Raw genomic sequence first — 115,343 nt, forward strand, 5'->3', positions numbered from 1 at the left:
GAAATGTCTCAAAGATATATTTCAGACCGTTTTTTACCGGATAAAGCCATTGACCTTATTGATGAAGCTTCTGCAAAACTGAGAATGGAAATCAATTCCAAACCGGAAGAGCTGGATGTTCTCGACAGAAAATTGATGCAGCTGGAAATTGAGCTGGCAGCCATTTCAAGAGAAGGCAACCAGACCAAAATTGATCATTTGAAGGAAGATATTGCAAAAATTTCGGAACAGAGAAATGAGATCAATGCCAAATGGCTGAAAGAAAAACAGAAAAGTGAAGATCTTACCCAGATCAAAAAAGATATTGAATCTCTGAAACATGAAGCAGAAAGAGCTTCCAGAGCAGGAGATTATGCAAAAGTAGCGGAAATTCAGTACGGAAAACTTCGTGAAAAAGAGGAAGAGCTCACCAAGATGGAGCTTGAAATGCAGAATCATCAGAATGAGCTGATCAAAGAAGAGGTTACCGCAGAAAATATCTCTGAAGTGATTGCTAAATGGACAGGTATTCCTGTCACCAAATTACTGCAGTCTGAAAGAGAGAAATTACTTAATCTGGAATCTGAACTACACCATCGTGTGGTAGGACAGGATGAAGCAATACAAGCGGTTGCTGATGCGATCAGAAGAAACAGAGCAGGTCTGAGTGATGACAAAAAGCCTATTGGTTCTTTCCTATTCCTGGGAACAACCGGAGTGGGTAAAACGGAATTGGCAAAGGCATTAGCTGAGTTCTTATTCGACGACGAAAACAATATGACCAGAATTGATATGAGTGAATATCAGGAACGTCACAGTGTTTCAAGATTGGTAGGGGCGCCTCCGGGATATGTAGGATATGATGAAGGCGGACAGCTGACTGAAGCGGTAAGAAGAAGACCTTATTCTGTGGTGCTGTTGGATGAGATTGAAAAAGCACACCCGGATGTTTTCAATACTTTACTTCAGGTTTTGGATGATGGACGTCTGACTGATAATAAAGGACGACTTGTTAATTTCAAAAACTCCATCATCATTATGACCTCTAACTTAGGCTCTCATTTGATTCAGGAGAATTTTGAAAATCTTACTGAGGAAAATCAGGATGAAATTGTGGATAAAACTAAAGAAGAAGTTTTTGATCTTTTGAAACAAACCTTACGTCCGGAATTCCTGAACAGAATTGATGAGATTGTACTGTTCCAACCTTTAAGAAAAAAAGAAATCGGAAAAATCGTTCAGTTTCAGTTGAGAGGATTCAATGAGATGCTATCTAAACGAAACATCATTATGACCTTCACTCAGGATGCGGTAGATTATCTGATGAATAAAGGATACGATCCTGCCTTCGGAGCAAGACCATTAAAAAGAGTGATCCAGCAAGAAGTATTAAACAAACTGTCTAAAGAGATTCTTGCAGGAAGTGTAAATGATGGAGACAGAATCACTCTGGATTATTTTGTAGAAACAGGTTTGGTTTTCAGACCTACTGAACAATAAAATAGTTTTTTTCATATATTATTTTTGTGAATAAGTGCTGTAGAGAAATCTGCAGCACTTATTTTTCATTTATTTTATCCTATTATGGTGAAATAATATTATATTTACGTTACAAATCAATAACTAAAACAAAATCACTATGAAAAAGCTAAAAAGACAAGATTTAAAGAAAATCGATGGTGGAATTGAGCCACCCACTATACAGTGTGGTGATGACTGGAGCTGTCCTCCCGGTCTTTGCTGTACAGTGGGATATGTCTGCATGGATTGGAGAAAATATCCTTGTATTTAAAGAACAGGCGGAGAAATATACTTTCTCCGTTTTTTTATAGAGTAAATCTGCGTTTGCTTTCTCTCTCAATTGTTATCCTTTACATACAATCCGTAAAAACACGGTAAAAATAACAGTATAATTCCCTATTTACGAATACATTTTCTAGCATATTTTTTACGAGATTTGCATATTAATTGAGTTTTACCGTAAAACATAAGCTATGAATACAGAATCAAACAAACCACTAGAACCGGGAATCATGTCAAACAGTCTTATCCAGGCTCTGATCGACAATTACCGTCAAAATCACCTAAGCGCTATCAACACTGCTTTAGGAATTCAGGATGCACATTCCATTTGGTTTGATCTTCCGAAATTAAAACAGTTTATTGCAAAAATCGAAGAAGAAGCTGCCAAAGTGAATCCTGCAACTTCAGAGGCGAACCTAGGAATCAGATTTTACTATGCAACTTATCCTAAGCAGGAAGACTGGTCTATGATGGACTCTCACCCTGTTCCTGTTCAGTATGCAGGAAAGCATACATTAGTGATGATCCCAACCTTGAAAAAAGCCAGTGATGCAGGAGAGCTTATTGATTTTGATTTTAACCCTTTCCAGGCTAATGGAGAGAATTCAAATTTAGCATTAAATGCACGTAATATTACTCCATCTGGCAATGGTGGTGATAATGGTAATGGTGGCGGCGGACCTCTTGGTGATGATACTGGTCTTGGAGAAAATAATGGAATACTTATACCACCATATACATCGTCGGGTGAATCTTTTTAATTATAATCAATATCCCTAATACACAATATGACAGAATTCCAGGAATTTGCACAAAAATGCATTCTTTGGTCTGAAGGACTTGCTGCGGCCATCGCAATTTTCCATTATAATCGTTTAAAAGAACGACATTGGAAATTTTTTGTGTTCTATCTGGTATTCATTTTCCTAGGGGAAGCCTATGGTAAATGGGGAAGTTTTATTCATTTTACTAAAGCCCAATACTATAACTATCTTTTGATGCCGATCCAGTTTATATTTTTTTACTGGTTATATGCTGTGAAATCCCTAGGTAGGACTAAATTATTTTGGATATTATCTATTTTATATTTGCTAACATTTATTCCGAATGAATTATATTTTTCAAAAAGTAAAATAGTGTTTGCCTTTAATTATACATTTGGATGTCTTATCTTAATGCTATTGGTAATAATGGAGTATTATAAACAAATTAATTCTCACAATATTCTCAATTTTAATAAAAACAAAATGTTTTATATTAATCTCGGAATTACATTATCATACATAGGAACATTACCTTTTATGGCATTTTTATCATTACTGGTAAACTATAAGGAGATCTGGAATATTTATTTCAATTATTTTCTAATGTCAGTTATTGTGATGTATATTTTATTTGCAAGTTCATTTATATGGGGAAAACAGAGCTCTTAATTGTCATTATTCTATTCAATATACTTTTTGTAATGTTTGTAACGGCGGTATTAATCTATATCAGAAGTTACAAACAACGCAAGAAGGAGCATGTTAATGAAATTGAAAGAAAAAATGAGCTTCATCAAAGGGAGATCCTTTCTACCCAACTGGAAATCCAGCAGGCCACCATGCAGCAGATCGGCCGGGAACTTCATGATAACATTGGTCAGAAACTTACTCTTGTGAGCCTTTATGTACAGCAGATGCTTTATGAAAATAGGGCACCGGAGGCCAATGATAGAATTGATCAGGTTTCTCAGATCATCAACCAATCTCTGCAGGATCTTCGAAGCCTGTCAAAAACATTAACCGATGACAATATCAACCAAAAGGAAATTGTAACTTTGATACAGGAAGAAGTAGACAACACCAATTCCTTTAAAAGGTGTAAAGTAAGCTTTGAGCACAATTTTAAACAGCTGGATTTAGGTTTTGTTCATAAAAATGTTCTGCTCAGAATCACTCAGGAGTTTATTCAGAATAGCATAAAACATTCCGGCTGTAAAAATATTTTCATCAGCCTGAATACTTCTGAAGACATTCTTTGGGAACTTGATATTCGTGATGATGGAACCGGGTTTGACACTTCCCAGATAAAATCCAACGGAATAGGCCTCACCAACATGAAAAACAGAGCGGAAATCATAGGAGCCCGCTTTCACATGGAAAGCCAGGAAAATGCAGGAACCCACCTTAATATTATCTTAAAAAAACAGTCATGAAAAAATCAATTGTAATTGTTGACGATCATATACTTATAGCCAAGGCTCTGGAAGGAATTATTGGTAATTTCAATGAATTTGAAGTCATCTATGTGTGTGAAAATGGGAAGGACCTTATTCAGAAACTTGAGGAGGGCAACGCAATTCCGGATATTATTCTTTTAGATATCAGTATGCCGATTATGGACGGATTTGAAACAGCAGCCTGGCTTACAAAAAACCATCCAGACATCAAGGTCATGGCCCTCAGCATGCAGGGAGACGACAACAGTGTGATCAAGATGATTAAAAGCGGAGCAAAAGGCTATCTCTTAAAAAACACCCATCCAAGAGATTTGGAAACAGCCCTTACCCGATTGAATAGTGATGGCTTCTTTTATCCGGACTGGGCTTCAAAAATTATTTTCTCCAACCTTAATAAAGAAACGGAATCTGAAATTGCCATAAGAATTTCCGATAGGGAAAAAGAATTCCTGAAATATACGGTCACTGAGCTCAGCTATAAGGAAATTGCAGACAGAATGTGCTGCAGTCCAAGGACCGTAGAAAGCTACCGTGATCAGCTTTGTGAAAAACTTGATTTGAAAACCCGTGTAGGACTTGCAGTTTTTGCCATTAAAAATGGTTTTGCAAATTAATCTTGGCTATAAAAAATTAATTTAAAAGCTGGTTTAAACGAAACATATTCGTTAAAAACAAATTATAAACAAAACACATCACTATATTTATAAAAATTGATTAAAATTCAAAACAAATTAAAAAATACTGAATTAAAATCAATGAAAAATCAAAATCAATAGTAATTCCGTAATTATTTTACGGAATTACTTGCATATTAATTTCAAATAATATAATTTCACATCCTCAACCAAATTATAACGATATGAAAAAACTATTATTCGGAGCTCTTATGCTCGGGTTAATGACAGCTTGTAACAATGACACCATTTCTAACCAAAACGAAACACAAGCTGAACCGGAAACTTCTTCACTAGCCTCCAAAAGAATTTGTCCATCTGAGGAAATGAGACAAGAGGCATTACAAAAAGATCCTGCATTGAGACAAAAAGTAGAAGAAATTGAGGCCAATGCAAAAAAATTCTCCAACAATCTTGCTTTAGGAAAAGTTCTTGCGGATGGAACTGTTGAAATTCCAGTTGTTGTTAATGTAATCTATAAAACCGCGGCACAAAACGTGTCTGATGCGAGAATTGCAGAGCAAATTGCGATTTTGAACGCTGACTATGGAGGTACAAACAGTGATGTTTCACAAATCCCTACAGAATTCCAGGGAGTAAAAGCAGGTGACGTAAAAGTAAAATTCAAACTGGCAAACACCATAAGAAAAACGACCACCAAAACATCATGGAGCAAAACAGATAGAACAAATAATACTATGAAAAAAGCCTCTACAGGAGGAATTGATGCTACTAATCCTACAAATTATTTTAATATCTGGATCGTTGGAAGTATGCCGGATACTCAAGGAAGTATCCTTGGATATGCAACTTTCCCTGAAGATGCAGGCACATGGAAAGATGGTGTAGTAATTGCCTCTCCTTATTTTGGAAAAACAGGAGCTTCTGCTCCATTTAATCTGGGAAGAACTGCCACTCATGAAGTGGGTCATTATTTAGGTCTTAGACATATCTGGGGAGATACCAATTGCGGTGATGATTTAATTGCTGATACACCTACCCAAACAACAGCTAATACAGGAACTCCATCTTACCCTCTTTACAACACTTGTTATGGCGTGAAAAGATCTGTAATGTTTATGAATTATATGGATTATTCTGATGATAATTCACTCTATATGTTTACAGCAGGGCAAAAAACAAAAATGCAGTCTGTAACTGCTTCTTCTGGAGCAAGATCCGGACTAAGAGTTTTATAAAAATACATTTTTTAAAATAGTTGAAACCTATCTCAAATGTTGAGATAGGTTTTTTTTACTATTATTACCCTAGTTACCCTGTAAGTTTATGAAAACTTTTGAAAAAACATGAGCGTATTTTATCGTAAAAATATTCTACAAATAATAAAAAATATAAAATTATTTACATTAAAAACACACTTAAAAGTGAAATAAAAAACAAAATGTAATAATTTGATGAAAATTCAAAACAAAACCAATAACTTTAAATTAAAAACATATAAATATATTAAAGCGTATTAATTTCGTAAATATTTTACAAATTGTTTGCGTATTAATTTAGAATGATATAATTTCACATCCTCAACCAAATTATATTATACGATATGAAAAAATTCTTATTTGGAGCCCTCGTTCTGGGCTTTATGTCGGCATGTAACACCGACAGCTTAAACAATCAAAACGAAACACCTTTGAATCAGGAGCCTCCTGTTGAAAGTGCTCTTAAAAGAAGCTGTCCTTCTGAAGAATTGAGAGCTGAAATGTTACAAAAAAATCCTTCATTAAGGCTAAAAGCAGACGAAATTGAAGCCCGTACTCAAAACTTTGCTGAGAATCTTAAATTGGGAAAAGTTCTCGCAGATGGAACTGTTGAAATCCCTGTTGTTTTTAACGTAATTTATAACACCTCTGCTCAGAATGTTTCTGATGCAAGAATTGCAGAACAAATCGCTGTACTGAATGCTGATTATGGTGCTACCAATTCTGATATTACTAAAATTCCTTCCGCATTTCAGCCTTCTGCAGCAGGTGATGTAAAAATTCGTTTCAAATTAATCGCTACCAACCGCAAGCAAAATACAAAAACAGGCTGGAAGTCTAACCTGGAAGAGATGAAAAAAGCAAGCACTGGAGGTATTGACGCTACTGATGTAAATAAAAATATGAATATATGGGTTGTTAATTCAATCCTTGACCAAAATGGACAGGCGGGAACGCTAGGTTATGCCTATTATCCTGAAAATGCAGGACAATGGTATGATGGCCTTGTAATTGGGTATCAGTACATCGGAAAAACTGGTGCTTCTGCTCCGTTCAACCTAGGAAGAACGGTAACTCACGAAGTAGGACACTACCTAAACCTTCCACACCTTTGGGGATCATCTGATGCTGGCTGTCAGACAGATTACTCTAATGATACTCCTACATCTCCTGGCCCTAACTACGGAAATCCTACCTATCCTCTAAACAGAGTTTGTGGAGGTGTAAGCCGTTCTCAAATGTTCATGAATTATATGGATTATGTAGATGACAAATCTATGGTTATGTTCTCTGCCAACCAAAAAACAAGAATGCAGGCTGTAGTAGCTGCATCCGGACCAAGATCTGGATTAAGATAATCAACAATGCAAGTTGTAATATTATAAAAACATTAAAATAGTCTATCTCAATCTTTGGGATAGATTTTTTTAATACTTTTACATGATTTAATTTCGCACCACTACTAAGATGAAAAAATTAGCACTAGCATCAGGAATACTATTGCACTTATACTGTATTAAAGCACAGGATACGATCCAAATTAAGACACAGGATACGGTCCAAGTCAGAAGTCTTAAAGAAGATCTCGCATTAATTAACTCCGGCTACAGCATTCAGGAGAAAACCCCTTTTTTCAAAAAAGAATGGGTAAAAAAATCAGTGGCTCCTGCCCTGCTTTTTGCTGCTGCTGCTGCAACATGGGGAGAAAAAGAGAATATCCGTGAGGTAAGAAACCGATATCTTCCCAACTTTAAAGTCAAATATGATGATTATCTTCAATATGCTCCTGCAGCTGCCGTTTACGGATTAAAACTGGCAGGTGTAAAAGGTAGAAACAATCTCGGTCGGGCCACTTTATCCTACGGTACCAGCTTAGTCATCATGGCTATTTTAGTCAATTCTATTAAGTATACAGCGAAAGTGGAACGTCCGGATGGATCCAAAAACAATTCTTTTCCATCAGGACATGCTGCTATGGCTTTTACCAACGCCAGCTTTCTACACAAGGAATATGGTATGGTAAACCCAGCCTATAGTATTGCAGGGTATGGTTCTGCCGCTATTACGGGACTTGGACGGAATTTAAATAACAGACACTGGGTTCCGGATATTCTTGCCGGTGCTGGAATTGGGATTATCTCAACAGAGCTTGGGTATTTCTTTATTGATAAAATTTATAAGAACAAGGGAGATAATTTAAGTCTCTTATCCAGAATACAAGGAAACGATTATCCATCTTTTCTTGCCTTAAAGTCGGGGGTAGCATTAGGAACAACCAACTTCCTGAAAGAATCTGAACTGGATGACAAAAAGCAAACAGGTTTTGAGGGCGGATTGGAAGGCGCTTATTTCTTTTCAAAAAAATGGGGTGTGGGTGCAGATATCACCTTCAGCAGCTTCCCGATTAAATCTCAAAGAATAAACTTTGATGACGGGCAGGATTTTGGTAACCATGAACTAAAAACGCAATCCATGGGCTTCCTGGCTGCAGGTATTGGTCCTTATTTTTCTCATGAATTCTCAGATAAATGGCAGCTTACCTTAAAGTTAACCGGAGGATATGCCGCCACAGCAAGTGGAAAAGTATTTGTAAAAGGAGATGATATAGACGCTCCTAACCACGAACTTCAAATAGCCCGATACAAGCCTAAACCAGCCTTCCGCTGGAATACAGGAGCTGCTATGACCTACAAATTCAATCCGGGGTTAGGTCTTACTTTCTATACAGATTACAACCAGATCAACTCTACGATCCGTTATCACTTCAGTGATGAGATTAAAGAAAGTGCCGAGCTGGATGAGGAACTTAACAATATGATTGCTAAAGAAAAAATCAATTATATTACATTAGGCTTAAGATTAACTGCCTATTTTTAAAATAAAAAAGCCTTCAGATTCTGAAGGCTTTTACTTTTATAAATTTTTGCGGTTATTATCCGGAGTATAATCCATAAACAGATCTCCATCCAGCTGTACCGATTTTATTTTTTTCTTAATAGGAATCACCAGATCGGTTAGTTTCTGATCTTTTTCCCAAACAGAAGGGGAGAAATGCAGTTTCTCTGTAGTGCCATCTTCATATGCCAATATTGCATCAAATGGAATGGCAAATCCACCTACATTCGCCACGTTTACCGTAAGCATATCATTCATCTGGGATGCTCCCGTTACTTTTAAATCAATATAATTATTGGTATAAAACCAATTCTGGAAGAACCAATTCAGATTTTTCCCTGAACCGGTATTCATAGAGTTGAAATAATCCCATGGCACCGGATGTTTTCCATTCCAGTTGTCCATATAATGGTGTAATGCTTTTTTGAACAGTTCATCTCCTAAATAATCTTTCAGCGCCAGATAAGATAAAGAGGCTTTCACATAGGAATTGTTTCCATATCCTGCTCCACTTACCTGCGTACTCATCGTAATTACAGGCTGATCCTGTTCTGCAGACGGATCATTGATCCATTTTTTAACACGGAAGTTTTTATAAAATTCTTTAGCGGCAGCTTCTCCGTTCTCATCAATACCTATAAGATATTCCAGGGTGGTAGCCCAGCCTTCATCCATAAATGCATATCTCGTTTCGTTGATTCCCATATAAAAAGGGAAATACGTATGGGCAATTTCATGATCTGCTGTCAGTCTTGCATCCTGAAAATCATCAGGAATACTGGTATCATTGATCATCATTGGATATTCCATATCTGCATATCCTTGAATAGCGGTCATTACATTATAGGGATATTCTACTCCTGGCCAGTTTTTAGAAAACCAGTCTAGGTTATAGCGCATCCAGTCTACATAGTGTTCAAAATCTTTTGCTCCGTTTTTATATCCGGATTGAACGCTTGCTCGTTTTGTTTTTAACTGAACACTTGCTGCATCCCACACATAATGATTACTCAGTGCAAAACAGAAATCTGTAATGTGGCTGGCTTTAAACTTCCATACATTCCATTTGTTCTGCTGCGTAACTTTCCCCGACCTCATTTCCTGCTCCGTAGCAATATGCATTACTTTATCGCTTTTTAATGAAGCTTTATATCTTTTTAAATAATCCGGCTGAAGGACAGCTTCCGGGTTCATAAAATCTCCGGTTGCCCAGACTACATAATTTTTGGGTGCAGTAATGGCAAAGCTATAGTCATTGAAATCGTTATAAAATTCCTGTCTGTCTGAATGCTGAAGCATATCCCATCCGTTGTAATCGTCATACACAGATATTCTTGGAAAAGAATAGGCTACGTAAAAAGTTTCAGAATCTATCTGACCCTCTCTTCCACTCTGTACAGAAAGCGGATACTCCCACTCTATTTTAACTTCGGATTTTGATTTTGGTTTTAAAGCTGTTTTTAATTTTACTTTTTCAACGGTGCTCCAATCGTCACTATTGATGTCATATTTCTCACCGTTCACGATGAAAGATTTAATCTTAAGCCCTGAAGACAGAAAATCCTTAGAGACCACTCCAGATCTTGGCGACTGTGGCTTGTGAAGATTATTTACAAATCGTATAGCCAGTTCATTCAGATTATCCGGGCTGTTGTTTGTGTAGACAATCGTTTCTTTTCCGGAAACCACTTTTGTGCTGGCATCCACTTTCACCTCTACATTATACGCTCCTTTATTCTGCCAGTAGCTTTTACCTGGTGCCCCGGAGATATCACGTGTTCCTTTTTCATATGCTTTTTTGATATTCCTCGGCATATATAGTTCCTGTGCAGACAGTTGCAGTAAAGAAACTGCTATCAGCAATCCGGAAAAAATTTTCTTCATATCGATCTTTTTAAAGATAGGTATCAAAAATAGCGAAAATGTGACAGCGGGTGATGATTTCTTTTATAATAATATTTTATTGTAACTGGTTTTATATTAATTTCTTCTACAATCTTTCCTGTTCCGTAGTTTTCTTTATTGTTTTTGCGTTTTTCACAGACTGGTTTCCAAAGTTGAATTTCAACGATAATGTGACTCCCTGCGCATCGGTATAATCAAGGAAATAATTATCCTGGTTTGCATATTTCGTACTCACTTTCTGACCTGTACTTCTGAAAATATCGCTGACCACAAAACTCGCTTCCAGTTTTTTATTAAAGAACTTTCTGTTCATAACAAAATAGGCTGACCAGACAGAAGAAATCCTGAATGTCCCCTGTATTCCCGGAGAATAATAGCGATGTCCCATTTCCATTTTCCAATCGCTGCTTTTATCAAGCGTAAAGCTGGTGGAAATATTGGAAACCCAGTTCAGGACTTTGTTTTTATACAACATTCCGTCTGTTCCCTTGAAATAGTTTTCGTTATGTTCAAGATTTTCGGACACGATGATGTTCCACCATGGTTTCACCTGGAAATTTTTGTAAAGACTAGCCCCAAAAGCTTCTCCTTTTTCAATATTGGTAAAATAATAAATCAGGCTGTTGGTGCTTGGCTCCTGATAGGATATTTCCATAGACGGATAAATTTCTTTTCGGTAATACAGATCCAGGTTCCATTCTTTCCATGAATAGGTAAGATTGAGGTTATGTGTAATTGTTGCCTTCAGCTTCGGATCTCCCTGGTAGTATGAAAACAGGTTGTAGTAAGATTTGGCAGGATTCAACCATGAATAGGAAGGCCTGCTGATCCTTTTTCCATAAGAAAACCCGAATTCCTGCTTATTTTCTGTAGTATACTGTGCATAGAAAGTCGGAAAGAACTTCCAGTAGTTGCTTTTATTCAGTTCATAAGGTTCAGAAACGATGCCTTCAATATCTGTCATTTCAGCACGAAGCCCTCCCTTGAAGTTCCATTTTCCAATATTGTAGGCAAGTGAAGAATACAGGGCAAAATTATGTTCTTTATAATCAAAAACACTGCTCTTTTCGGGACGGTATTGTAAAACGCCATTCTCGTTGTCTGAGAAATCAAGCGTACTGTTTGTCTTTACAAAACTATATTTCGCACCGGATTCCAGCTCCAGCTTTTCACCTTTCCACTGATAATCCAATTGAGTAGAATACAACTGGACATCTGCTTGATTCTGTGTAATGAAGTTATCTTCTTTAGGAGACTGGCCCGCAAAGTTCAGATAGGTAATCACATTCTGATATTTATCGCTATTATTTCCGGTAAAGTAATTGATCCAGGAAAGACTGCTTTTTTTATTCAGTTTACGGTCTATCTGAAAACTCACAGAATTATTGATAGACCTCGATCGGTGATCATTAATTGTTGTGTAATTGGATTCCACAATATCGTGAGCATTATAGATCAGCGTAGGAACATGGTAGGTCCCGAAAGATTTTGGAGAGAAAAACCCTGAATAGTTGAGGCTTAAGCTGGTCAAGCTGTCCAGCTCATATTCCGCATTAAAATTCAGGGTATTTTGGTTAGTGTTTTTATCCTTCCTGTTCATCGTACTCACCCATCGGGTTTGGCTTTCCGGGTAATTCACATAGTCTGTTCCTTCCCGATAATACGTCCCCATCCCTCTATAATAGCTTCCCATAACGGAAAGCTTATCTTTTTTATAATATTGAGAAAGTCCGACAACGCCTTTCGCATACTGTGTCTGTATATATTTGGATGAAATGATCCCTCGGTAGCCTTCAATCTTATTTTTCTTCAGAACGATATTCAGGACTGCACTTCCCGAAGCTTCATATTTTGCTGGCGGATTGGTGATCACCTCTATAGACTTCACATCATCTCCCTGTGTATTTTCAAGAAGATTTTTGAGCTCATCTCCTGTTAGCATTACTTTTTTATCATTAATGGTCACCAGAATTCCTGTACCTCCTTTTACACTCAGTGTACTATTATTTACAGTGACACTTGGTGTATTTTTTAAAATTTCCCAGGCATTGAGTGATGAAATATTGCTGTTTTCAACATTGAATTCCAAACGGTCAACTTTTCTTTTCACCAACGGTTTACGCTTCGTCATTACCACACCCTCGATTTCCTGAGTTTCTTTTTTAAGGGTAATATGTAAAGGTTCTGGCTGCTTCAGATCAATCTTTTTCTCAAATAGAGAATATCCCTGATTTTTGACAACGAGTTTCACATTCTCTTCTGTAATATCCTCCAGCACAAAATTTCCATTATCGTCTGTTTTTAATTCTTTGATTAATTTATTTTGAGAATTATACAGCTCCATCTTTACAGATGAAAGTTTTTCATTATCCGTGTTTACAACAGTTCCTCCAAGTTTTTGTTTCTGGGCAAGAACCAGGAGTGGCAGACACAGAAAAAAAAGAATTTTATACATGACTTATTTTTTTAATCCTATCAAACAAAACAACGGTTCTGTTCTAAGGGTACAAAATTCCATATTGAAAGGGAGAATCTCGGTTAACGGTGGGTTAATGATAGGTTAATGTCTTTTCTTTAAAATAACAAAGCCTGAATTCGGAAATTCAGGCTTCAAAATCAATAGAGAATATGTTTATGGATAAGGAATTACTTTATCCAGTTCTATAGGATTATAATATTTTTGATGTCCATCTGCCTTTGTTTGGTCAAACCTGCAAACCCTTCTTTACTTTTTATTTGTTGTCCATTTCAAAAACATAATAATAGGGCATCATCATGATCTGAACAAAATTTTTATTTTTATTGGAATTTCTTTTTCATTAAATAGTCTTTTAATTTTATAAAAACACCAACAACAGCACTAATCATCAGGTTAATAAAAGGTTAATGATAAAAATACTATTTCAGTAGAATGTTAAAGCTTTATCTTTGTTTCAATGATATCCAAGAGTAAAATTCTTATCTCCGTTTTTGCTGCCCTGTTCCTTCTTTTACTAGGAATACAGGTTTATTTTATGTACAAAACCTATCAGGTCAAAGAAAGAGATATCTACAGATCCGTGAATGACGGGCTTACCAACTACACCGATAATCTGGAAGATATCCACGAAGTCAAAGAAACAAAAGATGATTCTCTTCAGCAAATCATCATCAGGTATCATAATAAAGAGATCAACAGAAAGGATTTTTAAATTATTTCATAGAAAACAGAAAGATAGCCAGAGAAAGACTGATGCACTATATCGACAGTCGCTACCAGAAAGACGGCTATGAAATTTCTGCAAGAATCCGGTATCTCTCCATTGTTCATCTTCCGGACAGTGCTAAAGTGATTAGCGAGCCTATTATAATTTTTGAGACAAAGGACAGGATTAAAAATCCCCATATTGCCAGCAACGGAAGCTGGGAAACCTCAACGACCAAAACAGATGATTCGGATAAAGGTCAGGTTGAAAAAAGAAATACTTTTCTGGTGAAAACCCAGACCGATTTTGAGATTAAAAATATAAAGAGTATTGTTTTCAAAGAGCTTACTTTATTGATCATTTGTTGTATTATACTTCTTTCCGGTGTTCTTCTGCTTTATATTTTCACGATTAGAAATCTGATCCAGCAGCAGAAGCAGGTAGAAGTTCTCCACACGATTGTGGATAACATTTCACATGAGTTTAAAACGCCTATTGCTACGTTAAAAATAGCTTCAAAAGCATTAAAAAAAGAATGGAATCCGGAAACACTTCCTCTTATTGACCGTCAGATTTCCCGGCTTGAAAGTCTGATGCTGCAGCTTCATAAGGATGAAATGCCGGAGGAAATGATTGCAGTACAACCGGAGGATTGGAACTTTTTTATTCAGGATCTTGCCGTTACTTATCCCGACAAGGATTTTAACCTTGACAATACGATCTCACAAAAGCTTCCTTTTGATAAGAATCTAATGGAGACCGTTATTAAAAATCTTTGTGAAAACAGTGTAAAATATGGCGCATCTGTTGTTGACATAACGATCAGAACTGCCTCCCAGCAGCTGGAGATTGAAGTCGCTGACAACGGCCAGGGGATGGAGACCAAAGAGTTAAATACTATTTTTGAAAAATTCTACAGAATACAGAACAATAATATTCATAACAGTAAAGGGCTTGGACTTGGGCTTTATTTCGTGAAGAAAATCATTACAAATTATAGTGGCAAAATAAACGTTTCCAGCCAGCTTACTAAAGGCAGTACTTTTAAAATATCAATTCCTTATGAAAACTAAAATCCTTCTGGCAGAAGACGATCCGGATTTCGGAATGATCCTGAAACAGTATCTTGAATTGGAAGATTTTGAAGTCAGCTGGTTTCAGAATCCTGAAGAGGTTGTACCGTTGCTTCATGCTGATTTTCCTTTTCAAATAGGAATTCTGGACGTGATGATGCCTAATCTTGACGGCTTTTCTCTGGCTAAAATGATCATCAAGGAAAAAAAGGATTTTCCATTGCTGTTTTTAACTGCCAAAAACCAAAAAATAGACCGCCTGACGGGATTGAAAATAGGTGCCGATGACTATATTGCTAAACCTTGTGATCCTGAAGAACTTGTTTTACGAATTAAAAATATCCTGAAGAGAACACTTCCCGCTGTTACGGAAAACGAGATCAAGATCGGACAGTTTTCTCTGGATACAGCCAAACTTCTGCTGTCACATCCCAATGGCAATTCAAGATTAACCATCCGGGAGCAACAGCTTCTTTTGTATCTTCTGAAACACAACCGCTCTATCATTACAAGAGATAATATTCTGGATAACCTATGGGAAACCAATGATTATTTTACGGGTCGCAGTCTTGATGTATTCATCAGCAGGCTCCGCAAGTATTTCATTAGTGATCCCGAAATAAAAATCCAATCCCTGAGAGGAATTGGATTTGAAGTCGATTTTCCAACCAACTGATATTTTTATAGGGAAAGATTCACAATAACCGGGAAATGATCAGATGGATAAAGTAAATTTTCTCTTCTGTCATTGATGTGTCTGTGAGATTTTATTTTAAAACCATTTGTAAAAATATAATCAATCCTGTCTTTCGGAACTTCGTTTACGTTGAAACCTGTGAAAGTTCCTACCGGGCCATAATGCTTAGTTTCTGAGTGATAAAAAGTATCTTTCATATTCTGGGAAAGAATTTTAATGGGCTCCGAATCATCTGTCAGGTTAAAATCTCCACTCAGGGCTACCGGAAGGTTTTTAGGATTTAACTCTTTGATCTTTTTCAGAATCAGCTCAGAAGATTTTACTCTTGCAACATTTCCTACATGATCGAAATGAAGGTTCATCGCCAGAAATTGCTTTTTTGATTTTTTATCTTTAAATACAGCATAGGTACAGATTCTGTTCAATGCAGCATCCCAGCCTTTGGAGGGTTTCTCCGGAGTTTCGGACAACCAGAACGTTCCTGATTTTACGACTTCAAGTTTGTCTGTATCATAAAAAATAGCAGAAAACTCCCCTTTTTCTTTGCCGTCATCCCTTCCTACTCCTATATAGTTGTAGTTCTTCAATCCGTTTTTAATATCCTTCATCTGCTCCGGAAGCGCTTCCTGCACTCCGAAATAATCCGGATGATAATACGTTAGTAAATCAGCAACGTCCTGTTTCCTATTGGGCCATGCATTCTCTTTATCGGATTCAACATTCAGTCTGATATTGAAACTCATCACGGTAAGGTCCTGTGAAAATCCTAATGCAAAAAGCATCAGAAACATCATTGAAAATCTGAAATTCATATGGTATTTTATCAGTAAGAGACAAAAATAAAACTTCTCTGCGACAGAAAAGCTTTATTGATATGATTATATTGTTAAATTATCTTTTTCTTCTTCTATAGATATAAAACAGTCCTGAAATTCGGTCTCCGAAATCGGAAGCTGACTTTCAAGTTTCACAACCCCTATCGTTTTGTAATGAGCTACAAGCTTGATTCCTTTACTTTTCAGAAGCACATCAAGCTTTTTTATATTTATATCTTTCTTTAAAACAGCGAGATAAGTATTCATAAGTAGACCTGTATTAAACCATTTCCTATATCTCTGTATTTTATGCCTTCAATAGGTCTGGCTTTGTTTTCAATAAGTTCCCAGATCTCTTTTGCAGATTTATTGGGAAACTGTTCCATGTACAATGCTGCAAGTCCGGAAACATGTGGCGCTGCCATACTGGTGCCACTCATGGTATAGTAAAAATTATTTTTGTTCTTTGCATTTTTAGGATAGGCGCTTATAATATCCACTCCGGGAGCACAAACATTGATATTCCCTCCTGTAGACGGATTGATTCCCGCATTTGAAAACTTCGCGATATTCATTTGAACATCAATGGCTCCAACCGCCATGATAGATTTTGAATTGGCCGGCATTGAAACCGGTTGTGGAATCTGCGGTCTGCTGCTGTCGTTTCCTGCAGCCGCTATAATAAGACAGTTATTTTCCAGTGCTCTTTCTCCTATTGTTTCAAAAAGGACAGAAGGCTGATCATCCAGCTTCACCGGAGATGCCAGCGAAAGAGACAGTATTCTGAATTTTTTCGTAATCGCCCAGTCTATCGCATCAATAACGCTGCTGGTAGTACCTCTTCCGTTATCTGCAAGCACTTTTGCTATTTTCAGATTACAGTCTCTGGCAATTCCATAGCGTCGTCCGGTATCGCGTCTGGTATTTCCTGTGGCAACTCCCGCACAGTGGGTTCCATGTCCGTTGGGATCTCTGTTCCAATCTTCTCCATCTATAAAAGACTTCGCTTCAATTTCTTCAGAGGAGAAATCGGGATGGGAGGTTTCAAGCCCGGTATCCAGAATACAGATATCAATCCCCTTTCCTGTAAAATGGGTATTTTCTAAGCCAATCGCTTTCAGCCCCCATTCCATTTCAATGAATGATTGTTGAGGTAAAGGCTTACTGGTGATATATTTTTCAAGTTCTGAAATCTTTTCTGCAAGTCCGGCTGACTGTTTTTTAAGCTCATTAATCAACTGTAATTCATCAGCAGGAAAAAATTCTCTTTCTTTTTCGTAATAAACAATAGAATTCGATTCATTTTCCACCGCACTTTTCAATTGCTCTTCATCCACATTATCTACTACAAGAATCCCTAGATTTTTGTAAAGCACCCCGTTATCCTGATCAATAATTTCATAAGAACGGTTTTCTTTGGAAAGAAATTCTGAGGAAGTAATATTCACTTCCAGTTCTTTCTCTATTTTTTTGAGTGCGGTTGTCTGCTGATCTTTTAGCAGAACGATATATCTTCCGGTTTCCATAATGATCTTTTTTTAAATTAATTTCAGAAATACTTTTTCCAGGATAAGAAAAATATCTTCCGGAATAACGGTCAGTCTGAGTTTCTTATTAATTCCAGATATCGCTGTATTCTGTGCAGCCAGTGAAGTCCAGAAGCTTTCAATTTTAGGAATAGAATCCATTTCTTTCAGTTTTTCATCATCCAAAATTCCATTCTGGTATAACGAAACAATAATCCCTGAAATAAGTTCTTCTGCATCCTCTAGTTTTTTGTTTTCCTTAGCCCAAATCTCCATCAGAATATCATAAATACTTTCTATTCCGTTGAATGAAAATCCTCCGAGAAGTTCTCGCCTTCCCGTTGTTATTTTCTCCATTTTTATGGGATTAAAACCTCTTTTGACTGTTGCAATCATATTCATAATTTTCAAAACTTCAGATTCATTACTGGTATTTCCTTTTGTACGGAAATACTCCAGAACTTCGTTAAGAAATACATCAAACTGGGCATCAAAGTCAAATGATTTTGACAGATATAAAGCCTGAACTTCATTGAAATGCTCCAGAAGCTCCTTAATTTTCTGTACTGTGTAGTGAATAAGTTCCTGCATTACTCAAAAGTTATCTGTTCAATTTCGTTGCCGTCTTTATCTTTGTATGACACAATCCTGATTCCTTCTTCCTCCATTTCCACATGAAGGTTGATGAATAGCTTATCTTTATCTTCTGCCGCACTTGTATTGGGATCTATGTAGATGTTGTTCAGCTTTGCATTGACCAGCGTATATTTATTCAGTAAAACCTTTGAAAAAATTTCTTTCAGTTCATCAGTCTCTTCTTCCGTGGTCCCGTCCTGAGGTCTGAAGATTCCGGAATCAAGAATTTTGATTTTATTTCGGAGATCCAGTTTTAGCACTTCATTGGCAGGAAGCTTACCGAATTTCTGATCATTTTTTTCCAGTTTACTGAACAGGGTCTTGAATTCTTCAGTCTGAATCTGTCTTTTTGAAATTTCACGAATATTCAGTTTTTTCTCTTTATTCACCAGGCGGATTCTCTCATTCATTTCTGAAACGAACTGGTCCTGATTCAGTTTAAAATTATATTTAGGAGCTGAATCTATATCCGTGATCTTGATCGGGATATCCATCTTTACACTGGGCAGAGCATATCGTGGAACCTTAAAATATTTAAGGTATTCATGACGGGCGTATTCTTTTGCAATAAGAACCGCGTTTTCGTCTGCTTTTTTACGAGCCTGAATTATCTCATTGTTGAGATAATCCAGGTAATCTGATAGTTTTATCATTTTTCGTAAAATATATTATTGTGAAAGAAGTCCAAGAACTTTTTCAAGCCCAGCAGGCATTTCATCATTGGTCGCCCGTACTTTTACGCCAAGAGAATATTCTTTTTCCACTTTGATTCCCGTACTGGAAGATCTTTTGTAAGACACATCCACTTTGAATTTTACAGGTCCCCATCCACCGGATGCTCCTGCATCGATTTTAAATTCATCACTTACATCTTTGGTAAATGTTGAATTCAGTTTAACATTAAAATCGACTTCACAAGATTCGATTCTGAAACTGGGAACATTCAGCAATGCTATAAAAGGAACATTCAGGTCTACTGTTTCAGGTTTTGTTTTCCAATTGGTTGTATCTTCAGTTTTCGTAGGGTCAAAATTAGGGTTGGAAATAATTTTGTTGTATTTAAATGCTGCCATTCTTAATTTTTTCCCACTATTCGGGTTGTTAGGATCTATAAGCTCGAAACCTACTTCATTAATAAAACTAACAGTGGCAATAGAGGCATTAGACTGCGCTTTTACACAGGCATCCAAAGGTCCGCCAATGATGGTGGCAAAATCAATACTTCCCAATTCTGCTGCAAAATCTGCACTGGCAGCGTCTGAAGTTTTGAAGATCTCTTCATCGGCAGCCATTTTACCGGCAATCAGCTTCATGATTTCTGAAGAGGCTCCGGAAAACGATTTTTCCCACTTTTCATCATAATTCTTTTTGAAATCTTCTACGATACCTAGCAGTTCTTTATTGGTCAATGCACTCAATTCTGAAGTTTCAATTCCTGATACTTTTTCATAGACTGCCGGGGTAAGAACTTTTTCTACTCCTGATAAAAGGTCGATTAACTCATTTTTTGTTTTCTTGGCGTGGCTTGTTTCAAGCACTGATTTTAATGTTTCCATGTTGTTTTGTTTTTAAATTAATATTGTATGACAAAATTATATTGCCGACCACCAAAACATTGCAGGAGAACCCCTTCACTTGACCCGGAAAAACACCCTAAAATAAAAAGCCTGAACTTATGATGGTAAGTTCAGGCTCTTGTAATTTATAATGCAGATATTTATTTTGTATAAACGCAAAGATCATATAGATTCTTCTTATTCTAAAGTAAGCTAAGAAAGCAACAAGTTGTTGATGAAGCCATATAATTAGCGTTCGCTTAGAAAGAATCAATGAAATTGATTCCATCTTTGCCGTCTTAAAAATTCAATATCAAATATTAAATCTTTGCGTTAAATATAAATGGATCTAGCATTTCTATGCCGGAGTTTTGCTATTGTTTTCGATATTGATATCGGGAACGACCGAATTCGGATCCAATTTCACCTCATCTATTTCTTTTTTAGAATCTACTTTGAATGTCCATTCTGTATTTCTCTTCCATACTTCAACAGGGATTTTCATTGTTTGTACCGTTCCGTCTTTGAATTTGATCTGTACGGTTGTAGGCATTGGCAGCTGACCTATATTTTCAATGGTAATCTGAACTCCGTTTTTAAAATCTCCATTGATATATTTTACGTTTTTAACCGCCTGGTCAATTTTCCATTTATTAAAGAACCATCCTCTCCAGAACCAGCTCAGTTCTTCTCCGGAAACATTTTCCATGGTATGGAAGAAATCCCATGGTGTAGGATGTTTGAAAGCCCAGCGGTCTATATACATTCTGAATGCTTTATCAAATTTTTCAGGTCCGAGAACGGTCTCTCTTAAAACAGCTAATCCGGTTGCTGGTTTATAGTAAGCCAAAGCTCCGATATTTCTTTCTCTCATATTATCCGGTCCTACCATAACAGGCTCCAGGCTATCCGTCATCAGATAACTTCCTGAACGCGCAAGATTCGGTTTAGTATAATATTCTCCTTTATTGAAAGCTTCGGTTGAAAGTCCGTTAATGAACGTATTAAACCCTTCATCCATCCAGGCAAATAATCTTTCATTAGATCCAACAATCATCGGAAACCAATTGTGCCCAAACTCATGGTCTGTAACGCCCCAAAGATCTTCTCCTTTAGAATCCATATGACAGAAAACAATTCCCGGATATTCCATTCCACCTTCATTTCCTGCTACATTGGTCGCAGCCGGATAAGTGTATTCATACCATTTTTTTGAATAATGCTCTATGGCAGCTTTTGTATATTCTGTAGATCTTCCCCATGCTTTTTCTCCGGCACTTTCTGCAGGATAAGCTGAAATAGCCAAAGATTTCTTTCCACTAGGCAAATCAATTTTTGCCGCATCTAAAATAAATCCGGCAGATGACGCCCATGCAAAATCTCTTGTCTGCTTTATTTTAAACTTCCATGTTTTTGTCCCTGAAGTTTTATTTTTGCCTATTTCAGATTCAGGGTGAATCATTACTGTTTTATCGCTGTTTCTCGCCTGATTCCATCTGTTGATTTCTTCTTTGCTGTAGACTTCTTTTTCGTTCAGAAGTTCTCCGGATGCTACTACATAATGATTAGCCGGAACCGTGATATTGGCTGTAATATCTCCGTATTCTAAATAAAACTCCGAAGCTCCAAGATAGGGTAAGGTATTCCATCCCAATACATCATCATACACACACATTCTCGGATACCACTGTGCCATGGTAAAGATTTTACCGTTTTTAGTGTCCTGTATTCCCATTCTGTCTGAACCATAATCAGGAGAAACAAAAGAATATTCAATTTCTATTTTGGCAACGCCTCCATTGGCTTTCAGCTCTTTTGGAAGGTCAATCTGCATTCTTGTATCGGTAATGGTATAGCTTACTTCTCTTTTTCCGTCAAGTCTGATTGATTTAATCTTGTATCCGCCATTAAATTCTTCGCCATGCGCTCCATTTCTGCTTCCTGAAAGCGGAACTACCCCATTTCCTCTGGAATCTTTCGCAAACAGGTTTTGATCCAGCTGCAGCCAAAGAAAACCTAGTTTATCCGGGCTGTTGTTGGTATAGGTAATTTCCGCAGTACCGGTAATTTCTTTTTTATCTTCATTCAGGCTGACATTCAAATGATAATCTGCTGAATTCTGCCAATAAGCATGTCCCGGCTGTCCGCTTGCAGAACGGGTTGCTGTACCTGTCTGCGGATAGAAAAACGGCTTAAATGCTTCTACATAATCATATTTCGGGGTTTGCTGCGCATATACAGTCCCTGAAAATAATACAACTGCAACAGTCGAAACAAGGGTTGGAAGTTTAAAATTCATTTGAAAATTATTATTTACTACATAGGTAAAAAAACTCCCGGAATTGTTACACATCCGGGAGCTTTTTTTAATATAACTTTAACTAGTTTGATTTTTTAGACTTGATCATTGCTTCCAAAGCATCCCACATTTCACTTGGGATTGCTTCAAGCATATTAAATTCTCCTGCCCCCTGAAGCCATTCTCCTCCATCTATCGTAACCACTTCACCATTCATATAAGCTGAGTAATCAGAAACCAGATATGCAGCAAGGTTGGCAAGCTCCTGATGTTCCCCTACTCTTCTCAACGGGACTTTCTTTTTCATATCGAATTTCTCCTGAAGATCTCCCGGAAGAAGTCTGTCCCAAGCTCCTTTTGTAGGGAAAGGTCCCGGAGCAATGGCATTGAAACGGATTCCGTATTTCGCCCATTCTACAGCCAAAGATCTTGTCATCGCCAAGACTCCTGCTTTTGCACAGGCTGATGGCACTACATAGGCAGAACCTGTCCATGCGTATGTTGTTACAATATTCAATACAGTTCCCGGAGTTTTAGAATCTATCCAATGTTTTCCTACTGAAAGGGTACAGTTTTTTGTTCCTTTTAAAACGATATCCAGAATAGAATCAAAAGCGGAATGAGTCAGTTTTTCTGTTGGAGAGATAAAGTTTCCGGCAGCATTATTCAATAGAATATCAATCTTTCCGAATTCTTTTAAAGTAGCTTCTTTCATAGCCTCTACTTCCTCCCAGTTTCTTACGTCACAAGCTACACAAAGAACTTTACCGCCTGTTTCATCTTCCAGTTCCTTAGCTGTTGTTTGCAACTTTTCCAGGTTTCTGGAAGTAATCACCACTTTGGCACCCAGTTCAAGAAAGTATTTGGTCATCGCTTTTCCAAGACCGCTTCCACCTCCTGTAACAATCGCTACTTTATCTTTTAGTGCACCTTCGCGCAGCATAGGTTGTGTATATAGATTCATAAAATATTTTTTCTTAAAAATAGCAAATATTGAAATGCAATCCTTTAAAATAGGTTGATAAATAATGCTACAAATAACTATTCTTTATATTATTTGAAAAAAAAATCAAATATTAGAAAACAAAATAGCCTGATAACAGGTACCAGGCTATTTTTTATTTTTTTTAAATGATATACTAAGAAGCAACTACTCCTTTGAATGAAAGCGCTTTAGGCGTTTTACTATCACTTGTTGTAACGTTCACTGTTTTCATAAACGGACCTGTTGCTGCTGCATTAAAACTAGCTTCTACAAAACCTTTTTTTCCTGGCTGGATAGGAGTTTTTGTATAATCCGCTGTAGTACATCCGCATGAAGGTGCTACATTTTGTATAATGATTGGTTTTGAACTTGTGTTGGTAAATTCAAATCTGATCAATTTTGGTTTTCCCTGAGGAATATTTCCTACATCTATAGATTCTGATTTCCATTTAATAGCATCTGCAACCATTTTTACGATTGAAGGTGCATCTGAAGTAAGTACATTCGCATAAAACGGAGAGAATGCTAAAACAGCCAAAAGAGCTGTGATTTTTAATTTTTTCATGAGTATAAATTTTAATATGTTAGAAAAGGATTATCTTCTTTCGATGTAACAAATGTAAAACAGACTATGGTTACAACTTGTTAACCGCTGTCAAACATTTGTTAACGAGTTGTTAATGATAAAAGATAAATAGATATTTTTGGATAATATTGTTTCAGGAAATGAAAATAAAAAAACTCAATATTATAATAACACTGGGATTCGTAGCTATTATCGGGATTTTAATAGCTCAGCTGATGTGGACGCGCCAGGCTTATAATCTTGAAGATAAAAAGTTTAATCAAAAGGTAAATATAGCCTTAATGGAAGTCGCGGAGAAATTATCCGGAGGCAAAACTTCTTATACAGAAAACCCTGTACAAAATATTGCGAATGACTATTATGTAGTTAATATCAACAATGAATTTCATCCCATCGTTCTTGAATATTATCTAAAAACAGAATTTACACGTTTTCAGATCAATACAGATTATGTATATGCATTATACAACTGCCACAGTGATAAAATGGTGTATGGAAAGTATATGACTTCCCATCAGGAAAGCCCAAGCAATAAGGTGATTAATTTTCCTAAGCACAAAAATCTGATCTATTATTTCTCCATCCGTTTCCCTGACAAAACAACGTATCTGATCAGTTCATTGAGGTTCTGGTACCTTCTTACATTTGCTCTTATTATCATTCTTCTGGTGTATGTTTATTCTATCTATACCATTATTCAGCAAAAGAAGTTTTCAGAGCTGCAGCGTGATTTTATCAACAATATGACCCATGAGTTTAAAACGCCGCTGTCATCAATACTTTTGGCTTCAGAAGCGCTCAATAAGCAGGAAATGGTACAGGAAAATTCTAAACTGCAAACCTACACATCCATTATCATCAATCAAAGCCACAAGCTCAATAACCATATTGAGAAAATATTGAATATTGCAAAGAATGATGCTTCCGGATTGTCTTTAAAACCTCAAAAAATCATTCTACTTCCCTTTATTCAGGAGATTGCAGACACTATACAGCACAAAAATACAGACCTCAACATCGAAATAGATATTGAAAACACCACCTCCATAATGGCTGATGAATTTCACTTTACCAATATCATTTACAATATTTTAGATAACTCCATCAAGTATTGTGAGACAAAACCTGTTATTAAAATTTCATCCTATAAAGATTCAAAAGGTTTATATTTAAAGTTTAAAGACAACGGAATGGGTATCCCGGCTAAAAATATTCCTCAAATTTTTGAAAAATTTTACAGGGTACATACCAAAAGAAGCGAGGAAGTGAATGGTTTTGGACTGGGATTATTTTATGTAAAGAAAGTAGTACAGCAGCATCACTGGAAAATTTCTGTGGAGAATAATGAAGACAAAGGAATTACCACCACTCTTTTTTTTCCGTTTTCAATTTAATCATGGGTAAGTATGGAGAAATCTAAAATTTTATATGCCGAAGATGACAAAACAATAGCATTCCTGGTTGAAGACAGTCTGGAAAGTTATTATGACATCAGCTGCTATTCGGATGGTGAATCTGCACTGGAAGCATTTAACGGTCAACATTTCGACATTTGTCTGCTGGACATTATGATGCCTGGTATGAACGGATTTGAGGTAGCAGAGCAGATTCGCAGTAAAAACTCAGACATTCCGATTATTTTTATTTCTGCAAAAGCTTTAAAAGAAGACAGGATCAAAGGCTTGAAAATAGGCGCTGATGATTATCTGGTAAAACCATTCAGTATTGAAGAACTAATTCTGAAAATTGAAGTTTTCCTGAAGCGTACAAAAAAAACAGATACTTCTCCTCTGAAATATAAAGTCGGACAATATGATTTTGATCCAAAAAATTACACGCTTCAAGGTTTAGAAAACAGTATTACTCTTACCCAAAGAGAATCTGATCTGCTTTTATATTTCATCCGCCATAAAAACATTGTTGTGAAAAGACAGGATATTCTGAAAGCCATTTGGGGAGACGATGATTATTTCATGGGACGAAGCCTTGACGTATTCATTTCCCGACTGCGAAAAGTATTGGCTGAAGAAAAGGATGTTTTAATCGAGAACCTGCACGGAATAGGTTTCCGTTTTTCCGAAAAAAAATAAATAATGAACGAATTCACGTAAAATAAAACTACAAATGGTGATTTTAATTAATTTTAAACTTTGAAAATTTGTCATTAATGAAAAATCACAGACCCATTGTTTTTCTGTTTCTATTATTTTTAAGTGTACATCTTAAAGCTCAAAAATTTGAAAAATTAGTACAATATGTCAATCCGCTGATCGGTACCGAAAAGATGGGGCATACTTATCCGGGAGCTACCACTCCTTTTGGAGCCGTACAGTTAAGTCCTGAAACGGATACAATCTCTTATGAACTTAATGGAAAATACAATGGTGATGTTTACAAATACTGCGCCGGCTACCGTTATGAAGATAAAACCATCGTAGGTTTCAGCTCTACCCACTTCAGCGGAACGGGACATTCTGATCTTGGCGATTTTCTGATCATGCCTACCGTAGGAAAACTTCAGCTGAATCCCGGCACAGCTTCTCATCCTGAAAGTGGTTACAGAAGTAGGTTTTCACATCAAAACGAAACCGCAGAGGCCGGATATTATAAAGTAAAACTGGATGACCACAATATATTGGCAGAGCTGACCGCAACTCCAAGGGTGGGAATTCACCGCTATACTTTCCCAAAATCTGACCAGTCACACATTATTCTGGATCTGATGGCGGGTATTTACAATTATGACGGGAAAAATGTATGGACTTACGTTCGCGTAGAAAATGGAAATACAATCACAGGCTATCGCCAGACCAATGGCTGGGCGAGAACCAGAACCGTTTATTTTGCCATGACATTTTCAAAACCTTTTAAATCATATGGTCAGAAAAACTATGATGAAAAACAAGTATACAAAGGATTTTGGAGAAAATTTGATCAGAATCAGAATTTCCCGGAGATCGCAGGTAAGAATCTGAAAATGTATTTTGATTTTGATACCAATGAAAATGAAGCGATTGAAGTTAAGCTGGCTATTTCTCCCGTAAGTCAATCCAACGCTTTGGAAAATCTGGAAAAAGAGGCTGGAAATATGAATTTCGATCAGGTTAAAACTCAAGCCCAGAACAACTGGAATAAAGAATTAAATAAAATTGTCATCAAAGGTTCTGATACGGAAAAGACGAATTTTTATACTGCAATGTATCATACTTTTATCAATCCTACCATTTATATGGACGTTAATGGAGAATATAAAGGATTGGATCAGAATATTCATCAGGCGGAAGGTTTCACTAATTATACTACCTTCTCTTTATGGGACACCTACCGTACCCTTCACCCTTTCTTTAATATTATCCAGCCCAAACGAAACAGTGATATGGTAAAGTCTATGATGGCTCATTACTATCAGTTTTCTATGAAAATGCTGCCTATATGGTCACATTACGCCAATGATAATTGGTGTATGAGTGGATATCACAGTGTAAGCGTGGTTGCTGATGCCATTATTAAAGGAAATTATGAGGGTGATCCTGAAGAGGCGTTAAAAGCATGCATAGAAACTGCTAACAAAAGAAATTACGAAGGCATCGGACAATATATTGATCTTGGGTATATTCCGGCTGAGAAAAGTGGAACTTCAGTCTCTAATACTCTGGAATATGCCTATGACGACTGGGCTATCGCTCAACTGGCCAAGCATTTAAACAAAACTGAAATTTACAATCAGTTTATCAAGCGATCTGAAAACTGGAAAAATAATTTTGACAAGACCATTGGATTCATGCGTCCACGTCTGGCAGATGGAAGTTTTAAAAAAGACTTTGATGTATTGAGTACTCATGGACAAGGCTTTATTGAAGGAAATTCATGGAACTACAGTTTCTTTGTTCCCCAAAATCCGGATGAGCTGATCACGATGATGGGTGGAAAGAAAAAATTTGCATCCAAACTAGACGAACTTTTCACCATGCATTTACCCGATGAATTCTTTGCTGATACTGAAGATATTACCCGGGAAGGAATTATTGGTGGGTATGTTCATGGGAACGAACCTGCTCATCATGTTGCTTATTTCTATAACTGGGCAGGACAGCCATGGAAAACACAGGCACAGATCCGCCGTATTCTGGAAATGCAGTATAAAGCTACACCAGACGGACTGGGAGGAAATGATGATGCCGGACAAATGAGTGCATGGTATATTTTAAGTTCATTAGGATTTTATCCTGTCGCTCCCGGATCAGAAGATTATTCTATCGGAAGCCCTGCGGTTGATAATGCTGTTTTGAATTTGGAAAACGGAAAGACTTTTGAAATTGAAGCGGTCAATCAAGGTCCAAAAAATGTATATGTTCAGAAAGTTCTTTTGAATGGAAAGGAGATCAGGAATTTCACTTTGAAACATTCTGAGATTATGAATGGTGGGAAGCTTACCTTTTATATGGGGAATAAAATGAAAAAGTAAAATATTCTCGCAGATTTTGCGGATTTAGCAGATTATTGAGTTTTAAAATTTGTGTAATCTCCCAGATCTGCGAGAGCTAAGAATAAGTTTTGGCTAAAGCCAATGGATGATCAACAATAAAGAGAGCGGGCTAAAGCCCGCTCCTATTGAATTATCATAATAATCTCCTAATCCGAGACTACATGCTGCGATGTCTCTTTATTAATCTCTTGCTTCAAAAAGCAATCTTTCTCCAAATTTCTCCTCCGCAATTTTACCATTATCATACACCAGATGTCCATTGACAAAAGTGTGAGTAACTTTAGAATGGAAGTTCATTCCTTCTAATGGACTCCAACCGCATTTGTACAATAAATTATCTTTGGCAACTGTCCAGTCTTCATTTAGATCAACTAAAACAAGATCCGCTTTATAACCTTCTCTCACAAAACCTCTTTTTTCAACCTTGAAAAGGATTGCCGGATTATGACACATCTTTTCAACGATTTTCTCAAGGGAGATTTTACCGTTTTTATAGTTTTCAAGCATTACAACCAGTGAATGTTGCACTAACGGAGCTCCTGAAGGACATTTCGTATATACATTGTTCTTTTCTTCTGCAGTATGCGGAGCGTGATCTGTAGCAATCACATCAATTCTATCGTCTAACAATGCTTCCCAAAGGGCATCTTTATCCTTTTGCGTTTTTACAGCAGGGTTCCATTTGATAAGATTCCCTCTTGTTTCGTAATCTTCATTGGTAAAAGTAAGGTGGTGAACACATACCTCAGCAGTGATTTTTTTATCTTTTAAAGGAATATCATTTCGGAAAAGTTCCATTTCCTTTGCAGTTGAAAGATGGAAAACGTGAAGTCTCGCACCCGTTTTTTTAGCAAGCTCGATAGCTTTGGATGAAGATTTATAACATGCTTCCTCGCTTCTGATCAGGTGATGGAATTTTACAGGAATATCATCCCCATATTCATCCATATATTTTTGAGTATTAGCTCTGATTGTAGCTTCATCTTCACAGTGAACAGCGATTAGCATTTTGGTATTGCTGAAAATATTTTCAAGCGTTTCCGGATTATCCACCAGCATATTTCCTGTAGATGAACCGAGGAATAATTTGATTCCCGGAACATTTCTAGGATTTGTTTTCAAAACTTCCTCCAGATTATCATTGGTTCCGCCCATCATAAAACCATAATTGGCATACGCTTTTTGGGCACCAATCTCATATTTATCGGCTAACAATTCCTGAGTGACAGCATTCGGAACTGTATTAGGCTGATCAATAAAACTTGTTATTCCTCCTGCAATCGCAGATCTTGATTCACTTTCAATATCTCCTTTATGAGTAAGCCCCGGATCACGGAAGTGTACCTGATCGTCGATCACTCCGGGAAAAAGAAATTTCCCGGAACCATCAATGGTTTGGTCTGCATCTTCAGAAATACCGACAGCTATTTTAGAGATTAAATCATTTTCTATTAAGATATCGCTTTCAAAGACTTGTCCTTCGTTGACGATATTTACGTTTTTTATAAGAACTTTCATTTCAATTTATTTCCACACAAAATTAAGATTTTAAGTTTTAATTCACTCCAAAATCACAAAACGAATGCTTAAAGTTTTACATTTGTAAAAAATTTCGACTTTGTACAAAAAACTATTAGGGCAGACAATCATCTATGGAGCGGGGGCTATAGCACCCAGAATTATTTTGTTCATCCTGAATCCACTGTTGATCTATAAAATCCCCAATGAAGGTTTTGCGATTTTCACCCAGCTTTACGCGTGGATTTCGTTTGTTAATATTATCCTTTCTTTTGGTTTTGAAACAGCCTATTTCCGGTTTTCAGCTGAAGAGGGTAATGAAAAAAGAACTTTCAACACTTCATTCTGGTTCTTGTTTTCAACCTCCACTATTTTCCTTGCATTGTGTTATTTATTCAACCAGCCTATTGCTGACTATGCAGGATACCATGATAACCCGGAGTACATCAAATGGTTTGCTTTAATTGCCTTTTTTGACAATTTACTGGTGATCCCTTTTGCATGGCTTCGTTTTCATAACAAACCTATCAAATACTCTGCAGTAAGGGTCGTTCAGGCTATATTTCAGGCCGTTTTTACAGCTGCACTATTCTTCTGGATCCCGGAGAACATATCAAAAAGTTTTGGGTTGGACCAAAATGTAGATTACCCGTTCTTCAGTAATTTGGCAGGAAGTGCGTTGGGAGTTTTGCTGCTATTTCCTATTATATTAAAGGTAAGATTCCAGTTTGTAGCATCTTTGTTTGGCCGGATGATCAAATATTCCTTCCCGCTCATGCTGGCAGGACTTGCTTTCATGGTCAATGAAAACTTTGATAAATCTATTCAGAGAAACCATATTTCAGATGAAGAAGCGGGTGCCTATGGTGGTTGTTATAAACTGGCAGTACTCATGACATTATTTGTTACCGCTTACCGAATGGGTATAGAGCCTTTCTTTTTTAAACAAATGGATAAAGGCGATGCCAAAAAAACGTATGCTAAAGTAGCAGAATATTTTGCCTTTTTTGCCTGTGCTGTTGCTTTAGGGATTATTGCCAATATATCCTGGCTGAAAGAAGTTTTTATTCCTAATAAATCTTACTGGATTGCTATAGATATCATCCCGATTATTGTTATTGCCAATCTTTGCTTCGGGATCTACTACAACTTTTCTACCTGGTACAAAGTAACCGATAGAACCAGTGTAGGAACTGTTATTTCATGGCTTGGGGCAGGTATCAATATTGCTCTCAATCTTTTAGCATTAAATTATTATCACAGCATGATCGGCTCTGCATGGGCTACTTTCAGTGCCTATGTTATTATGATGATCGTATCCTATCTGCTGGGACAAAAATATTACCCTATTCCTTACAGAATGAAGAAAATGGCTTTCTTCCTGATATTATTGAGTATCTTTAGTTTTGTCATTGTAAAATATCTCAACTACAATGTCATAACAAGTAATTTACTATTTTTAATCTTCACCGGAATTTTGATTTATTCTGAAAAAAACCTGATTTTATCGAGAATCAGAAAGAATTAAACTTTGGTCTTTATTTTGATTGTCAACAAACTATTGTTATTGTAAACAAATATTTAAAAAGATATAAATCATGCCCCACCAAAGGTTTTAATTATTATCTTTAACCGTATATAAAACAACTAATAAAAACATCTTTTATATAATTTATGAAAATTATTGTTCCTATGGCTGGACGTGGTTCCAGATTACGCCCTCATACACTGACTGTTCCAAAACCTCTTATTCCTATTGCAGGAAAGCCTATCGTACAGAGATTGGTGGAAGATATTGCTAAAGTTGCAGGAGAAAATATTGAAGAGGTAGCTTTTATCATCGGAGATTTTGGTGCTGAGATCGAGAGATCCCTTATTCAGATTGCTGAAAAGCTGGGAGCAAAAGGAAGTATATATTACCAGAACGATCCTCTTGGAACCGCTCATGCTATAAAATGTGCTGAAGAATCTATGCAGGGAGATGTCGTTATTGCTTTTGCAGATACCCTTTTCCGTGCAGACTTCCAGTTGGATAAAAATTCTGATGGTGTTATCTGGGTGAAAAGTGTTGAAGATCCATCTGCTTTCGGAGTTGTAAAATTGGATAACTACGGATTCATCACAGATTTTGTTGAAAAACCGCAGACTTTCGTTTCAGATCTTGCCATCATCGGTATCTATTACTTCAACAGTGCTGAAAAACTGATGAATGAGATCAACTATATCATGGATAATGATATTAAAAACGGAGGTGAATATCAATTGACAACAGCCCTTGAAAACCTTAGAGCAAAAGGAGCTAAGTTTACTCTAGGAAAGGTAAATGACTGGATGGATTGTGGAAACAAAAATGCTACCGTAGAAACCAACAGCAAAATCCTAGAATACGAAAGAGAGGAAATGAAGAACTTTCCTGCTTCTGCTGTGATTGAAAACTCGTTGATCATTCAGCCTTGCTTTATTGGTGAAAATGTAAAAATTTCCAATTCAAAAATAGGTCCGGGAGTTTCATTAGGAAATAATACAGCGATTGTCAACTCTAATATCGAGAACTCTCTCATTCAGGAAAACACAAGAATCAATCATGGAAATCTTTCCAATTCTATGATCGGTAATTCTGCACAGTATTTCGGGGTTGCCAGAGAAATTTCTTTAGGTGACTATTCCGTATTAGATTTTCTGTCTAAATAACAATAGAAAAATTTTAACTTAATCAAGATATCATCAGACCACACAATAGATTTTGTGTGGTTTGGCGTTAATATTGCAACGTATTTTTAATTTAAAGATAAATACATGAAAAATTGGATCCCGTTTCTTTTATTGCTTCTTGCCCTATCGTCCTGTAAGACCCGTACCGCAGCTCAAAACGATACAGATCACACGCGGGATAGCATTAATACTACAAAAGATAATGGAAATCCAAAAGATGTAAACGAACCGGTGAGAGAGAAACTCACTTTTTTCGAACATGTATTAATTGCACCAAAATTTGAACAGATAAAAATTGACAGTAAAGTACGGGTAGAAACAGGAAGTTTTGTTCCTACGCTGGATGCTACCATCTATATTGAGAATGATAAAAAAGTATGGATGAATCTTAGGGCTTTATTCATCAATGCTGCCAGAGGGATTGCAACTCCTGAAGGAATAAAAGGACAGGATAAGATCAATAAAACTTACATAGACTCCGACTTCGATTATCTTAATAACTTACTGAATGTCAATTTCATTGATTACAAATCATTGGAAAGAATCTTATTAGGGAGAACTTTTGTAAAGATCAATGACAGACAATTTGACCTGACTCAAAATGCCCAGGGTTTCAAAATGGTTTCTAATATCAATCAGAAAATTGTGACGGATGAAAAAAACAGGGAATATAAAATTGCCCTGCAGTACGATACTAATTACGATCTACTATCTGTCAATTTAAAAGATATTTTATCTTCAGATGAGCTGGATGTTTCTTACAGCGACTGGAATGAATATGAAGGAATCCGCCTTCCGAAATATGTTAAAATAATTATAAAAGGCTCAAAATCTAGTCAGATTTTAATTGAAAATACGAAATTTGACTTTTCGAGGATGGAAACACCTTATTCTGTACCATCTAGTTATAAGAAAATTGAGATTAAATGATTAAAAAATTTAGCTTTTTAATAGGCGTTTTGATGTTTGGACTGCACCAGGGACAGCAGAACAAAGAACAGCTGCAGAAGCAGAATGCCGAACTTAAAAAACAAATTGCACAAATAAATTCCGATTTAGCCAAAACCAGAAGTGAGTCTAAGCTTTCTGTAGCCTATCTTTCTAATGTCAATCAAAAATTGGTATTGAGAGAAAAGGTATATAATAATACCCAAAAAGAAAAAAGATTCATTGAGGATGACATCTATCTACGTCAGCTGGAAATCAACCGTCAGAATAAAGAACTGGCTGTGTTGAGAAAAAACTATGCTGAGGTTTTGGTAAACGCTTATAAAAACAAAGGGGTCCAAAACAAAGTAACTTTTATTCTTTCTGCCAAAAATATGGGAGAAGGGATACGAAGAGTACAGTATCTGAAACAATACTCCGATTATCAGGATAAAAAAGCGGCTGAAATTACAAATGCTGCCAATCTGATCAAGAAAACCATTTCACAAAAACAGAACTCAGTAAAAGCGAAAGAAAACCTTCTGGTAAACCAACAGAAGGATTTGGCGACGATCAATACTGAAAGAGCACAAAAAGAGCAGCTGGTAACTGAATTTAAGAAAAATGAGACTAAACTGACTGCTGAACTTAAGCAAAAACAGGTTCAGTCTAAAGCATTAGAAGGACAGATCAGAGCTATCATTGCAGAAGAGATCAGAATTGCCAAAGCTGAAGAAGAAGCAAGAAGAAAAGCGGAAGCAGAAAAAATACGTTTAGCAAAAATAGCTGCTGAAAGAGAAAAAGCAAGAATTGAAGCTGAAGCTAAAGCAAGAGCAGAAGCTTTGGAAAGAGAAAGAAAACTTGCAGAAGCAGAAGCTAAAAGAGCAGCTGACCTGGCTGCAAAAAGAGCAGAAGAAGAAAGAAAGCGTAGTGAAGAAGCTGCAAGGGCAGAAGCCGGCGCAAGAGATGAAGCCAGAAAAATTGCTGCTAAAAAAGCTTCAGAAGAAGCTAATGCAAGAGCTAAAGAAGCTGCTGATAAATTAACTGCCGCAAGAGCCGCAGAAACCGCCCTTACAAAGAGAAAAGAAGAAGATAAAAAAGCTGCTGAAACGAAAGCCATGACAAGCTATGGAGTTTCCACTGCCAGCGGAAATAGCTTTGCAGACAACAGAGGAAGACTTGGTTATCCTGCAGACAGAGCCGGACAGATCACTCACCGTTTCGGAAGACAGCCACACCCGGTTTTCAAAAATATTTCTGAAGACAATACGGGTATTAAAATCGCTGTTCCGTCCGGCACACGTGCTAAATCTGTATTTCCTGGAACTGTATCTTCGGTTGTAGCCAGCAGTGACGGAACAAAGACCGTTATCATTAAACACGGAAGCTACTTTACCATTTATTCCAACTTAGGAAATGTAAGTGTTTCCAAAGGACAGCAGGTTTCATCAGGAACTCCGGTAGGTACAATAGCTCAGGATTTTGACGGTGCTTATACCCTTGATTTCCAAGTATGGAGCGGAAGTACACCAGTTGATCCATTAGGTTGGATTTCATATTAAAAAAAGTGTAACTTTACAAAAATTTTAAGAGATGAATACACTAACTATACTTGCCTTATCTTGGCAGCATATCCTTATCGTAGCGATACTTTTAGTATTGCTGTTTGGAGGAAAGAAAATTCCTGAATTAATGAGAGGAGTTGGTTCCGGAATCAAAGAATTTAAAGATGCGGTGAAAGAAGAAGACAAACCAGGTGCTGAGAAAAAGCCGTCTTCCGATAATAATAATTCTCCAAGCAACTAAAATTACTTAGAATTAATGAAATTTACTGAGACTGCATGGAAAGTCTTCAATCAAGCTATTGAAGACTATCACGTGTCTGATGACGTTAACGCTCTAGTTAGTAACCCGTTCGAAAAAGATAGTTTGGAACGGATTTTGTATGCAAAGAACTGGATTGATACCGTTCAATGGCATCTGGAAGATATAATTAGAGATGAAAATATTGATCCGGCTGAAGCTCTTCAACTCAAGAGAACAATAGACGCCTCCAATCAGAAAAGAACTGATTTGGTAGAGTATATTGACGGCTGGTTCCTTAATAAGTTTGAAAATATAACTCCTAAATCTGAAGCAAAAATAAATACAGAAACTCCCGCTTGGGCAGTAGACAGATTATCAATTCTTGCATTAAAGGTTTATCATATGTCGTTAGAAGCTAATAGAGAATCTGCTTCTGAAGAACACAGAAACAACTGCCAGGCTAAACTGGATGTTCTGCTTACTCAGAAAGAAGATCTATCAACTTCTATAAATCAGTTGCTTGCTGATATTGAGAACGGTAACGTTAAGATGAAAGTATACAAACAAATGAAAATGTATAACGATGAAAGTCTTAACCCAATCCTTTATCAAAAAGGGCAACAGAAATGAAACGATTAATTTTTCTTGGAGTACTTATCATATTAACATCTTCCTGCGCAACGGAAAAGCTTAACCTTTCTCCGCTGTCAAATAATTTTTATAGTGATACCAAAGGTTCTGATTCTGACAGAGGCTCAAAGAAGAATTTTAATATCAATATTAAAGAGAATGTAAATGCTTCTGAAATTTCAAATATGATCTCCACTTTTCCTAAGTTTAAAAACAACGGATTGAATGACGAGATCACCAGCTTGAAATACAGCCTTCAGAATTATTTATATGCTATTGATGCCAACAATTCTACAGGAAAGAGCAGAGCCCTTAAAAGCTTCGAAAAATCTTACAAAAAAATTCAAAAGCTAAGGCAAAATCTTGACAGAGATGACGATGAGGTTCTCAACAGATATCTGGTTCGTTTAAAAACCAATATTTCTGTTATTGAAGATGCTTTACCAGGAAGTTAAAAACTAATTGAACAATCAATGATTAAAATTCAAGCGGAAGCCAATGTTCCTACAGAACACGGTACTTTCCGAATGATTGCTTTCTCCGAAAACGTAAACGACTGGATGCCTCATATGGCGATTGTTGCAGAAAATACAGATTTCTCAAAACCAGTTAATGTTCGTTTCCACTCAGAATGTATTACCGGAGAAGTTTTCCATTCAAAAAAATGTGAATGCGGCCAACAATTAGATGCTGCAATGAAATATATCCATGAAAACGGTGGGATCATCATCTACCTTCGCCAGGAAGGAAGAAACATCGGGATCATCAACAAGCTGAAGGCATACTCCCTACAGGAAAAAGGTTTGGATACTGTACAGGCCAATCTTCAACTGGGACTTCCCGCAGATGATAGAAATTTCAGCGTAGCGATTGAAATCCTTAATCTATTGGATGTAAAAGATATCAATCTTTTGACCAATAATCCTGAAAAGGTAAAATATGTGGTAGATAGCAACATTCACCTTAATTCAAGAGTACCGCTACAGATTCCTGCCAACGAAATAAGCAAAGGATATCTGCAAACAAAAAAAGACTTCTTTGGACATCTTCTTGATGACAATGATAACTAAATAAAATAAAAGCTTCAGAATATTCTGAAGCTTTTTATTTTTCTGATCTCTCTTTTATCTGGCCATTTGTTTCTGCATCTAAAATATCTTAATCAAATTCTCTCACAATAGATACGTTTAAATTAAATAGCTTGGTCTATTCTTATATATAAATCAAAAGCCCCAAGATTACTCTCGGGACTTTTTTAATTATAAAAAACTGAAAAGATATTTCTTAGTATTTAGTCTTGATTTTAGACTCGTCAATATTGTAATATTTAATTACACTCTTATAATCGTTATAATCTACTGCATTACCTTTAGCCGCTTTTGCTCCACCTGTTCCCGTTCCATTAGCCGGAAGAATAAGAACTCTGAAATTTTTATTCTGATAGTAAGATGGATTAGCTGTTAAACTAAATGTATTTGTTGAGTTAATATTAATAGTAACACCAGTCTTACTGAATTCATTAATGTAATCTACAGCATCATTATTAACATTACCTACATAATAAGTATATGGTAAGAGCCTCCAGACAGGAGAACCTCCATTAGTGTCCACCTGCATATAAACAAGTACCATATCTGATTGTACTAATGGGCTCTTAAAACTATCACTCCATCTGTAAAGATTATCACTAACCTTTGTAAAACTAGGACTAATATCAAATGATTGATTGATAGTATCATAGTCTGTACCTTGTACTACAACATCATCTTTGTTGTCACAGCTATAAGCAGTAAAGCCTACAGCACCAAGGAATAAAAACAGAAGTATTTTTTTCATTTCTTATTAAAGTTTAGTTATTATTTATATTGCTTATTCAAATCATATACCAAAAATTGCAAAAACTTTGTTTTCATCATTTTTTTAATTGTATTTTTGTTCTTATTCAAAAAGTCATGAAGAAATTATTATATACTTCACTCTTTATTGTAGCATTGATAAGTCCTAAAGTTAATGCCCAGTACCAGCCTAAAAATGCTTCTAAGGAAGATTTGAAAAAGGCTCAGCAATGGGTTGAAAAGACATACAAAAATCTTTCTCAGGACGAAAAGTTAGGACAGCTTTTTATTGTTGCACTTTATACCAATAAAGGAGAAGACTATATCAGCCAGGTAAGAAATATTGTTGCGAATGATAAAATAGGAGGTTTGATTTTAATGCAGGATGATGCAGCAAGAGAAATCAATCTGGTAAATGAGTTTCAGCAAAAATCTAAAATCCCTTTGATGATCGGTATGGATGCGGAATGGGGACTATACCAGAGAATTGCAACCGCTCATAAATTTCCATGGGCCATGACATTGGGTGCCATTCAGGATAAAAATCTTGTCTACCAGATGGCAGCAAAAATTGCTGAAGATTGTCACAGAATGGGTATCAATTGGGATTTTGCTCCTGTAGTGGATGTTAATACCAATCCAAATAACCCTATCATTGGAAACAGAAGTTTTGGTTCTGAAGTGAATAATGTCATCAGCTCTGCCCTATCCTATTCTAACGGGCTTCAGGATAACAATATATTAGCAGCCATTAAACATTTTCCAGGTCACGGAGATACCAGCACAGACTCACACCTTGATCTTCCGGTAGTTTCCCACAATATAGACAGACTTAATACTATAGAACTGGCACCTTTCAAAGCGTTGATGAATAAAGGAATCGGCGGAGTAATGGTTGCCCATTTATACGTTCCAAGCTTAGAATCAGGGAAAGGAATTCCGGCATCTGTTTCTAAAAATATCATTACTGGATTACTTAAAGATAAATTAGGCTATAAAGGGTTAATCATTACAGACGCGCTCAATATGGGTGCTGTTGCCAATAAATACAAACCGGGTGAACTGGATGCTATGGCGTTCAAAGCAGGAAATGATATTATGCTTTTCTCACAAGGTGTTTCTGAAGGTAAAAAACTGATCCAGAAAGCCATTGATAAAGGAGAAATTCCTCAATCCAGAGTAGAGGAAAGTGTAAAAAAGATCTTATTAACCAAATATTTTCTTGGATTGACTCAATACACTCCAAAAAATCCTGAAAATATCAATACAGACCTGAATAATAATTCTCATACTCAATTAGTACAGAATCTTTATTCCAATGCATTGACATTATTAAAGGATGAAAAGAAATTACTGCCTCTTACAGGAAAACAGATTTATTATGTTCCTCTGGAAGAAGCGCCTTATCAGACTTTTACCAACCGACTAGGAAACAATGCCATCATTAAAAAAGCTGGCGAAATTAATACTATTCCGGCAGGTTCTACAGTAATCGTAGGTTTCCATAAGGATAACTCAACAGCTTACAAGCCTTACAAAATATCAGAAGAATCAAAAAAAGTGCTTTCTGATCTTACCAAAAATCAAAATGTAATACTGAATGTATTCGGAAGTGCTTATGCATTAAAGGATATTGATATTTCAAAAGTTTCAACCGTTCTTGTTTCTTATGAAAACAATGATGATTCAATGAACGCTGCTGCAGATGCCTTAAACGGAAAAACAAAAATATGGGGGAAACTTCCTGTACTTGTCAATGACCAGTTGAAACCAGGAATGGGTATAGAGCTTAATTCAGCTACCTCAGCAAACCCTAATAACACAACATCAAAACAACAATAATCTAATGAAAATAGGCATACTTTGCTATCCCACATATGGAGGAAGCGGAATTGTAGCAACAGAATTAGGAATGTCCCTTGCCAATAAAGGATATGAAGTACATTTCATCAGTTCTGCACTTCCTGCAAGATTAGACATCACCAACCCGAATATTTTCTTTCACAGGGTAAATGTTCAGACCTATCCGCTTTTCCAGTATCAGCCTTATGATATTGCGCTAAGCTCGATGATCTACAGGGTTGTCAATCTTTATAAACTGGATCTTCTTCATGCACATTATGCCATTCCTTATGCATATGCAGCTTTTACAGCCAAACAGATGCTTCAGGAAGACAATAATGATATTCCACTGGTGACTACATTGCACGGTACAGATATTACCCTTGTAGGTCAGCACCCAAGTTATAAACATGCTGTAGAATTTTCAATCAATCAGTCTGATGCGATTACTTCGGTTTCTCAAAGTCTGAAAAAAGATACGCTTCAGTTTTTCAACATCAAAAAAGAAATTCAGGTAATTACCAATTTTATTGACAATTCTGAATTTGATGACTGCTCTGAGTGCCAGAGAACACAATTTGCGAATCCTGATGAAAAAATTCTGATCCACGTATCCAATCTTCGTCCTGTAAAACGTGTAGATGAAGTATTACAGATCTTTAAAAATGTAGAGAAGAAGGTAAAATCTAAACTTATCATCATTGGGGAAGGTCCTGATATGGAAAAGGTTAATCAGTTTCTGGAAGAAAATCCGGAGCTTATTTCAAAAATCCGTCTTCTTGGAAAAGTGAATGATCTTTATAAGATCTTACAGCTTTCCGATGTATTTCTTCTTCCTTCGGAGCAGGAAAGTTTCGGTTTGGCAGCTTTGGAAGCAATGGCAGCTTATACCCCGGTTATCAGTTCCAATGCGGGAGGAATTCCTGAAGTAAACATTCAGGGAGAGACCGGATATCTTGCAGAAATCGGAAATGTAGAAGCCATGAGCAACTACACCATCAAATTGTTGAGTAATGACGAACTTTTAGCCAAAATGAAGCAAAATGCGAAAGATCAGGCTATAAAATTCGATTTGAAAAACATTCTTCCTATCTATGAGAAAATGTATAGAACAACTATAGAAAATTTTAATAAGGAGCTGACGAAAGCATAATATTTCTATTATATTTATCGTCATACTTATGACGGAAAAATTACTTCAATATCTTTGGAACTATAAGGTTTTCAAACATTTTGACTTCAAGGATATTGAAGGTAATTCCGTTGAGATCATCCATTTTGGAAAATGGAATACAAATGCAGGCCCTGATTTTCTGGACGCCAAAATCAGAATCAACGGCTTACTTCTCGCAGGAAATATAGAACTCCACGTCCGTTCCTCAGACTGGATTTTCCACAACCACTCCCTGGATCCCAATTATCAAAATATCATCTTGCATGTCGTTTTTCTACACGATATAGACATTCATGAACTTACCGGAAAGAATGTTCCTACTTTGGAATTGAAGGATTATATTGATGAAAATATAGTCTGGAAATATGAAAAGTTTGTTGACAAAGAAGAATTTATTACTTGCGAAAATATATTTGATACAGAAAAAATCCCGGTCCATTTTCATGAAGAGAATATTCTGAAAAAACTGAATGAGAAATCTTCAGAACTTGAGCAGAGTTTAATTCAATACAAAAATAATTTTGAAGCCGTTTTATTTCACAGCTTTGCTTATTCGTTTGGATTAAAAGTTAATGCTCATCTTTTTCGGCAGATTGCAGAAAGTGTGGATTACAGTATTATTAATAAAATTCGTCAGAATCCTCTTCAGCTTGAAGCTTTATTGTTTGGAATCTCAGGATGGCTTGATCATCCGGATGACGAACAGATGAAAATCTGGAAGAGAGAATTTCAATTCATCAAAGCAAAGTTTTCTATTTCAGATCTTAAGTTTCATCCTAAATTTTTAAGATTAAGACCTCCTAATTTCCCCACAATCCGCCTCTCTCAATTGGCAGACCTGTACAAACATCAGAATTTATTCTCAAAGATCATGGAGACCAGAAATACAGATCAGCTGTATAGCATTTTCAATTCTATAAAAGCTTCTGAATATTGGGATTCCCGTTTCAATTTCGGAAATATCTCAAAAGTACATCCTAAAACGCTGAGTAAAGATTTTTATTGATATTCTGATTTTAAACACAGTTCTTCCTTTAAAGTATTCTTACCACAGATATCATCGGGAAGAGATTACAGATGAAATTATTGAAATGTATAAAGATATTTCTGCTGAGAAAAACACCGTCATAACAGGATGGAAAAAACTGGGGCTTAAAATCACCAATGCTCTCGAAAGCCAAAGTTTGATTTACCATCATACAACCAATTGTGAAACAAAAAACTGTTTAGCCTGCAGTATCGGATTTAAACTTTTAAAAGAATAATTATCCCCGAACAGATCCCATCATTCAAAACCTTTATCAAAAAAAATGCTTACCTTGCAGTATTAGGATTCAACTTTTAAATAACAATCTGGAAATGCTGAGTAATATCCGTCATAAAATGGAAAGAGAATGGTTTGGTGTACTGACAAGAATGGGTGCCAAGCTGGGAATTCCTGTATCTAAATTGAGAATTTTCTTCATTTATTCTACTTTTGCTACAGCCGGTTTTTTCTTTCTGATCTACTTGGGATTGGCATTTACACTTTGGATTAAAGATATTTTTATCACCAGAAGACCCAGTGTCTTTGATTTATAAATTATGGAATTTTTACCGATTACTTCTGCTGAAGATCATAGAGTTCAGGAAATCTATACTTCTTATACGACCACTTTTCCTGTAGACGAACAAAGAGATAAAGAACAATTTGTGGGGTTATTTTCAAATCCGCGGGTAAAATTCATGTCTGCTGTTCATGAATCAGAAGCTATAGGCTACCTCATTCTTTGGGAACTGAGTTCTTTTGTTTTTGTAGAACATTTCGAAGTGTTTGAGACCTTCAGAAGTAAAAAGCTGGGATCTCATATCATGAATCACTTATCAGAAAGTTATCCGAATATTATCTTAGAAATTGAGCCTGCAGAATTGAGTGAAGATGCCTCAAGACGGTATTCTTTCTATCAGAGAAATAATTTTAGTCTGATTGATACCACTCATATCCAACCAAGCTATGGTGAAGGAAAAAAATCCTTGAATTTATGGCTGTTAGCCAATTATACTCCTGAAAATGTAGAGGAGCTTAAAAATGAAATATGTAATACTGTTTACGCTTAAAATATAAAACGCCGGAATTATTTTTCCGGCGTTTTCATTTATTTTTTTAACCACAAAAGGGCCAAAGGTTTTAAAATGAATGCTTTTGCAGTTTTGTAAAGTTTATTAGACAACTTTTCTGTTAATTTACTTCGTACTCCAACTTTATTGTAATACTAGCTTCTTTTTCTTTGGAAGAAGTATTGAAAGTTCCACCGTATGAATAATCTTCATTGGAATTGGGTGCTGTAATCTGGATCACTCCCATTGTTGCTTTTTTTAGATTTCCCAGTCTACTTCCTGAATTTTCTGCAATTTTTTCAGCACGCTCCTTAGCATCTTTTGTTGCACTGGCAATCATTTCCTGTTTCACCGTTGCAAGTTTAGTATAGAAATAGGCAGGTGAAGAGGAGGTGAATTCAATTCCGCGGTTGATAATTTCGGTAATATTTCTGGATAAGTTTTCTATTTTGCTGACTTCTTTACTTTCAATGGATACTTTTTGGGTAAGATTGTAACCAGAAAATTCTCCCTGTACATAATTCCCGTTTGAATCATTATAGCTTCTGAACTGCTTTTGAATATCTACCGATGAAAATACAATTTCCTTCTGCTGTATTCCTTTTGAAAGCAAGTAATCGTTGATTACTTTTCTGTCCGTTGCCAGTTCATCATAGGCAGATTTCAGATCTCCATTGTTTTTGGAAAAACTCCCGGACCAGGTGATCAGATCTGAAGTAAATTGTTTTGTTCCAAGTCCTGTTATAGAAATTGTATTTTCAGATTTATTTCTGTTTTTAATGGCATTTCCTAAAAGCCCGAGTCCAATTACAAAACCTAGTGCTGCGATGGCTACTGCAAAAATGTTTTTATTCATAAAATTTGTGAATTTGGTTGTTGTTACAACAAGACTGTATCAATTTCCATTCCATTATTTTAAGATTTTTTTAACATTTTAAGAACAGAAATTTGAAGGTATCTAGAACTATTTTTTTTGCTGTTTCAATCTTTCAATAAAAAGAGGTGCTGTTTCTTCTAACCTTAGCATGACACCGGAAAGGTTTCTTGCTTTCACATAAGTTCGTACCTGCGGTTTCGCCAAAAATGAAAACTGAATGAATTCTGAAATTCTATCACCCGGGATTCCTGCTTTTACAAAGTAATCATCATCTATCCTGTTACGAACCCAGGCAATATGTTCCTGGAGATCATCATATTTATATTGTCTTTTCTGTCTTCTCGCTTTACCGCTTATCAGATCATATACTCCCTGAACATTCAGATTTCCCAGAAGTATGGGTAAAAGAACACTTTTCACTTCTGCCGGCTTTTCTCTCATTTTACCCACCGGTTGCGGAAGACCTACAGCATCTCTTACCTGTTCTCCTTTATCTACTTTTGCCACAATTCGGGAATCTACGTTCAAATCTCCGGTAAGTTTTTTAACGATCTTCACTTCCCCTACATCTCTCGGAATCTGATAAAGGGTAATAAACAGCGGTGAATTAACGCCATTGGTAAGAACTCTTCTGGATGTCCTGTTGAAATCTACTTTTACAAATCTCAACTCATCATTAGGATTGGCATCAATAGAAAAAATCCCTTGTGAATCGGAATATACTTTTTTGTCTGTAGACATATTGATAACGATCACTTTACTTAAGTCTTCACCATTGTCATCTACTATTCGTCCCGTTACTGTCTGCTGAGAAAAAATGAAAGTACTGCACAGCATCATTATGAAAAGAAAAATTCTTCTTCTCCCTAAACTTTCAATATTTTCAGTGATATAATCCAACTTTTATTTTATAATAATTAATTTTTATTTCCCTCTAGTTTATTCGTTTTACTGTATTCTGCGAATGCTACTCTAAGCTCATATTCTACATCACTTGTCTGAAAATCTTTCCTAAATCTTTTTGATAGTGAACGTGTTTTTTCTGCATAGAGAAGAAAACTATCAATCAGCTCTTCATCCATTCCATATTTTTTCAGGAAACTCAAATTGATCTGATTTTTTACTCTCTTAAGAAAATCCTGAGTTTCATTGTAATTGGCCTTGGTAATTTTAGGTTTTGTTGCTTTTTTTACCAAACCAGCTACAGCACTCAACACCCCTAACACATTTACCTGTCCTGCATTAAAATCATGCCCTGTAAAAGTTTTTGATATGGTATTATTTGGCAGAGCCTGAATAAGGGGGCTCTTCATATAAGTCTCTAGATCTGACTTTAATGACTGAATTTTTCGGGATTCATTTAAACGCTGATTATCTTTAGCCAAATTTCCTGTAGGTTTGTATGTTATTTTTACCTCAGGAATCTGGATCTCCATTTTCTTCAGAATGATATTCAATGGAGCATTCATGTCTTCTCCGGTAATTTTCCTATCAACACGGTAATACCCTTCTTTTACAAATCTGATCTCATCATTTTCTTTTGCTTCTATCTCAAACCTTCCGGACATATCACTTAACATGCTTTTGCTGTTTGAGATATTAACAACCAACACAGGAGTTAAATCCAGTTCATTTCCTGTAATGACTTTTCCTGATATTTTTTGCTGACCCCACAATCCTGAAGCGATACAAAAAAGCACGAGAAATAAACCTCTTTCAATACGTTTCGTCTCCATTACTTTTGAGTTTGTGGAGTACGATAGGTTGAAATTCTTGTCAGAACAAAGCGCTGAAACCTGTACAGATCCGCATCACTGCAGAATCCATATTTCAGGATTTTTTTTCTTTCAAAACCGCCTGCAAAAACGTAGTAAATAAAATGGTCTATCATAGGTTTTTCTATTTTAAGATTGGTAAAATACTCATCTCCAAGGCTCGCTCTGATGTATTTCATCAAATCTACGTCATCCCATTTATCTTTTACTTTCCCAATAGAAAATCCTTCCCCTTTCGGCTGTACAAATTCTCCGGGTCTTGCCGCCAATATTCTTGGATCGGATTTCTGAGCAATATACTGATCAATATCTTTAATCAGTTTTTCTACTTTCTTAGGTTTATTGTAAAGTTTTGAGTCTATTTTTAAGTTTCCGGTAAGGCCTTGCTTCACTTCAACTTCAGGAATCTGAATAGTTTGCCGTACAAGACTTACATTCATAGGAGATTGGGTATTTTCCTGAGAAACTTTTCTTGCCAAACGTTCATATCCTGCTTTTATAAAGCGTAATTCATCTCCTTCTCTTCCGGAAATCATGAAATGTCCATCCCTATTTGAAACTACTATTTCGTCTGTTCTGATATTGATTACATTGACATCCTGCATTTCAGCACCGCCTTCGGAAGCAATCTTACCAAATATATAACTTTGAGCATGGGTTTGAATAAAAAAGATAAAGGACAAGAAAAAGAATAGTTTAAGTTTCACAGGCTATTTTTTATAAAGCAAAGCTAAAATTATTTTTAAATTCTACCATAAGTTTAACCACAGTTAACGCGTTTTAATATTTCTTTTTGATTTTTGCCTTGTAAACTGTTAAATAGGCCGATTAAATTGTTAAAGTTTCTTTCAAATTTTAGCTAACTTGCAGTCTCAATCCTCTTTTAACAATGCAAAATTCTTACACAGTCATCAATGCTTCTGCCGGATCAGGGAAAACATATGCCCTGGTACAAAGGCTTCTGATGATCTGTCTCCGCTATCCTAATCAACAGCAGTCGATCAGGAATATTCTCGCACTGACTTTCACCAATAAGGCAGCCAACGAGATGAAGGAAAGAATTTTATCCTGGCTGGGAAATTTCTCAGCAAAAGAGTATGCCGAGAATACAGATCTGAAAAATATCCAGAAAGCATTTGAAGAACAAGGCTTAAAAATAACAATTGATGATCTTCATGAACGTTCTAAAAGGCTATTGGACTACGTTCTCCACAATTATTCCACACTGAATATCGGAACGATTGACCGTTTTAATTCAAGACTGGTAAGAAGTTTTTCATACGAATTGGGACTTGCTAAAAATTTTAATCTTGAAATTGAAGCGGAACCTTTTCTGATAGAAGCTGTTGATAAAATGCTGGATCAAATTGGTGAAAATGAAACGATCTCCAATTCTTTCATGGATTATGTAGACTACAGTCTTGAAAATAATGAAAGAATCAATCTTAATAAAAACCTTTATGATTCGGCAAAAGAATTTGTGAAGGATATTCATTATGAACATCTGAAAAGTAATAAGAGTTTTGATGATGCCAATTATGAAGATATAAAGAATACACTTCGTAAAGAAATTGTTTTAAATAAAAAACATTCTGCGGAGCTGGCTGCCAGTTCTATTGAATTGTTCAAATCGAGAAATATAGAGATTGAAGATTTTGCCCAGGGAAAAAACGGAATCGGAGGTTTCTTTACTAAAGTGACCGATTTTTATCAACAAAAAAGACCAGGATTTCCTTTTCCTACCACTCAGGAAGAATCTGTTGTCAACAATTACAGGAAAGGAGCTTCTTCAAAGTCAAAACATAAAGAGTCTGAGATCTTTGAAATCCTTGATGCGCTTCTGGACAACAGGATGAAACTTATCCTTCTGTACATTGAAACGCAAAAGAAAGAGAAAATTTTGTCTGCTCTTCTTCCTTTAAAGGTTAATAAAGATATTCAGGACGAGCTTCAAAAAATTGAAGAGGAAAATGATCTTGTTCTTCTTTCCAAATTTAATATCCTGATCAATGAAAACCTCAGAAACGAGCCTTCAGCTTTTATCTATGAAAAAGTAGGTTCACAGTTTCAACATTATTTCTTTGATGAATTTCAGGATACTTCAGAACTGCAGTGGCAAAATTTTGTTCCTCTGAGGGATCACAGTGTTTCTACAGAATATACTTCATTTACGCTGGTTGGCGATCCCAAGCAGAGTATTTACCGATTCCGTGGTGGAGAAAGTAAACTGATGCTGGACATTATCAACAAAAAAGAATTTTCACCAAAGGAAGCGGATCTTCTAGTCTTAAAGGATAACTGGAGAAGTGCCAGAAACATTGTACAGTTCAATAACGAACTGTATCGATATCATTCTGAAGGTCTGCTGGAAGAGCATAAGAATATTTTTGGGGCAGATGCTGAGCAAAGTCCAAAATCAAAGATTGATGGGCGTGTAAAGGTTAATCTGATCGAAAATCTTACGAATGAAGAGTTTTACAGTGACACTTCAGAAAGAATGCGGAAAGATATTCAGGAGTGCCTGAATAATGGTTTTAAGTTCTCTGATATCACCATCCTTTGCCGTGCGAATTTTGACATTTTCAGCTATTCTCAAAAACTGGGAAATTTAAAAGTCAATTATCTTGGTGAGGAAACCAATATTAAAACGATTTCTGACAAGGGTCTTACGCTCGAACTTTCTAATACGTTAAAAGCTGTTATTGAATTTCTGAGATGGGAACTCAATCCTAAGAATAAACCTTGTCTGATCATGATGATGTATCATCTGAATACAGTGGGGAAAATTACTATGCCGGATTTCACTTTAGAAATGAAAGAAATTCTGGATATTGAAGGCCATGAAGAAATACTTCAGTTTATTCAGCAGAAATATTCGCTGCGTCTTAAACAGGATAATTTCCCGAGATTCAATCTGTATAATTTTATTGAATATTACATCAATGAATTCTCTGTTGAAAACAAGGAAACTGACTTTCTGATGAACTTCCTGGAGATGCTTTTCAATTTTACACAAAATGCAGGTGCCAGTAACAAAGAGTTTCTGAAATATTGGGATGAAGAGGCTTCCTCATATACCATTCAGGCTTCGGAAAACATTGATGCTATTCAGATCATGACGATTCACAAGTCTAAAGGACTGGAGTTTCCTATTGTTTTCATCCCTATGATGAACAAAAACCGGGATAGTGAATTTACCAACTGGTTTGATACCAATGAAAACGAAGCTTTAAAATCAGTTAACATCAACCAGTTCAGTAAAAATCTGGAAGCTTATGATGATGAAATTCTGTTTTTCAACACTAAAAACGCTTATAAAAATCTGATTGACAGATTATGTCTGCAGTATGTTGCTACCACAAGGCCTGTTGAACAGCTGTTCTTCTATCTTCAAAAAGCCAATAAGACGTCTAATAATCTTGAGCTTTTGGAATTTCTTCAGACAAAAAATTCAGAACAGGCTGATGAATTTGACGTGTATGACGTAAATCCTGAGATGCTGAAGAAACATTCTAAAGATAAAAGCTCACCTTTTAAAACCCAGAATATACAGAATCTGAAGAACGTCAATGAGAAAAGTACTTCCATCAAGATTGCTACTCCTTCTAAAAATTACCAGGTGCGAAATGAAAAGGTAAGAATCGGGCTTTTCGTACATGAACTTTTATCGAAGATCAATACTGAAAAGGATATTACAAAGGTCCTTGAAGGATACGCGCTGGAAGGTCAGATTACACTGGAGGAAAAAAATGAAATACAGATTACGCTACAGGAAATTGTCCGAACCTATGCAGAATTCTTTGATGAGAAGTGGGAAGTGATCAACGAAAAAGACATTATGATCTCTGAAAATGGAGAAAGTCATATATTCAGACCTGACCGTATTTTAAAGGGTGAAGAGGGATATATCATTGTTGATTTCAAGACTGGTGAACAGAAAACCAAGGATGAAGCACAGGTAGAAGGGTATAAAAATATTCTTGAACGTCTGGGTAAAAAAGTTATTAAAACTCAGATTATTTATCTATAATATTTTCAATTATAACATTCTCAAAAGGTTAATATTAAAAAAGGTTTTATTATTTTTATTAACGATGAATACTGTCTGATCAGTTATTTGTTTTGATCACTAATACCATGAAAATATATTTAATATCCTTTGTTATAAGTCTTTTGATTACGTCGGTTTCTACAGTAGTTACCTATCATATTATAGATGGTTTTGACCCGGCTGTCACAGAGGATGGACGTCGGTATATGCCGACAGAAAATATTGTAAAATCTTTGTTTCTGAGTTTTGTATTAGGAGCATTTGTTTTTATTACCTCTGTCAAAATACAAAGAAAGAAACAGAAAAAGTAACTTTCTCTAGTACACTATTAATTTAATCGAAATAATAGATATTCAGTGTTGGCTGAAGCCAGGAGTATTTTTTATTGAAAATAAAAACCGCTATTCCAAAAGGAGAGCGGTTTTATATTTTGAAAAGAATTTTCAATCTTAAACTGTAGGAGTCGGAGTAAATACTCTTTGAGACAATTCCTGATCAAAAAGGTATAATGCTGATGGATTATCGCATACCATTTTGATTTTTGTTACATACTGAGAAGCGCTTGCTTCTTCTTCTACCTGCTCGTTGATAAACCACTGCATGAATGATGTTGTTGCAAAATCTCCTTCCTCGTTAGCATTTTTTACAATATTGAAAATACTTTTAGTTACGATTTTCTCATGAGCCAATGCTTTTTCAAAAATATCCGTTGCGTTTTCGAACTCATGTGGAGGTTTTGGAATTTCTCCGATGATAATTTCCCCGCCTACGTCATTCAAATAATCAAACATTTTATCAGCATGCATCAATTCTTCTTTGCTTTGTACTCTGAAATAGTTGGCAATTCCATCCAAATCTTTTCCGGAAAACCAGGCAGACATTGACAGATAATATTGAGCGGCATATTGTTCGTGGGCAATTTGTTCGTTAATTAATTTTGCAATTTTTTCGCTAACCATAAGTATTAAATTTATAGTCAAAAATAAGGAATAAAAGCCCGAAATCAAAAGTTTTAAAGAAAATTAATACAAAAAGGATGGAAAAGCATCCATCCTTAATACATTAAAAAATTAAAATTACAGGCTGTTATTTTACTTCAGCAGTCCCTGTGTTCATCGGCTTTTTCATCATCCTTCTTTCTTTCATTGCCATTTTCATTTTCTCTGCTTTTGCATTTCTATCAGCCTGCCATTTATCATATTGATCAGGGGTAAGAATCTTCTTCATATCCGCATCCATTTGTGCTTTCTTGGCCATCATCTCCTGCATTTTGGCTTGTCTGTCTACTTTATTTTTTTCAAACTCTGACTTCATTTCAGCTTTTCTTTTGTCCTGAAGTCCTTTAATCTGAGCTACCTGAGACTGATTAAGATTAAGGTCTTTTTGCATCTGGTCTAAACGCTCCTGTTGTTTTTGCTCCATTCTCTGCTTCATTTCAGCGCCTCTTGCCTGTCTGTCCTGTGGAGTTGTATTGGTCTGCTGTGCCATTGCAAAACTTCCCATTCCGATAAATGCTATTGCTAAAACTAATTTTTTCATCTTTTTTAAAATTTAATTAATTATTATTTTGTTAGTATACCTTTTTGATTATGAATTAAAACATAAGTTAAATTGATAAATTAATAAATAATGTTAAATTTTAATAAAAATAAACTAAAGAATAACAAAAAAAAGGGTAGATTATAAAAACCTACCCTTCACACCACTTAAATATAATATATGAAAATTAATTCCTTACTAAACTGCCTCTAAAACCACCGCCACTATTACGGTTTTCTTGTCTTGGGGCTGAGTTTTCAGATTTTTGTCTGAAACCACCGGCGTTACTATTTCTGAAGCCGCCATTATCTTCTCTTTTGGGAGCTTCTCTTCTTACCTCATTGTTTCCTCTGAAACCGCCTCCATTGCTATTTCTAAAACCTCCGTTATTATCCGAGCTCCCTCTGGTTCCTCCATTATCAGCATTTCCTCTGAAGCCTCCTCCATTATTGTCTCTAAAGCCTGAATTATCACGAGTTCCATTATTACCACGGAAACCTCCTGAATTACCATTGGTTCTTGTATTTTTGAAACCGTTGTCAGCTCTGCTGTCTCTTCTGATTACATCAAAAGTAGGGTTATCCATTCTGCGGAGTCTTGATCTGTCTACTCTGTAAATATTGATATTAATATTTCTATATCTTGGCATTACAGTATATCTAGGTCCATAATATGTTCTTCTGTAATTCTGGAAATAGATGATTGGGCTTGAACCTCTGTAATAGTTATTTTGAAAAACAACAAATGTTCTTGGTCCTAAAATTCTTTCCATCGCATAAAACCTATCGTAATACCATCTGTCCGGATTATATCTGTAGAAATTATTCCATGTTGTAAAACTGGCATACAGATTATTTAGTCTCATGATCTGATCTACCTGCCAACGGCTTAATCTGTTCTGTACAAAAAATCCATTCCAGTCGATATTGACAATACTATTTCTATAATCATTATAATAGCTCTGATAATAATCAGTTGGATAATAATCCTGAGGATAATTGTAATAATAATCATCAGGGAAATAATTTTTGTCATCTTCATCGCTGTAATAGCCGCCTCCATTCTGATAATAACCGTCATCATCCCAACCATTATTCGGATATTGCTGAGCCGACGTCAAAACGCCTAACCCAAAAGCTAATCCCAAAAGTATTTTTTTCATCTCTATAGTCGTTAATTGGTTAATATATAACAGAATATCTTAATTCTATCTTTTGGATGCAAATAAAAAAAAGAAGTTAAATCATTAGATCAAACTTCTTTTAAAATATTATTAACTGATTGATAATCAAGTGTTAAATTTACACTCTTCCACTGTCTTTTATCCAATGGGCTATCTTTTTATTGAAAGATTCCTTATTTTTCAGGTCTTCCAGCTTTATATGCATCCTGTAGCGCCAATAATGAGGGAAAACTGCAGGATTATTGATCCTTTCATTATCTATTTTTTTATTGGAAAGCTCCGGATCTGTCGCAAGGAATTCCTGGATTGGGAAAATAGCCAGCATCGCATCATTATATAAATGTTGTTTCATAATAATCTCTGCAAGATGAGGATTAAGATCCGCCGGTGCTTTTCCGTACTGTACCAGCTGTTGATTGAAATATCTTTGTGTAAGTACAGAATCTTCTTTCCACCACTGCCTCAAAGTTGAACTGTCGTGTGAAGAAGCTGTAACTACATTCATATAGCTTGCATTCTTAGGATTATAGAACGGAATATTTTCAGAAGGCATTCGCTGTACCTTCAGAGCTATAATTGCTAATTCGTCCATTACCTCCGGTACACAGGCGGGAACCATTCCAAGGTCCTCTCCACAGATCAGCATTTTGGTAGCATTCAGGATTACCGGAAGTTTTTCCATGGCTTTTTCAAACCATAAATGATCCTGTCTTCTGAAGAAGTAGTCGTGATACAGGTCATAAATACTTTTCTGTTCAGACTCCGGAAGATATTTATAAGATTCTGTGTTGTACACATTGAATCTAGGATGATAAACCGTCTTCCCATTTCTTTCCTCCGTCAAAAACAAAACATTGGCACATAAGGAAATTAGTTGCTCTTCAAGCTGACCGTATGATTTTTTCTTAAAGAAATTAACCAGTTTTCTCTGGGTATCAAATTCTTCTTTAAATGAAAAGGTTCCATCATCATTGCGATTCATAAACTCAAGAGCTTTCTCACTGTCTTTTCCAAAATGATCCCATAAGATCTTATTATTGATAAAAGGTTTACAATACCTGTCAAAATTAAATGGAATCTGCCAAGCTTTAAATTCCTCCGCTACTATAGGAACAGCCGGATAAAAGTATCCCAAAATTCCCTGTACAGCAGAAATAGGCATTCTCCATATTCTGAAGAACCCTAAAATATGATCAATCCTCATGGCATCAAAATACTGCTCCAATGCTTTGAACCTGTTTATCCACCATCTGTAACCGTCTTCCTTCATCGCCTCCCAATTGTAAGTAGGGAATTCCCAGTTTTGGCCCAATTCTGTAAACTGATCTGGTGGAGCTCCGGCCTGGAAATCCATTCCAAATAATTCAGGCTCTGTCCAAGCTTCCACAGAGTGTCTGTAAATTCCGATCGGAAGGTCTCCCTTCAACGAAATCCCCAGGTTATGAGCATAATCAACAGCATCTTTTAGCTGTACATGTAATTGATATTGTACCCACGCATGAAGCATTGAGATATCATAATCTTTATTTTTCGTTGTAAAGAACTGCGATATTTTTCCTGCAATATATTTTTTGTGAGTCTTCCAATCATTGAAATTGGGCGTTTTATATTTGTCCCTTAATACGCAGAATGCTGAGTAAGGAACAAGCCAATGTTCATTATCTTTAATAAACTTTTTAAAGTTTCTGTCCTTATAGATTTTATCTTTTTCCGTATTGAAAACTGCTCTCAGATATTTCCACTTACTTTCGATCATTTTTTCATAATCAACCAGATCTAAAGCGTTTAAAGTCTCTTTTTCAGACGCATATTCATCAACTAACTCTTTAGGTAAAGAATAATCAAGTTTTTCTATGGAGATATATTGTGGATGTAAAGCATACACAGATACTGCCGCATAAGGGTAAGAATCTGTCCATGAATAATTGGCTGTTGTATCATTAATCGGAAGAATTTGGATAATGCCAAGGTTGGTTTCTTTCGTCCAATCGGCTAGCTTTTTAATATCTGCAAATTCGCCTACTCCGAATCCATCTTCGCTTCTCAAAGAAAATACAGGTACAGCAACACCAGCGTCGTGATACATCTGATATCCTTTAAATCTAAAATAATGATTGGAAACAATCTGCAGGACATCCGTTAATGGATTAGCAACCGTAAATCTGTTCTCTCCGGTTTCTACATCAATAACTCTATTTTCTTTGGTGTCGTAAAGACAGTATTTAAACTGGATAAATTCATTTTCAGGAATTTCAACAGAAGCTTCCCACATTCCAAAATCTGTCTGATTCAAATGAATCACTTTTCCATAATCCCAATTTCCTAAAGATGCTGTACTTCCAAATAATACGACTCTCCAGTCCGGATTATAAATAGGAGCTTCTATTCTGAATAAATGGGTATGTTTTTTTAAAACAGTTATTTTTTCAGGAACAAAATCATGCAGCTTATTGTAGAGGATTTTATTGTTTAAATAATTCTCGGGGAAATTTTTATTATTCCATTCGTCAACAATAATAAATTCCTTATAGTTATGTGGAAAACTAAGATGATGCGGAACAAATTCTTCTCTTAGTACATTTCCTTTTTCATCTACAACACGATATTGATAAGAAACGGATTTTGAGAAATTATCTACCTCACATTTCCATAATCCATTCTCTGCATAAAACATAGTATGGATATGTACTGCAGCCCCATCTTCTCCAATTACCAACTGTAAATTTTCTCCGGCCTTTACAATATATCCTACATTAAAGTATAGTTTCATCAATATTTTTTTATAAAAATACATTTTAATATCGAAAAATAAAACTTATTGAATATCAAATAATCATTAAAAAACCTTCTCAAAATGATTAGAGAAGGTCTTTATATACTGAATGTATGTTCAATTATTTTGTTACAAGAATCTTCTTGTTGAGTATTACTTTACCAGATTCATCAACGATATTTACAATATAAGCACCGCTTATCAATCCTTTAAGATACACCTTCTGATCAGACGAACTCTCTTTTATAGACAAATTCTCAGTCATTACATTTTTACCTGACATATCAAAAATATTCAACTTGATATTGCCTTTGATATTATTATTTACATGAACATTGATAAAATGCTCATCCACTTTAGTAGGATAAATATCCAGATTTGACAGTGTATTGACTGCAGAAGCTTTATCATTTACAAAGTACTTACTTGCCAAATCATAAATATGAAGTCCCTGCTCTCCAGGGATCTGCTTACCTTGTAAAGTCAGCAAATCTACTTCATACAGAGCAGCACCTTTTGCACTTGCTACCACTACTTTCCCCTGACTGTTTACAGCAGCTCCATTTACAGAATAGTTATCTGGAATACCTGCGATTTTACCAACAAATTTTGCCTTTAGATCCTTTGTCAGAACTTTGAAAACGTTCCCTGAAGCAGCAAAAATGTAGAAGTTATTCTCTTCATCAGCGATCATATCTCCCCCAAAACCAGTTTCCATAGCAGTAAACGAATTTCTACCGTTAGAAGTATCATCTTTAATAATTCCAAGATCATTTACTACATACTGTCCATTTTTCTTACTGATTTCCAAAAATTGTGTCCCTGCGTTATTAACAGCATAAATATTTCCATTATATCCTGTTGCCATTCTTGTAATATGAGAATTGATATCACAGGATGTTACTCTTGCAACATTATTCTCTACCAATGTAATCTCTTTAGTCTGAGGATTTAAAATATAGATATTAGAAGAAAACATAGGCATATATACAAGGCTGTTATTAGATGAGTCATAAGCCAGCGCTGCTAAAGTTACCGCCTGAGAATTGCTGTAAGAATTTCTATCTTCAGCTACTGTCCCTCTTCTAGTTTGTGAAAATACTTTTGCAGAAGAATCAGTGGTGAAAATTTTGTCTCCTGAAGTTCCATTTATAGCATCAATAGTACGGAAATCATTGAAACTAATACTTTGAGTCTCTTTTCCTGTTATTGCATAAATATCTTGCTGTGCTTGTGCATTCACACCTAATAGCAATAAAAACAAAGGGAATAAATGTTTTTTCATATTATATATTTTTAGATTCGTAATTATTTTAACTTTACTAAGTTACATAATTTTCAAATTAAAAAACAAGAAATCCCTACTATTTGAATAAAGTAGAGTAAAACAGGATTGTATAAGCAAATAGTCTATTGAACACCTTGTGCTATTTCAGGAGCTTCATCCCGCTATCCATTCATACTCCTTACGCCAGCGCGCTCCTACACTCAAACCCCACCAACTCTCCAACTCAAGCTGCGGGGTAACCATTACTATCGGGGCTAAAAGGAAGAGAATTATGAATTATAAGTTATGAATTATGAGATTCGAGGTTCAGGTTTCCGGCTGCGATTGATCAGCTTTGATTATTCTCCATTTATGATATTCAATAGGAGCGGGCTTTAGCCCGTTCTGGTCAAAAACTCCATTTCCATTTGGCTTTAGCCAAAACTTATAATAGGGGAATCCTATTAACTGAAGAAAATAAATAATAATGAGGGTAAATTAAAGATTGAATATCCTAGTTATGATCCTTGTTTTAGGTCTAATATAGATATCGATGCTGTATGTATATAACAACAAAAAAGTCCTTTATCGTATGATAAAGGACTTTTTAAAAATAAAATAAAAACTGGCGGCGGCCTACTCTCCCGCGTTAGCAGTACCATCGGCGCTGGTGGGCTTAACTTCTGTGTTCGGAATGGGAACAGGTGAGCCCCACCGCTAAAACCACCCTAAAGGTTGTATATAAGGTTGCAACTTATAGGTAAAAGGTTACAGGTTTTCCCTGCTTCCTAATAGCTAACATCTGCTACCTGGTTTATTTTCGATAAAAACTTTCACAAAGAGGTAACCTTGCTGCACTTCCGTGCGCCATATTAGGCTATAAATCTACGGGTAATTAGTACTACTTGGCTATGACATTACTGTCTTTACACCTATAGCCTATCAACGTCGTCATCTCCAACGACCCTTAAAAGATGTCTCATCTTGAGGCGAGTTTCGCACTTATATGCTTTCAGTGCTTATCTCTTCCAAACGTAGCTACTCAGCAGTGCACCTGGCGGTACAACTGATACACCAGAGGTTTGTTCAATTCGGTCCTCTCGTACTAGAATCAAGCCCTCTCAAACATCTAACGCCCGCAATAGATAGAGACCGAACTGTCTCACGACGTTCTGAACCCAGCTCGCGTGCCACTTTAATGGGCGAACAGCCCAACCCTTGGGACCTTCTCCAGCCCCAGGATGTGACGAGCCGACATCGAGGTGCCGAACCTCCCCGTCGATGTGAGCTCTTGGGGGAGACTAGCCTGTTATCCCCGGAGTACCTTTTATCCTATGAGCGATGGCCCTTCCATACGGAACCACCGGATCACTATGTCCTGCTTTCGCACCTGATCGACTTGTTGGTCTCACAGTCAAGCACCCTTATGCCATTACACTCTACGCACGGTTACCAAGCGTGCTGAGGGTACCTTTGAAAGCCTCCGTTACTCTTTTGGAGGCGACCACCCCAGTCAAACTACCCACCACGCAATGTCCTTCTATTAAGAAGTTAGGCTCCAAGTAAGTAAAGGGTGGTATTTCAACGTTGGCTCCACCTACACTAGCGTGCAAGCTTCAAAGCCTCCCACCTATCCTACACATTACTTACTCAAAGTCAATACGAAGTTATAGTAAAGGTTCACAGGGTCTTTTCGTCCCATTGCGGGTACTCGGCATCTTCACCGAGACTACAATTTCACAGAGCTCATGGTTGAGACAGTGCCCAGATCGTTACACCATTCGTGCAGGTCGGAACTTACCCGACAAGGAATTTCGCTACCTTAGGACCGTTATAGTTACGGCCGCCGTTTACTGGGGCTTCAGTCAATGCCTTCGGTTTAACCCTAAGCACCTTCCTTAACCTTCCAGCACCGGGCAGGTGTCAGACCCTATACTGCATCTTTCGATTTTGCAGAGTCCTGTGTTTTTGATAAACAGTCGCCTGGGCCTCTTTACTGCGGCCACCATTGCTGATGGCGTCTCTTCTCCCGAAGTTACGAGACTATTTTGCCTAGTTCCTTAACCATGATTCACTCTAGCACCTTAGGATTCTCTCCTCGACTACCTGTGTCGGTTTTGGTACGGGTTGCTTCACTTCGGCTTTTCTTGGAAGCACTTTCCCTACAGCAGCTTCGCCCGAAGGCTAGGCCTTGACTATTCCGTCAGTCTCCAGTAAGTACGGCACTCCGTCCCCTTTTTAGTGTGAGCAAGTATGGGAATATTAACCCATTGTCCATCCACTACCCCTTTCGGGTTCGCGTTAGGTCCCGACTAACCCTCAGCTGATTAGCATGGCTGAGGAAACCTTAGTCTTTCGGTGAGCGGGTTTCTCGCCCGCTTTATCGTTACTTATGCCTACATTTTCTTTTCTATCCGCTCCACAATACCTCACAGTACTGCTTCAGCGCAAATAGAATGCTCTCCTACCAGATATACCCCTAAGGTATAAATCCATAGCTTCGGTAATATGTTTATGCCCGATTATTATCCATGCCGGACCGCTCGACTAGTGAGCTGTTACGCACTCTTTAAATGAATGGCTGCTTCCAAGCCAACATCCTAGCTGTCAATGCAGTCCAACCGCGTTGCTTCAACTTAACATATATTTTGGGACCTTAGCTGTTGGTCTGGGTTCTTTCCCTCTCGGACATGGACCTTAGCACCCATGCCCTCACTGCCGTAGAACATTTATTAGCATTCGGAGTTTGTCAGGAATTGGTAGGTGGTGAAACCCCCGCATCCAATCAGTAGCTCTACCTCTAATAAACTTATATACGACGCTGCACCTAAATGCATTTCGGAGAGTACGAGCTATCTCCCAGTTTGATTGGCCTTTCACCCCTACCCACAGGTCATCCGAAGACTTTTCAACGTCAACCGGTTCGGTCCTCCACTCTGTGTTACCAGAGCTTCAACCTGCCCATGGGTAGATCACAAGGTTTCGCGTCTAATCCTACTAACTATACGCCCTATTCAGACTCGCTTTCGCTCCGGCTCCGGTACTTAATACCTTAACCTCGCTAGTAAAATTAACTCGTAGGCTCATTATGCAAAAGGCACGCCGTCACACCATATAGGTGCTCCGACCGCTTGTAGGCGTACGGTTTCAGGTTCTATTTCACCCTTCTATTCGAAGTGCTTTTCACCTTTCCTTCACAGTACTTGTTCACTATCGGTCTTTCAGGAGTATTTAGCCTTGGAGGATGGTCCCCCCATATTCAGACAGGATTTCACGTGTCCCGCCCTACTCATTTATCACTCAAATATGCCTTTCATTTACGGGGCTATCACCCTCTACGGCTGTTCTTTCCAGAACATTCTATTAAACATATATTAGCTTTTGGGCTAATCCGCTTTCGCTCGCCACTACTTACGGAATCTCTTCGATTTCTTTTCCTCCGGGTACTTAGATGTTTCAGTTCTCCGGGTTTGCTCCTCCTAAGAGGTGACTGGTCTTCAACCAGCCGGGTTGCCCCATTCGGACATCTGCGGATCAATTCGTGTGTGCCAATCCCCGCAGCTTTTCGCAGCTTACCACGTCCTTCGTCGCCTCTGAAAGCCTAGGCATCCGCCATACGCCCTTAACGATTTCTTTCCTAATAATTATATTAGTTCAGTATTTTTTGATAAATTAAAATTTATCGATATTTTTATAAACTCGGCACTCGAAAGTGCTCGGTTATCTCTTTGTGATGTCTTTACCGTTAATGTCAATGATCTTAATGTCTTCTTGTCCAACTGATGAACAGATATTGTTTTTGGCTCTATCCGTAACTTTTAAATCAGTCTTCCAAAACTGTGGAGAATAAGGGAGTCGAACCCTTGACCTCCTGCGTGCAAGGCAGGCGCTCTAGCCAGCTGAGCTAATTCCCCCTCTAGTAGAAATTTTAAATTTTAAATGATAAATTTTAAATGAAACAGCAATGTCGTAATTTAAAATCTATAATTCTTAATCTATAATTCCCTATAATTAGTAGTCTCGGGCAGGCTCGAACTGCCGACCTCTACATTATCAGTGTAGCGCTCTAACCAGCTGAGCTACGAGACTTTTTATGAGTAATGGGGATAAGTAAGTACTCTCTCCATTTCTCAATCTCTTCCCTATACTAATTTCTAGTGGGTTTTGTATTTTTAATATAACCAACCAAACAAAAAACTAAAGCTATACTTTAAGTAAGTACATGTATCTTGCGATACTAATTTTGTTTATCGTCTAAAGACGCTCTAAAATGAGATGTTCCAGCCGCACCTTCCGGTACGGCTACCTTGTTACGACTTAGCCCTAGTTACCTGTTTTACCCTAGGCAGCTCCTATTACGGTCACCGACTTCAGGTACCCCAGACTTCCATGGCTTGACGGGCGGTGTGTACAAGGCCCGGGAACGTATTCACCGCGCCATGGCTGATGCGCGATTACTAGCGATTCCAGCTTCATAGAGTCGAGTTGCAGACTCCAATCCGAACTGAGACCAGCTTTCGAGATTTGCATCACATCGCTGTGTAGCTGCCCTCTGTACTGGCCATTGTATTACGTGTGTGGCCCAAGGCGTAAGGGCCGTGATGATTTGACGTCATCCCCACCTTCCTCTCTACTTGCGTAGGCAGTCTCACTAGAGTCCCCAACTTAATGATGGCAACTAGTGACAGGGGTTGCGCTCGTTGCAGGACTTAACCTAACACCTCACGGCACGAGCTGACGACAACCATGCAGCACCTTGAAAAATGTCCGAAGAAAAGTCTATTTCTAAACCTGTCATTTCCCATTTAAGCCTTGGTAAGGTTCCTCGCGTATCATCGAATTAAACCACATAATCCACCGCTTGTGCGGGCCCCCGTCAATTCCTTTGAGTTTCATTCTTGCGAACGTACTCCCCAGGTGGCTAACTTATCACTTTCGCTTAGTCTCTGAATCTTAAAGACCCAAAAACGAGTTAGCATCGTTTACGGCGTGGACTACCAGGGTATCTAATCCTGTTCGCTCCCCACGCTTTCGTCCATCAGCGTCAGTTGTTGCTTAGTAACCTGCCTTCGCAATTGGTGTTCTAAGTAATATCTATGCATTTCACCGCTACACTACTTATTCCAGCTACTTCAACAACACTCAAGACCTGCAGTATCAATGGCAGTTTCACAGTTAAGCTGTGAGATTTCACCACTGACTTACAGATCCGCCTACGGACCCTTTAAACCCAATAAATCCGGATAACGCTTGCACCCTCCGTATTACCGCGGCTGCTGGCACGGAGTTAGCCGGTGCTTATTCGTATAGTACCTTCAGCTACTCTCACGAGAGTAGGTTTATCCCTATACAAAAGAAGTTTACAACCCATAGGGCCGTCGTCCTTCACGCGGGATGGCTGGATCAGGCTCTCACCCATTGTCCAATATTCCTCACTGCTGCCTCCCGTAGGAGTCTGGTCCGTGTCTCAGTACCAGTGTGGGGGATCACCCTCTCAGGCCCCCTAAAGATCGTAGACTTGGTGAGCCGTTACCTCACCAACTATCTAATCTTGCGCGTGCCCATCTCTATCCACCGGAGTTTTCAATATCAACTGATGCCAGTCAATATATTATGGGGTATTAATCTTCCTTTCGAAAGGCTATCCCCCAGATAAAGGCAGGTTGCACACGTGTTCCGCACCCGTACGCCGCTCTCAAGATTCCGAAGAATCTCTACCGCTCGGCTTGCATGTGTTAGGCCTCCCGCTAGCGTTCATCCTGAGCCAGGATCAAACTCTCCATTGTATGTTTGTCTGACTCACTCAAAGTTTTGACGCTTTAGTTTTTCCTTACTTGGTTGTTATATTGTATGTCAATGATCTTTATATCTTTCGCTTTTTAACGATGCAATCTTCTCTGTCAGTGTTGCTCCGTATTTGCGAGTGCAAAAGTAAAACTTTATTTCTATTTGACCAAATGTTTTTGAAGAAAATTTTAAAGTTTTTTAAGTAACCTTAATCCCTCTTCTCATCACCTAATCTTCCACTCCTGCGCTCCCTTAATTGGGACTGCAAAGATAAGAACTTTATTTCAACTCGCAACTTTTTAAATAAAAATGTTGAAGTTTTTTTTGCTCTTCCCTTTTGAAGTTTCTTATTGTTTCTGCTTATCTAAAAGCTTCTCTGCGCTACTGAATGTCTTTCGTTTTTCAGTGGGGCAAAGATAGATACTTACTACACACCACGCAACTTTATTTAACATAAATTTTACCTTTTATTAATATTAAGCCCTAAACTGCTGGAAGGCAGAGAGAAAAATTTTAAACATTTGTTTGGAAGATCCGGAGGGAGAGGACAAGTGGGAGCGTTGGAGGGTCGGAGAGTGTTTTGAGAGGGGTTGAGGATGGGATAAATGTATAATGTATAATGGAAGGTATACCTATATATAATAGAAGAGGCTCTTTTAAAAACAAATATTCTTTATTTAAGTTTCGGCTAAAGCCAAAAAGGAGGTTTTCTTTTTATTAAATAGGTTAAAACCCGTTTCTATTGAATTTTTATGCCTGGATGATTATCTGGAGAGGATAATGATTACTTGTTGATAGGATCATCAACCACAGATCGCGCGGATTTGCACAGAGGATGATGGTATAATATATAAGAGAGAAAGTTGATGATACAGAAGACATCTATTCATAACCTAAAACCTGGAATTGTAACCTCAAAACCAAAACGCGAAACCCGAAAATCATCATTCATCATTTATAATTTATAATTCCCTCCCCTAGCCCTGATAGCAATGGTTACCCCGCAGCTTGCGTTGGAGAGTGGTTGGGCTGGAGGGGCGGAGAGCGCTGGAGCGAGGAGTAGGAATGGATAGCAGGAATAGCTCCTAAGAAAGTTGGAGAGTTTGAAGGTTTGAGGAATTGAAGAGTTAAGGAACGGTTTGGTCTTGTAAGGGGAGAAAAAAACATTCCGTAAGAATCCTGAGTATGTGGGATTCCTACGGAATGGTGATTCTAAAACGAAGTTGTATTTTTAGTTCAGAACATAGGATGTTCCGTCTCTTCCGTCTTTTAATTCTATTCCTTCTGCAAGAAGTTTGTCTCTGATCTGATCTGAAAGATCAAAGTTTTTAGATTTCCTTGCCTGATTTCTAAGCTCGATAAGGACTTTCAAAGTCTGATCTAGCTTTTCATTATTATTTTCTTCTATAGCCTGTAGACCTAAGACATCAAATATAAGAGCATTCAATGTTGTTTTTAAATCTTCCAGGTCTTGTGTAGAGATTGTCTCTTTGTCATCATTTAAGGCAAAGATATATTTCACAGCCTCAAATAGGTGAGCGATCAGGATTGGAGAGTTGAAATCATCTGTTAAAGCCTCATATGCTTTGTTCTTCCACTCTTTCAAGTTGAAGCCAGACTGTTTTGCATCGTCTGGAGTGACAGAATTCAATACTTTGACAGCTTCCATCAACCTAATGAATCCTTTTTCGCTGGCAATCATGGCATCGTTTGAAATATCCAAAACACTTCTGTAATGTGCCTGCAGGAAGCAGAAACGTACAATTGTCGGATGGAAAGGTTTTTCAAAGAAGTCATTATCACCTGTAACCAGCTGCATTGGAAGAATATAGTTTCCTGTAGACTTACTCATACGCTGAGAGTTCATTGTCAGCATATTAGCATGCATCCAGTAGTTTACCGGTGCTGCGTCATTGCAAGCTTTCCCCTGTGCAATTTCACATTCGTGGTGAGGGAATTTAAGGTCCATCCCTCCTCCATGGATATCAAATGTTTCACCTAAGTATTTCGTACTCATCGCAGTACATTCAAGATGCCATCCCGGGAATCCTTCTCCCCAAGGAGAATTCCATCTCATGATGTGAGCCGGCGATGCTTTTTTCCACAATGCAAAGTCCTGTGGATTTTTCTTTTCACCTTGACCATCAAGATCTCTGGTATTAGCAAAAAGCTCTTCTATATTACGTTTTGAAAGTTCACCATAGTTCAATCCTCTTCTATTGTATTCTAATACATCAAAGTATACCGAACCATTGCTTTCGTAGGCGAAGCCTCTTTCAATCAGCTTTTGAGTCAGTTCGATCTGCTCAACGATATGACCGGTAGCTGTAGGTTCAATATTGGGAGGCAAAAGGTTGAACATCTCCAGTACTTTATGGAAATCTACTGTATATTTTTGTACAATTTCCATAGGCTCCAGCTTTTCAAGTCTGGTTTGTTTTACGAATCTGTCATTCTCTACATTTCCATCATCGGTAAGGTGGCCTGCATCGGTGATATTTCTTACATATCTTACTTTATACCCCAAATGCATCAGGGTGCGGTAAATAAAATCGAAAGAAAGGAAAGTTCTTACATTTCCCAAATGCACATTGCTGTACACTGTAGGTCCGCAGACATACATTCCGATATTTCCTTCTAAAATAGGTTTGAATATTTCTTTTTCCGCTGTAAGGGAGTTATATATTTTTAATTGCATTTATTTTTAAGTTAAAAGATTTAATAGTTTTAAAGATTCAAAAATTAGTTAAAAAATAATTCTGTCACAACAAATAATTGTTGCGATGAAAATTTTATCGGAAACTTTTTTAAATTTTATCATAATTAAATCGCTTTTAAATGATGCTGCAAATGGTCTACATAATCATTGATAATGAATTCCAGTGTAAAAACCCGAGGCTCCGTTTTGGTAGTATCGCAGGTTCTTTGTAATGCTTCATCCGGGATATTTTCAACTATATGAACAATCTGATAGTTCAGCGACTTCCACAGATCAATAAGATCCACAGTCGGAACATTATGGTAGTCCTGAGCTTTTACCCAAAAATTCTGATCGTATACAATATTTTCGTTCTCTTTATATTGAGTGACAACAAATCTACGGATATTTGTAAAAGCGCTGTCACAAAGATGGCCAATAATTTCTTTTTTAGACCATTTTTCTGATGAAATTCTATATGACCATTCTTCTTCAGTGATATTTTGAAATCTCTGAAGTTCGGCATCAATAATATTCTTAAGAATTTGGTAGTTCATTGTCTAATAATCCAGTTTCGCATGACTTCCTACATAATGTAAGAATTCTTGTCTTGTAATAGGGTTTGTTCTGAAAATACCACTTAATTCTGCAGTAATTGTAGAACTTGCCGTATCTTTAATTCCACGGCAGTTTACACAAAGGTGTTTTGCATCAATGATACACGCTACGTCTTTTGTTCCCAATGCTTCTTTCAAAGCATCTACAATCTGCATGGTAAGCCTTTCCTGAACCTGTGGTCTTTTCGCATAATAATCAACAATCCTGTTAATTTTTGAAAGGCCGATCACTTCCCCATTGGAAATATAAGCAACGTGTGCTCTTCCTATGATAGGTAAGAAGTGGTGTTCACAAAAAGAATATACGGTGATATCTTTTTCCACCAGCATCTGGCGGTATTTATATTTATTGGAGAAAGTGGAAATTCCTGGCTTATTTTCCGGAAGAAGTCCTCCGAAAATCTCGTTCACATACATTTTGGCAACACGTTTGGGAGAATCTTTCAGAGAATCATCTGTCATATCCATTCCTAGTGTTTCCATAATCTCGCCAAAAAGCTCAGTAATTTTTTCTATTTTTTCCTGTGGCGATTTATCAAAAGCATCTTTCCTTATAGGCGTATGTTCTTTTCCAGTGAAAATATCATCGTCGTTATCAGTAAAATCAACCATTTTTATTTAATTTGCAGCAAAAATACGGATAATATCTATTTCTCTATTTCAAATATGATGAAAAACATTATCTTTTATAGCCATTTCTGATTAAAAAGCCTATGATTATTGTCGAAGAAGTACAAAACCAACTCCATAAAAGGGAATTTCTTGAATTCCCAGCAAAAATTTATCAACACGACAAAAATTACATCCGACCTTTAGATAAGTATATTGAAGAGATTTTCGATCCTGAAAAGAATAAATTCTTTAAAAATGGGGAGTGCAAAAGATTTCTGTTTAAAAGGAATGATAAAACGGTTGGTAAAGTAGCCGTTTTTATCAATACCCTCTATGAACAAAAGCAACCTACAGGAGGAATTGGTTTTTTCGACTGTATCAATGATCGGGAAACTGCCAATTTTATTTTTGATCATTGTAAAAACTGGCTTCAGGAAAAAGGAATGGAAGCGATGGACGGCCCTATTAATTTCGGGGAACGGGATAAATTCTGGGGACTTTTAATTGAGGGTTTTATTGAACCTTTGTTTGGAATGAATTACAACCTTCCCTATTACAAAGATCTTTTTGAGAATTATGGGTTTCAGATTTACTTTGAACAGCTTTGTTTTACCAGACCTGTTTTTGCCGAAGTTTCAAGAATTTTCACGATTGCTCATGAAAAAAACAGAAGAAATCCTGCTATTTCGGCCCGACCTATGAAAAAGAATAATCTGGCCAAGTTTGCAAAAGATTTTACTGAAGTTTATAATAAGGCATGGGCTTGCCATGGAGAAGGGAAACATCTGGAAGAAGCTAAGGTTTTGAAAATGTTCAATACGATGAAACCTATTATCAATGAGCATATTTCCTGGTTTGTATATGAAAATGAAAACCCTATTTCTATGTGGATCAACATTCCGGACCTCAACCAGTGGTTTAAATATTTGAATGGAAGATTCGGCATTTTTGAAAAGCTTAAATTTTTGTTCTTAAAAAGATTCAAAAAGAATGAGAAAATGGTTGGGCTTGTCTTCGGTGTTGTTCCGGAATGGCAAAAGAAAGGGATTGATGGGTATATGATCTGGGAAGGAACTCAGCATTTGAGAAAACATACAGATTTCAAGATTACAGAACTGCAGTGGATTGGCGATTTTAATCCTAAAATGATCAAGATTGCAGAAACTTTGGATACTACTGTTACCAGAAAGCTGGCTACCTACCGGTATTTGTTTGACAGGAATAAAGAGTTTGAGAGACACCAGGATTTATAATTAAAGAACAATTCTTTCTTTTCATTTATTTTAATGGAATATTTGTACTTTTGAAAGTAATTTCTTAGTAAACTAAATAAAACCATATACAATGAGAAAAATCATTATCAGTATCTTATTAGTATCCTTCATTCCTCTTTCTGCACAGCAGATGACGACATTGAGTTATGACGGATCACGATTACTGAATCACACCTTTTATCAGAATGGAGATTCAAACAGTAAGGGAATCAGCTATGATGACATACAGGGCACTCCTTACTATGACAAAGTATTTTCACCCGCTAAATTTATTGTTGCTGACAGAGCAGAATCTGCTGTAGCACGTTATAATACATATTTTGATGAAGTTGAGTTCAAGAAGGATGAAGAAACTTATTCTTTAGTTCCGGACAGCCCTTTTACCAGAATTGAATTTACCCGAACAAAAGAAACATTGGTAAAGCTTGACACTGGCGATGATCTAAAAGGATATTTCTTTGAACTGGTTAATGGTAAAAATACACTTTATAAAAAAGTAAAAACAGAATTTAAAAAGGCTTTTGCTGCCAGAAATTCATACGAATCGGACAGACCTGCAAGCTTTAATGCAATGGATCCTGTTTATTATATTAAAACAGAGTCAGGATATATTAAGAACCCAAGGAAAGTAAAAGAGATAGCGGAAGCTTTTCCGGCGAAAAAAGATGATATTGAAAAGTTCGCGAAATCTAATAATATTAAAATAAATAAAGAACCAGACCTCATCAAACTGGTTAAGTTCTTAAATCAATAAAAAATAAACCCCTGTGAAAATTCACAGGGGTTCCTTCATTTTTGGTACTTTTATTAGAATAGCTCACCCGCTATTTTTTTGATATTATCACTTTTCCCCATCGAGTAAAAGTGCAGAACAGGAACTCCAAAATCTAAAAGTTCTTTGCATTGGGTAATCGCCCATTCTATTCCGATCTGCTTCACAGCTTCATTATTTTTTGCATTTTCCACTGCATTGATCAGTTCTTCGGGAAGGTCTATTTTGAATACCTGTGGCAGAATTTTCAAATGCTTCTTTGTTGCAATCGGTTTTATCCCTGGAATGATAGGAACTGTAATTCCCATTTCTCTTGCTTTCTGAACGAATTCTATATACTTTTTATTGTCATAAAACATTTGGGTAACGATATAATCTGCTCCGGCATCTACTTTTTGTTTCAGCCACTTCAGATCATAATTCATGGAAGGGGCTTCCATATGTTTCTCCGGGTATCCTGCAACACCGATACAGAATTTATTAAGCTCATCACAAATCTGCTCTTCGTTATGAAGATATTTTCCTCTTCCCAGGTTATTAATCTGATTCACAAGATCCATTGCACTTGCGTGCCCTCCCTGAGTAGGCTCAAAATACTGATGCCCTTTCATCGCATCACCTCTTAAAGCCATTACATTGTCTATCCCTAGGTACATACAGTCTACCAAAAGATATTCTGTTTCTTCTTTCGTGAACCCTCCGCAAAGCAAATGTGGAACAGTATCTACATTATATTTATGTTGAATAGCAGCACAGATTCCCAATGTTCCGGGACGCATTCTTGTAATACGACGTTCCATGAGCCCATTTCCTTTGTCCAGATAGATATATTCTTCTCTGGATGTGGTAACGTCAATAAAAGGCGGCTTGAATTCCATCAAAGGATCTATATTGGTATAGAGATCTTCAATCCCGATTCCTTTCTGCGGCGGAACAACTTCTAAGGAGAACAATGTTTTTCCATTTGCCTTTTTAATGTGTTCTGTTATCTTCATTTTAATTTTAATCTGCTAAATTTGGTGACAACCATTTTCTCGCTTCCTGGAGACTACAACCTCTTCTGGCGGCGTAATCTTTAAGCTGGTCTTCTGTAATTTTTCCTAATCCGAAATATTTGGCATGCGGACTTCCGAAATAATATCCGGAAACAGATGCTGTTGGAAACATGGCAAGGCTTTCTGTAAGGAAAACGCCCGTATTCTCTTCTACTTTTAAAAGATCCCAGATTGTTTTCTTCTCCAGGTGGTCAGGGCAAGCGGGATATCCTGGTGCCGGACGGACTCCTTTGTATTTTTCCGCAATTAATTCTTCATTGCTTAAGCTTTCCTGATTCGCATATCCCCAATATTCTGTTCTGACTTTTTTATGTAAAAATTCGGCGTAGGCTTCTGCAAAACGGTCTGCCAAAGCTTTTACCATGATAGAATTGTAGTCATCATTAGCCTTTTCATATTCATTGGACAATTCATCGGTCCCAAAACCTGTTGTTACACAAAATGCTCCCACGTAATCGGTTTTTCCAGAGCTTTGAGGAGCAATAAAATCACTTAAAGCCAGATATTCTTTTCCTTTTGATCTTTGAGCCTGCTGTCTTAAGGTTAGAAACTTAGCCTGTTCTTTATTATTTTCATCAAAAATCAAGATATCATCGGACTCATTGGAATTGGCTTTGAAGATTCCGAAGATCGCTTTTGCGGTCAACAGTTTCTCATCCAGAATTCTCTTTAGAATAACCTGAGCATCTTTGAATAATTCTTTAGCCTGAGCACCTACCACCTCATCTTCCAAAATATTTGGATATTTTCCGTGTAGATCCCAGCTTCTGAAAAACGGTGACCAGTCAATGAAAGGAAGAAGCTCCCGCAGATCCTGATTTTCAATTACTTTTATTCCTATAGTATTCGGAGTGAAAATATCTTCGTTTTCCCAATCAATTTTAAAATGGTTTTCTCTTGCTTCTTCAATAGAAACATAATCTTTATCCACTTGTCTGTTCAGGAACTTTTCTCTGAAATCGGAATAGTCATTCTTTAAATCCGAAACATATTCTTTATTTCTGTCACCCAATAATGAGCTTACGACGTTTACAGCTCTTGAAGCATCATTCACGTGAACGACAGCATTTTTATATTTTAAATCGATTTTTACTGCGGTATGTGCCTTTGAAGTGGTAGCGCCTCCGATCAATAAAGGAAAATCTAAATTTTGTCTTTCCAATTCAGATGCGATATATACCATTTCATCTAAACTTGGTGTGATCAATCCGCTTAATCCAATAACGTCTACTTTTTCTGCAATAGCCGTTTGAATGATTTTTTCGGCCGGAACCATCACTCCAAGGTCAACGATTTCATAGTTGTTACAACCCAGAACGACACTCACAATATTTTTACCGATATCATGAACATCTCCTTTTACAGTGGCCATTAAGATTTTTCCATTAGCCGGCCTTGCCCCGTCTTTTTCAGCTTCTATATAAGGTTGCAAATAAGCCACAGCTTTTTTCATTACCCTTGCAGACTTTACAACTTGTGGAAGGAACATTTTTCCGCTTCCGAATAGATCTCCTACAACCCCCATTCCTGTCATTAGATTAATTTCTATAACATGAAGCGGTCTTGCTGCTAATTGTCTTGCTTCTTCTACATCTTCTTCAATAAAACGGTCGATACCTTTTACCAATGCATAGGTAATTCTTTCCTGTAATGGATTGTTTCTCCACTCCAAGTCTTCGGTCTTCTCTTTTTTGACCGATTTATGTTTTTCCGAATAGTCGAGAAGTCTTTCTGTAGCATCTTCTCTTTTATCAAGTATTACGTCTTCTACAAGTCCTAGTAATTCCTTATTGATTTCATCATAAACCTCCAGCATCGCCGGGTTTACAATACCAATGTTCATCCCTGCCTGAATAGCGTGGTAAAGGAATACGGAATGCATAGCTTCTCTCACGGTATCATTTCCACGGAAAGAGAAGGAAACATTGCTCACTCCCCCACTCACGGATGCATAAGGAAGATTTTGTCTTACCCAGCGCGTAGCTTCAATAAAGTCGATGGCATTTCTTCTGTGCTCATCCATTCCCGTTGCTACAGGAAAGATATTTAAGTCGAAAATGATATCTTCTGCCGGAAAGCCAAGCTGATTGACTAAGATATCATAAGAACGTTTTGAAATTTCAACTCTGCGTTCAAAACTGTCAGCCTGCCCTACCTCATCAAATGCCATGACAATGACTGCTGCCCCATATCTTTTTATGGCTTTGGCATGTTTTATAAATTCTTCCTCACCTTCTTTTAAGCTGATCGAATTCACCACACATTTTCCCTGAGCTACCTGAAGACCTGCTTCCAAGATTTCCCATTTGGAAGAGTCTACCATGATTGGAATTCTTGCAATATCCGGTTCGGAGGCAATTAAGTTCAGGAATTTGACCATGGATGCTTTTCCATCGATCAATCCATCATCGAAGTTGACATCCAGAATCTGGGCACCTCCTTCTACCTGATGACGGGCAATATCTAATGCTTCAGAGAATTTCTCCTCCTTAATCAGTCTTAAAAACTTTTTGGAACCCGCAACGTTAGTCCTTTCACCAACATTGATGAAATTACTCTCCGGAGTTATGATAAGAGGCTCTAGGCCTGATAATCTTAAATACTTCATTTTATTTTTCTAAAATATAGTAGGCATTATGGTATTCTGCCTCAATCAATTCCTGTGGTTGCTTAAAAGCTGTAATCACAGGAAATTTCTTGCATGCTAAATAATGTTCTTTAGCAAATTCCCCGCTTTCCTTGGCGGATATTGCTCGACAAGATCAGCTATCGCTTTAATATGTTCGGGAGTCGTACCGCAGCATCCCCCGATAATATTGATCAATCCTTTTTCCACATATTCTTTGATCTGTCTGGCCATATCTTCAGGAGTTTCATCATATTTTCCGAAAGCATTTGGTAAACCGGCATTCGGATAAGCTGAAACATAGAATTCTGAATTATGAGCCAGAGTTTCAAGGTAAGGAGTCAGCTGATCTGCTCCCAATGCACAGTTGAAACCTACACTTAATAAATTCAGGTGGGAAACAGAGATCAGAAAAGCTTCTGCCGTCTGCCCACTCAATGTTCTTCCTGAAGCATCTGTAATGGTTCCTGAAACCATGATCGGAATTTTTATTCCTCTTTCATCCTGTAATTCGTCAATAGCAAATAATGCAGCTTTCGCATTCAGTGTATCAAAGATGGTTTCTACCAAAAGGATATCTGAACCTCCATCCAACAAAGCTTCACACTGCTGCCTATAAGCCACTCTCAATTCTTCAAAAGTAATAGCTCTGTATCCGGGATCGTTAACATCCGGGCTTAAGCTTGCCGTTCTGTTGGTAGGTCCGATAGATCCAGCTACGAATCTCGGCTTATCAGGATTTTGTGCGGTGTATTCGTCACAGGCTTTTCTGGCAATCTTTGCAGACTCATAGTTCAGATCATATACCAAATCTTCCATGTGATAATCTGCCATAGCAATCGTAGTTCCTGAAAACGTGTTGGTTTCAATAATGTCAGCTCCGGCTTCCAGATATTTCTTGTGAACCTCTTCAATGGCTTGGGGCTGTGTAAGAGAAAGCAGGTCATTATTTCCTTTTACAGGATGCTCCCAGTCTTTGAAACGTTCTCCACGGTAATCTTCCTCTTCAAACTTGTATCTCTGAAGCATCGTTCCCATCGCACCGTCAAGAATTAAGATTCTTTCGGATAAAGCTTTATATAATTGTTCTGAATTTTTCATTTTCTATCAATTTATAGTTTATAAATCCGCTGACCAGTTTTTTACATAAGAGGATTTTGTTATTGATTATTTCAAAATCTTCTTTAGAAATATAGTGTTGATCTGCAGCAAAATGGAATTGAGTTTCCAGTTTATAAAGAGATTTCCCGGCAATATGTAGAAACTGTAAAGTATCTTCATGAGCCTGTCTTCTACTTCCTTCCGTTATATTGAACGAAACTGAAGTTGCCATTCTTCTTATTTGACTCGTTAAAGCCAATAATTCTTCTTTAGGAAAACTTGTAGTAATGATATAAGCTAGATTAACCAACTTTCTTCCTTCCCTCCAAATTGCTAATTCTGTGTAGTTTCTATCCATTTGGCTCTTTATAAACTGTCAACGATTAACTAATCTAAAGCCTGTTTCAGATCTGCAATGATATCTTCTACATTTTCCAATCCTACAGAGCAACGAACTAGTCCTGCTGTAATTCCTACTTCATTTCTCTCTTCTTCTGACAGTTTAGAGTGGGTAGTGGATGCCGGATGGGTAACGATCGTTCTTGTATCACCTAAGTTGGCGGATAGCGAGCACATTTGTATCTTATCTAAGAAGTTTCTTCCTCCTTCTATTCCTCCTTTTATTTCAAATGCTACGATATTTCCTCCAAGCTTCATCTGCTTTTTGGCTACTTCATAACTTGGATGGGATTTCAGGAAGGGATATTTTACCAGTTCAACATTAGGATGGCTTTCTAAAAACTCAGCTACCTTCAATGCGTTTTCACAGTGTTTTTCTACACGAATTGCCAATGTTTCCAGGCTTTTTGATAACACCCAGGCATTAAAAGGAGACAATGCAGGTCCTGTATTTCTTGCGAAAAGATAAATTTCTCTGATCAGGTCTTCTTTTCCTACTGCTATTCCCCCTAGTACTCTTCCCTGTCCGTCAATCAATTTCGTAGCTGAATGTACAACAACATCTGCACCATATTTGATTGGCTGTTGAAGGTAAGGTGTTGCAAAACAATTATCTACAATGAAAATAAGATTATGCTTTTTTGCAATCTGTCCGAAAAACTCAAGATCCAGGATTTCAATCGCTGGATTGGTAGGCGTTTCAAGGTATAATATCTTTGTATTGGGTTGAATATATTTTTCAACATTCTGAGCATCTTCCGCTTTGAAATAAGAAGTTTCAATATTCCATTTCGGGAAATACTTGGTAAACAAAGTATGTGTAGATCCGAATACAGACTGACAGCTTACAATATGATCTCCGGCATTCAAGAGTGCAGCAAATGTAGAATAGATGGCTGCCATTCCTGTTGCAAAGGCATATCCGGCTTCTGCACCTTCCATCTTAGCAATCTTATCTGTAAACTCTGTCACATTCGGATTAGAGAAACGGCTGTATAGATTTTTAGGTTTTTCTTCTGCAAAGCTTGCTCTCATATCTTCTGCATCCTGAAATATAAAGCTGGAGGTAAGATATAATGGCGTGGAATGTTCATCAAACTGAGATCTTTCAGTCTGGGTTCTTATTGCTGATGTTTCAAAATTTTCCATATAGTTTTAATTGGTCAATTTCACAGTGTAGCCATCAGATTCTTCGCTATGCTCAGAAGGACAATTGCCGTTATGGTTACACTGCCAAATTGGTAGATTGTTACATTAAATATTATTTAGTTTCACTTACTCTTAAAATATCTCCGAATACTCCTCTAGCTGTTACTTGTGCTCCGGCTCCGGCTCCCATAATCACGATTGGATTTTCTCCATAGCTTTCTGTATAAATTTCAAAGATAGAATCGGAACCTTTTAACTGTCCTAATGCTGAAGTTGCAGGAACTGAAATCAATTTCACATCCAATTCACCTTTATCTTTCTGCAAGTCACCATGTAAGTCACCCACATATCTCAACACATGGCCAGGCTCCTGATTTTCTTTAATTTTCTGGTATTCTTCATCCAGTTCATCCAATCTTGAAAGAAATTCTGATTTTGAAACTTCAAGTAAGCTTTCCGGAACAAGGTTTTGGATATTAATATCACCGAACTCATTGATCAGGTCTAGTTCTCTTGCTAAAATCAATAGTTTTCTTGCTACATCATTTCCGGATAAGTCTTCTCTCGGATCCGGTTCTGTATAGCCTTTTTCCAAAGCTTCGTTGACAATTGCTGAAAATTTATCATCTCTCAAAGAAAAATTATTGAATACATAGCTCAGTGTTCCTGAGAATACTCCTTTGATTCTTGTGATATTTTCTCCTGAAAGGTGTAATAATTTTATGGTATCAATTAACGGTAAACCTGCACCAACATTAGTTTCATACAGATAACGTCTGTTGTTTTTACTCAACGTATATCTTAGTTTTCTGTACTCTTCAATTGGAAGGGTATTGAAAATTTTGTTGGAAGAAACCAGATCAAATCCGTTTTCTGCTAAAGCATGGTAGTTCTTCACAAAATCCTTACTCGCTGTGTTATCCACAACAATCAGGTTCTCCAGTTGATTTTCATTAGAGAAATTGATCAGTTCTTCTACATTCGATGGATGTTCTGCTGTCAAAACCTCATCACCCCAATTGGCATCAAATCCTTTTTTGTTGAAGGCAATTTTCTTTGAATTGGCTACCGCAACTACTCTAAGGTCTATTTTTTTACGTTTTTTAATTTCTTCTGCAGATTCCAAGACTTGTTGTATCAATGTCTTTCCTACATTTCCGTGACCAATGATTGCCAGATGAACTGTCTTTGGTTTTTTGAAAATTTCAGATTCTATGATGTTTTTTGTTTTTTCATCCTGTGAAGAAGTCACTACGATATTAACTCTGTTTTCTCCGGCTACCTGATTCAGCAATAATGGGAAAACATTGTTTCTTGCCAGTTCGGCAAAGACTTTATTGAAATCTTCTGCTACAAAACCGATCACAGAAACATTATTGATACTATAGATTTGAGAAACTTTTCCAGATTTTCTTTCTGCTTCGAACTCATCAATAAGACAAGCGACTGCTTTTTCTGCATCAATTTCCTGAACCAAAATAGAAATTCCGTTTTCTATGGCCTGTTGAGAGATTACTCCTACACTGATGCGCGCTAAAGTAAGCGCTTTAAAAATTCTTCCGTCAATCCCGATTTCTCCCAGGAAATCTTCTCCTTCAAATTTGATGATTGATCTGTTCTTCAAAAATTTTATTTCGTTAGCATTTTTCATTACTTCTATAAAATGTTTTTTATGATATTATTTAATTGTTGATATTCCATTAGGAAGGCGTCATGCCCGTGTATAGATTGGATCTCGTGATAAGAAACATCCTTATTTTTCTCTTTTAAGTTTTCAAAACACATTCGGATTTCAGAAGCCGGGAAGAATAAGTCTGTATCTACGGAGATCATGTGCATTCGTGCTTCGATCTTCTCCAGTGCTTTTTCATCAGTATTAATATTCATCAAGAGATGGTTCATCAGTTTGTATGCCTTTAAACTAAACCTTTCGTTTAATGCATTACCATGATAAACCAGCCAGTCTTCTGATTCCAGGCGTTGTTTGTCCTGATTATATTGGTTTTGAAATCTATCGTTGAGTGATTGTGGAGTTCTATAACAGAGCATCGCATGAATTCTTGCTTTCTGTAATGGTTCATCTTTATCATTCAATAAAAACTTTTGAACCAGACATTGAGCATGAAGCCAGTCGTGTGTTCTGTAATCACAGGCTATGGGGATAAATATTTCTGCAAGATCCGGCTGCTTAGCAAGCATTTCCCATGCAATTCCCCCTCCAAGAGAGCCTCCAATAATGGCATATATATTTTTGATATGTAAAGCTTCAAGTCCTTTCAGAAATATCGCTGCGATATCTGAAGGTGTAAAGTCTTCATAGTCTTCAATTAAAAAATCGTCATAACCGTTTCCGGGTATATTGAAACACAGAACAGTATATTGATCGGTATCAACAAGCTGATTTTCTCCCACCAATTGTTTCCACCATCCTTTTTCTCCCGATACATTTGAGTTTCCGGTAAGAGCATGGTTGATTAGAATGATGGGTGCTGTAAACAGATCTTTCCCAAAAAGCTGATAGCTTAATGAGATATGATATTCCTTTTGGGAATAAGTTTGATACGAAAGATTAATATAGTTTAGTTCTGTTTTCAATTCTATTATATTTTAATACAAATACAATTGAAAATGCCACAGGAAATGGCTGAAAAGAACTTCAGTAAGTTATCTGTCCAAAATAAATTGGTAGAACGTAGCACCTTCTTTGCTTGCACAAAGGGTTGCTAAGGTTTCATAGGGTCTAATCCCTCAACCTTTCTTGATAACATTTTCAATATTTAAATGAACGAATGATGCAAAGGTAGTTCTTTTCTTTTAATTTCAAAAAAAATTATTTTAATATTTAAAACAGCCCTTAAATACAAGTATTTCAAGGCTATATTAATAATTATTCAGATGAAAAAAATTGGAATTACTTCTCAAAAAAACTAACTTCGTATTGAAAAATGATGAAATATGACCGTTGAAAAAGAAAGATTACAAGATACTAAATGGAAAAACTGGGGACCTTATGTAAGCAACCGCCAGTGGGGAAATGTACGTGAAGATTACAGCCCGAATGGGAATGCATGGAATTTTACCAATCATCATAATGCCGAAAGCTATGCTTACCGCTGGGGAGAAGAAGGGATCGCCGGGATTTCTGATGTAAAGCAGATTTTCTGTTTTGCTTTTTCTTTCTGGAACAGGAAAGATAAAATGGTAAAAGAACGATTCTTTGGATTGAGCAATCCTCAGGGAAATCATGGTGAAGACATCAAAGAAATATTTTATTATCTGGACAATACGCCTACCCACAGCTATATGAAGATGGTGTATAAATACCCAATTAATGAATTTCCTTACGATGATCTTGTTACAGAAAACGGAAAACGCAGTAAAAAGGAACCGGAGTATGAGATTTTCGACACTGGAATTTTTGATAATGACGAATATTTCGATATTTTCATTGAATACTGTAAAGGCGATCACAACGATATCCTAGCAAGAGTCACCGTTTGTAATCGAAGCCAGCATGAGGCTCCTATTCTGGTAGCTCCTACGGTATGGTTCAGAAATAACTGGAAATGGGGATACAATACTTATAAAGGAGAGATCAATGCTTCTCATGACGGAAGTATTAATATTGGTCATGACAGTATATCAATCAAAAAGCTGTATTCCCGAAATACAAATGCAAAAAGTGTATTTTGTGATAACGAAACGAATACTTCCAAACTTTACGGAGCTCCCAAAGCAGAGAATGCTTATTTCAAAGATGGAATCAATGATTTTATTATTCATCAGGGAAATACCGTAAATCCTGAAAAAAAAGGAACAAAAGCTTCTTTTCTAATTGATGAGCTTATCGGTGCAGGAGAATCAAAAGTCTTTGAATTCAGATTGTGTCCTGACGAAACGGATGAACCTTTTAACAGTTTCGATCATATTTTCAATACCCGACAAGCTGAAGCTGAAGAGTTTTATAACGAAATTCAGAATGATACTGTAAATGAAGATGAAAGAAATGTTCAGAGACAAGCATTTGCCGGGCTTCTCTGGAATAAACAGTTCTATCATTACAATATAGGAAAATGGCTGAAAGGTGATCCTAATTTTGAAGCGCCAAGAAATTTCAATGAGTATGTAAGAAATACAGAATGGAATCATCTCCACAATAAGGATATTATTTCCATGCCTGATAAATGGGAGTATCCATGGTATGCCACCTGGGATCTGGCATTTCACTGTGTTCCTTTTTCAATCATCGATGCAGAATTTGCCAAGGGACAACTTTTACTATTGACCAAAGAATGGTATATGCATCCTAACGGACAGCTTCCTGCTTATGAATGGAACATGAGCGATGTGAACCCACCTGTACATGCGTGGTCATGCTTCCGTGTTTTTAAGATTGATGAAAAAAATAATGGCAAGCCGGATCTGCTATTCTTAGAGAAGGTTTTCCAGAAGTTGTTGCTCAATTTCACATGGTGGGTTAACAGAAAGGATAAAAACGGTAAAAATATTTTTGGAGGCGGCTTCCTTGGTCTTGATAACATTGGAGCTTTTGACCGGAACATGGAATTAAAAGATGGTCAGCATCTTGAGCAGGCAGACGGAACAAGCTGGATGGCAATGTATGCATTGAATATGATGCGTATTGCGATGGAACTTGCCCAATATTATCAGGTGTATGAAGATATGGCGATCAAGTTTTTCGAACATTATCTTTATATCGCTGAGGCTATGGAAAATCTGGGTGAAGGAACGAAAGGTTTGTGGAATGAAGAGGACGGATTTTTCTATGATGTATTGCAGCTAGGAAACGGAGACAGTGTTTCTTTGAAATTAAGAAGTATTGTCGGATTAATTCCTTTATTCGCAGTGGAAATTGTTGATCACAGGCTGTTGGAAAAGATGCCCAATTTCAAAACCAGAATGGAATGGATTCTTAAAAATAAACCGGAACTCACCAAGCTTGTTTCTCATTGGGATGAAGAGGGGCAAGGCAGAAAGCACCTGATGAGTATTTTACGTAAAAACAGGTTAACGAAAGTTCTTACCAGAATGCTTGATGAAAAAGAGTTTCTAAGTTCTTACGGAATCCGTGCGATGTCTAAAGTGTATGAAGAAAATCCTTTTGTATTCTCTGTGCATGGAGCCGAAAATATGGTATACTATACTCCTGCAGAAAGCGACAGCCGAATGTTTGGAGGAAACAGCAACTGGCGCGGGCCTATTTGGTTTCCTATTAATTTCCTGATTGTGGAGAGCTTGCAGCGTTTCCATTATTATTATGGAAATAGTCTGAAAGTAGAGCTTCCAACGGGAAGCGGAGATAAAAGAAACCTTGATGAAGTAGCTCAAAACATCAGCAAAAGACTTTGTTCTATATTTTTAAAGGATGAACACGGACAGCGTGCTTTCAATGGAGGCAATCCGAAGTTCAATTATGATGAACATTTCAGAGATTATATTACCTTCTTTGAATATTTTCATGGAGATAACGGGCGCGGAGTAGGTGCTTCTCATCAGACAGGATGGACAGCTACTGTAGCGAAACTAATAAAACCAAGACTTACCTTTTAATCGGTAATGAGTAATAAAAAGCCGGATGAGTCATCCGGCTTTTTCTATTTTTAAATAAGAGATTATATTTTTTCTCCGTTCACGTAGACTTCGTATCCGATTTCTACATTCGGTTCTAATGTTTTTGATACGGAACAGTATTTTTCAAAAGAAAGTTCTGCAGCTTTCAGTGCTTTTTTAGGATCAATTTCTCCTTCTAAAAGGAACTTAACGTTAATGGATTTAAAAGGTTTTGCATCTTCTACCTGTACTCTCTCTCCTTCTACCTCTGCCTGGAAACTTTTGATGTTCTGGCGCTGCTTCTTCAAAATAGAAACTACATCAATTCCGCTGCAGCCTGCCACAGCCATCAGTACACTTTCCATTGGAGAAACTCCTTTTGCTCCCGGCTGGGAAGTATTATCCAAAAGGATAGAATTTCCCTGAGCATTTGTACATTCAAATAAAAAATCGTCGTTTATTCTGTTAAGTGTTATCTTCATTGTTGCTTATTGCTTGATACAAAGTTATAAAATTCCTCTCGCTTTTATCTCCAAATATTTATTGATAACATCGATATTCAAATTTTCCGGAAGCGTATATACTGTATAAATTCCATATTTGCGGAGTTCCTGAATGATCAGTTTCTTTTCAAATTCAAATTTTTCAGCAACGATCTCATCATATATTCCCTGCATATTCTCAGGATTTTTGTTGATCAACGTCTGCAGTTCTGAATTTTTGAAAAATACCACTACCAACAAATGGTTTTTAGCGATTCCCCGAAGATATTTCAACTGACGGTTGAGTCCGTCTAATGTTTCAAAGTTCGTAAAAAGTAAAATTAAACTTCTTTGGTTAATGGAATATTTTACATCCTGATACAAACGGTTGAAGTCACTTTCGAAGAAATCTGTTTTAATATTATAAAGTGCTTCAGATATTTTTTTCAATTGTCCGGATTTGTTATCGGCGGCAATTTTATTTTCTGCTTTTTTGGAAAAAGTCATCATCCCGGCTCTATCTCCTTTTCTCAAAATAATATGAGACAATGCCATCGTTGCATTGATGGAATAATCCAGTAAGCTTAAACCATTGAAAGGCATTTTCATGGTTCGTCCTTTATCAATCAGCATAAAAATACGCTGTGATTTTTCATCCTGAAACTGGTTTACCATCAGACGGTTCGTCTTAGACGTTGCTTTCCAGTTGATCGTTCTGATATCATCTCCGGGTACATATTCTTTGATCTGTTCAAATTCCATGGTGTGTCCCAGCTTTCTGACTCTTTTGATTCCTCCCAATAAAAATTCACTCTGAATGGCCATCAATTCATATTTTCTGAGATGAATAAAAGACGGATAAGCAGGCAGCATAGCATCTTTATGGAAAGTAAACCTCTTCGAAATCAACCCAAGCGGTGAAGATGCATAAATATTCAACCCTCCGAAATGATATTCGCCTCTCTCTTTAGGTTCTAATGAATATTGAAAGAAAGTATTCGCTCCGGAAGTAATCTTCTTTTCAATCAAAAAATCTCTTTTCTGAAACTGAAACGGAATTTCATCAATAATTTTAGTAGCTATTGGAAAGCTGTAATTATTTTTAATATCAATTTTCACAAAGTTCTCATCTCCGTTGGACAGTTTTTCCGGCAATATCCTTTGAACCTGTAATGCATTTTTTTGGTTAAAAAGCAACAGAAAATCTACCATTGCGGCCAGAAAGCAGATCAAGAGTGCGGTATGGGCTGCCCACATCAGCACCGGAAAGAAAAATGCCAGGACATACAGAATCCCCACTCCGATGAGTGTAAAAAAGAAACGTGTATTGATGTATAAGTTTTTCATTGATTAGGTTGCAGGTTGCAGATGAAAGGTTTTAGGTGGACGTTCATTAGCTTTTTCACTATCATTACTATTGTAGGGAATTAATGAGTCCCTTCAACATTTTGGATATTTCTATAATCTTTCCATTTAATTTTAAATACTCATTTTCATTTAAAAATTTGAGATTTTTTGAGATAATTAATTGTGTTTCTACTTCTGCACAACTGCCTCTTGATATTTTTAAAAATTGCAGATAATCAGGTTTACTTCTTCTCGAATTTCCCTCTGCAATATTGGAGGGTATAGAAACAGCCGCCCTCCTTATTTGTGATATTAATCCGTAGATTTCGGTTTTGGGAAAAGTTTCAGTAATCCTATACATTTCAGTAACAAAATCAATAGACTTCTGCCAAACTAAAAGCTCTTTAAAATTTGCCATATGTAATATTTTGTACTTTAATTAAATTAGGTACTCCATCAACTGCTACCTGCCTCCTATTATCTACTACCCATTAACTACTCCCTATCTCGGTATTTCTATTCCTTCTAAAATCTGACGGATAATTTCGTCTGCGGTAAGACCTTCCATTTCTCTTTCGGGAGATACAATTACTCTGTGTCTTAAAACAGCGTAGCTTGCTTCTTTAATGTCTTCAGGAGTCACAAAATCTCTGCCTCTTAGCGCTGCAAATGCTTTTGATGCGGTAAGAAGTGCCAGTGAAGCTCTTGGCGAAGCTCCCAGATATAAGAATTGGTTTTCTCTGGTATTGATGATAATTTTAGCGATGTATTCTATCAGCTGAGCTTCCACAATGATTTCTTTTACCAGATGCTGATAACTTTTTAGTTGTTCTGCCGTGATGACACGGTTTACCCCTTCTGTTTTATCTTCTTTTTTGCTTTCATGCTGATTTCTAATGATTGCAATTTCCTGTTCAAGATTAGGATACCCTACATTGATTTTGAATAAAAACCTGTCCAGCTGGGCTTCCGGAAGTCTATATGTTCCCTCGTGTTCTATGGGGTTTTGAGTAGCTATAACAATGAAAGGCTCTTCCAAAACATACCGTGTCCCGTCCATGGTGATCTGTCTTTCTTCCATGACTTCAAATAATGCAGACTGGGTTTTTGCCGGCGATCTGTTGATCTCGTCAATTAGTATGAAGTTGGAAAAGATAGGACCTTTTTTAAATTCAAATTCTGAGTTTTTCACATTGAAGATAGATGTTCCCAGGATATCAGAAGGCATCAGATCCGGCGTAAACTGGATTCTGCTGAAACCAACGTCAATTGTCTTAGCCAGTAATTTTGCTGTAATGGTTTTGGCTACTCCGGGAACTCCTTCAATAAGAACGTGCCCGTTTGAAAGTAATGCTGCCAAAAGATGTTCTATCATCTTCTCCTGTCCTACAATTACTTTTCCTATCTCAGATTTTACTTTCTCTAAACTCGTACGAAGTTCTATCATATCGATTCTCGACTGAAACTGTTCTTCCTGTTTATTAAGGTTTATAGAACTTTGGTTTTCTATATTCTGGTTATCAAGATTTTCCATAATAAAATGTAATTTACCAATCTAACACTGTATCAATCTAACAATTATATTCTTCTTTGGAATAGTCATTATGATCATTGGTCAGCTGTCATATTGTTATATTATTATATAGTTATATTATTTAAGTATTTCATCAAGGAGTTTATTGATCCTTGCAAGATCTTCCTTCATTACGCTGGCGTAAGGATCCTGAGCTTTTTTGATAAGCGTTATCGCTTCATTAATCATTTCCATCGTTTTACCCGTTTTCAGATGCAGTTTTTTTGCAAATTCTTCATCCAGATTCTGGGTATCTATCAACAGATCCATTCTCACTTTATTCAGAAAATACTGAGCTTTCTTCGCCATCATATCATGAAAATCACCTTCCTGAAGATAAAGATTTCCAATGCTTTTCACAAAATCCAGAGAAGTATTTCTCAACGGCTCTTCTACAGGCACTATTCTCTGTTTTCTCTTTGCATTAAAGAAAATGAAGAGAACGAGACCTCCCAAAAATACCCACCATGCATACTTTAAAGCCGGATTCGACAATACAAATCTCATAAAGAAACGTGACGTTGTACTTTTGCTAGCTACAAACCAAAGCGTTTCCCTATCCTGAAGATATGAAAATACATCCTGTGCATATTTTATGTTCCCAGGTTTAAGAAGATAATAATTGGTGAGAAAAAGAGGTTCTGTATGAGCATAGATATACCCTTTTCCGAATTTCACTTTGATAAAGTTAGCCTGATCTGTGTTCTTTTTTTCTACAGTCTTCCCCAGCACTTCAACATTGGGTTTTATAAATGAGAATCCTCTGCCTGATGGAAATTTGTCAAGTTTAACAAAATCGTTCTGGTATTTTTTGTCGGTAAGTTTCAGGGCATTTTCCTCTTCAAAAGAGATTTCCGAATCATAATATCCGATACTGTCTGAGATTTCTTTGGGCATACGGCTTGCCATCAAAAACGCATCTGATCCCTCAGATACCTGAGTCAGGATTTTTTTCCACGACTCTCCGTCAAGGTTATTTTCGATAACAACAATATTGTGAGCACCTTTTTTATGCTGGCTGTAATATTCATAAGGAACCTGCTCAATCTTTTTCAGGTTATTTTTAAAAAGATATTTCGCTTCATTATTAAAAACAAACAGGCCAAACGGCGACTTTTCATTGATATCAAAATTCTTACGCCAGTCTGTCGTTTCTTTTTTGTTAACTTCAAGCAATGCCAAAACAATCATCACAATGATGAAAATTACAGCATATGTTTTGAAAGTTTTATTCATGGTTATGGTTATTAAGGTTTAAAGGCCTGATACTGATTTTTAAATTTCTGATAACTCTGCTCTTCAATATTGAATTCCCCATACCAGACATAATCGAAAATATAAGACAGATTGGAGAAATCACTTTTCAGATGAGGAGCTTTTAACTCTGCGGCATAATCCTTATTTGTTTTTTCCGGATTCCAGTTGATCAGTTTTTTATCACTCAGTTTTTTAAGGATAAACAAGAATTGATAACGAACTGCTGAACGGTAATCTCTGGCATTTTCAAATTTCGCAATACTGTCAGGAAAATTTATTTCATGGATATTCTCATGCAATTCTTCTACATTGATGTTTAGTTTCTTATTCTTTTTACCAAAAATAAAATTACCATCTTTTCCCATGATATATTTAATGATAAAATAAAGCAGAAAACCTACCAGAATAATGGCAAACAGCCGGATAAGAACTCCCGTAAATTCTGCAGACTTGGTCAATGCTGTTTCTCCAAAAATCCCCTGTATAATCTGATTGAGTTTTCGCATCAGCTTTTGCCAGAAAGACTCTCTTGGCTTTGATACAGAATAGTCAAATTCATTTCCTTTATATCTTGATGGAATATTTTCTTTGAATGTTTTAGGATAAGCAGTATTTTCTGATACCGGATTTTTCATCAGAACAGAATCTGCACGCAGCATATTTCTATAATGTCCGGTTGTATATAATGAATCTACCACATCATCGGCAATAGGATTATCGTCCTGAGCATACACCAACCCAAGAGAGAAAAAAAACAGTAAGAAAAAAAGAATTCTATTCATTGATTCCAATAGTATCTATTTCTGCAAGTTCTACTTTCTGATGAAGATCTGTTCTGCTGTCATAATACATCAGCCCTGCATTCACATACATCAGGTTTGAGAGGAAAAATGAAAGCAGCATTGAAATCCCATAGAATACAAGAAACACAATTCCTAAAGTACCTGTAAAAGGATTTTGTTCAAAATTCCCGTCTGGTGTTGACGTGAGAAGCGATCCATAAAAGAACATCATTGGAATAAAAGTGAAGATGGATGTTGCAATGTAAATAATAATAAACATGACGAATGCAGCTCCCCAATATTTCCAGTACGGAGACTTCTCATTGCCGTTTGGGTAGGAGAACTGTGAACGCAAAGCATAGCTCAAACTTCCCCAAAAACCTCTGTCCGAATTAAAATAATCATACATCAGAAATGTCGTAAAATTAAATATCGTAGGGTAAAGAAGCAGGATCAGAAATAATCCGATAATAATAAAAATCAGGATATAAGAAAAACCTACAACAACCAAAATTATTGGGGTGACAATAAAGATCATTCCAAGGCACAGCTTGGCTATTCTTCCTGCATTGCTCTTAAAATCACTCAGAATTTCATCCGCTTTTATCTTTTCTGCTCCTTGTGCTATTCTTTTTAAATAAAAAACCGGGTACAGATAATTCACAATCATCAGGATCATGAAAAGTAGGAAAGTCAATAATCCCACCGTGATCAGCATTCCTGCATTATCTGAAAAATATTGTTCAAAATAATACGTTTCACCCCCAAGATTGGATCCGAATATCTGGGAAAAAAGTTCCTTATATCCAAAAATCATAACGGCTGTCATTAAGATCAAAAGCAAGCCATTGATTAAAATATAGTTTTTGAAGTAATTCTTTCCGTATAATTTGAAAAAATTAAAACTATCGCTGATAAAGCTCCCGAAGTCTCTCTTTTTATAAAATTGTATCATGGATGTGTTTATTAGTTTTTTTATTGACAATAGATGGATATACAAAATAATAAAATCCTACAATTGCCAGTGAACCGAAAATAATAATCAGGTTCAGAATCAAAGGCATCTTTAATGCATGCCTTGTAACATAACCTTCTATAATCCCTGCACAAATAGTAAAAGGAATGGTGCTTAAAAATATTTTAAATGAATCTTTAAATCCTTTTTTAAAAGAATTAAACCTTGAAAATGTTCTCGGAAATAAAATAGAAGCACCCAGAATCAATCCGCACATCGCTTCCACCACCATGGCAAAAATTTCAAAAACTCCGTGAAGCCATATTCCTCTCGCACTGTCTTTCAATGCGCCATAATCATAGAAAAAATATTGGAAAGCTCCCAGCATCACACTGTTGGAAAGCAGTGCAAACAATGTTCCCACGCCTCCGGCAATCCCATAGATATATAATTTTGCCCCTACCTGAATATTATTGAAAATAATTCCGATTGTACTCCCCCAGGTTGAGCCGCTTTCATACACGGCAACAGCATTTCCTTTCTTGATATTTTCTATCGTTTCATTAACATAGGATTCCCCATTGGGTATTGCAACGGCTAAGAAACTTTTATCATAAATTGCAGAAAGCACCCCTATTGAAGTAAACAAAAAGAAAAAAAGAAAGGCGTACATCAGATACCTCCGGTACTGATACATCAGCAATGGAACTTCTGTCTTGAAAAAATAGATCAGTCTGTTCTCCTCTACCCTTTTGGTCTTATAAATCTTCTGAAAAATCTGAGAAGACAAATGGTTCAGGTAAACAGTCGTATTACTTTTTGGGTAATAGGTCTGGGCAAAAGAAAGATCATTGATCAGGTTAATATACAACGAAGACAGGTCATCTGGATTTTTTTTAATTTTCCCTTGAATAACCTGTTCTATTCCCAACCATTTTTCTTTATTTTGTTTAATGAAATAAACTTCTCTCATAATTGTTAAGGCTAAAATAATAAAAAATATGTCTCAAATTGCGATAAATACCTCACAAAATGTAAATATTAATTTTAATATTGCAGGCGTAGGAGAAAGGATGCTTGCCTTCATTATTGATCTTCTGATCAGGATCGCTTATGTAGTGATCATTCTGTATTTATTCTTCAACATTTTTGATTTGGGATATATACTGGATGGTCTTGACGAATGGTCTATAAGAGCTGTATATCTTATCCTTACGTTTCCTATTTACATTTATCCTCTGGTTATGGAAAGTTTAATGGAAGGCCAGACTCCGGGTAAAAAGCTGATGAAAATCAAAGTGGTAAAGATTGACGGTTATCAAGCAAGTTTTTCTGATTATATGATCCGCTGGGTTTTCAGAATTGTGGATGTTTCATTCGCCGGAGTGATCGGTCTTATCTCTATGATTGTCTCTAAAAATAATCAACGTTTGGGCGATATGGCCTCCGGGACGGCTGTCATTTCCCTTAAAAATAACATCAATATTTCTCATACGATTTTAGAGAATATCCGCGAAGATTATGTTCCCTCTTTTCCACAGGTCATCGCTTTGAGTGATAATGACATGAGGATCATCAAAGATAATTATACCAAAGCTTTGAAAGCAGACGACCGCCAGATCATCAACAAACTGTCTGATAAAATTAAAAGTATTCTAAAACTGGAAATAGATTCTACTAAAATGACGGAAAGGCAGTTTATCAATGTTGTTATTAAAGATTATAACTACTATACGGGAAAAGATAATTAGTAAGGGCATCAGCGATTTTCGCTTTCCAAGTGAATCGTCAATTGAAAAACCTGAAAAAATTGATAGTGAAGTGGGCTCACCGTTCACAATCACTCCTACCAAAAGGTCGGTTTAATTTTTGTATATTTAATTATAAAGTTCTGAATCATGAAATTTGAAAACAATAAATCCGGAAACGGCGGAGTTCTTACTCTAAATAACGATACAAAAGAAGTTGGCAGACTTACCTATACCATTTTCCCTGAAGATCATAAATTTATTATTTCTTTTGTATTGGTACACCCGGAATTTGAGGGCAAAGGAATGGGAAAATATTTAGTAGAGGAAGCTATCAAATTTGCCAGAGAAAACAACTGGAAAGTGTATCCGCACTGTTCTTATGCAAGATCTGTGATGATGAGAATGAATGATGTGGAAGATATATTTTTAAAGAATTAAGACTTCATTCAATAGGATATCTTCAATATCATCCGGGTAATCTACCTTAAGATGATGATCGGAAGCTACCCATTCCATAATTTCCTGAAGATTTAAAACCTTAGAATTGGGTATTCCCATTTTGTCAAGGGCACATGCATTACATTCCTGTTCATATTGATTATGAATCGGAATCACGAACAGTTTTTTATCCATAAACAAAGCTTCTGCAGGAGCTTCAAAACCAGCATTACACAAGATTCCTTCACAGCCTTCAAAGTATTTCAGATATTGGCTTTCATCAATAGGAAATACTTCTACATTTTTCACCTTCACCTGTACTTTGCTGTATTTTGAAAATACTTTCCATTCAACAGGAATTTTTCTTAAAACCTTGATGATATTTTCATCTGCAAAACTAGGAAGATAAACAAGGTAATATCCCTGCTTATAAGGATTAAGATTTCTGATTTTTCTTCTGATGACAGGTTTTTTGATCTGTGGATGATAGTTCTCAAAATGAAATCCGATTTTTCTTTCACTGGGAACGTAGTATTTTAAAATCATCTCTCCCAGAAAATCTTTTTTCTTGGGCTTAGGAGTCTCCGGAAAGCTCATTGATGCCTGATGGCTAAGCTCTATCATCGGCAGCTTTTTCAGTTTGGAAGCCCAGCCCGTCAACGGTTCATAATCATTAATGATTAAATCGTACTGTGATAGCTCCAATTCTCTGATTATTTTGGCAGCTTCAAGAAACTTATTTTCGGTAAACGTTTTTCGGTAGGATAAACCTCCTGTTTTGTTATAAAGAAGGGAAATACCCTTATATTGGAAATTAATGTCGAAATCAGCCTTTAATTGTGACTGGTGCCCGCTGATCAATGTATCAACAGATGCGTGTTTTTTGAGAAGAGGAATAATTTCCTGTGCTCTGGCAACATGCCCGTTCCCAGTCCCCTGGAATGTATACAAAATCTTCATTTAGGAAAAATTGGTTACAATTTTCAGAAGAGCAGAATTATCCATCTCCTGGATTTCTTCTACTTCATCATCTTTCAGCAAGTGTTTATGTTCATCATAATAAAAAATTTTCCATTCTTTATCATGGTATTCTAAGGCAGACAGGTTTTCAATCCAGTCCCCCGAATTCAAATAAGTGCAGGATCCTTTTTTGTTGACAACCTCACGAATCTGTGGTTGGTGGATATGCCCGCAAACAACATAGTCATACTGATTGTCGATAGCAAGCTCAGAAGCTGTAAGCTCAAAATCTCCGATATATTTCACCGCTTTTTTCACATTGTTCTTGATTTTTTTTGAAAATGAATATTTTTCTTTACCCATTTTTTCTAAGAACCAATTTACAACATTATTGATAACAATTAAGAGATCGTAACCTTTTCCGCCAAGTTTGGCAATCCACTTTGAATGCTGGACGGATGCATCGAAAACATCACCATGAAAAATCCAGGTTTTTTTCTGATCGATATTCAGACAGATTTTATTACAGACTTTAAGCTTTCCAAGTTCAAAATCCGTGAACTTACGGAACATTTCATCATGATTGCCTGTAATGTAATAGACATCTGTATTCTTAGTGGCCAATGAAAGAATCTTTCTGATCACTTTCAAATGAGGTTTAGGGAAGTAAGACTTTTTAAACTGCCAGATATCAATAATATCACCGTTTAAAACTAAAGTTTTGGGCTGGATAGAATTGAGATATCTCAACAGTTCTTTAGCCTTACATCCATAAGTTCCCAAATGAACATCCGATATAACAACTAATTCAACGTTTCTTTTCATAGTTTTGTACAAAGAAACTAATTGAAAATTAACTGTATATGAATGCTATATTATTTTTTACAAAGAGTCCATTAGCTCTTCCGTGATTTCCATATTGTGGTAGACGTTCTGAACGTCATCGTCCTCCTCGAAACGCTCAAGCATTTTCATATTAGCTTTGAACTGTTCTGCATTCACCTCTTTTGTATTATTTGGAATTCTTTGAAGTTCTGCGCTCTTCGCTTCAATTCCAAGTTCATCTAATTTGTGAGATAAAGAACCGAAATCTTCAAAAGCCGTTGTAATCATTACTTCATCTTCATCTTTTTCCACATCTTCTGCTCCTCCATCAATCATTTCCATTTCAAAGTCATCCCAATCCATTTTGATCTGAGCCAAATCAAGGGTAAAAATTCCTTTTCTGTCAAAGATAAATGCCAGTTCACCATTCTTACCAAGGTTACCATCAAACTTATTGAAAACGGCTCTTACGTTCGCTACAGTTCTTGTTGTGTTGTTTGTAGTACATTCTACAAAAAAAGCAACACCTCCCTGTCCGTAACCTTCGTAAGTAATTTCTTCATAGTTTTCAGCATCAGCACCACTTGCTTTCTTGATTGCTCTTTCTACATTGTCCTTAGGCATATTAGCCCCTTTGGCATTCTGGATACATCTTCTCAGTGCCGGATTAGCTTCCGGATCTGTTCCTCCTGCTTTTACAGCCAAAGCGATATCCTTTCCTATTTTAGAGAATGTTTTGGCCATTTTATCCCATCTGGCCATTTTAGAAGCTTTTCTATATTCAAATGCTCTTCCCATTTTAATTTTTAAATTTCCAACAAAATTAATCAAAAGTCAACAAAAAAAAATACCTCCAAAAAAATTGGAGGTATTCATTATTTAGAAAAATTAATTATTTTTTCTTTTTAGCTGGAGCTTTTTTAGCCGTCGCCTTTTTAGCTGGAGCTTTTTTAGCACCTTTCTTAACAGCTTTTTTAGCTGGTTTAGCTACAGTTAAGTCATTTTTCTTGTAAGTATCCCACTCAGCACCTGAGATCGCTCTTACGATAACTTTTCTGTCTTGTTGTCTTTCAGCATCAGATGCAGTTGCAGGAATTTTAGCTTCCTGAGAACCGATACCAATAGATTTCAATGTTGCAGGGTTTACACCTCTAGCTTCTAAAGCACCTACTACAGAAGCAGCTCTTTCTTTAGAAAGTTTCAAGTTGTAAGCAGCAGCACCTTTAGCATCTGTCATACCTACTACTACGAAGTTTTCAACATCAGCTTCTTTGATAATCTTAGCTGCACTGTCTAATTTTTCGTTAGACTGAGGTCTGATTGTAGCTTTGTTGAAATCAAATAAGATATCTTTCAATTGTTCAGTAACTACAACAGCAGTTGGTTTCTTAGGAGCTGGACATCCGTTGTATTCAGGAAGACCTGGAACAGTAGGACAAGCATCATCTTTATCTAAGATACCATCACCGTCAGTATCTGGCCAAGGACAACCGTTGTTTTCAGCAGGACCTGCTACTGTAGGACAAGCGTCATCTTTGTCGATTACACCATCACCGTCAGTATCTGGCCAAGGGCATCCGTTGTTTTCAACTGGACCAGCCACTTCTGGACATTGGTCGTCTTTATCTGGAACTCCGTCACCGTCAGTATCAGGACATCCTTGGAATTCTGGTAAACCTGGAGTATCAGGACAAAGGTCATCTTTGTCTAGGATACCATCCTTATCTCTATCTCTGTTTCCGAATCTGAATAAGATGGAAGCAGAAGCTTGCCAGAAGTTAGCAACTGTAGAGTGGTCACCTGGAGTTGATACGTAATCTCCTTGAACACCAAGACCGAAGTTCTTAGTTACCCAGAAGTTAGCACCAGCACCTGTAGCTACAGCAAAGTGGTTAGCTCTACCATTCTCGTTACCATCTTTACCGTTGTTAACTGTTTCAATTGGATTACCGTTAGCATCAACAGCCGTTCTTGGGAAAGTAAGTGCTGTATAATCATGTCTTAAATAATTAGCACCAACTCTTAAATATGGATCAAACCAAGATTCTTCGTTCCATAAAAGACCTGCAGCGTGAGCCTGTAAACCAAGACCTGTCATTAGGAAAAATTCTTTCCCCATGTTGAATCTTTTGTTTTCAACATTTCCAACAGAAGTCTGCCAGTCAATTACTAAACCTTTACCAATGTTTCTAGCAACTGTTAGCTTAGACAGTGGAGGTGTAATAGAAAAATTGTTCACATTGAACATATTTTTCGTCAAATTGTTAGCAGAGAACGTATTACTAAAAGTACCTCTTGCTGCTATATGGTTTTCAGCATGAGCACCAACTCCGATTAACCACGGATTGTTGGTAGTCTGTGCGAAAACAGTAGAGGCAACAGTAAGCGCCAATGCTGAAATTCCTAATTTTAGATTTTTCATAGAATTAAATGATTAAATAATTGATAATGCAAAATAAATATAATTTTTCTTTATATACAAAGTTTTTCAAATGATTTTTAACTTTTCTTTAATATTCTGTCCAGGTTTCGTTTGTTTTCTCTATCTTTAATTGCCTCTCTTTTATCGAAAAGCTTTTTCCCTCTTCCCAGCGCTATCAGCACCTTTGCTTTACCCCTGTCTGTGATATATAATTTTAAAGGTATAATAGTGTTCCCAGCATCCTTTAACTTTTTTTCAAGTTTTTGCAATTCTTTTTTGTGCAAGAGCAATTTCCGTTCCCTTTTTGTTTTATGATTGTAAAAAGTTCCCAATTTATACTCGTCAATCATCATGTTAATGATGTATAACTCCCCATCAATAAACTGACAGAACGATTCTGTGATAGATGCTTTGGATGAACGTAAAGATTTTATTTCGGTACCCGTCAAAACCATTCCTGCTTCATACTCTTCAAGAATTTCATATTCAAAGCGGGCTCTTTTATTTAATATACTGACTGTTTTCTCAATCTTCATCATTTTAAAATTTCGTTAATGAAATATATAAAAAATACCATACATTTAAAAACTTGACTATTATATTATTACAAAATACCCAAATTCTTTTCGTATTTTTGCGCCAAATTTACAAAACTATATGTTAACAGTATCTAACTTATCTTTACAATTCGGGAAAAGAGTACTTTTTGACGAGGTAAATATTATGTTTACCAAAGGAAACTGCTACGGGATCATCGGAGCAAACGGTGCGGGAAAGTCTACATTCCTTAAAATATTAACAGGAAAGCAGGATCCAACAACAGGAAATGTATCTCTGGAGCCAGGGAAAAGAATGTCAGTTTTGGAGCAGGATCACTTTGCTTTTGATCAGTATACTGTTCTTGAAGCAGTTTTAAGAGGTAACAAAAAATTATTCGAGATAAAAGAGGAAATGGATGCGCTTTATGCGAAAGAAGATTTCTCTGATGAAGACGGAATTAAAGCGGGAGAACTAGGTGTGATCTATGATGAAATGGGTGGATGGAACTCTGAATCTGATGCGCAAACGATGCTTTCAAACGTAAGAATTAAAGACGACATGCATTATCAGATGATGAGCGAACTGGAGAATAAGGACAAAGTAAAGGTTCTTTTGGCTCAGGCGCTTTTCGGAAATCCTGATGTATTGATCTTGGATGAACCTACGAATGACCTTGATATTGACACCATTTCTTGGTTAGAAGATTTCTTGGCTGATTATGAAAATACCGTAATCGTTGTATCTCACGACCGTCACTTCCTTGATACGGTTTGTACGCACATTGGAGATTTAGATTATGCTAAACTTAATCTTTACACAGGTAACTACTCTTTCTGGTATCAGGCTTCTCAATTAGCAACAAGACAAAGAGCTCAAGCTAACAAAAAAGCGGAAGAAAAGAAGAAGGAACTTCAGGATTTCATCGCGAGATTTAGTTCTAACGTTGCAAAAGCTAAACAGGCTACTGCAAGAAAGAAAATGATCGACAAATTAAATATCGATGACATTAAGCCATCTTCAAGAAGGTATCCTGCAATTATTTTCGAAATGGAAAGAGAAGTGGGAGATCAGATTTTAGATGTAAAAGGTCTTGAAAAAACAAAAGACGGGGAATTATTATTCTCAAATATCGATCTTAATCTTAAAAAGGGTGATAAAGTAGCTATACTTTCTAAAAACTCTTTGGCGATCACAGAATTTTTTGAAATTCTAGCAGGAAATGTTGAAGCAGACAAAGGAAATGTTGCTTGGGGAGTTACTACTAACCAATCTCACATGCCTTTAGACAACACAAGTTTCTTCCAGGAAGATCTTAGCTTAGTTGATTGGTTAAGACAATTTACTAAAAATGACGAAGAGCGTCACGAAGAATTCATGAGAGGATTCTTAGGAAGAATGCTTTTCTCTGGTGATGAAGCTTTAAAATCTTGTAAAGTACTTTCAGGAGGTGAAAAAATGAGATGTATGTTCAGCAGAATGATGCTTCAGAAAGCAAACGTTCTTTTATTAGATGAGCCTACTAACCACTTAGACCTTGAAAGTATTACTACTTTGAACAACTCACTGTCAAACTTCAAAGGAAATCTTCTATTGGCATCTCATGACCACGAAATGCTTTCAACAGTCTGTAACAGAATCATTGAGTTGACTCCAAACGGAATCATCGACAGAGAAATGACCTACGATGAATATCTTGCTGATAAAAAGGTGAAAGAAATAAGAGAAAAAATGTATTCTTAATCTGAATATCATTAAATCTATATAAAAATACCTCAAAGCAATGCTTTGAGGTATTTTCGTTTAAACAATAAATAAAATAATTATTTCGTCAATTTTGCAGTAGGTAAAGAAACTGTCCCGGGATCTTTCCATAACCCTTCTTTTTCAGCTTTCTTTTTAATAGATTCTGCCCTTTTATTACTATCCGGGTGAGAATTGAACATTTTCTCAAAATTAGTTTGTGTACTTCCTTCTGAAAGTAAAGCCAATTTTTTGAAAGCCGTATAAGCTCCTACTACATCATATTTATTAGCCTTCATAAAGTCGTATGAATAGGTATCTGCTTCAGATTCCTGTTTTTTACTGTGTGAAGCATCTAGAAATGCATTAGCCATTTTCCCTACCTGGCTCTCATTAAGGGTAGCTACAGCAGAAGAAGCTGATGATGCTGCATCTAAAGCCGCTGCTTTAAGATAAGCCGATTTCATCGCATCTTTTGTATCCTGATTTTTAACGTGCCCGATTTCGTGTCCAATAACTGCCAGCAATTCATTGTCTGTCATAATATCCATCAGAGAAGAGAATACACGTACACTTCCGTCTGCACAGGCGAAAGCATTGATATCTTTCACTTTATAAACTTTATAATTCAAATTAAGACCGTCCTGAGATTTGTGTTTTCCAAACAGTTTGTTCAGTCTCACAGTGTACGGATCTTTAGGTCCTGCTACGGCATTATTTTTATCCATCCAGTCTACTGATTCTTTGGATAATTTAACCGCATCTTCGTTCGTAAATGTTAAAGCTTTTGCACCATTTGAAACCATTCCGGCTGCTTTTCCGAGGTTAATTTTTTGTGCATTGATCGAATACATTGCCCCCAATAACATAAGGCATACAGTAATTTTTTTCATATTTATTAAAAATTTGGAGCACGAAGGTAACCTTTTTTTAACAATTATTAAGTTGAAACTTAGTTCGAGATCATTTCAGAATGCTGTTTTTTTTCCTTATTTTTGTGAAATGAGTCAAAAATGGATTTATAAGCCCGAACCCGATGAGGAAGTTGTGGACGGACTAAGTTCGTCACTTGGTTTTGGTACTTTTGAATCTAAACTTCTCGTTTTAAGAGGAATTGACAACTATCAAAAGGCCAGAGAATTTTTTAAACCGAACCTTAACGATATACACAATCCATTTTTAATGGCAGATATGCAAAAAGCTGTAGAGCGTATTGCAACTGCGATTGAAAATGGTGAAAAAATACTGGTATATGGTGACTATGATGTGGACGGAACCACAGCGGTTGCTCTAATGTACCTATATCTCAGCAAAATTGTTGAGAAAAAATATTTAGACTATTATATTCCGGACAGAAATTCTGAAGGATATGGAATTTCCACAGAAGGGATTGATTTTGCCAAAGAAAATGGCTTCTCATTAATTATTGCTCTGGACTGTGGAATCAAAGCACTCGATATGATCAGCTATGCCAGCAGTCTGGATATTGATTTTATTATCTGTGACCACCACCTTCCGGGTGAAGAAATTCCCAATGCTGTAGCGGTACTTGACCCTAAAAGAAGTGACTGCCGATATCCATTCAAGGAACTTTCAGGATGTGGTGTAGGCTTTAAACTTTGCCAGGGACTTAATACCATTTATAAATTACCGGAAGCGGAATTATTTGAACTGACAGATCTTCTGGCCATTTCAATTGCTGCAGATATTGTTTCTATGACGGGAGAAAACAGAGTATTGGCTAAGATGGGATTAAAAACGCTTAGGAAAACCAGAAATCTTGGATTAAGATTACTGATTCCTGAGGACAAGCTTTCTCATTTTGAAATTTCCAATATTGTTTTTGAAATCGCTCCTAAAATCAACGCTGCGGGACGAATATCTCAAGGTAAAGCAGCAGTAGAACTGATGGTTTCTGATAATCTGAAGCATGCGAATCAGATTGTAAGTGACATCATGGATCTTAATGATGAAAGGCGCGAATTGGATATGAATTCTACTCTTTCTGCTCTGAATCAGATTATAGAGTCTCAGCAGGAAAGCAAAAATACCACTATTGTTTATCATCCGGAATGGAATAAAGGAGTGATTGGTATTGTAGCTTCGCGGCTTATTGAAACCTATTATAAACCTACGCTGGTATTCACAGATGGAAATAATGGAGAAATGGTAGCTTCTGCAAGATCTGTTTCTGATTTTGATGTCCATGAAGCGTTAGATATATGCTCCGAATACTTCCTTAAATTTGGTGGACATCATGCAGCTGCCGGACTTTCGATGGAGAAGGATAAATTTGAAGCTTTCAAAGAAAAGTTCGAGAGAATTGTCTCTGAAAAAATCAAAGAACATCAGAAAGAGCCTTCTATTACGATTGATACTGAAATCATAATTGACGAAATTAACAGAGAGTTTATCAATTTCCATAGGAAACTGGCTCCCTTCGGTCCTCATAATATGAAACCTATTTTTACATTAACTGATCAGAAGCTTTCAGGGTATGTAAAAACAATGGGAAAAGATAACAATCACCTGAAATTTTATATCAAACAGGAATCTACAGGACGTAATATTGAATGTGTTGGTTTCAAGCTTGGACAATTTGTTGAAGATTTTAAAAACAAAAGCTTTGACCTGGCGTTTACCCTGGAAGAAAACCACTGGAAAGGCAATGTGACTCATTATCTTAATATCAAAGACGTAAAATTCAGGGAGTAAGAAACTACTGCCTCTTACCTATTATCTGCTACTTAATAAATGAAAAAAATCGGTTTATTTTTCGGATCATTCAATCCTATTCATATCGGACACCTTATTCTGGCTAATTATATTCTGGAAAACTCTGATATGGAGGAATTATGGTTTGTAGTAAGCCCACAAAATCCTTTTAAAGACAAAAAATCTTTACTGAATGACCACAACAGACTTGATATGGTACAGCTTGCAGTAAAGAACTATCCTAATATGAGAGCTTCCAACGTAGAATTTTCACTTCCGAAGCCTAGTTATACCATTGATACTCTGACGTATCTCCATGAGAAATATCCGGATTATTCCTTTAGCCTGATTATGGGAGAAGATAATCTGAAGAGCCTTCACAAATGGAAAAATTCTGATGTTCTGATCAAGAATCATCATATCATTGTTTATCCCAGAGTATTTGATGGAGAAAAGAAAGATTCTGAATATTTACAGCATGAGAATATCTCTCTGATAAAAGCTCCGGTAATAGAACTTTCTGCGACAGAAATCCGCAATATGATCAAAGACAACAAAAATGTGAGACCTATGCTACCTCCTGAAGTGTTTGAATATTTGGATGGTAGTAATTTTTATAAGTAATTTTGCAAATCAGAAATTTGAGGGTAGAAACCAGAAGTGAGAGAATGACTCTTACCTTTCAACGCCCAACTCATCGCTAAAGATATGAACTTCATAGAACAATTTTTCTCAAAATACCCTCAGGAAAAAATCATCAAATGGTTTAAACAGATTTGTCTTGCAGAAGCCATTTCATGTCTTTTATTGTATTGTGTCGCTATGATCTGGATCCGGTATGATGAGAATTTATATTCTATTATTTTCATCAGCGTTATTGGCAGCTTACATGGATTATTTTTTACACTTTATCTTTTGCTCTGCCTTCCTGCAAGAAAAATTTATAATTGGGATGATGAAGATTTTGTTTTTGCATTATTATCTGCATTCTTTCCTTTTGCAACGATTTGGGTAGACAAAAAGCTAGCCCGATTCGATAGAGAATAAATCATAAAATACCATATAAAAAAAGGACCTTTTCGGTCCTTTTAATTTTTAGTATTATTACATATCCCGCTTCACATGCCCTGTCGCTGTGAAAGTATGACTTCCTGAATTATTGGTGTAAGTTCCATTGACTGTAAAATCAATGTAATCCCCTACTACTCCAAAAGTGGCTATGTTTATAACCAAATTTCCATTACTTGGTGTAATAACGGCTCCTGAAAGTTCAAATATATAATCTGTAGTAAAATTTGCTGCAACACCCAACATATTATTTTGAGTCATAGAGAAAAATGGTCCTGCAGGATTCATTGAATTTATTCTCAATTGTTTGGGCACCATATTAGGTGATGTAGGAGTAAGACCTGCCCATTGTGCATTGAATGATCCTACTACATAAACAACAGGCTGATTATCAATTTTATAATTGACAAATTCATTTACAGAATTACAAGCCATGATATCCCCTAAATTTACATTATTAGATGTTGCCGTGAAAGTAATCTGATTGGTAGTCTGAACATTAACCGCATCAAATCCTTCATAAATAAACTGTGGATTCGCAGTACATGAATAGGTATTAAATGTAAAACCTCCGGTACTGTTTACGGGTACTGACATATATTGGAAATAATTTGTACTCACTGCTGGCTTTAACATTACATAACCATCAGTAACAATGGCATTGGCACAAGTTTTTAGATTTCCCTGAATAGTATAACTTGTAGATGCAGAAGGATTTACTGTAATATCTGGGATAGTCGTTATGATTCCAGCCGGAAAAGGCCCGACATTAGAGGTATAAATTACATTATTACAGACATCATACACTTTTAAGCTAAGAACTTCACTTGCGGGAACTATTCCAGATACCATTCCTGCATTGTCAGTCATTCCGTACGTTTCATATGCCTGGGAGCTTCTCTTTAAAGTTACTTTGATATTAGGTAAAACCTGCCCTGCAGTATTTTTTACCGTTACTTTCATTGTCGCCTGCTCAAACTGTGCATCACAATTCCACCATGAAAAATGGCTTACTGTTCCTACATAGGTATTTCCAATCTTTGTTGCAGAGCCCTCCTCCTTCCACATTCCTGTATCTTCATTATAAGACCATAATGGAATGGTGGCTGGTGAATTGGAAGCTTGTGCAGCATCTACCGGAACGGTAATTTCTGCCGTGTGGCCGTTTGCAATCTGAAGATTTTGTCCGGAACTTCCCGTTAATTGTACATGCAGCATCCCAAAAGTTTCCATCACTCTGGAGTTTCCTCCTGAATTGGTTGCCAAAAATGATCCCGGCATTAATTCATTGAGGTATTGATTGGATGGTGCTAAGTGAAAAACGCCAACGCTCACATTTCCTGAATAAGCATTTCCATTAGCATCTTTGAAGCTCCCGTCGAATTTTACTTTCGTTCCGTTTGGCAATGAAACTGTAGAAGCAGCGCCTGAAGTAATGGTAGAAGTGGCTGTGGCAGGAATCATCATAATATTCACTTGATTCATTCCGTTGGTAGGAACCAAAACCCGTGATGCATTTACATAGCCGGACTTTGTCACTTTTATGTGGGCAAAGTTTTCTTTTACAGAAGCATTTTTAAATGTAAAAAAACCTCTAAGATTGGTTGTCACCGTACTTGTTCCAATGGTAACTGTTGCTCCTGAAACCGGAACTCCATTTGTATCAAGAACTATGCCCTGGAAATTTCTTTGTGCAGTATTCCCAAAATTATAATTAGATGGGGAATTGGATGTCTCGTCACCTATTTCTAAGAAAGATTCATTCTTACATGAAAACATTAATAGAAATAACAAAAATAAAATGTAAAATTTTCTCATATGGTAATGATTTTTAGTTTTAACTAAATTAATAATAAAATACGTATCCTCATGTTTTCTTTTATTTTTCATCAACTATTTTTTAAATCTTAATTAATTTCATGCTACCGTGTAACAAATTTATTGCTAAAGTTGTCTTATTATGCAGAAAGGTCAAGCAATCATTATTTTAAATTAAATTTTTACTAACTGATAATCAATTAATTAAACTTTATTTAAAATATTTTTGAGTACTTTGTATTGCATGATACTAGATTTATTACATATCTTTGTAATGTAAAATAACAAACCATACAAGCTATTAAACTAAAAATAATAATAATCATGAAAACTCAAATTCTTATTGCAGCACTATTTTTCGGTGGACTTATCACTGCCCAGCAGAAAAAAGACAGTTTGAAAGTAAATGCTATTGATGCAGTTAATATCAAGAAGCAGGTTTTCAAAAAACAAGGTGACCGTTTAGTATACGATGTAGCATCTTCATCTATTGCTAAAGGAACCAACACTTTTAATCTTTTAAAACAAACCCCGATGATTTCCAGTATAGATGGAAAAACGCTGAAGATTTTGGGGAAAAATGATGCGGTAATCTACATCAACAACAAGAAATCCAATATGGATTCTGAGGCATTGATTGAAATGCTGAAATCGACTCCATCAGAAGATATACAAAAAATTGAAGTCATTACAGTTCCCGGAAGTGAATTCCAGGTTGAATCCAAGGAAGGGGTAATCAATATTGTAATGAAGAAAAGCAAAAATAATGGTTATAATGGGACGTTGAAGATGCAGAATGAGCAGGGTTATTATAACAATCCCAATGCAGGAGCTTCTTTTAATTTCAGACAAGGTAAATGGTCCGGGAATTCTAATTTCAGAATGGGAAGCTGGACCGACAGACAAAAATATACATTGTCTAACGGAGATTCTACTTTCAGAAATGAATCTTCAGGTTTCAATGATGATCCCAACAAAAATTACGGAGGAGGTTTCAATGTTGATTATGAAATCAATAAAAAACACAGTTTAGGTTTTTCTTACAATATGAGATATAATAAAAGCTTCAATTCTATATTGGATATCACCAATTGGCAAGATGGAGTTTTATCCAACAGAACTGTTAATAATGAGGATGCACAAACCAGAAATCATTCTTTCAATTTAAATTATGAAATGAAAACGGACTCTCTGGGAAGCAAACTTACATCGAATGTCTCTTATCTATGGTTCAACAGAAATAAAGAAAGCTTCAATGAAAGTTTCCCTTTAACGAATGATACGATTAATAAATATTCAGCGCTTCGTCAGGCTGTACCACAAATCATCAACAACTATGCAGCCAACATCGACTATCTGAAAAAAACGGCTAAAGGAGCAACCTGGTTAATGGGAATCAGCTACAACCATACCAATACAGATAATGACACCAGACAGGATAAGCTGAAAAACGGAACGTTTGTGATAGATCCTAATCAGACCAATCACTTCATTTATAAGGAAAATATTCTTGGAATTTACCTGAACTATGAAAGAAAGCTGACTGAGAAACTATCCGGAAAAATAGGAGCCCGCTATGAAATGACCAGAAGCACCGGAGATATTGTAGACAAAACAGGATTTGAAAGAAACTACAACAACCTGCTACCCTATCTGAATTTAAATTATGCCATCAATTCAGATCATAATTTGAGTTATACATTTTCAAGCAGAATCAGAAGACCTAGATTTTGGGAATTGAATCCTTCCAGAACCTACTTTACACCAACCAATTATACGCAGAACAATCCATTTATATTGGCTTCTAAATACTACAATCAGGAGATCAATTATATGTACAAAAATGCATTCTATGCCAATCTGAGTTTTAATATGGTAGAAGATGCTGCCGCTTCAGACCTCCTTCCACTGCAGGGAACTGTAACGGCTCCAAAAAAAGATTCTAAGGGAAACATTATATATGATATCAAAGGAAATACAACCATGGAAACCACAAGATTCCTTAGATATATCAGAACTAACTACGGAAAAAACAGAGAGCTTGCTTTAACTCTTGGGATGAACAAATCATGGTTCAAAGACATATGGACAACCAACTATTCTGTGAACTTAGGGTATGTTACATACAGTGGCGGAGTTTGGGAAGACCCTACATCCATGCCGGTTCCGGGAGAAACTGAAGTTGTAGAACCTTATATCATTAATGTTAAAAACTATAATATGTCTGCTACTCTCAACAATGTAATCCGCCTTTCATCTAAAAAAGACTGGTTTTTAGGAGTTAATTACTTTTTTGCAAGCCAGACCGCTATGGAAGGAGGTATGATCGGGGCAAGACAGAGCTTTGATTTCAATGTGAAGAAAATTGTAGGTGACTGGACCATTGTAGCTGAAGTGAGTGACCTATTCAATCAAAGCTTTTACAGAGTTAAAGGTGTACAGCCTAACGGAACCTATAATAATATAACCAACTTCAATTATCCAAGACTTATAAGTATCGGTGTTACTTACAATTTCGGTAATCAGAAACTGAAAAAGGCAAGGGAAATGAAATCAGCGAATGATGCTGTAAAATCAAGAACCTAATCTATCATAATTTATCTCACTACAACCACTCTTAAATAAAACAAAAATGAAACGTATAATTTTGTCAATGGCTATCGTATTCGGTACTTGTGCATTTGCTCAGGAGAAGAAATCTGATACGACAAAAACTAAAAATATAGAAGGAGTTACTATCACGAAACAGGTTTTCAAAAAGCAAAGTGACCGTTTTGTATATGACGTGGCAGCCTCTCCAGTTGCTAAAGGAAATACCACTTTTGACCTTCTGAAGCAGACTCCGTTATTATCTTCTACCGATGATAAGACCTTGAAAATCGCAGGAAAGAACAATGCACTGATCTATATCAACGGAAGAAAAACCAATATGGATTCTGAGTCTCTGGCTCAATTCCTGAAAAATACTCCGGCAGAAAATATTCAGAAAATAGAAGTCATAACGATTCCCGGAAGTGAATATCAGGTAGAATCATCAGATGGGATCATCAACATCGTTTTAAAGAAAAAAATGAGTGACGGTCTCAGCGGAAACATGAGAATGTCTAATACAACCAGTAAATATAACGCAAGCCAGGCCAGTTTTTCAGCTAACTACAGAAAAGATAAGCTGGGTGTGAGCGCCAATCTTAGCGGTGGAGAAAACATTGAGGCACAAACTTATACATTAAGAAATGGTACCGCAAATACTTCCAATGAATCTACCGGAGATATCACCGATCCAAATAAAAACATCGGCGGTTATCTGAATATTGATTACCAATTGAATGACAAAAGTAACCTGGCATTATCATGGAATACATGGGCTAATAAAAGCTATAATTCAACAGTAGATTTGTTTAATACCATAAAAAAAACAGGCACACAATATACGTGGTCTAAAAACAAAGAAGACGCAAGGTCTTATAACAATTCTTTGAATCTAAATTATGAATTAAAAACAGATTCATTAGGCAGTAAGCTGAATGTAAATGCAGCCTATCTGAACTATAGAAGATTTCAGTTCACAGATAACCAAACCTTTACTTCAGATATCAACAGAGGGCTAGGAGCAAGAACAACACAAGTGCTTCAGGATCTCCCTCAGATCATTAATAACTTCTCCGGAATGGTAGATTATATTCAGAAATTTAAAAATGATCTGACAGTATCAATAGGAGGAAATTATAACAAAACCAAAACAGACAACGATTCTAAAAACATTACTTATTCTTTTGATCCTGTAAAAAATCCGGATCCCAGACCCAATCATTTTATCTATGATGAAAACATCTATGGTGCATATCTTACTGTTGAAAAGAAGATTTCCGATAAACTTTCCGGAAAAATAGGAGCGAGATACGAGATTACCAACAGTCTGGGAACTTCTGACAATGCACCTACAGAAGCCCTTAAGAGAATTGAAAGAAACTACAAAAACTTTCTTCCTTACTTGAGCGTGAATTATGCGATTAATGATAAAAACAACATTTCGTATTCCTTTTCAAGCAGAATGAGAAGACCAAGCTTCTGGGAACTTAATCCTGTAAGAAATATTCTGACAGATGATAATTATACTCAGAACAACCCTTTTGTAAAGGCATCTTCAACTTACAATCAGGAATTAACTTATATGTTTAAAAATTCATATTTCCTGATTCTAAACCATTCTTATATTCAGGATGCTATTACTCAGGTTCCGTTACAGGGATATCCGGTAGCTCCGGATGGTACGGTGGGTGCCAATCCTGTATTGAGATACATCAGAACCAATTTTGGAAATAAGCAGGAAATGTCTGCAATGCTAGGCCTTCAGAAGTCATTTTTTAAGCAATACTGGACGACCAACTTCAATATTGGAGTTCAACATAACATCAACAACGGAAGTCTTGACATCGACCCTACTACAGGAGACCGATTCAAAAATCAGAAGGGTGAAGATATTGTATACACTAACAAAACAAATTCTACCAGTCTTATCATCCAGACCAACAACACCATCCGTCTTGATAAAAAGAAAACATGGTTCTTTGGAGTTAATTATTTCTTCGTAGACAAACAACAGATCGAGCTTGGATTACTAAAAGAGCTAATGAGTTTAGACCTTAGCATCAAGAAAATATGGAACGACTGGACTTTTGCAGTGAATGTAAATGACGTTCTGAATACCAATATTGTTAAAATTGAAGACTTCCAGGACAACGGAAATTACAATTACATCCACCAAAACCGCTACAATAGAAACGTAATGGTAAGCCTTACCTACAATTTCGGAAATCAGAAAGTGAAAAAGGTAAGAGACATCGAAGGTGCATCTGATGCCATCAAAAGCAGAACAAAATAAGAGAAGTATCTTTCTTCATATTCAATTATTCTTACGGTATCCGCTGTTTTTTTACAGCGGATTTTTTATATTTAATAGCTATAAAAAAAGACGTAAAAGTTATTTTAATTTTCATCAGCCTGTTCTTTCTATGGACAAGCTGTATAGAAAAAAAGATAAAACTGGGCAACGATATCAACTTTGATAAAGAGGAAAATATTCATTATAAGAAAACTTCTCTGTTTATGAAAAATGTAAAAAACGCATTGATTTCTCAAAGCGTTTTATTGTAATCAAAAAAATTCTAGTAACCTAACGTTCGCTTTGCTTCAATCACTGTTGTACTCATCGTATTTAAACATCTGGCGAAGTTATCATTGCTACTTAAATCCCAAAAAGGCATTAAAACAATCACGGATACATCAGATTTCGGATCGTAAGCCATCATCGACAAATAGCCTTCTGTTGCACCAGTATGACCATATCCGATTCCTTCAAAACTATAACAACCCAATCCATACCCATTTGTAGTTGCAGGCCCTTTATTTGTTCTCATCAATTCAGCATTTGATGCATATAAAACATTTTCTCCTTTAAATACACTTCTGATATAATTTGACAATATAACCATTGTTCCCAATCCGTTTCCTTCGCCAATGTGTGCACTTGCATTTTTCTGATCAGTGATTTCTTGATGATCTGCAAATTTAATCAGTCCTTTTACATAAGGTGAAGGTAATTGTTTATCAGAAGCCAACTCCGGAAATTTGATCGCCAAAGGAACTTTTGAAGTCGGTCCAACAATTTTATCATACATATAATCACCGTAAGTTTTTATTGAATTGATCTTCTCAGAATATATTCTGGCAATAATTTCACTTAAAATCGTATATCCTGTATTTGAATAATGATAAACTGTGTTTGGTGGACCATATGTCAGATTTTGATTTTTTAAAACTTTCGCATAATCTGCAGCTGAAAACTGGAAATCAGGATTGGCTTTCATCATGTGACTTGCATAAGTTCCACCTTCAATATTGTATTGTGATGCGTCATTTGTCAGATCATAAATCCCTGCATTATGCTGTAAAATTTGGCGAATAGTAATTTCATTTTTATGTGGAAAACTCCAATCTGCGATGTCCGGTGTATAAGGAACTGTTGTACCCGGAATATTATCCGTAATTTTATCATCAAGCTTCAACCAGCCGTCCTGCATCATTTTTAAAATAGCAGTTGAAGTAAAGTTTTTTGTATTACTCGCAAAACGAAAATAAGTTGTTGGTGTTATATCAGTCCCGTTTGTTCCTTTTACCGTACTAAAATATGTCCCTTTTGGAGAAACAACATACACACTTAATGAAGGAATATCGGTATTCAGAGCTGCCTGAAGGTTGCTATGAATATTTTTCACTGCCGCATCCAATTCTGGTTGACAATCTTTTCCTGTTTCATTATTTCTGCAATCTGCAAAAGTGAAAGGCAGAAATAGCAATAGAGATAGAAATTTGGTCTTTTCCATAATTTATTTATTTTACCAATTGTGTTAATTCTAGAAATATTTAAAATAATTTATTTCAACAAGTTAATTTATAAGAAATATAAACAAAAGTATTTTATAAAATAATCATAAAACACACATTGAGGATTAAAGAAACTTATTTGCTAGAATAAAGCCTCAAAAGCATTACATTTTTTAAACTTTATATTTTTAATTAATTATTTTTATTCCGATTTAAAAATTTTCGTTCTTTCTGAAACGCCATTGGCATTGAAAGCTTCAATCTGGAAATAGTAAGCATCAGTTCTGTCGGCTCCTGTAAAGAAATATTCATTCTTTCCGTATACCATAATGCTTCCGTACATTTTATCGGGAGACTTTCCCCAATAGATCACATACCCGTCTGCATCAGGATTCTGCTGCCATTTCATCCAGATACTTCTTCTTTCACCATATTTCTTAGGATCCGCTCTTAAAGGCACAAAACCTTCTACTTTAGCAGGCTCTTTTCCACCACCTTTCCCAAACACTCTGAAACCGCTCAAAGCAAATTTTCCGGTGGGCATTTTCAGATTTTCCATTTTCAGGAAACGGGCTTTTGCAGGGGTCTCCAATTCTACATAATCGTGAGGAACATCTTTTGTGTTTTTACTTTTATCCACAATTACATTCCACTTCTTTCCATCATTAGATCCATAGATTTTGTATTGGTGCATCTTTCCCAGGGTTTTCCCCATAAATTCGGCATCCTGATCTGCATAATTGATCTGAATGGCATTGATGGTAGAAACCTCACCCAGATCTGTCTGGAACCATTCTCCGGAATTTCCGGTTTTGGCACTCCAGTAAGTTTTAATATCTTCATCTACTGCATAATTGGGCTGATAACCTCCTAATGTAGAGGAGACCTGAACCGGTTTATTATAATTCAGCAGCATCCATCCTGCAAAAAGACCTTTTGAAAAATCTTTTCCCTGTGCATATTGCGGAAGGTAAGTAGGATAATCTCCATAGGCTGTATTACAGTACATCACATCATCTTTATCAAAACCTGCCGGCCAGATGCCCAGTCTTCTTTCAAAATTATTTTTAGTGGAAATAAAGATGGTGGAAACGTGCCACCAGTTTTTATAGTTGTCTTCAAAAGTAGCTCCGTGCCCTGCTCCTCTGGCAAAACCACCAGGTTTGTATGAAAACGGATTATGCTGCTGATACTCGAAGCCTTCTAAAGGACCCTTGCTTACGTACACTCCATCAGAATATCCGCTAAACTCAGTTGCCGGAGCACCATACTGCATATAATATTTTCCGTTATGCTTAGTCATCCAGGCACCTTCTACGAAAGGTTGAAGAAAAACATTATCATTATATTCACCAAAACGTTCCCATCCGTGGTCTTCAGGTTTCAGTTTAAGAATAGGTTTTACAAAACCTTCGGACTGCAGATTTTTAACTTTAACTTCTGTTCCCAGCAATGGCCATTCGTTACTTGAGCCCCAATACAGGTACAGTTTATTCTTATCTTCATCATAGTGGAATGCCGGATCCCACGCTCCTACTTTCAAAGTATCCACTGCAATCTTCCATTCGTCTTTGGTTGGATTTGTACTCTTCCAGATCGGAAAATCCTGTTCCCAGGTAGAACCATAGACATAGAGAGTATCTTTCATTGCCCAGACTGCCGGAGCATTAAGATCATGGGTATATTTATTATCTCTTAGAAATTTCCTTTTTACAAACTTCCAGTCCAGCATATCATCGCTGTACCAATATCCTTCCTGGTTGGTAGAAAAAAGAAACAGTTTATTTTTAAAATTGACAATCACCGGATCTGCTGTAGCACGGTGTTTTCCCTGTTTTGAAAAAACTTCGAAAGGGGTATATCCGTAGTCTATATTAATGGGATTACAGAAAGTTTTCTGCTGACCGCTCACCATGATTCCCAGAAAAATTGCTAATGATAAAAGATATTGTCTCATTTTCAGATTTTAAACATTCAGAGCAAAGTTAACTAACTTTTTTTTGTTTTCTCCAAATAAAGCCATCCAGCAAATAATGGGTAAGCTGTGGAACGACCAACAGCGGAACCAAAAATTGAAACAGTTTTTCTGAAACCATCACATTCAAAGAAAAATGTTCATTCCAGACCAAAGTTTCCCATAAAAATTCCTCCAGAAAAGCAAAACCTAAAATGACCGCTACAAATAAAAAGACTCCCGAAAAAGATTTAAAAATCTGCATTCTGTTCAGCTGATGATTTTCTTTTTGTTTTATTTCCTGAATATAAATCAATGCGATATAAGGAATTCCATGGGATACTACATTCAAAAAAGTAAAGAGAAGGTCATTGTTGAAATATACAATTCCAAAATACCAGGAAAGGAAAGTTCCCGTGATCAATGCTGTTTTAGGAATATTAATCTGTTTTGTTTTGAAAGCTTCAAAAACAGTTTTAACGATCCAAATGATCAGAATTGTAAAATAGGTGACGGTAATCAGAGGAATATAATCCGGAAGGTTTTGAAGCCATTCAAATTCATTGTTGACAAACCAGGTAAAGGCGCGGGGTGTTTTAAACCAGTATAACATAGGATAGATTGTCGCAGAATAAACAGCTACCTCATCTATTTTTTTGCTCCAGTTATTGGGCTCAAATCGGGCATAAATTCTCATAAACCCGTACTGCTGGCGTATAAAATGAAAAACGGCAACCAAAGCCAGTACCGACCAAAATGTCAGGCTTCCCAATTGAAATAAAACAATACCCAATATCCAGCTTAGAATGGGAATCCCAAGATAAAGCAGTTTATTCTTCTGTATTTCACCTTTTACAAAATAGGTTTTGAACAGTGTAGAATAGACGTGGGCTACGTCCACAAAAACAATCAGGAAAAGCCATGTGTAAAAAGAATAATGGTTTTCCAATCCCTGGATCTGTTTCTGAAAAAGAAAAATAATCAACAGTACCAGAAAAGGCGGTGATAAAATAAACCACCAGTCTGTTTTTGCATTGTGTATCCAAGGCTGTTTCATATTATAATTTATATCATTTGTCCGGCTGTTCTTATTCCCTGATAAAAAGCTTCTTCAAAAATAGATATTCCCGAAAGATCAGAATGGGCAAAGAATACCTTCCCGTCTATAGGTTCTTTTGCTATCATTGTTGCTTTACCAAAAATCTGGTTAGGAACCGGCGCAATCATAGCATGTCCTATTTTATGAAATTGCATTTCCAGAATAAAATCTTCTATTAGTGGGTGTGCTTTCTTCAGATCATTCAAAACTAAAGTTTTAAGTTCAGCATCCTTCATTGCATACAGCTTCTTCCTTGCTTTTCTACAGTCTCCGGTTGAGAAGCTTTTATAATGGGTAATTACTTTTTCCCCTATAATCTGGTTAAGATTTTGATGCTGATCAAAGATATACCCCAATCCTGAAGTTCCATAGATCACATTATCCCAGGCCAATTCTTCATCTCCTCCGAATTCATTCTTTAAGGTAATCGTTGTTAAAAGCCACGGAACATAATTAAACGATTGGGCTTTCTTATGATTAAAAATTCTCTCGTTCACGAACTGAGGAGATGCAAACAGTACTTTATCCGCAATGATTTTTTTTGTTTTCTTCTGAATATTATCAAAGCTCAATACCTCAACTTGATCATTCAGTGTTACATCAAAGACAAGATTCCCGGGGATATGCTTCCCTTCTGTATATTTTGAGAAATGTTTTGCCAGTCTGGCATTTCCTTCCGGCCAGGTGAATACCTGATCTTTATATTTCACGCTCCAGTTGTTCTTTCTTCCTGCAAAATAATGAATGCCTGCCCATGCGGAAACATAGTCTATGCCTAATCCGAAATCATCTCTGCAGGAGTAATCCAACAGCCAGAGAAGTTCTTCTGAATGATAGTTATTTTCCTTTAGCCAGTCTTTGAAAATGATTTTTTCAAGGTTTAAGACCTCATCCTCTCGGCTTGAATCATGTACAGGAATAGCAAACCAATACTTTCCTTGTGCATCTTTCTTCAGGCGAAACTCATCCATCAGCTTAAAAAAGCGGTTAAGCTCTTGCTGAGTTTCTTTTGAAATCCCTCTCTGAGGAACGATATCATTCTGCCAGGAGTTTTTATAGAAGAGTCTTTCCTGTTGTGGAAAGGTCATTTGGTATTCATCAAGAATGGGTTCTCCGTTCTCTTCAGTTCCCAGACAGATTCCACATTCTGTCAGAAATTCTATGATTTCTACATTCTCTTTATTGGGTAAGGGCAAATAATGGGCTCCCAACGGAAACTTTGAAAACGAGTTCTGCCCATTGGAGGAATTTCCCCCCAGATGATTCTCCATTTCTAAGAGAAGATAATCGTTTTCATTATGCTGACTGAAAAACCTGCAAGCAGCAAGTCCGGAAATTCCCCCACCCACAATAAGATATTGGGTGTGGATAACTTCTGAAAACTGTGGAAAATCTTTTGCCCACAGCTTATGCCCGAGAACATGATTCGTTCCGGTAATTTTTACCAGCAGTGACTTTGCTTTCTTTCCACAATACTGTAAAAAAGGAAGCATAAGGCTACCTAAAAATATAGTTTTAAGAAAATCCTTTCTACTGTACTTTTCCCCACTCTTCATCAAAATAACGAACTAGTATCTGGTTATCCAGACGGTTAACTTCTACGTCTTTCACTTTCATATCTTTATTAAAATAAGACATCTGTGAAAAGTTGTAATCATAGTATTTTAAACCGGGAAGCTTTCTGTAGATCCTATTGTTGATGGGTTCAAATGAAGCCATAGAGAATCCCCATTCCCCGAAAGACGGAACATAAGTATGATAGGCTGCTGTGAAAGGAAAAATCTGATTAATCGTTTTTTCTATACACCAGAAAGATTTCGGCGCAAAATACGGTGAAGTGGTCTGAACCACAATTTTGGTATCAAGAGTAGTCAGTCTCTCCAGTTCTTTATAAAACTGCAGGGAATATAGTTTTCCCAGGCTGTAGTTGGACGGATCCGGAAAGTCTATAATAATGACATCAAACTTTTTTCTGTTCTCTTTTACCCAAATGTAAGCGTCTTTATTGATGACTTCCACTTTAGGATTGGAAAAAGAACTTTGATTCAGCCTGCGCATGGTTTCATTGGTCTTGAAAAACTGGGTCATTTCACCGTCAAGATCCACGAGCGTTATTTTTTTAACGTCTTTGTATTTCAATACTTCTCTTGCTGCAAAGCCATCTCCTCCTCCCAAAATCAAAACGTTATCAATGTTTTTTGCCATAGACATCGCAGGATGTACCAGGGCCTCATGATAACGGTATTCATCGGTGGATGAAAACTGTAAATTGTTATTCAAATAGAGACGAAACTCATGGGTATTTCTCGTCAACACGATCCTTTGGTAAGGTGAGCTTTTGGTATATACTACATTTTCACCATATAGTTTTTCTTCAGAATAGGATAAAATCGTATCTGAAAAAAAGAAAAGCCCAAGCAAGAAAACAAATGCCGAAATTGCCTTTACTCTTAATGAAAATGATTTTGATAATTCCTTTTTAAGGTAATAACAAAGAAATATAGCAATAGAAATATTAATGAGTCCGAAAAACAGAGGGGTCTTTACAATTCCCAGCTTTGGAATCAAAACCAATGGGAATAGAATGGATGCCAGTAATGCTCCGATATAGTCGAATGCAAAGACATTTGAAACTAAATCTTTAAACTGAACTCTGTCTTTTAAAATGTTCATCAAAAGCGGAATTTCCACCCCAACAAGACATCCGGTAAAAAAGACGAAAATGTAGAGAACACTTTCAAAATGTGCGAGAGTATTAAACAAAATAAACAGCACAACAGAGCTGATTCCTCCTACGATTCCTACAAGGATTTCGATCTCAATGAATTTATCAATCAGATTTCCTTTGATGAATTTTGCAAAGTAGGAACCCACTCCCATTGAAAAGAGATACACCCCGATAATGAAAGAAAACTGCTTTACAGAGTCTCCTAAAAGATAGCTCGCCAGGGCTCCGGCCACCAATTCATAAATCAATCCACATGTAGCAATGACGAATACTGAAAACAATAAAAGCAGCTCAAGAGGAATCCTCTTCTTATCCATGAATTGCAGCGCTTATAATCATTGAAATTCCGATGATAAATGCCCCAAAGACAATAGCCAATGCTATGTTTTTGTTCTGAGCGATCTCATGCCATGTTTTCTCGGGAGTAAGCTTTTCAATAATGAAATAGCATACCAGCAGAATTGCGATTCCTAAAAATGAGTAAAGAACCGAGTTTAGTATTGGTAAAAAATTGATGTTGTCCATAGTTTTTATATTTTTATTTGTGATAGTATCTGTAGAATCCTACTCTGGAATGGCTTCTTGTGGTTCCGTCACGGTATGTTTCCGTTTTGGCACAGTCGCAGACCTGATTTCCCTGGTAGGTAAGGTATACAAACAAGGTCATGAAAAATCCTCCGATCAGACAGAGAATCCAGTTTTGTTTTATATAGTGTAAAATATTGGTCATCATGATGTGGAATAAGGGGTGTTTGAACTGTTCTTCCATTTACTCACATCAAATGAGTATTTTCCCATCAGCATAGCTACAAACAGAATAATCATTATGAATAAAATAATTCCGAAGTTCCAGAATAAAACGGGAAGCCAAGTTGCCTTGATGCGAACATCGCTGTTTGCTGCTACAACATCCGTTGTAAGTATTAGCCCTTCAGCGTTGATCAGAGAGTCAATTTTTGAGGTTCCAAAGGATGCCTTCACCAATTTACCCAATTCTGTTGTGTCTTTTTCCAGTGTTTTACCATCTATGAAAGTGGTAGATTGTGTTTTATAGAGATCTGTAACGTCCAGAACTCCGGCTTTATCCCTGGAGATCAATACTTTTGAATCTGGTGACTGAAGACCGGAAAATGCTGGTAAAGACCCTTCTTTTTCAGCTGAAATCAGAAAATGATATTTACCCGATCCTACTCCACAAAGATTAAAATCTTCAGACTGGTTTCCTTCCGACCAGCTTTCGCCATCTTCATAGCCGTGATATTGTTCGATGTCCTTTGAGGTATATACAACTTCGTTGGTGTTTTCATTGACAAGGCTTACCTGAACATTTGCCCATGAGTTATCAACTGCTGAAAAAGCATTGACTTTTAATGGTGCTGAGCCTCCGGAAAGGGTGAAACTTTTACTGACCAGTTCTTTATCTTTTACATCAGAAAAGTTGACTGACTGCTCAAAAACGGTTTCGTTAGTTCTTGAGATATAGACATACAACTGAAGCAGGCATATCATTAATGCAGCCACACAAAAGATGTTTTTCGCCTGTTTGATATCAAAATAATAAGGCTGAACGATCCCTACTCCTGTATAATGAGGGAGATTAGCTATTTTAAAAGCTCTTTTAACATCATATTTTGAAATGTGAACTCCGTAAAAATACTGGCTTTTCTTGCTGGTCTTTTCCTGAGAGATCATACGGGTTCCGTTGACATATTCTTTATAGGTAGCAATACTGAAATCAACATGCTCATCAAAAAAACCGGCTGCAGCTTCAATACTACACTGGGAGTTTTCGTACCATCGATAGGTTCTTCCGAGATAGGTTGGTAATCTCGAATTTTTACCTTTAAAATCATCGGGATGCATAGGAATCAGGAAAACCCAATGCCCATCACTTTCACTCAGGAAAGCATCATTTCCTTTGCTGTCTTTTAAATAGTATTCGCGCCAGAAAATACTGGAGCCATATTTCTTGACAATGATAGCAACGACCGTATATTCTACACCTTCAATTTTCCCTTTCTGTCCGACGTCCAAGACCACGTTTTCTGTCGGTACTTTCAAATGCTTGATTTGTTTGTTTCCGGCTACATCAATGAGATAAGAGCAGGTTTGACAAACATATTCTTCAATAGGAAAACTGAGATCTAATTTATTTTCTGATTCGCATGCTGGGCAGACATAATGCATTTTTATCTGTAAATTTTGTGTTTTTGAATGGTATTAGCTTTAAAATACTGAACCACTTCATCTGCGATCTGCTCTACTTTTGTGGTGTTATCCTGAGAATAATTACATAG

97 protein-coding genes, 2 tRNA genes, 3 rRNA genes, 1 pseudogene and 1 riboswitch (2 of these 104 only partly in view) are annotated in these 115,343 nt (G+C 36.6%); of the genes and pseudogenes, 42 read left to right on the forward strand and 61 right to left on the reverse strand.

Annotated features, from left to right (window positions below; all coding sequences use genetic code 11):
• The 8 genes from clpB to LF886_RS22095 all read left to right on the forward strand — a co-directional run.
• A protein-coding gene (gene clpB / locus LF886_RS22060) for an ATP-dependent chaperone ClpB (RefSeq protein WP_236851766.1) crosses the window boundary here: on the forward strand, positions 1–1,479 show its 3' portion. It extends 1,116 nt beyond the left edge of the window; the window shows 1,479 of its 2,595 coding nt (coding positions 1,117–2,595); its start codon lies beyond the left edge, outside the window; the stop codon is at positions 1,477–1,479.
• 139 nt (positions 1,480–1,618) lie between these two features.
• Entirely contained in the window at positions 1,619–1,771 is a 153-nt protein-coding gene (locus LF886_RS22065; RefSeq protein ID WP_236851768.1) for a hypothetical protein, read from the forward strand.
• Positions 1,772–1,973: 202 nt separating this feature from the next.
• Positions 1,974–2,543, forward strand: a complete 570-nt coding sequence (locus LF886_RS22070; RefSeq protein ID WP_236851770.1) for a hypothetical protein — start codon at positions 1,974–1,976, stop codon at positions 2,541–2,543.
• Positions 2,544–3,193: 650 nt separating this feature from the next.
• The gene (locus LF886_RS22075; RefSeq protein WP_236851776.1) at positions 3,194–3,979 is read left to right on the forward strand and encodes a sensor histidine kinase; all 786 of its coding nucleotides are present in this window, start codon (positions 3,194–3,196) and stop codon (positions 3,977–3,979) included.
• Entirely contained in the window at positions 3,976–4,617 is a 642-nt protein-coding gene (locus LF886_RS22080) for a response regulator transcription factor (RefSeq protein ID WP_109739267.1), read from the forward strand. The genes LF886_RS22075 and LF886_RS22080 overlap by 4 nt, the downstream gene beginning before the upstream one ends.
• A 245-nt stretch (positions 4,618–4,862) precedes the next feature.
• Positions 4,863–5,876 (forward strand): zinc metalloprotease, encoded by a 1,014-nt coding sequence (locus LF886_RS22085; RefSeq protein WP_236851778.1) that lies wholly within the window; start codon positions 4,863–4,865, stop codon positions 5,874–5,876.
• Positions 5,877–6,241: 365 nt separating this feature from the next.
• Positions 6,242–7,255 (forward strand): zinc metalloprotease, encoded by a 1,014-nt coding sequence (locus LF886_RS22090; RefSeq protein ID WP_236851780.1) that lies wholly within the window; start codon positions 6,242–6,244, stop codon positions 7,253–7,255.
• 109 nt (positions 7,256–7,364) lie between these two features.
• Positions 7,365–8,774: a phosphatase PAP2 family protein gene (locus LF886_RS22095; protein ID WP_236851782.1), complete on the forward strand. Its 1,410-nt coding sequence runs from the start codon at positions 7,365–7,367 to the stop codon at positions 8,772–8,774.
• A 36-nt stretch (positions 8,775–8,810) separates the two neighbouring features.
• On the opposite strand, the gene LF886_RS22100 is transcribed toward LF886_RS22095, so the two are convergent.
• Both LF886_RS22100 and LF886_RS22105 read right to left on the reverse strand, forming a co-directional pair.
• Positions 8,811–10,676, reverse strand: a complete 1,866-nt coding sequence (locus LF886_RS22100; RefSeq protein ID WP_236851784.1) for a M1 family metallopeptidase — start codon at positions 10,674–10,676, stop codon at positions 8,811–8,813.
• Positions 10,677–10,782: 106 nt separating this feature from the next.
• On the reverse strand, positions 10,783–13,152 hold the full coding sequence (locus tag LF886_RS22105; protein WP_236851786.1) for an outer membrane beta-barrel family protein: 2,370 nt from the start codon (positions 13,150–13,152) through the stop codon (positions 10,783–10,785).
• 481 nt (positions 13,153–13,633) lie between these two features.
• On the opposite strand from LF886_RS22105, the gene LF886_RS22110 reads away from it, so the two are divergent.
• From LF886_RS22110 to LF886_RS22120, 3 genes are read left to right on the forward strand one after another with little or no spacing between them, the layout of a single operon-like run.
• Positions 13,634–13,888 carry a hypothetical protein gene (locus LF886_RS22110; protein ID WP_236851787.1) on the forward strand — a complete coding sequence of 85 codons (255 nt, stop codon included), beginning with the start codon at positions 13,634–13,636 and terminating at the stop codon, positions 13,886–13,888.
• A 41-nt stretch (positions 13,889–13,929) separates the two neighbouring features.
• Positions 13,930–14,955, forward strand: a complete 1,026-nt coding sequence (locus LF886_RS22115) for a sensor histidine kinase (protein ID WP_236851789.1) — start codon at positions 13,930–13,932, stop codon at positions 14,953–14,955.
• A complete protein-coding gene (locus LF886_RS22120; RefSeq protein WP_236851791.1) occupies positions 14,945–15,631 on the forward strand; it encodes a response regulator transcription factor in 687 nt (228 codons plus the stop codon). The genes LF886_RS22115 and LF886_RS22120 overlap by 11 nt, the downstream gene beginning before the upstream one ends.
• A 5-nt stretch (positions 15,632–15,636) precedes the next feature.
• Here the strand turns inward: LF886_RS22120 and LF886_RS22125 are convergent, their stop codons facing one another.
• The 9 genes from LF886_RS22125 to LF886_RS22165 all read right to left on the reverse strand — a co-directional run bounded on the left by LF886_RS22125 (position 15,637) and on the right by LF886_RS22165 (position 24,034).
• On the reverse strand, positions 15,637–16,464 hold the full coding sequence (locus tag LF886_RS22125) for an endonuclease/exonuclease/phosphatase family protein (RefSeq protein ID WP_236851793.1): 828 nt from the start codon (positions 16,462–16,464) through the stop codon (positions 15,637–15,639).
• Positions 16,465–16,530: 66 nt separating this feature from the next.
• Positions 16,531–16,734: a hypothetical protein gene (locus LF886_RS22130; protein ID WP_236851795.1), complete on the reverse strand. Its 204-nt coding sequence runs from the start codon at positions 16,732–16,734 to the stop codon at positions 16,531–16,533.
• Entirely contained in the window at positions 16,731–17,993 is a 1,263-nt protein-coding gene (locus tag LF886_RS22135) for a S8 family peptidase (RefSeq protein WP_236851796.1), read from the reverse strand. Before LF886_RS22135 ends, LF886_RS22130 begins: the two co-directional genes overlap by 4 nt.
• Positions 17,994–18,005: 12 nt before the next feature.
• A complete protein-coding gene (locus LF886_RS22140; protein WP_236851798.1) occupies positions 18,006–18,584 on the reverse strand; it encodes a hypothetical protein in 579 nt (192 codons plus the stop codon).
• Positions 18,584–19,282, reverse strand: coding sequence for a hypothetical protein (locus tag LF886_RS22145; protein WP_124537023.1), 699 nt, complete (start codon positions 19,280–19,282; stop codon positions 18,584–18,586). The genes LF886_RS22140 and LF886_RS22145 overlap by 1 nt, the downstream gene beginning before the upstream one ends.
• A 15-nt stretch (positions 19,283–19,297) precedes the next feature.
• Positions 19,298–20,185 carry a DUF2589 domain-containing protein gene (locus LF886_RS22150; protein WP_236851800.1) on the reverse strand — a complete coding sequence of 296 codons (888 nt, stop codon included), beginning with the start codon at positions 20,183–20,185 and terminating at the stop codon, positions 19,298–19,300.
• Positions 20,186–20,543: 358 nt separating this feature from the next.
• Entirely contained in the window at positions 20,544–22,484 is a 1,941-nt protein-coding gene (locus tag LF886_RS22155; RefSeq protein WP_236851802.1) for a M1 family metallopeptidase, read from the reverse strand.
• An 82-nt stretch (positions 22,485–22,566) separates the two neighbouring features.
• Positions 22,567–23,448: an SDR family oxidoreductase gene (locus tag LF886_RS22160; protein ID WP_109739271.1), complete on the reverse strand. Its 882-nt coding sequence runs from the start codon at positions 23,446–23,448 to the stop codon at positions 22,567–22,569.
• 175 nt (positions 23,449–23,623) lie between these two features.
• On the reverse strand, positions 23,624–24,034 hold the full coding sequence (locus LF886_RS22165; protein ID WP_236851804.1) for a DUF1573 domain-containing protein: 411 nt from the start codon (positions 24,032–24,034) through the stop codon (positions 23,624–23,626).
• 161 nt (positions 24,035–24,195) lie between these two features.
• Between LF886_RS22165 and LF886_RS22170 the strand changes: the two genes are divergently transcribed.
• The 3 genes from LF886_RS22170 (at position 24,196) to LF886_RS22180 (ending at position 28,520) form a co-directional block, all read left to right on the forward strand.
• Positions 24,196–25,449: a sensor histidine kinase gene (locus LF886_RS22170; RefSeq protein WP_236851806.1), complete on the forward strand. Its 1,254-nt coding sequence runs from the start codon at positions 24,196–24,198 to the stop codon at positions 25,447–25,449.
• Between the two features lie 12 nt (positions 25,450–25,461).
• The gene (locus LF886_RS22175; RefSeq protein WP_236851808.1) at positions 25,462–26,145 is read left to right on the forward strand and encodes a response regulator transcription factor; all 684 of its coding nucleotides are present in this window, start codon (positions 25,462–25,464) and stop codon (positions 26,143–26,145) included.
• Positions 26,146–26,222: 77 nt separating this feature from the next.
• The gene (locus tag LF886_RS22180) at positions 26,223–28,520 is read left to right on the forward strand and encodes a GH92 family glycosyl hydrolase (protein WP_236851810.1); all 2,298 of its coding nucleotides are present in this window, start codon (positions 26,223–26,225) and stop codon (positions 28,518–28,520) included.
• 201 nt (positions 28,521–28,721) lie between these two features.
• Here the strand turns inward: LF886_RS22180 and LF886_RS22185 are convergent, their stop codons facing one another.
• Complete coding sequence (locus LF886_RS22185; protein ID WP_236851812.1) at positions 28,722–30,059, reverse strand: dihydroorotase; 1,338 nt, start codon at positions 30,057–30,059, stop codon at positions 28,722–28,724.
• Positions 30,060–30,159: 100 nt separating this feature from the next.
• Between LF886_RS22185 and LF886_RS22190 the strand changes: the two genes are divergently transcribed.
• From LF886_RS22190 to ribA, 8 genes are all read left to right on the forward strand, one after another.
• Positions 30,160–31,587 carry an oligosaccharide flippase family protein gene (locus LF886_RS22190; RefSeq protein WP_236851819.1) on the forward strand — a complete coding sequence of 476 codons (1,428 nt, stop codon included), beginning with the start codon at positions 30,160–30,162 and terminating at the stop codon, positions 31,585–31,587.
• 146 nt (positions 31,588–31,733) lie between these two features.
• Positions 31,734–32,750, forward strand: coding sequence for a sugar phosphate nucleotidyltransferase (locus tag LF886_RS22195; RefSeq protein ID WP_236851821.1), 1,017 nt, complete (start codon positions 31,734–31,736; stop codon positions 32,748–32,750).
• A gap of 105 nt (positions 32,751–32,855) precedes the next feature.
• Positions 32,856–33,701, forward strand: coding sequence for a DUF4292 domain-containing protein (locus LF886_RS22200; RefSeq protein ID WP_236851823.1), 846 nt, complete (start codon positions 32,856–32,858; stop codon positions 33,699–33,701).
• Complete coding sequence (locus LF886_RS22205) at positions 33,698–35,260, forward strand: murein hydrolase activator EnvC family protein (protein WP_236851825.1); 1,563 nt, start codon at positions 33,698–33,700, stop codon at positions 35,258–35,260. The genes LF886_RS22200 and LF886_RS22205 overlap by 4 nt, the downstream gene beginning before the upstream one ends.
• 31 nt (positions 35,261–35,291) lie before the next feature.
• Positions 35,292–35,504 (forward strand): twin-arginine translocase TatA/TatE family subunit, encoded by a 213-nt coding sequence (tatA, locus tag LF886_RS22210; RefSeq protein ID WP_236851827.1) that lies wholly within the window; start codon positions 35,292–35,294, stop codon positions 35,502–35,504.
• Between the two features lie 15 nt (positions 35,505–35,519).
• Positions 35,520–36,134 carry a DUF4254 domain-containing protein gene (locus LF886_RS22215; protein ID WP_236851835.1) on the forward strand — a complete coding sequence of 205 codons (615 nt, stop codon included), beginning with the start codon at positions 35,520–35,522 and terminating at the stop codon, positions 36,132–36,134.
• Entirely contained in the window at positions 36,131–36,589 is a 459-nt protein-coding gene (locus LF886_RS22220; protein ID WP_121490135.1) for a hypothetical protein, read from the forward strand. Before LF886_RS22215 ends, LF886_RS22220 begins: the two co-directional genes overlap by 4 nt.
• An 18-nt stretch (positions 36,590–36,607) precedes the next feature.
• Positions 36,608–37,204, forward strand: coding sequence for a GTP cyclohydrolase II (gene ribA / locus LF886_RS22225; protein ID WP_236851837.1), 597 nt, complete (start codon positions 36,608–36,610; stop codon positions 37,202–37,204).
• 214 nt (positions 37,205–37,418) lie between these two features.
• Here the strand turns inward: ribA and LF886_RS22230 are convergent, their stop codons facing one another.
• The gene (locus tag LF886_RS22230) at positions 37,419–37,970 is read right to left on the reverse strand and encodes a hypothetical protein (RefSeq protein ID WP_236851839.1); all 552 of its coding nucleotides are present in this window, start codon (positions 37,968–37,970) and stop codon (positions 37,419–37,421) included.
• 116 nt (positions 37,971–38,086) lie between these two features.
• Here LF886_RS22230 and LF886_RS22235 point away from each other — a divergent pair, with 116 nt between their 5' ends.
• The 7 genes and pseudogenes from LF886_RS22235 (at position 38,087) to LF886_RS22260 (ending at position 43,082) form a co-directional block, all read left to right on the forward strand.
• Entirely contained in the window at positions 38,087–39,811 is a 1,725-nt protein-coding gene (locus tag LF886_RS22235) for a glycoside hydrolase family 3 protein (protein WP_236851841.1), read from the forward strand.
• Positions 39,812–39,815: 4 nt separating this feature from the next.
• On the forward strand, positions 39,816–40,964 hold the full coding sequence (bshA, locus tag LF886_RS22240; RefSeq protein ID WP_109739277.1) for an N-acetyl-alpha-D-glucosaminyl L-malate synthase BshA: 1,149 nt from the start codon (positions 39,816–39,818) through the stop codon (positions 40,962–40,964).
• 28 nt (positions 40,965–40,992) lie between these two features.
• The gene (locus LF886_RS22245) at positions 40,993–41,991 is read left to right on the forward strand and encodes a DUF2851 family protein (RefSeq protein ID WP_262913036.1); all 999 of its coding nucleotides are present in this window, start codon (positions 40,993–40,995) and stop codon (positions 41,989–41,991) included.
• Between the two features lie 7 nt (positions 41,992–41,998).
• Positions 41,999–42,049 (forward strand): annotated as a pseudogene (locus tag LF886_RS23985) (hypothetical protein); the annotation flags it as partial.
• Between the two features lie 27 nt (positions 42,050–42,076).
• Positions 42,077–42,250: a hypothetical protein gene (locus LF886_RS22250; protein ID WP_236854353.1), complete on the forward strand. Its 174-nt coding sequence runs from the start codon at positions 42,077–42,079 to the stop codon at positions 42,248–42,250.
• 94 nt (positions 42,251–42,344) lie between these two features.
• Entirely contained in the window at positions 42,345–42,566 is a 222-nt protein-coding gene (locus tag LF886_RS22255) for a PspC family transcriptional regulator (protein ID WP_027373948.1), read from the forward strand.
• A 3-nt stretch (positions 42,567–42,569) separates the two neighbouring features.
• The gene (locus tag LF886_RS22260; protein ID WP_236851842.1) at positions 42,570–43,082 is read left to right on the forward strand and encodes a GNAT family N-acetyltransferase; all 513 of its coding nucleotides are present in this window, start codon (positions 42,570–42,572) and stop codon (positions 43,080–43,082) included.
• A 121-nt stretch (positions 43,083–43,203) separates the two neighbouring features.
• On the opposite strand, the gene LF886_RS22265 is transcribed toward LF886_RS22260, so the two are convergent.
• The 4 genes from LF886_RS22265 to LF886_RS22280 form a co-directional block, all read right to left on the reverse strand.
• On the reverse strand, positions 43,204–43,938 hold the full coding sequence (locus LF886_RS22265; RefSeq protein ID WP_236851850.1) for an SIMPL domain-containing protein: 735 nt from the start codon (positions 43,936–43,938) through the stop codon (positions 43,204–43,206).
• A gap of 108 nt (positions 43,939–44,046) precedes the next feature.
• Positions 44,047–44,859, reverse strand: a complete 813-nt coding sequence (locus tag LF886_RS22270; RefSeq protein ID WP_236851851.1) for a carboxypeptidase-like regulatory domain-containing protein — start codon at positions 44,857–44,859, stop codon at positions 44,047–44,049.
• A 17-nt stretch (positions 44,860–44,876) separates the two neighbouring features.
• Entirely contained in the window at positions 44,877–45,695 is an 819-nt protein-coding gene (locus tag LF886_RS22275; RefSeq protein WP_236851853.1) for a hypothetical protein, read from the reverse strand.
• Positions 45,695–46,441 carry a hypothetical protein gene (locus LF886_RS22280; RefSeq protein ID WP_236851854.1) on the reverse strand — a complete coding sequence of 249 codons (747 nt, stop codon included), beginning with the start codon at positions 46,439–46,441 and terminating at the stop codon, positions 45,695–45,697. The genes LF886_RS22275 and LF886_RS22280 overlap by 1 nt, the downstream gene beginning before the upstream one ends.
• A gap of 182 nt (positions 46,442–46,623) precedes the next feature.
• Here LF886_RS22280 and LF886_RS22285 point away from each other — a divergent pair, with 182 nt between their 5' ends.
• Entirely contained in the window at positions 46,624–49,764 is a 3,141-nt protein-coding gene (locus tag LF886_RS22285; protein WP_236851856.1) for a UvrD-helicase domain-containing protein, read from the forward strand.
• A 107-nt stretch (positions 49,765–49,871) separates the two neighbouring features.
• Positions 49,872–50,096 carry a hypothetical protein gene (locus LF886_RS22290; RefSeq protein WP_236851858.1) on the forward strand — a complete coding sequence of 75 codons (225 nt, stop codon included), beginning with the start codon at positions 49,872–49,874 and terminating at the stop codon, positions 50,094–50,096.
• A gap of 138 nt (positions 50,097–50,234) precedes the next feature.
• Here the strand turns inward: LF886_RS22290 and LF886_RS22295 are convergent, their stop codons facing one another.
• The 13 genes from LF886_RS22295 to folE all read right to left on the reverse strand — a co-directional run bounded on the left by LF886_RS22295 (position 50,235) and on the right by folE (position 66,261).
• A complete protein-coding gene (locus LF886_RS22295) occupies positions 50,235–50,744 on the reverse strand; it encodes a ferritin (RefSeq protein ID WP_236851860.1) in 510 nt (169 codons plus the stop codon).
• A 127-nt stretch (positions 50,745–50,871) separates the two neighbouring features.
• Positions 50,872–51,324, reverse strand: coding sequence for a hypothetical protein (locus tag LF886_RS22300; protein WP_124536999.1), 453 nt, complete (start codon positions 51,322–51,324; stop codon positions 50,872–50,874).
• Positions 51,325–51,511: 187 nt separating this feature from the next.
• Positions 51,512–52,486: a hypothetical protein gene (locus LF886_RS22305; protein ID WP_236851862.1), complete on the reverse strand. Its 975-nt coding sequence runs from the start codon at positions 52,484–52,486 to the stop codon at positions 51,512–51,514.
• Positions 52,487–52,625: 139 nt separating this feature from the next.
• Positions 52,626–55,277 (reverse strand): 4-alpha-glucanotransferase, encoded by a 2,652-nt coding sequence (locus LF886_RS22310; protein ID WP_236851864.1) that lies wholly within the window; start codon positions 55,275–55,277, stop codon positions 52,626–52,628.
• Between the two features lie 124 nt (positions 55,278–55,401).
• Positions 55,402–56,565 (reverse strand): T9SS type A sorting domain-containing protein, encoded by a 1,164-nt coding sequence (locus LF886_RS22315; RefSeq protein WP_236851866.1) that lies wholly within the window; start codon positions 56,563–56,565, stop codon positions 55,402–55,404.
• A 605-nt stretch (positions 56,566–57,170) separates the two neighbouring features.
• Positions 57,171–57,278, reverse strand: a 5S ribosomal RNA gene (gene rrf, locus LF886_RS22320).
• Positions 57,279–57,422: 144 nt separating this feature from the next.
• Positions 57,423–60,183, reverse strand: a 23S ribosomal RNA gene (locus LF886_RS22325).
• A gap of 204 nt (positions 60,184–60,387) precedes the next feature.
• Positions 60,388–60,461, reverse strand: a tRNA-Ala gene (locus LF886_RS22330).
• 101 nt (positions 60,462–60,562) lie between these two features.
• Positions 60,563–60,636: transfer RNA gene (locus tag LF886_RS22335), tRNA-Ile, on the reverse strand.
• A 179-nt stretch (positions 60,637–60,815) separates the two neighbouring features.
• Positions 60,816–62,333: ribosomal RNA gene (locus tag LF886_RS22340) — 16S ribosomal RNA — on the reverse strand.
• The 16S, 23S and 5S rRNA genes sit together here with 2 tRNA genes alongside, the layout of an rRNA operon.
• 1,232 nt (positions 62,334–63,565) lie before the next feature.
• Complete coding sequence (gene cysS / locus LF886_RS22345; RefSeq protein ID WP_236851867.1) at positions 63,566–65,032, reverse strand: cysteine--tRNA ligase; 1,467 nt, start codon at positions 65,030–65,032, stop codon at positions 63,566–63,568.
• A 125-nt stretch (positions 65,033–65,157) separates the two neighbouring features.
• The gene (locus LF886_RS22350) at positions 65,158–65,589 is read right to left on the reverse strand and encodes a DinB family protein (protein WP_236851869.1); all 432 of its coding nucleotides are present in this window, start codon (positions 65,587–65,589) and stop codon (positions 65,158–65,160) included.
• Positions 65,590–65,592: 3 nt separating this feature from the next.
• Positions 65,593–66,261 carry a GTP cyclohydrolase I FolE gene (folE, locus tag LF886_RS22355; protein WP_034725871.1) on the reverse strand — a complete coding sequence of 223 codons (669 nt, stop codon included), beginning with the start codon at positions 66,259–66,261 and terminating at the stop codon, positions 65,593–65,595.
• A 101-nt stretch (positions 66,262–66,362) separates the two neighbouring features.
• On the opposite strand from folE, the gene LF886_RS22360 reads away from it, so the two are divergent.
• Both LF886_RS22360 and LF886_RS22365 read left to right on the forward strand, forming a co-directional pair.
• On the forward strand, positions 66,363–67,514 hold the full coding sequence (locus tag LF886_RS22360; protein ID WP_236851871.1) for a hypothetical protein: 1,152 nt from the start codon (positions 66,363–66,365) through the stop codon (positions 67,512–67,514).
• Between the two features lie 91 nt (positions 67,515–67,605).
• Positions 67,606–68,289, forward strand: coding sequence for a hypothetical protein (locus tag LF886_RS22365; protein WP_236851873.1), 684 nt, complete (start codon positions 67,606–67,608; stop codon positions 68,287–68,289).
• A gap of 53 nt (positions 68,290–68,342) precedes the next feature.
• On the opposite strand, the gene metF is transcribed toward LF886_RS22365, so the two are convergent.
• The 7 genes from metF to LF886_RS24215 form a co-directional block, all read right to left on the reverse strand.
• Positions 68,343–69,302, reverse strand: a complete 960-nt coding sequence (metF, locus tag LF886_RS22370) for a methylenetetrahydrofolate reductase [NAD(P)H] (protein ID WP_103232873.1) — start codon at positions 69,300–69,302, stop codon at positions 68,343–68,345.
• 7 nt (positions 69,303–69,309) lie between these two features.
• The gene (metH, locus tag LF886_RS22375; RefSeq protein WP_236851875.1) at positions 69,310–71,970 is read right to left on the reverse strand and encodes a methionine synthase; all 2,661 of its coding nucleotides are present in this window, start codon (positions 71,968–71,970) and stop codon (positions 69,310–69,312) included.
• Positions 71,971–72,066: 96 nt separating this feature from the next.
• Complete coding sequence (locus LF886_RS22380; RefSeq protein ID WP_236851879.1) at positions 72,067–73,089, reverse strand: homocysteine S-methyltransferase family protein; 1,023 nt, start codon at positions 73,087–73,089, stop codon at positions 72,067–72,069.
• Positions 73,064–73,447: a four helix bundle protein gene (locus LF886_RS22385; RefSeq protein ID WP_236851880.1), complete on the reverse strand. Its 384-nt coding sequence runs from the start codon at positions 73,445–73,447 to the stop codon at positions 73,064–73,066. Before LF886_RS22385 ends, LF886_RS22380 begins: the two co-directional genes overlap by 26 nt.
• Before the next feature lie 29 nt (positions 73,448–73,476).
• On the reverse strand, positions 73,477–74,637 hold the full coding sequence (locus tag LF886_RS22390; protein WP_236851881.1) for an O-succinylhomoserine sulfhydrylase: 1,161 nt from the start codon (positions 74,635–74,637) through the stop codon (positions 73,477–73,479).
• A gap of 112 nt (positions 74,638–74,749) precedes the next feature.
• The gene (locus tag LF886_RS24210) at positions 74,750–76,288 is read right to left on the reverse strand and encodes an ACT domain-containing protein (protein ID WP_236851882.1); all 1,539 of its coding nucleotides are present in this window, start codon (positions 76,286–76,288) and stop codon (positions 74,750–74,752) included.
• A 5-nt stretch (positions 76,289–76,293) separates the two neighbouring features.
• A complete protein-coding gene (locus LF886_RS24215) occupies positions 76,294–77,232 on the reverse strand; it encodes an alpha/beta fold hydrolase (RefSeq protein WP_236851883.1) in 939 nt (312 codons plus the stop codon).
• Positions 77,233–77,298: 66 nt separating this feature from the next.
• Positions 77,299–77,405: riboswitch (SAM riboswitch) on the reverse strand.
• A 187-nt stretch (positions 77,406–77,592) separates the two neighbouring features.
• Here LF886_RS24215 and LF886_RS22405 point away from each other — a divergent pair.
• Complete coding sequence (locus tag LF886_RS22405) at positions 77,593–80,208, forward strand: MGH1-like glycoside hydrolase domain-containing protein (protein WP_236851884.1); 2,616 nt, start codon at positions 77,593–77,595, stop codon at positions 80,206–80,208.
• A 62-nt stretch (positions 80,209–80,270) separates the two neighbouring features.
• On the opposite strand, the gene LF886_RS22410 is transcribed toward LF886_RS22405, so the two are convergent.
• The 8 genes from LF886_RS22410 to LF886_RS22445 form a co-directional block, all read right to left on the reverse strand.
• A complete protein-coding gene (locus LF886_RS22410; RefSeq protein ID WP_236851885.1) occupies positions 80,271–80,690 on the reverse strand; it encodes an OsmC family protein in 420 nt (139 codons plus the stop codon).
• Between the two features lie 24 nt (positions 80,691–80,714).
• Positions 80,715–82,037, reverse strand: a complete 1,323-nt coding sequence (locus LF886_RS22415; protein ID WP_236851886.1) for a DUF58 domain-containing protein — start codon at positions 82,035–82,037, stop codon at positions 80,715–80,717.
• Between the two features lie 67 nt (positions 82,038–82,104).
• Positions 82,105–82,455 carry a four helix bundle protein gene (locus LF886_RS22420; protein ID WP_236851887.1) on the reverse strand — a complete coding sequence of 117 codons (351 nt, stop codon included), beginning with the start codon at positions 82,453–82,455 and terminating at the stop codon, positions 82,105–82,107.
• Between the two features lie 84 nt (positions 82,456–82,539).
• Positions 82,540–83,571, reverse strand: coding sequence for an AAA family ATPase (locus tag LF886_RS22425; protein ID WP_236851888.1), 1,032 nt, complete (start codon positions 83,569–83,571; stop codon positions 82,540–82,542).
• 117 nt (positions 83,572–83,688) lie between these two features.
• Complete coding sequence (locus tag LF886_RS22430; protein ID WP_236851889.1) at positions 83,689–84,846, reverse strand: DUF4350 domain-containing protein; 1,158 nt, start codon at positions 84,844–84,846, stop codon at positions 83,689–83,691.
• 11 nt (positions 84,847–84,857) lie between these two features.
• Positions 84,858–85,649, reverse strand: a complete 792-nt coding sequence (locus LF886_RS22435; RefSeq protein WP_236851890.1) for a DUF4129 domain-containing protein — start codon at positions 85,647–85,649, stop codon at positions 84,858–84,860.
• On the reverse strand, positions 85,642–86,604 hold the full coding sequence (locus LF886_RS22440) for a DUF4013 domain-containing protein (protein WP_236851891.1): 963 nt from the start codon (positions 86,602–86,604) through the stop codon (positions 85,642–85,644). Before LF886_RS22440 ends, LF886_RS22435 begins: the two co-directional genes overlap by 8 nt.
• The gene (locus LF886_RS22445; RefSeq protein ID WP_124532120.1) at positions 86,588–87,577 is read right to left on the reverse strand and encodes a stage II sporulation protein M; all 990 of its coding nucleotides are present in this window, start codon (positions 87,575–87,577) and stop codon (positions 86,588–86,590) included. The genes LF886_RS22440 and LF886_RS22445 overlap by 17 nt, the downstream gene beginning before the upstream one ends.
• Before the next feature lie 28 nt (positions 87,578–87,605).
• Between LF886_RS22445 and LF886_RS22450 the strand changes: the two genes are divergently transcribed.
• Both LF886_RS22450 and LF886_RS22455 read left to right on the forward strand, forming a co-directional pair.
• A complete protein-coding gene (locus tag LF886_RS22450; protein ID WP_236851892.1) occupies positions 87,606–88,355 on the forward strand; it encodes an RDD family protein in 750 nt (249 codons plus the stop codon).
• Between the two features lie 147 nt (positions 88,356–88,502).
• Complete coding sequence (locus tag LF886_RS22455) at positions 88,503–88,793, forward strand: GNAT family N-acetyltransferase (RefSeq protein ID WP_236851893.1); 291 nt, start codon at positions 88,503–88,505, stop codon at positions 88,791–88,793.
• Here the strand turns inward: LF886_RS22455 and LF886_RS22460 are convergent.
• The 5 genes from LF886_RS22460 to smpB form a co-directional block, all read right to left on the reverse strand.
• Positions 88,782–89,753: a glycosyltransferase family protein gene (locus LF886_RS22460; protein WP_236851894.1), complete on the reverse strand. Its 972-nt coding sequence runs from the start codon at positions 89,751–89,753 to the stop codon at positions 88,782–88,784. The genes LF886_RS22455 and LF886_RS22460 overlap by 12 nt on opposite strands.
• Entirely contained in the window at positions 89,754–90,578 is an 825-nt protein-coding gene (locus LF886_RS22465) for a UDP-2,3-diacylglucosamine diphosphatase (protein WP_124532128.1), read from the reverse strand. It lies immediately after the preceding gene.
• Between the two features lie 57 nt (positions 90,579–90,635).
• On the reverse strand, positions 90,636–91,376 hold the full coding sequence (locus tag LF886_RS22470) for a YebC/PmpR family DNA-binding transcriptional regulator (protein ID WP_103233564.1): 741 nt from the start codon (positions 91,374–91,376) through the stop codon (positions 90,636–90,638).
• 94 nt (positions 91,377–91,470) lie between these two features.
• Positions 91,471–93,000: an OmpA family protein gene (locus tag LF886_RS22475; RefSeq protein WP_236851895.1), complete on the reverse strand. Its 1,530-nt coding sequence runs from the start codon at positions 92,998–93,000 to the stop codon at positions 91,471–91,473.
• Between the two features lie 77 nt (positions 93,001–93,077).
• Positions 93,078–93,536: an SsrA-binding protein SmpB gene (gene smpB / locus LF886_RS22480; protein ID WP_034694839.1), complete on the reverse strand. Its 459-nt coding sequence runs from the start codon at positions 93,534–93,536 to the stop codon at positions 93,078–93,080.
• 121 nt (positions 93,537–93,657) lie between these two features.
• On the opposite strand from smpB, the gene LF886_RS22485 reads away from it, so the two are divergent.
• Positions 93,658–95,280, forward strand: coding sequence for an ABC-F family ATP-binding cassette domain-containing protein (locus LF886_RS22485; RefSeq protein ID WP_236851896.1), 1,623 nt, complete (start codon positions 93,658–93,660; stop codon positions 95,278–95,280).
• Positions 95,281–95,360: 80 nt separating this feature from the next.
• On the opposite strand, the gene LF886_RS22490 is transcribed toward LF886_RS22485, so the two are convergent.
• Positions 95,361–96,173 carry a M48 family metalloprotease gene (locus tag LF886_RS22490; RefSeq protein WP_124532136.1) on the reverse strand — a complete coding sequence of 271 codons (813 nt, stop codon included), beginning with the start codon at positions 96,171–96,173 and terminating at the stop codon, positions 95,361–95,363.
• A gap of 109 nt (positions 96,174–96,282) precedes the next feature.
• Here LF886_RS22490 and recJ point away from each other — a divergent pair, with 109 nt between their 5' ends.
• The 3 genes from recJ to LF886_RS22505 all read left to right on the forward strand — a co-directional run bounded on the left by recJ (position 96,283) and on the right by LF886_RS22505 (position 99,042).
• Complete coding sequence (gene recJ / locus LF886_RS22495) at positions 96,283–97,995, forward strand: single-stranded-DNA-specific exonuclease RecJ (RefSeq protein ID WP_236851897.1); 1,713 nt, start codon at positions 96,283–96,285, stop codon at positions 97,993–97,995.
• 39 nt (positions 97,996–98,034) lie between these two features.
• On the forward strand, positions 98,035–98,619 hold the full coding sequence (gene nadD, locus LF886_RS22500) for a nicotinate (nicotinamide) nucleotide adenylyltransferase (RefSeq protein ID WP_236851898.1): 585 nt from the start codon (positions 98,035–98,037) through the stop codon (positions 98,617–98,619).
• 84 nt (positions 98,620–98,703) lie between these two features.
• On the forward strand, positions 98,704–99,042 hold the full coding sequence (locus LF886_RS22505; RefSeq protein WP_152290933.1) for a DUF3817 domain-containing protein: 339 nt from the start codon (positions 98,704–98,706) through the stop codon (positions 99,040–99,042).
• 57 nt (positions 99,043–99,099) lie between these two features.
• On the opposite strand, the gene LF886_RS22510 is transcribed toward LF886_RS22505, so the two are convergent.
• A complete protein-coding gene (locus LF886_RS22510) occupies positions 99,100–100,881 on the reverse strand; it encodes a carboxypeptidase-like regulatory domain-containing protein (RefSeq protein WP_236851899.1) in 1,782 nt (593 codons plus the stop codon).
• Between the two features lie 324 nt (positions 100,882–101,205).
• On the opposite strand from LF886_RS22510, the gene LF886_RS22515 reads away from it, so the two are divergent.
• A complete protein-coding gene (locus LF886_RS22515) occupies positions 101,206–103,467 on the forward strand; it encodes an outer membrane beta-barrel family protein (protein ID WP_236851900.1) in 2,262 nt (753 codons plus the stop codon).
• A 46-nt stretch (positions 103,468–103,513) separates the two neighbouring features.
• Positions 103,514–105,763: a TonB-dependent receptor domain-containing protein gene (locus LF886_RS22520; RefSeq protein WP_236851901.1), complete on the forward strand. Its 2,250-nt coding sequence runs from the start codon at positions 103,514–103,516 to the stop codon at positions 105,761–105,763.
• Positions 105,764–106,046: 283 nt separating this feature from the next.
• Here the strand turns inward: LF886_RS22520 and LF886_RS22525 are convergent, their stop codons facing one another.
• The 9 genes from LF886_RS22525 to LF886_RS22565 form a co-directional block, all read right to left on the reverse strand.
• A complete protein-coding gene (locus LF886_RS22525) occupies positions 106,047–107,264 on the reverse strand; it encodes a serine hydrolase domain-containing protein (RefSeq protein WP_236851902.1) in 1,218 nt (405 codons plus the stop codon).
• Between the two features lie 203 nt (positions 107,265–107,467).
• Positions 107,468–109,222, reverse strand: coding sequence for a discoidin domain-containing protein (locus LF886_RS22530; RefSeq protein WP_236851903.1), 1,755 nt, complete (start codon positions 109,220–109,222; stop codon positions 107,468–107,470).
• A 28-nt stretch (positions 109,223–109,250) separates the two neighbouring features.
• Positions 109,251–110,276 (reverse strand): hypothetical protein, encoded by a 1,026-nt coding sequence (locus LF886_RS22535; RefSeq protein ID WP_236851904.1) that lies wholly within the window; start codon positions 110,274–110,276, stop codon positions 109,251–109,253.
• A gap of 8 nt (positions 110,277–110,284) precedes the next feature.
• Positions 110,285–111,811: an NAD(P)-binding protein gene (locus LF886_RS22540; protein ID WP_236851905.1), complete on the reverse strand. Its 1,527-nt coding sequence runs from the start codon at positions 111,809–111,811 to the stop codon at positions 110,285–110,287.
• A 37-nt stretch (positions 111,812–111,848) separates the two neighbouring features.
• Positions 111,849–113,363 carry a polyamine aminopropyltransferase gene (locus LF886_RS22545; protein WP_236851906.1) on the reverse strand — a complete coding sequence of 505 codons (1,515 nt, stop codon included), beginning with the start codon at positions 113,361–113,363 and terminating at the stop codon, positions 111,849–111,851.
• A complete protein-coding gene (locus LF886_RS22550; protein ID WP_045491052.1) occupies positions 113,356–113,571 on the reverse strand; it encodes a DUF350 domain-containing protein in 216 nt (71 codons plus the stop codon). The genes LF886_RS22545 and LF886_RS22550 overlap by 8 nt, the downstream gene beginning before the upstream one ends.
• 13 nt (positions 113,572–113,584) lie before the next feature.
• Entirely contained in the window at positions 113,585–113,779 is a 195-nt protein-coding gene (locus tag LF886_RS22555) for a hypothetical protein (RefSeq protein WP_236851907.1), read from the reverse strand.
• Positions 113,776–115,233, reverse strand: coding sequence for a DUF4178 domain-containing protein (locus LF886_RS22560; RefSeq protein ID WP_236851908.1), 1,458 nt, complete (start codon positions 115,231–115,233; stop codon positions 113,776–113,778). Before LF886_RS22560 ends, LF886_RS22555 begins: the two co-directional genes overlap by 4 nt.
• A 2-nt stretch (positions 115,234–115,235) precedes the next feature.
• Positions 115,236–115,343: the end of an S-adenosylmethionine decarboxylase family protein gene (locus LF886_RS22565; RefSeq protein WP_236851909.1), read on the reverse strand. The gene runs 252 nt beyond the window's last position; the window shows 108 of its 360 coding nt (coding positions 253–360); its start codon lies beyond the right edge, outside the window; the stop codon is at positions 115,236–115,238.

It is taken from the genome of Chryseobacterium sp. MEBOG07 (genome assembly GCF_021869745.1).
Taxonomy (GTDB): domain Bacteria; phylum Bacteroidota; class Bacteroidia; order Flavobacteriales; family Weeksellaceae; genus Chryseobacterium; species Chryseobacterium viscerum.

Coding starts and splice junctions, on each gene's coding strand:
- LF886_RS22415 (WP_236851886.1), bottom strand. CDS start 82,037: ATGAAAAACTTATACATCAATACACGTTTCTTTTTTACACTCATCGGA.
- LF886_RS22305 (WP_236851862.1), bottom strand. CDS start 52,486: ATGAAAAAAATACTTTTGGGATTAGCTTTTGGGTTAGGCGTTTTGACG.
- LF886_RS22390 (WP_236851881.1), bottom strand. CDS start 74,637: ATGGAAAATTTTGAAACATCAGCAATAAGAACCCAGACTGAAAGATCT.
- LF886_RS22535 (WP_236851904.1), bottom strand. CDS start 110,276: ATGAAACAGCCTTGGATACACAATGCAAAAACAGACTGGTGGTTTATT.
- folE (WP_034725871.1), bottom strand. CDS start 66,261: ATGGTTGATTTTACTGATAACGACGATGATATTTTCACTGGAAAAGAA.
- LF886_RS22250 (WP_236854353.1), top strand. CDS start 42,077: ATGTATAAAGATATTTCTGCTGAGAAAAACACCGTCATAACAGGATGG.
- LF886_RS22455 (WP_236851893.1), top strand. CDS start 88,503: ATGAAATTTGAAAACAATAAATCCGGAAACGGCGGAGTTCTTACTCTA.
- LF886_RS22365 (WP_236851873.1), top strand. CDS start 67,606: ATGAGAAAAATCATTATCAGTATCTTATTAGTATCCTTCATTCCTCTT.
- LF886_RS22200 (WP_236851823.1), top strand. CDS start 32,856: ATGAAAAATTGGATCCCGTTTCTTTTATTGCTTCTTGCCCTATCGTCC.
- LF886_RS22485 (WP_236851896.1), top strand. CDS start 93,658: ATGTTAACAGTATCTAACTTATCTTTACAATTCGGGAAAAGAGTACTT.
- LF886_RS22095 (WP_236851782.1), top strand. CDS start 7,365: ATGAAAAAATTAGCACTAGCATCAGGAATACTATTGCACTTATACTGT.
- LF886_RS22230 (WP_236851839.1), bottom strand. CDS start 37,970: ATGAAAAAAATACTTCTGTTTTTATTCCTTGGTGCTGTAGGCTTTACT.
- LF886_RS22220 (WP_121490135.1), top strand. CDS start 36,131: ATGAAACGATTAATTTTTCTTGGAGTACTTATCATATTAACATCTTCC.
- LF886_RS22445 (WP_124532120.1), bottom strand. CDS start 87,577: ATGAGAGAAGTTTATTTCATTAAACAAAATAAAGAAAAATGGTTGGGA.
- LF886_RS22125 (WP_236851793.1), bottom strand. CDS start 16,464: ATGAATTTCAGATTTTCAATGATGTTTCTGATGCTTTTTGCATTAGGA.
- LF886_RS22300 (WP_124536999.1), bottom strand. CDS start 51,324: ATGAAAAAATTAGTTTTAGCAATAGCATTTATCGGAATGGGAAGTTTT.
- metH (WP_236851875.1), bottom strand. CDS start 71,970: ATGAAGTATTTAAGATTATCAGGCCTAGAGCCTCTTATCATAACTCCG.
- LF886_RS24210 (WP_236851882.1), bottom strand. CDS start 76,288: ATGAAAAATGCTAACGAAATAAAATTTTTGAAGAACAGATCAATCATC.
- LF886_RS22265 (WP_236851850.1), bottom strand. CDS start 43,938: ATGAATAAAAACATTTTTGCAGTAGCCATCGCAGCACTAGGTTTTGTA.
- LF886_RS22405 (WP_236851884.1), top strand. CDS start 77,593: ATGACCGTTGAAAAAGAAAGATTACAAGATACTAAATGGAAAAACTGG.
- LF886_RS22105 (WP_236851786.1), bottom strand. CDS start 13,152: ATGTATAAAATTCTTTTTTTTCTGTGTCTGCCACTCCTGGTTCTTGCC.
- LF886_RS22420 (WP_236851887.1), bottom strand. CDS start 82,455: ATGGCAAATTTTAAAGAGCTTTTAGTTTGGCAGAAGTCTATTGATTTT.
- LF886_RS22450 (WP_236851892.1), top strand. CDS start 87,606: ATGTCTCAAATTGCGATAAATACCTCACAAAATGTAAATATTAATTTT.
- LF886_RS22440 (WP_236851891.1), bottom strand. CDS start 86,604: ATGATACAATTTTATAAAAAGAGAGACTTCGGGAGCTTTATCAGCGAT.
- LF886_RS22195 (WP_236851821.1), top strand. CDS start 31,734: ATGAAAATTATTGTTCCTATGGCTGGACGTGGTTCCAGATTACGCCCT.
- LF886_RS22085 (WP_236851778.1), top strand. CDS start 4,863: ATGAAAAAACTATTATTCGGAGCTCTTATGCTCGGGTTAATGACAGCT.
- LF886_RS22110 (WP_236851787.1), top strand. CDS start 13,634: ATGATATCCAAGAGTAAAATTCTTATCTCCGTTTTTGCTGCCCTGTTC.
- LF886_RS22310 (WP_236851864.1), bottom strand. CDS start 55,277: ATGAAACTATACTTTAATGTAGGATATATTGTAAAGGCCGGAGAAAAT.
- bshA (WP_109739277.1), top strand. CDS start 39,816: ATGAAAATAGGCATACTTTGCTATCCCACATATGGAGGAAGCGGAATT.
- LF886_RS22380 (WP_236851879.1), bottom strand. CDS start 73,089: ATGAAAAATTCAGAACAATTATATAAAGCTTTATCCGAAAGAATCTTA.
- LF886_RS22170 (WP_236851806.1), top strand. CDS start 24,196: ATGAAAATAAAAAAACTCAATATTATAATAACACTGGGATTCGTAGCT.
- LF886_RS22275 (WP_236851853.1), bottom strand. CDS start 45,695: ATGGAGACGAAACGTATTGAAAGAGGTTTATTTCTCGTGCTTTTTTGT.
- LF886_RS22255 (WP_027373948.1), top strand. CDS start 42,345: ATGCTGAGTAATATCCGTCATAAAATGGAAAGAGAATGGTTTGGTGTA.
- LF886_RS22505 (WP_152290933.1), top strand. CDS start 98,704: ATGAACTTCATAGAACAATTTTTCTCAAAATACCCTCAGGAAAAAATC.
- LF886_RS22290 (WP_236851858.1), top strand. CDS start 49,872: ATGAAAATATATTTAATATCCTTTGTTATAAGTCTTTTGATTACGTCG.
- LF886_RS22520 (WP_236851901.1), top strand. CDS start 103,514: ATGAAACGTATAATTTTGTCAATGGCTATCGTATTCGGTACTTGTGCA.
- LF886_RS22145 (WP_124537023.1), bottom strand. CDS start 19,282: ATGATAAAACTATCAGATTACCTGGATTATCTCAACAATGAGATAATT.
- LF886_RS22425 (WP_236851888.1), bottom strand. CDS start 83,571: ATGGAAAATCTTGATAACCAGAATATAGAAAACCAAAGTTCTATAAAC.
- LF886_RS22360 (WP_236851871.1), top strand. CDS start 66,363: ATGATTATTGTCGAAGAAGTACAAAACCAACTCCATAAAAGGGAATTT.
- ribA (WP_236851837.1), top strand. CDS start 36,608: ATGATTAAAATTCAAGCGGAAGCCAATGTTCCTACAGAACACGGTACT.
- LF886_RS22475 (WP_236851895.1), bottom strand. CDS start 93,000: ATGAAAAATCTAAAATTAGGAATTTCAGCATTGGCGCTTACTGTTGCC.
- LF886_RS22235 (WP_236851841.1), top strand. CDS start 38,087: ATGAAGAAATTATTATATACTTCACTCTTTATTGTAGCATTGATAAGT.
- LF886_RS22090 (WP_236851780.1), top strand. CDS start 6,242: ATGAAAAAATTCTTATTTGGAGCCCTCGTTCTGGGCTTTATGTCGGCA.
- LF886_RS22140 (WP_236851798.1), bottom strand. CDS start 18,584: ATGCAGGAACTTATTCACTACACAGTACAGAAAATTAAGGAGCTTCTG.
- tatA (WP_236851827.1), top strand. CDS start 35,292: ATGAATACACTAACTATACTTGCCTTATCTTGGCAGCATATCCTTATC.
- LF886_RS22130 (WP_236851795.1), bottom strand. CDS start 16,734: ATGAATACTTATCTCGCTGTTTTAAAGAAAGATATAAATATAAAAAAG.
- LF886_RS22285 (WP_236851856.1), top strand. CDS start 46,624: ATGCAAAATTCTTACACAGTCATCAATGCTTCTGCCGGATCAGGGAAA.
- LF886_RS22185 (WP_236851812.1), bottom strand. CDS start 30,059: ATGAAAGTTCTTATAAAAAACGTAAATATCGTCAACGAAGGACAAGTC.
- LF886_RS22135 (WP_236851796.1), bottom strand. CDS start 17,993: ATGGAAACCGGAAGATATATCGTTCTGCTAAAAGATCAGCAGACAACC.
- LF886_RS22245 (WP_262913036.1), top strand. CDS start 40,993: ATGACGGAAAAATTACTTCAATATCTTTGGAACTATAAGGTTTTCAAA.
- LF886_RS22515 (WP_236851900.1), top strand. CDS start 101,206: ATGAAAACTCAAATTCTTATTGCAGCACTATTTTTCGGTGGACTTATC.
- LF886_RS22165 (WP_236851804.1), bottom strand. CDS start 24,034: ATGAAAAAATTAAAAATCACAGCTCTTTTGGCTGTTTTAGCATTCTCT.
- LF886_RS22560 (WP_236851908.1), bottom strand. CDS start 115,233: ATGCATTATGTCTGCCCAGCATGCGAATCAGAAAATAAATTAGATCTC.
- nadD (WP_236851898.1), top strand. CDS start 98,035: ATGAAAAAAATCGGTTTATTTTTCGGATCATTCAATCCTATTCATATC.
- LF886_RS22530 (WP_236851903.1), bottom strand. CDS start 109,222: ATGAGACAATATCTTTTATCATTAGCAATTTTTCTGGGAATCATGGTG.
- LF886_RS22430 (WP_236851889.1), bottom strand. CDS start 84,846: ATGAATAAAACTTTCAAAACATATGCTGTAATTTTCATCATTGTGATG.
- LF886_RS22205 (WP_236851825.1), top strand. CDS start 33,698: ATGATTAAAAAATTTAGCTTTTTAATAGGCGTTTTGATGTTTGGACTG.
- LF886_RS22545 (WP_236851906.1), bottom strand. CDS start 113,363: ATGGATAAGAAGAGGATTCCTCTTGAGCTGCTTTTATTGTTTTCAGTA.
- metF (WP_103232873.1), bottom strand. CDS start 69,302: ATGAAGATAACAGAACACATTAAAAAGGCAAATGGAAAAACATTGTTC.
- LF886_RS22215 (WP_236851835.1), top strand. CDS start 35,520: ATGAAATTTACTGAGACTGCATGGAAAGTCTTCAATCAAGCTATTGAA.
- LF886_RS22350 (WP_236851869.1), bottom strand. CDS start 65,589: ATGAACTACCAAATTCTTAAGAATATTATTGATGCCGAACTTCAGAGA.
- LF886_RS22555 (WP_236851907.1), bottom strand. CDS start 113,779: ATGATGACCAATATTTTACACTATATAAAACAAAACTGGATTCTCTGT.
- LF886_RS22525 (WP_236851902.1), bottom strand. CDS start 107,264: ATGGAAAAGACCAAATTTCTATCTCTATTGCTATTTCTGCCTTTCACT.
- LF886_RS22490 (WP_124532136.1), bottom strand. CDS start 96,173: ATGAAAAAAATTACTGTATGCCTTATGTTATTGGGGGCAATGTATTCG.
- LF886_RS22465 (WP_124532128.1), bottom strand. CDS start 90,578: ATGAAAAGAAACGTTGAATTAGTTGTTATATCGGATGTTCATTTGGGA.
- LF886_RS22160 (WP_109739271.1), bottom strand. CDS start 23,448: ATGAATCTATATACACAACCTATGCTGCGCGAAGGTGCACTAAAAGAT.
- LF886_RS22100 (WP_236851784.1), bottom strand. CDS start 10,676: ATGAAGAAAATTTTTTCCGGATTGCTGATAGCAGTTTCTTTACTGCAA.
- LF886_RS22550 (WP_045491052.1), bottom strand. CDS start 113,571: ATGGACAACATCAATTTTTTACCAATACTAAACTCGGTTCTTTACTCA.
- LF886_RS22435 (WP_236851890.1), bottom strand. CDS start 85,649: ATGAATAGAATTCTTTTTTTCTTACTGTTTTTTTTCTCTCTTGGGTTG.
- recJ (WP_236851897.1), top strand. CDS start 96,283: ATGAGTCAAAAATGGATTTATAAGCCCGAACCCGATGAGGAAGTTGTG.
- LF886_RS22070 (WP_236851770.1), top strand. CDS start 1,974: ATGAATACAGAATCAAACAAACCACTAGAACCGGGAATCATGTCAAAC.
- LF886_RS22080 (WP_109739267.1), top strand. CDS start 3,976: ATGAAAAAATCAATTGTAATTGTTGACGATCATATACTTATAGCCAAG.
- LF886_RS22115 (WP_236851789.1), top strand. CDS start 13,930: ATGCACTATATCGACAGTCGCTACCAGAAAGACGGCTATGAAATTTCT.
- LF886_RS22260 (WP_236851842.1), top strand. CDS start 42,570: ATGGAATTTTTACCGATTACTTCTGCTGAAGATCATAGAGTTCAGGAA.
- LF886_RS22315 (WP_236851866.1), bottom strand. CDS start 56,565: ATGAAAAAACATTTATTCCCTTTGTTTTTATTGCTATTAGGTGTGAAT.
- LF886_RS22155 (WP_236851802.1), bottom strand. CDS start 22,484: ATGAATTTTAAACTTCCAACCCTTGTTTCGACTGTTGCAGTTGTATTA.
- LF886_RS22180 (WP_236851810.1), top strand. CDS start 26,223: ATGAAAAATCACAGACCCATTGTTTTTCTGTTTCTATTATTTTTAAGT.
- LF886_RS22385 (WP_236851880.1), bottom strand. CDS start 73,447: ATGGATAGAAACTACACAGAATTAGCAATTTGGAGGGAAGGAAGAAAG.
- LF886_RS22410 (WP_236851885.1), bottom strand. CDS start 80,690: ATGAAGATAACACTTAACAGAATAAACGACGATTTTTTATTTGAATGT.
- LF886_RS22175 (WP_236851808.1), top strand. CDS start 25,462: ATGGAGAAATCTAAAATTTTATATGCCGAAGATGACAAAACAATAGCA.
- LF886_RS22065 (WP_236851768.1), top strand. CDS start 1,619: ATGAAAAAGCTAAAAAGACAAGATTTAAAGAAAATCGATGGTGGAATT.
- cysS (WP_236851867.1), bottom strand. CDS start 65,032: ATGCAATTAAAAATATATAACTCCCTTACAGCGGAAAAAGAAATATTC.
- LF886_RS22295 (WP_236851860.1), bottom strand. CDS start 50,744: ATGGTTAGCGAAAAAATTGCAAAATTAATTAACGAACAAATTGCCCAC.
- LF886_RS22150 (WP_236851800.1), bottom strand. CDS start 20,185: ATGGAAACATTAAAATCAGTGCTTGAAACAAGCCACGCCAAGAAAACA.
- LF886_RS22460 (WP_236851894.1), bottom strand. CDS start 89,753: ATGAAGATTTTGTATACATTCCAGGGGACTGGGAACGGGCATGTTGCC.
- LF886_RS22540 (WP_236851905.1), bottom strand. CDS start 111,811: ATGCTTCCTTTTTTACAGTATTGTGGAAAGAAAGCAAAGTCACTGCTG.
- LF886_RS22510 (WP_236851899.1), bottom strand. CDS start 100,881: ATGAGAAAATTTTACATTTTATTTTTGTTATTTCTATTAATGTTTTCA.
- smpB (WP_034694839.1), bottom strand. CDS start 93,536: ATGAAGATTGAGAAAACAGTCAGTATATTAAATAAAAGAGCCCGCTTT.
- LF886_RS22120 (WP_236851791.1), top strand. CDS start 14,945: ATGAAAACTAAAATCCTTCTGGCAGAAGACGATCCGGATTTCGGAATG.
- LF886_RS22075 (WP_236851776.1), top strand. CDS start 3,194: ATGGGGAAAACAGAGCTCTTAATTGTCATTATTCTATTCAATATACTT.
- LF886_RS22470 (WP_103233564.1), bottom strand. CDS start 91,376: ATGGGAAGAGCATTTGAATATAGAAAAGCTTCTAAAATGGCCAGATGG.